At 32.2% G+C, this 115,343-nt stretch carries 96 protein-coding genes (1 of these 96 running past the window's edge); 37 read left to right on the forward strand and 59 right to left on the reverse strand.

The features are described 5' to 3' along the window. The first annotated feature begins 30 nt into the window (after positions 1 to 30). The 6 genes from Q0050_RS13900 to Q0050_RS13925 all read left to right on the forward strand — a co-directional run bounded on the left by Q0050_RS13900 (position 31) and on the right by Q0050_RS13925 (position 5,359). Positions 31 to 267 carry an acyl carrier protein gene (locus Q0050_RS13900; protein ID WP_007137004.1) on the forward strand — a complete coding sequence of 79 codons (237 nt, stop codon included), beginning with the start codon at positions 31 to 33 and terminating at the stop codon, positions 265 to 267. A gap of 185 nt (positions 268 to 452) precedes the next feature. Beyond that, positions 453 to 1,706 (forward strand): beta-ketoacyl-ACP synthase II, encoded by a 1,254-nt coding sequence (fabF, locus tag Q0050_RS13905; RefSeq protein WP_298397095.1) that lies wholly within the window; start codon positions 453 to 455, stop codon positions 1,704 to 1,706. A 6-nt stretch (positions 1,707 to 1,712) separates the two neighbouring features. Next, the gene (locus Q0050_RS13910) at positions 1,713 to 2,456 is read left to right on the forward strand and encodes a ribonuclease III domain-containing protein (protein WP_298397097.1); all 744 of its coding nucleotides are present in this window, start codon (positions 1,713 to 1,715) and stop codon (positions 2,454 to 2,456) included. Positions 2,457 to 2,570: 114 nt separating this feature from the next. Further along, the gene (locus Q0050_RS13915; RefSeq protein WP_298397099.1) at positions 2,571 to 3,059 is read left to right on the forward strand and encodes an IPExxxVDY family protein; all 489 of its coding nucleotides are present in this window, start codon (positions 2,571 to 2,573) and stop codon (positions 3,057 to 3,059) included. Positions 3,060 to 3,062: 3 nt separating this feature from the next. Next, the gene (pyk, locus tag Q0050_RS13920) at positions 3,063 to 4,493 is read left to right on the forward strand and encodes a pyruvate kinase (RefSeq protein ID WP_298397102.1); all 1,431 of its coding nucleotides are present in this window, start codon (positions 3,063 to 3,065) and stop codon (positions 4,491 to 4,493) included. 110 nt (positions 4,494 to 4,603) lie between these two features. Continuing rightward, entirely contained in the window at positions 4,604 to 5,359 is a 756-nt protein-coding gene (locus Q0050_RS13925) for a Bax inhibitor-1/YccA family protein (protein WP_298397105.1), read from the forward strand. A 68-nt stretch (positions 5,360 to 5,427) separates the two neighbouring features. Here the strand turns inward: Q0050_RS13925 and Q0050_RS13930 are convergent, their stop codons facing one another. From Q0050_RS13930 to Q0050_RS13940, 3 genes are all read right to left on the reverse strand, one after another. Next, positions 5,428 to 5,943, reverse strand: a complete 516-nt coding sequence (locus Q0050_RS13930) for a PAS domain-containing protein (RefSeq protein WP_298397107.1) — start codon at positions 5,941 to 5,943, stop codon at positions 5,428 to 5,430. Positions 5,944 to 6,086: 143 nt separating this feature from the next. Then, positions 6,087 to 7,169 (reverse strand): DNA polymerase IV, encoded by a 1,083-nt coding sequence (gene dinB, locus Q0050_RS13935; RefSeq protein WP_298397110.1) that lies wholly within the window; start codon positions 7,167 to 7,169, stop codon positions 6,087 to 6,089. Between the two features lie 3 nt (positions 7,170 to 7,172). Continuing rightward, a complete protein-coding gene (locus Q0050_RS13940) occupies positions 7,173 to 9,197 on the reverse strand; it encodes a recombinase (RefSeq protein WP_298397113.1) in 2,025 nt (674 codons plus the stop codon). 90 nt (positions 9,198 to 9,287) lie between these two features. On the opposite strand from Q0050_RS13940, the gene Q0050_RS13945 reads away from it, so the two are divergent. Beyond that, the gene (locus tag Q0050_RS13945) at positions 9,288 to 9,755 is read left to right on the forward strand and encodes a CYTH domain-containing protein (RefSeq protein ID WP_298397115.1); all 468 of its coding nucleotides are present in this window, start codon (positions 9,288 to 9,290) and stop codon (positions 9,753 to 9,755) included. On the opposite strand, the gene Q0050_RS13950 is transcribed toward Q0050_RS13945, so the two are convergent. From Q0050_RS13950 to uvrC, 13 genes are all read right to left on the reverse strand, one after another. Next, positions 9,756 to 10,247, reverse strand: a complete 492-nt coding sequence (locus Q0050_RS13950) for a septal ring lytic transglycosylase RlpA family protein (protein ID WP_298397118.1) — start codon at positions 10,245 to 10,247, stop codon at positions 9,756 to 9,758. It abuts the gene before it with no gap. Between the two features lie 107 nt (positions 10,248 to 10,354). After that, positions 10,355 to 10,786, reverse strand: a complete 432-nt coding sequence (locus Q0050_RS13955; protein ID WP_298397121.1) for a hypothetical protein — start codon at positions 10,784 to 10,786, stop codon at positions 10,355 to 10,357. Between the two features lie 95 nt (positions 10,787 to 10,881). Next, positions 10,882 to 14,175 carry a carboxypeptidase regulatory-like domain-containing protein gene (locus Q0050_RS13960; protein WP_298397123.1) on the reverse strand — a complete coding sequence of 1,098 codons (3,294 nt, stop codon included), beginning with the start codon at positions 14,173 to 14,175 and terminating at the stop codon, positions 10,882 to 10,884. A gap of 216 nt (positions 14,176 to 14,391) precedes the next feature. After that, positions 14,392 to 16,044, reverse strand: coding sequence for a glucose-6-phosphate isomerase (pgi, locus tag Q0050_RS13965; RefSeq protein ID WP_298397126.1), 1,653 nt, complete (start codon positions 16,042 to 16,044; stop codon positions 14,392 to 14,394). 325 nt (positions 16,045 to 16,369) lie between these two features. Beyond that, positions 16,370 to 17,593 (reverse strand): M23 family metallopeptidase, encoded by a 1,224-nt coding sequence (locus Q0050_RS13970; protein ID WP_298397129.1) that lies wholly within the window; start codon positions 17,591 to 17,593, stop codon positions 16,370 to 16,372. A gap of 15 nt (positions 17,594 to 17,608) precedes the next feature. After that, positions 17,609 to 18,535, reverse strand: a complete 927-nt coding sequence (locus tag Q0050_RS13975) for a tryptophan 2,3-dioxygenase family protein (RefSeq protein ID WP_298397132.1) — start codon at positions 18,533 to 18,535, stop codon at positions 17,609 to 17,611. After that, on the reverse strand, positions 18,532 to 19,308 hold the full coding sequence (locus tag Q0050_RS13980; protein WP_298397135.1) for a DUF3108 domain-containing protein: 777 nt from the start codon (positions 19,306 to 19,308) through the stop codon (positions 18,532 to 18,534). The genes Q0050_RS13975 and Q0050_RS13980 overlap by 4 nt, the downstream gene beginning before the upstream one ends. 297 nt (positions 19,309 to 19,605) lie before the next feature. Beyond that, on the reverse strand, positions 19,606 to 20,766 hold the full coding sequence (gene hppD, locus Q0050_RS13985; RefSeq protein WP_298397138.1) for a 4-hydroxyphenylpyruvate dioxygenase: 1,161 nt from the start codon (positions 20,764 to 20,766) through the stop codon (positions 19,606 to 19,608). A gap of 14 nt (positions 20,767 to 20,780) precedes the next feature. Beyond that, a complete protein-coding gene (locus Q0050_RS13990; protein WP_298397141.1) occupies positions 20,781 to 21,233 on the reverse strand; it encodes a CCC motif membrane protein in 453 nt (150 codons plus the stop codon). 3 nt (positions 21,234 to 21,236) lie between these two features. Beyond that, positions 21,237 to 22,394, reverse strand: coding sequence for a homogentisate 1,2-dioxygenase (locus Q0050_RS13995; protein WP_298397143.1), 1,158 nt, complete (start codon positions 22,392 to 22,394; stop codon positions 21,237 to 21,239). A gap of 193 nt (positions 22,395 to 22,587) precedes the next feature. Next, positions 22,588 to 24,054 (reverse strand): APC family permease, encoded by a 1,467-nt coding sequence (locus Q0050_RS14000; RefSeq protein ID WP_298397146.1) that lies wholly within the window; start codon positions 24,052 to 24,054, stop codon positions 22,588 to 22,590. 79 nt (positions 24,055 to 24,133) lie between these two features. Beyond that, positions 24,134 to 26,386, reverse strand: a complete 2,253-nt coding sequence (locus tag Q0050_RS14005; RefSeq protein WP_298397149.1) for a patatin-like phospholipase family protein — start codon at positions 26,384 to 26,386, stop codon at positions 24,134 to 24,136. Between the two features lie 10 nt (positions 26,387 to 26,396). Beyond that, a complete protein-coding gene (gene uvrC / locus Q0050_RS14010) occupies positions 26,397 to 28,199 on the reverse strand; it encodes an excinuclease ABC subunit UvrC (RefSeq protein ID WP_298397151.1) in 1,803 nt (600 codons plus the stop codon). 214 nt (positions 28,200 to 28,413) lie between these two features. Here uvrC and Q0050_RS14015 point away from each other — a divergent pair, with 214 nt between their 5' ends. Continuing rightward, positions 28,414 to 28,989 (forward strand): 5-formyltetrahydrofolate cyclo-ligase, encoded by a 576-nt coding sequence (locus Q0050_RS14015; protein WP_298397178.1) that lies wholly within the window; start codon positions 28,414 to 28,416, stop codon positions 28,987 to 28,989. Here the strand turns inward: Q0050_RS14015 and Q0050_RS14020 are convergent. The 6 genes from Q0050_RS14020 to gdhA all read right to left on the reverse strand — a co-directional run bounded on the left by Q0050_RS14020 (position 28,972) and on the right by gdhA (position 38,120). After that, a complete protein-coding gene (locus Q0050_RS14020) occupies positions 28,972 to 29,619 on the reverse strand; it encodes a lipoprotein signal peptidase (RefSeq protein WP_298397181.1) in 648 nt (215 codons plus the stop codon). The two genes, Q0050_RS14015 and Q0050_RS14020, sit on opposite strands and share 18 nt — an antisense overlap. A gap of 86 nt (positions 29,620 to 29,705) precedes the next feature. Next, positions 29,706 to 30,086, reverse strand: coding sequence for a TraR/DksA C4-type zinc finger protein (locus tag Q0050_RS14025; protein ID WP_298397184.1), 381 nt, complete (start codon positions 30,084 to 30,086; stop codon positions 29,706 to 29,708). Positions 30,087 to 30,092: 6 nt separating this feature from the next. Then, positions 30,093 to 33,494: an isoleucine--tRNA ligase gene (gene ileS / locus Q0050_RS14030; protein ID WP_298397187.1), complete on the reverse strand. Its 3,402-nt coding sequence runs from the start codon at positions 33,492 to 33,494 to the stop codon at positions 30,093 to 30,095. 109 nt (positions 33,495 to 33,603) lie between these two features. Next, positions 33,604 to 34,317 carry a DNA repair protein RecO gene (gene recO / locus Q0050_RS14035; RefSeq protein ID WP_298397190.1) on the reverse strand — a complete coding sequence of 238 codons (714 nt, stop codon included), beginning with the start codon at positions 34,315 to 34,317 and terminating at the stop codon, positions 33,604 to 33,606. A 27-nt stretch (positions 34,318 to 34,344) separates the two neighbouring features. Continuing rightward, the gene (locus Q0050_RS14040) at positions 34,345 to 36,642 is read right to left on the reverse strand and encodes a two-component regulator propeller domain-containing protein (RefSeq protein WP_298397193.1); all 2,298 of its coding nucleotides are present in this window, start codon (positions 36,640 to 36,642) and stop codon (positions 34,345 to 34,347) included. Between the two features lie 134 nt (positions 36,643 to 36,776). After that, positions 36,777 to 38,120 carry an NADP-specific glutamate dehydrogenase gene (gene gdhA / locus Q0050_RS14045; protein WP_298397196.1) on the reverse strand — a complete coding sequence of 448 codons (1,344 nt, stop codon included), beginning with the start codon at positions 38,118 to 38,120 and terminating at the stop codon, positions 36,777 to 36,779. Between the two features lie 261 nt (positions 38,121 to 38,381). Here gdhA and Q0050_RS14050 point away from each other — a divergent pair, with 261 nt between their 5' ends. After that, positions 38,382 to 39,170: a glutamate dehydrogenase gene (locus tag Q0050_RS14050; RefSeq protein WP_298397198.1), complete on the forward strand. Its 789-nt coding sequence runs from the start codon at positions 38,382 to 38,384 to the stop codon at positions 39,168 to 39,170. Between the two features lie 70 nt (positions 39,171 to 39,240). Here Q0050_RS14050 and Q0050_RS14055 read toward each other — a convergent pair whose 3' ends face one another. Further along, positions 39,241 to 40,386, reverse strand: a complete 1,146-nt coding sequence (locus Q0050_RS14055; protein ID WP_298397200.1) for a cystathionine gamma-synthase — start codon at positions 40,384 to 40,386, stop codon at positions 39,241 to 39,243. A gap of 210 nt (positions 40,387 to 40,596) precedes the next feature. Between Q0050_RS14055 and Q0050_RS14060 the strand changes: the two genes are divergently transcribed. The 5 genes from Q0050_RS14060 to Q0050_RS14080 all read left to right on the forward strand — a co-directional run bounded on the left by Q0050_RS14060 (position 40,597) and on the right by Q0050_RS14080 (position 44,612). Beyond that, positions 40,597 to 41,301 carry a response regulator transcription factor gene (locus Q0050_RS14060; RefSeq protein ID WP_298397203.1) on the forward strand — a complete coding sequence of 235 codons (705 nt, stop codon included), beginning with the start codon at positions 40,597 to 40,599 and terminating at the stop codon, positions 41,299 to 41,301. Positions 41,302 to 41,317: 16 nt separating this feature from the next. Continuing rightward, positions 41,318 to 42,685: an ATP-binding protein gene (locus Q0050_RS14065; RefSeq protein ID WP_298397206.1), complete on the forward strand. Its 1,368-nt coding sequence runs from the start codon at positions 41,318 to 41,320 to the stop codon at positions 42,683 to 42,685. A 165-nt stretch (positions 42,686 to 42,850) separates the two neighbouring features. Continuing rightward, entirely contained in the window at positions 42,851 to 43,345 is a 495-nt protein-coding gene (locus tag Q0050_RS14070) for a hypothetical protein (protein WP_298397210.1), read from the forward strand. Positions 43,346 to 43,356: 11 nt separating this feature from the next. Then, positions 43,357 to 43,815 carry a hypothetical protein gene (locus Q0050_RS14075; RefSeq protein WP_298397213.1) on the forward strand — a complete coding sequence of 153 codons (459 nt, stop codon included), beginning with the start codon at positions 43,357 to 43,359 and terminating at the stop codon, positions 43,813 to 43,815. 2 nt (positions 43,816 to 43,817) lie between these two features. Continuing rightward, positions 43,818 to 44,612, forward strand: a complete 795-nt coding sequence (locus Q0050_RS14080) for a YoaK family protein (protein ID WP_298397216.1) — start codon at positions 43,818 to 43,820, stop codon at positions 44,610 to 44,612. Between the two features lie 62 nt (positions 44,613 to 44,674). On the opposite strand, the gene Q0050_RS14085 is transcribed toward Q0050_RS14080, so the two are convergent. Together Q0050_RS14085 and Q0050_RS14090 are read right to left on the reverse strand one after the other, a co-directional pair. Further along, positions 44,675 to 45,130, reverse strand: coding sequence for a DinB family protein (locus tag Q0050_RS14085; protein WP_298397219.1), 456 nt, complete (start codon positions 45,128 to 45,130; stop codon positions 44,675 to 44,677). A gap of 4 nt (positions 45,131 to 45,134) precedes the next feature. Next, entirely contained in the window at positions 45,135 to 45,572 is a 438-nt protein-coding gene (locus tag Q0050_RS14090) for a thioesterase family protein (RefSeq protein ID WP_298397223.1), read from the reverse strand. Between the two features lie 162 nt (positions 45,573 to 45,734). Here Q0050_RS14090 and Q0050_RS14095 point away from each other — a divergent pair, with 162 nt between their 5' ends. The 6 genes from Q0050_RS14095 (at position 45,735) to nadD (ending at position 49,729) form a co-directional block, all read left to right on the forward strand. Next, positions 45,735 to 46,094: an arsenate reductase family protein gene (locus Q0050_RS14095; RefSeq protein ID WP_298397226.1), complete on the forward strand. Its 360-nt coding sequence runs from the start codon at positions 45,735 to 45,737 to the stop codon at positions 46,092 to 46,094. Further along, positions 46,087 to 46,980 (forward strand): DMT family transporter, encoded by an 894-nt coding sequence (locus Q0050_RS14100; RefSeq protein WP_298397229.1) that lies wholly within the window; start codon positions 46,087 to 46,089, stop codon positions 46,978 to 46,980. Before Q0050_RS14095 ends, Q0050_RS14100 begins: the two co-directional genes overlap by 8 nt. 84 nt (positions 46,981 to 47,064) lie before the next feature. Then, complete coding sequence (locus Q0050_RS14105; protein ID WP_298397231.1) at positions 47,065 to 47,925, forward strand: YicC/YloC family endoribonuclease; 861 nt, start codon at positions 47,065 to 47,067, stop codon at positions 47,923 to 47,925. 52 nt (positions 47,926 to 47,977) lie between these two features. Beyond that, complete coding sequence (locus Q0050_RS14110) at positions 47,978 to 48,343, forward strand: four helix bundle protein (protein ID WP_298397235.1); 366 nt, start codon at positions 47,978 to 47,980, stop codon at positions 48,341 to 48,343. 141 nt (positions 48,344 to 48,484) lie between these two features. Then, positions 48,485 to 49,054 carry a guanylate kinase gene (gmk, locus tag Q0050_RS14115; protein ID WP_298397238.1) on the forward strand — a complete coding sequence of 190 codons (570 nt, stop codon included), beginning with the start codon at positions 48,485 to 48,487 and terminating at the stop codon, positions 49,052 to 49,054. A 93-nt stretch (positions 49,055 to 49,147) separates the two neighbouring features. Continuing rightward, on the forward strand, positions 49,148 to 49,729 hold the full coding sequence (gene nadD / locus Q0050_RS14120; protein WP_298397240.1) for a nicotinate (nicotinamide) nucleotide adenylyltransferase: 582 nt from the start codon (positions 49,148 to 49,150) through the stop codon (positions 49,727 to 49,729). Positions 49,730 to 49,766: 37 nt separating this feature from the next. On the opposite strand, the gene Q0050_RS14125 is transcribed toward nadD, so the two are convergent. From Q0050_RS14125 to Q0050_RS14145, 5 genes are all read right to left on the reverse strand, one after another. Then, the gene (locus Q0050_RS14125; protein WP_298397243.1) at positions 49,767 to 51,215 is read right to left on the reverse strand and encodes a nicotinate phosphoribosyltransferase; all 1,449 of its coding nucleotides are present in this window, start codon (positions 51,213 to 51,215) and stop codon (positions 49,767 to 49,769) included. Positions 51,216 to 51,238: 23 nt separating this feature from the next. Further along, entirely contained in the window at positions 51,239 to 52,069 is an 831-nt protein-coding gene (gene prs, locus Q0050_RS14130) for a ribose-phosphate diphosphokinase (protein WP_298397246.1), read from the reverse strand. Between the two features lie 102 nt (positions 52,070 to 52,171). Further along, on the reverse strand, positions 52,172 to 57,568 hold the full coding sequence (locus tag Q0050_RS14135; RefSeq protein ID WP_298397248.1) for an AAA domain-containing protein: 5,397 nt from the start codon (positions 57,566 to 57,568) through the stop codon (positions 52,172 to 52,174). A gap of 3 nt (positions 57,569 to 57,571) precedes the next feature. Further along, positions 57,572 to 58,774, reverse strand: coding sequence for a M48 family metalloprotease (locus Q0050_RS14140; RefSeq protein ID WP_298397250.1), 1,203 nt, complete (start codon positions 58,772 to 58,774; stop codon positions 57,572 to 57,574). A 15-nt stretch (positions 58,775 to 58,789) separates the two neighbouring features. Next, a complete protein-coding gene (locus Q0050_RS14145) occupies positions 58,790 to 59,482 on the reverse strand; it encodes an NUDIX domain-containing protein (protein WP_298397252.1) in 693 nt (230 codons plus the stop codon). 85 nt (positions 59,483 to 59,567) lie between these two features. Between Q0050_RS14145 and Q0050_RS14150 the strand changes: the two genes are divergently transcribed. The 5 genes from Q0050_RS14150 (at position 59,568) to Q0050_RS14170 (ending at position 63,749) form a co-directional block, all read left to right on the forward strand. Continuing rightward, positions 59,568 to 60,140 carry a Crp/Fnr family transcriptional regulator gene (locus Q0050_RS14150; protein WP_298397254.1) on the forward strand — a complete coding sequence of 191 codons (573 nt, stop codon included), beginning with the start codon at positions 59,568 to 59,570 and terminating at the stop codon, positions 60,138 to 60,140. An 81-nt stretch (positions 60,141 to 60,221) separates the two neighbouring features. Continuing rightward, on the forward strand, positions 60,222 to 61,007 hold the full coding sequence (locus Q0050_RS14155; RefSeq protein WP_298397256.1) for a type 1 glutamine amidotransferase domain-containing protein: 786 nt from the start codon (positions 60,222 to 60,224) through the stop codon (positions 61,005 to 61,007). A gap of 4 nt (positions 61,008 to 61,011) precedes the next feature. Next, complete coding sequence (locus Q0050_RS14160; protein ID WP_298397259.1) at positions 61,012 to 62,178, forward strand: iron-containing alcohol dehydrogenase; 1,167 nt, start codon at positions 61,012 to 61,014, stop codon at positions 62,176 to 62,178. Positions 62,179 to 62,527: 349 nt separating this feature from the next. Continuing rightward, positions 62,528 to 63,523, forward strand: coding sequence for an NAD(P)H-dependent glycerol-3-phosphate dehydrogenase (locus tag Q0050_RS14165; RefSeq protein ID WP_298397262.1), 996 nt, complete (start codon positions 62,528 to 62,530; stop codon positions 63,521 to 63,523). A gap of 1 nt (position 63,524) precedes the next feature. Continuing rightward, complete coding sequence (locus Q0050_RS14170; protein ID WP_298397265.1) at positions 63,525 to 63,749, forward strand: hypothetical protein; 225 nt, start codon at positions 63,525 to 63,527, stop codon at positions 63,747 to 63,749. Positions 63,750 to 63,765: 16 nt separating this feature from the next. Here Q0050_RS14170 and Q0050_RS14175 read toward each other — a convergent pair whose 3' ends face one another. The 3 genes from Q0050_RS14175 to Q0050_RS14185 form a co-directional block, all read right to left on the reverse strand. Beyond that, a complete protein-coding gene (locus tag Q0050_RS14175; protein WP_298397268.1) occupies positions 63,766 to 64,173 on the reverse strand; it encodes a hypothetical protein in 408 nt (135 codons plus the stop codon). 84 nt (positions 64,174 to 64,257) lie between these two features. Next, positions 64,258 to 65,277: a phenylalanine--tRNA ligase subunit alpha gene (gene pheS, locus Q0050_RS14180; protein WP_298397271.1), complete on the reverse strand. Its 1,020-nt coding sequence runs from the start codon at positions 65,275 to 65,277 to the stop codon at positions 64,258 to 64,260. Between the two features lie 117 nt (positions 65,278 to 65,394). Continuing rightward, complete coding sequence (locus Q0050_RS14185; protein ID WP_298397273.1) at positions 65,395 to 65,751, reverse strand: hypothetical protein; 357 nt, start codon at positions 65,749 to 65,751, stop codon at positions 65,395 to 65,397. Between the two features lie 154 nt (positions 65,752 to 65,905). Here Q0050_RS14185 and Q0050_RS14190 point away from each other — a divergent pair, with 154 nt between their 5' ends. Together Q0050_RS14190 and Q0050_RS14195 are read left to right on the forward strand one after the other, a co-directional pair. Then, positions 65,906 to 66,397, forward strand: a complete 492-nt coding sequence (locus tag Q0050_RS14190; RefSeq protein ID WP_298397276.1) for a CvpA family protein — start codon at positions 65,906 to 65,908, stop codon at positions 66,395 to 66,397. Between the two features lie 129 nt (positions 66,398 to 66,526). Next, entirely contained in the window at positions 66,527 to 66,685 is a 159-nt protein-coding gene (locus Q0050_RS14195) for a hypothetical protein (protein WP_298397279.1), read from the forward strand. Between the two features lie 121 nt (positions 66,686 to 66,806). Here the strand turns inward: Q0050_RS14195 and Q0050_RS14200 are convergent, their stop codons facing one another. From Q0050_RS14200 to Q0050_RS14235, 8 genes are all read right to left on the reverse strand, one after another. After that, positions 66,807 to 67,559, reverse strand: a complete 753-nt coding sequence (locus Q0050_RS14200) for a tetratricopeptide repeat protein (RefSeq protein WP_298397282.1) — start codon at positions 67,557 to 67,559, stop codon at positions 66,807 to 66,809. 110 nt (positions 67,560 to 67,669) lie between these two features. Beyond that, complete coding sequence (locus tag Q0050_RS14205; RefSeq protein ID WP_298397285.1) at positions 67,670 to 69,439, reverse strand: BatD family protein; 1,770 nt, start codon at positions 69,437 to 69,439, stop codon at positions 67,670 to 67,672. A 25-nt stretch (positions 69,440 to 69,464) separates the two neighbouring features. Further along, positions 69,465 to 70,196: a tetratricopeptide repeat protein gene (locus Q0050_RS14210; RefSeq protein ID WP_298397288.1), complete on the reverse strand. Its 732-nt coding sequence runs from the start codon at positions 70,194 to 70,196 to the stop codon at positions 69,465 to 69,467. 84 nt (positions 70,197 to 70,280) lie between these two features. Continuing rightward, positions 70,281 to 71,321, reverse strand: coding sequence for a VWA domain-containing protein (locus tag Q0050_RS14215; protein ID WP_298397291.1), 1,041 nt, complete (start codon positions 71,319 to 71,321; stop codon positions 70,281 to 70,283). Between the two features lie 40 nt (positions 71,322 to 71,361). Next, on the reverse strand, positions 71,362 to 72,366 hold the full coding sequence (locus Q0050_RS14220) for a VWA domain-containing protein (protein WP_298397294.1): 1,005 nt from the start codon (positions 72,364 to 72,366) through the stop codon (positions 71,362 to 71,364). Between the two features lie 2 nt (positions 72,367 to 72,368). Continuing rightward, positions 72,369 to 73,994 (reverse strand): BatD family protein, encoded by a 1,626-nt coding sequence (locus Q0050_RS14225; protein WP_298397297.1) that lies wholly within the window; start codon positions 73,992 to 73,994, stop codon positions 72,369 to 72,371. A gap of 202 nt (positions 73,995 to 74,196) precedes the next feature. Further along, positions 74,197 to 75,063 carry a DUF58 domain-containing protein gene (locus Q0050_RS14230; RefSeq protein ID WP_298397300.1) on the reverse strand — a complete coding sequence of 289 codons (867 nt, stop codon included), beginning with the start codon at positions 75,061 to 75,063 and terminating at the stop codon, positions 74,197 to 74,199. A gap of 69 nt (positions 75,064 to 75,132) precedes the next feature. Further along, a complete protein-coding gene (locus Q0050_RS14235; RefSeq protein WP_298397302.1) occupies positions 75,133 to 76,137 on the reverse strand; it encodes a MoxR family ATPase in 1,005 nt (334 codons plus the stop codon). Positions 76,138 to 76,501: 364 nt separating this feature from the next. On the opposite strand from Q0050_RS14235, the gene Q0050_RS14240 reads away from it, so the two are divergent. Together Q0050_RS14240 and Q0050_RS14245 are read left to right on the forward strand one after the other, a co-directional pair. Continuing rightward, entirely contained in the window at positions 76,502 to 77,422 is a 921-nt protein-coding gene (locus Q0050_RS14240; protein ID WP_298397304.1) for an aldo/keto reductase family oxidoreductase, read from the forward strand. Positions 77,423 to 77,498: 76 nt separating this feature from the next. Then, a complete protein-coding gene (locus Q0050_RS14245; RefSeq protein ID WP_298397306.1) occupies positions 77,499 to 78,644 on the forward strand; it encodes an ATP-binding protein in 1,146 nt (381 codons plus the stop codon). A 223-nt stretch (positions 78,645 to 78,867) separates the two neighbouring features. Here Q0050_RS14245 and Q0050_RS14250 read toward each other — a convergent pair whose 3' ends face one another. From Q0050_RS14250 to Q0050_RS14295, 10 genes are all read right to left on the reverse strand, one after another. Further along, positions 78,868 to 79,281, reverse strand: a complete 414-nt coding sequence (locus Q0050_RS14250) for a hypothetical protein (protein WP_298397309.1) — start codon at positions 79,279 to 79,281, stop codon at positions 78,868 to 78,870. Positions 79,282 to 80,137: 856 nt separating this feature from the next. Further along, a complete protein-coding gene (locus Q0050_RS14255; RefSeq protein WP_298397312.1) occupies positions 80,138 to 80,680 on the reverse strand; it encodes a hypothetical protein in 543 nt (180 codons plus the stop codon). 256 nt (positions 80,681 to 80,936) lie between these two features. Further along, complete coding sequence (locus Q0050_RS14260; RefSeq protein WP_298397315.1) at positions 80,937 to 82,073, reverse strand: hypothetical protein; 1,137 nt, start codon at positions 82,071 to 82,073, stop codon at positions 80,937 to 80,939. Positions 82,074 to 82,106: 33 nt separating this feature from the next. Then, positions 82,107 to 82,559 (reverse strand): hypothetical protein, encoded by a 453-nt coding sequence (locus tag Q0050_RS14265; protein WP_298397317.1) that lies wholly within the window; start codon positions 82,557 to 82,559, stop codon positions 82,107 to 82,109. 262 nt (positions 82,560 to 82,821) lie between these two features. Further along, positions 82,822 to 83,307, reverse strand: coding sequence for a hypothetical protein (locus tag Q0050_RS14270; RefSeq protein WP_298397318.1), 486 nt, complete (start codon positions 83,305 to 83,307; stop codon positions 82,822 to 82,824). A gap of 10 nt (positions 83,308 to 83,317) precedes the next feature. Continuing rightward, the gene (locus tag Q0050_RS14275; RefSeq protein WP_298397320.1) at positions 83,318 to 83,914 is read right to left on the reverse strand and encodes a hypothetical protein; all 597 of its coding nucleotides are present in this window, start codon (positions 83,912 to 83,914) and stop codon (positions 83,318 to 83,320) included. Positions 83,915 to 83,973: 59 nt separating this feature from the next. Next, positions 83,974 to 84,654, reverse strand: coding sequence for a hypothetical protein (locus tag Q0050_RS14280; protein ID WP_298397323.1), 681 nt, complete (start codon positions 84,652 to 84,654; stop codon positions 83,974 to 83,976). A gap of 244 nt (positions 84,655 to 84,898) precedes the next feature. Next, positions 84,899 to 85,561, reverse strand: coding sequence for a response regulator (locus Q0050_RS14285; RefSeq protein ID WP_298397326.1), 663 nt, complete (start codon positions 85,559 to 85,561; stop codon positions 84,899 to 84,901). Between the two features lie 37 nt (positions 85,562 to 85,598). Continuing rightward, a complete protein-coding gene (locus Q0050_RS14290; protein ID WP_298397333.1) occupies positions 85,599 to 87,626 on the reverse strand; it encodes a sensor histidine kinase in 2,028 nt (675 codons plus the stop codon). 37 nt (positions 87,627 to 87,663) lie between these two features. Beyond that, positions 87,664 to 87,951 (reverse strand): hypothetical protein, encoded by a 288-nt coding sequence (locus Q0050_RS14295; RefSeq protein WP_298397336.1) that lies wholly within the window; start codon positions 87,949 to 87,951, stop codon positions 87,664 to 87,666. Positions 87,952 to 88,155: 204 nt separating this feature from the next. Between Q0050_RS14295 and Q0050_RS14300 the strand changes: the two genes are divergently transcribed. The 3 genes from Q0050_RS14300 (at position 88,156) to Q0050_RS14310 (ending at position 90,101) form a co-directional block, all read left to right on the forward strand. Next, positions 88,156 to 88,884, forward strand: a complete 729-nt coding sequence (locus Q0050_RS14300) for a metallophosphoesterase (RefSeq protein ID WP_298397339.1) — start codon at positions 88,156 to 88,158, stop codon at positions 88,882 to 88,884. 140 nt (positions 88,885 to 89,024) lie between these two features. Next, positions 89,025 to 89,516, forward strand: a complete 492-nt coding sequence (locus Q0050_RS14305; RefSeq protein ID WP_298397342.1) for a DUF6646 family protein — start codon at positions 89,025 to 89,027, stop codon at positions 89,514 to 89,516. 9 nt (positions 89,517 to 89,525) lie between these two features. Next, on the forward strand, positions 89,526 to 90,101 hold the full coding sequence (locus Q0050_RS14310) for an alkylphosphonate utilization protein (RefSeq protein ID WP_298397345.1): 576 nt from the start codon (positions 89,526 to 89,528) through the stop codon (positions 90,099 to 90,101). Between the two features lie 268 nt (positions 90,102 to 90,369). Here the strand turns inward: Q0050_RS14310 and Q0050_RS14315 are convergent, their stop codons facing one another. From Q0050_RS14315 to Q0050_RS14325, 3 genes are all read right to left on the reverse strand, one after another. Further along, positions 90,370 to 91,923, reverse strand: coding sequence for an aldehyde dehydrogenase family protein (locus Q0050_RS14315; protein WP_298397348.1), 1,554 nt, complete (start codon positions 91,921 to 91,923; stop codon positions 90,370 to 90,372). 131 nt (positions 91,924 to 92,054) lie between these two features. Beyond that, entirely contained in the window at positions 92,055 to 92,594 is a 540-nt protein-coding gene (locus tag Q0050_RS14320; protein WP_298397350.1) for a 3-hydroxyanthranilate 3,4-dioxygenase, read from the reverse strand. Positions 92,595 to 92,662: 68 nt separating this feature from the next. Beyond that, entirely contained in the window at positions 92,663 to 93,769 is a 1,107-nt protein-coding gene (locus tag Q0050_RS14325; protein ID WP_298397353.1) for an endonuclease/exonuclease/phosphatase family protein, read from the reverse strand. 138 nt (positions 93,770 to 93,907) lie between these two features. On the opposite strand from Q0050_RS14325, the gene Q0050_RS14330 reads away from it, so the two are divergent. The 3 genes from Q0050_RS14330 to Q0050_RS14340 are packed head-to-tail and all read left to right on the forward strand — an operon-like array spanning position 93,908 to position 98,731. Continuing rightward, entirely contained in the window at positions 93,908 to 96,712 is a 2,805-nt protein-coding gene (locus tag Q0050_RS14330) for a carboxypeptidase-like regulatory domain-containing protein (protein WP_298397356.1), read from the forward strand. Between the two features lie 12 nt (positions 96,713 to 96,724). Beyond that, a complete protein-coding gene (locus tag Q0050_RS14335) occupies positions 96,725 to 97,339 on the forward strand; it encodes a choice-of-anchor J domain-containing protein (protein ID WP_298397358.1) in 615 nt (204 codons plus the stop codon). A 12-nt stretch (positions 97,340 to 97,351) separates the two neighbouring features. Continuing rightward, positions 97,352 to 98,731 carry a DUF5689 domain-containing protein gene (locus Q0050_RS14340; protein ID WP_298397360.1) on the forward strand — a complete coding sequence of 460 codons (1,380 nt, stop codon included), beginning with the start codon at positions 97,352 to 97,354 and terminating at the stop codon, positions 98,729 to 98,731. A 72-nt stretch (positions 98,732 to 98,803) separates the two neighbouring features. On the opposite strand, the gene Q0050_RS14345 is transcribed toward Q0050_RS14340, so the two are convergent. The 5 genes from Q0050_RS14345 to Q0050_RS14365 all read right to left on the reverse strand — a co-directional run bounded on the left by Q0050_RS14345 (position 98,804) and on the right by Q0050_RS14365 (position 112,129). Next, positions 98,804 to 99,166 carry a hypothetical protein gene (locus Q0050_RS14345; protein WP_298397362.1) on the reverse strand — a complete coding sequence of 121 codons (363 nt, stop codon included), beginning with the start codon at positions 99,164 to 99,166 and terminating at the stop codon, positions 98,804 to 98,806. Between the two features lie 186 nt (positions 99,167 to 99,352). Continuing rightward, positions 99,353 to 99,937 carry a hypothetical protein gene (locus Q0050_RS14350; protein ID WP_298397364.1) on the reverse strand — a complete coding sequence of 195 codons (585 nt, stop codon included), beginning with the start codon at positions 99,935 to 99,937 and terminating at the stop codon, positions 99,353 to 99,355. A 740-nt stretch (positions 99,938 to 100,677) separates the two neighbouring features. Further along, positions 100,678 to 102,540, reverse strand: coding sequence for an OmpA family protein (locus Q0050_RS14355; protein ID WP_298397367.1), 1,863 nt, complete (start codon positions 102,538 to 102,540; stop codon positions 100,678 to 100,680). Between the two features lie 19 nt (positions 102,541 to 102,559). Beyond that, positions 102,560 to 103,483 carry a type IX secretion system membrane protein PorP/SprF gene (locus tag Q0050_RS14360; protein ID WP_298397369.1) on the reverse strand — a complete coding sequence of 308 codons (924 nt, stop codon included), beginning with the start codon at positions 103,481 to 103,483 and terminating at the stop codon, positions 102,560 to 102,562. 33 nt (positions 103,484 to 103,516) lie between these two features. Further along, positions 103,517 to 112,129, reverse strand: a complete 8,613-nt coding sequence (locus Q0050_RS14365; RefSeq protein WP_298397370.1) for a fibronectin type III domain-containing protein — start codon at positions 112,127 to 112,129, stop codon at positions 103,517 to 103,519. 187 nt (positions 112,130 to 112,316) lie between these two features. Here Q0050_RS14365 and hflX point away from each other — a divergent pair, with 187 nt between their 5' ends. Both hflX and Q0050_RS14375 read left to right on the forward strand, forming a co-directional pair. Further along, on the forward strand, positions 112,317 to 113,543 hold the full coding sequence (hflX, locus tag Q0050_RS14370) for a GTPase HflX (protein WP_298397372.1): 1,227 nt from the start codon (positions 112,317 to 112,319) through the stop codon (positions 113,541 to 113,543). A gap of 349 nt (positions 113,544 to 113,892) precedes the next feature. Then, positions 113,893 to 115,343 carry the 5' portion of a T9SS type A sorting domain-containing protein gene (locus Q0050_RS14375; protein ID WP_298397375.1) on the forward strand. 64 nt of this gene lie beyond the right edge of the window, so 1,451 of the gene's 1,515 nt are visible here — the first part of the coding sequence; the start codon lies at positions 113,893 to 113,895; its stop codon lies off the right edge, out of view.

Consider the following 115,343-nt stretch of genomic DNA (forward strand, 5'->3'; position numbering starts at 1 on the left):
CCAACAATTTAAATTTTAAAATTAAAGATTATGTCAGACATTGCATCAAGAGTTAAAGCGATTATCGTAGACAAATTAGGCGTTGACGAGAATGAAGTTGTAACAGAAGCAAGCTTCACTAACGATTTAGGAGCTGATTCATTAGACACTGTTGAGCTTATTATGGAGTTCGAAAAAGAATTTGATATCCAAATTCCAGACGACCAAGCAGAAAACATTGCTACTGTAGGTCAAGCTATTTCTTACATCGAAGAAGCAAAAAAATAATAAAATAAAACACCCGTATGCATTAAATGTGTGCGGGTTTTTATTATTTTTTGATTTCAATAAAAATTAGATTATTTTTGATTGATTTTCAATCACACTATATTGAAAATACCCTTGTATCTTTAAACTTTTATTGTAAAGAAAACAGGGTATTATTTGTTTAAAATATATTTAAAAAAAATTATATGCAATTAAAACGTGTTGTTGTAACAGGTCTTGGAGCATTAACTCCTATTGGAAATTCCATTCAAGAATATTGGGATGGTTTAATTAATGGAAAAAGTGGTGCCGCTCCAATTACATATTACGATACTGAAAAGCATAAAACAAAATTTGCTTGCGAGGTTAAAAACTTCAACATTGAAGATTATATGGATCGTAAAGAATCTCGTCGCTTAGATAAATTTTCTCATTATGCAATTGCTGCCAGTGATGAAGCAATCAAAGATGCTGGAATTACGCATGATAATGTAAACAAACACCGTGTTGGAGTAATTTGGGGTGCAGGAATTGGAGGATTAGAAACTTTTCAAGATGAAGTGATGTACTATGCTAAAGGCGATGGAACACCAAAATTCAATCCGTTTTTTATTCCTAAAATGATTGCCGATATAGCTCCAGCTCATATTTCTATGAGAAATGGCTATATGGGTCCAAATTATACTACGGTATCTGCGTGTGCATCATCGGCTAATGCAATGATCGATGCTTTCAACTACATTCGTTTAGGAATGTGTGATGTAATAATCACTGGAGGTTCGGAAGCGGCAGTAACTATTGCAGGAATGGGCGGATTTAATTCAATGCACGCATTATCCACAAGAAATGAAAGTCCAGAAACAGCTTCGCGTCCGTTTGATGCAACGCGCGATGGATTTGTTTTAGGTGAAGGTTCGGGTGCAATTGTTTTAGAAGAATATGAACACGCAAAAGCTCGTGGTGCAAAAATTTATTGCGAAATTGGCGGTGGCGGAATGTCATCTGATGCTTATCATTTAACCGCGCCACATCCAGAAGGTATTGGTGTTATTGCCGTTATGGAAAACACGTTGCGTGATGCTGGAATGACTCCAGAAATGGTAGACCATATCAACACACACGGAACTTCAACTCCACTTGGTGATGTTGCCGAATTGAAAGCAATTAGTCACGTTTTTGGTGATCACGCCAAAACTATTAATATCAATTCAACGAAATCAATGACAGGACACTTACTTGGTGCTGCTGGCGCAATTGAGGCGATTGCTGTAATTTTAGCTATGCAAAACGGAATCGTTCCACCAACAATTAACCATACTGTTGTTGATGAAAACATTGATCCATCATTGAACTTGACATTAAACAAGCCTCAAAAAAGAGATATCAAAGTTGCTATGAGTAACACTTTTGGCTTTGGTGGTCACAACGCTTGTGTATTATTCAAAAAATTAGAAGAATAAGTTTTAATGCGTTTACTTAAAAAAATATTTTTCAAAAATTCCCGTCCTACAGAAGGCGGGAATTTTTTTATTGCTGTTGAAAAAATTATCGGTTTTAAACCTATCAATCTAAAGCACTACGAAAAAGCTTTTACACATCGCTCATCTAATAAAACCGATAATGATGGTAATCCGTTTAATTATGAAAGATTAGAATTTCTTGGTGATTCTATGTTAAGTTCGGTTATAGCAGCTCATTTATATAAAGAAGCGCCACTCGGTGACGAAGGTTATTTAACCAAAATGCGCTCTAAAATTGTGAGTCGCGAACATTTGAATGAACTTGGTAGAGATTTGCATTTAATTGATTATGTGGATAGTAAAGTTCCGTCATCGCACTTTGGCGAAAACATTCATGGCAATTTATTTGAAGCATTAGTTGGAGCAATTTTTCTTGATAAAGGATATTTAGGTTGTGAAAAATTTATTTATCAAAAGGTGATTATTCCGTATGTTGACATTACCCGATTAGAAGGTAAAGTAATAAGCTACAAAAGTTTGGTTATCGAATGGTGTCAAAAAGAAAAAAAACAATTCAACTTTGATGTTTTTGACGATAACGGAAACGACGGTCAACGTTTTTTTGGTGTAAAATTAAGCATCGATGATAAAGTAATTGCAAAATCACGAGCAACTTCAAAAAAGAAAGCAGAAGAAATTGCAGCAAAACGAGCTTATTTTGCATTTCAAGAAAAAATTAACAAAATTTAATTGAAATTCTTATAAAACTATAACGTTTTCGTTTATAAAATAACGTTAATCTAATACTTCCTTGGTGTTTTGAGTTTATAGAAACACTATATTTACAACTTATTTTGGCATAAAATGGCTAATTTCAAACTATCAATAGAAGATTTTGAAGAGATTGATTTTTATATAATCGCTTTACACACTCCATTGGAAGATTACCGACTAGCCTATTTTTTAAACCTTCATCTTACTATTTTTTTAAGTAAAAATAAAAACGATGTAGAATCACAAGTAAAAGAAGGAACAACTTCTTTTGTTCGTTTCACATTTGAAGACAAAGAAAAATTTATCAAATGGGATTTGGTTCAAAATAAAAATGAAATAGAAATTTTTGAAAATAAAACCAGTAAAGATTTATTTTCAGGATTTGATGCTAAATTTTCGACTTCAGCCTATCTTTTGCCCGAGTACAAAAAGGTAGATTATTTTCTAAAAATTGAAAATGCTGTAAATGAAATAAAAATAAACGAAATCGTTTCAAAAATAAATAAAATCGAAAGTATAAAAATGGTTTATGCTATTGATTCTGAAAAAATAAAATCAAAAAATAATTTAATTTTTTAAAAAATGCCAACAAGAAAAAAGACAAAAATTGTAGCCACGCTAGGTCCAGCTTGCAGTTCAAAAGAAGTCATTAAAGACATGATTGAAGCAGGAGTAAACGTGTTTCGAATCAACTTTTCTCATGCTGATTATACTGATGTAAAAGAACGTATTGATATTATTAGAGAATTAAACGCTGAGAATGGTTACACCACCGCTATTTTAGCCGACTTGCAAGGTCCAAAACTTCGTGTTGGTGTAATGAGCGAAGATGTAGTAGTGAATCCTGGTGATATCATTACTTTTCAAACAGCCGAAGATGTGCCTGGAACCAAAGATAGAGTTTACATGAACTATCTTGAATTTCCAAGAGATGTAAATCCGGGTGAAAAAATTCTTTTGGATGACGGTAAATTAATGTTTGAAGCACTAGAAACTAACGGAACCACCGAAGTAAAATGTAAAGTTATTCAAGGCGGACCATTAAAGTCTAAAAAAGGAGTAAATCTTCCTAATACTAAAGTTTCACTTCCTGCGCTTACAAAAAAAGACATTAAAGATGCTCTTTTTGCTATTGAGCAAGATGTAGACTGGATAGCTTTATCGTTTGTAAGAACTCCGGCCGATTTAGAAGAATTACAAGATTTAATTGCGAAAAATTCTGATCATAAAATTCCGATTATTGCTAAAATTGAAAAACCAGAAGCGGTTGAAAATATTGACAAAATCGTTGCATTTTGCGATGGATTGATGGTAGCACGTGGTGATTTGGGAGTTGAAATTCCAGCGCACGAAGTTCCGTTGATTCAAAAGAAATTAATTCATAGAGCTAAAACGGCTCGTATTCCTGTAATTGTGGCAACACAAATGATGGAAACTATGATCACCAGTTTAACTCCAACAAGAGCTGAAGTTAACGACGTTGCTAACTCGGTAATGGATGGTGCCGATGCAGTAATGCTATCAGGTGAAACCTCTGTTGGAAATTATCCTGTTCAAGTAATTGAAAAAATGACACAAATTATTGAAGCAGTTGAAGATTCACCGCTAATTCAAGTGCCATTAACTCCTCCACAAGTTCGAACGAAACGTTTTATTACAAAATCTATTTGCTATCACGCAGCGACTATGGCCAATGATATAAAAGCCAAAGCTATTTCTACTTTAACAAATAGTGGCTATACGGCTTTTCAAATTTCGGCTTGGCGTCCATCAGCACATATCTTGGTTTATACTTCTAATAAAAGAATTCTAACACAATTGAATTTACTTTGGGGTGTAAATGCTTTTTTCTATGATAAATTTGTGAGCACAGATGATACTGTCGAAGATATTAACCTTATCGCACAAGAAAACGGATATGTTAAAAAAGGTGATATTTTAATCAATCTTGCTGCCATGCCAGTAGTTGATAAAGGAATGGTAAATACTTTAAGAATTTCTGAGATAGAGTAAATCTCATTTAAAAATAAATCAAAAGGATTATCGAAATAGTTAAATATTTTGATAATCCTTTTTACATTTCAAAAGAAAAAGTATATTTGACTAACTTAAAAATTAAAACTATGGAATCTAAAAACCCTTTTTTTAAATCTAAATCTTTCACAAACACGTCTGCAGCTAATGATAACGTGAGTGTTATAGATTATAACGAAACAATGACCATTTCTGGAACTATAAACAAAAGTTTCATCTTATTGGCTTTACTTGTTGGAACAGCATTAATAACTTGGAATTTAGCTTTCAATGGATATAATCCTATTGTTTTAACTATTGGTGGCGCAATTATTGGTTTGATTTTGGTAGTAGTTTCCTCTTTTAAACCACATCTTTCTACTTATTTAGCTCCAGCATATGCCTTATTTGAAGGATTATTTATTGGTGGTATTTCGGCATTTTTTGAAGCAAGTTATCCAGGATTAGTAATTCAAGCTGTTGGTGGAACCTTTGTAACGTTCTTAGTTTGTTTTACTTTATATAAATACAATATCGTAAAAGTTAACGAAAAATTTAAATCGGTTGTTATCGCAGCAACACTAGCGATTGGAGTTTACTATTTAGTTTCTTGGTTGTTATCAATGTTTACAAGTTTTCAACCGGTTCACTACGGAAATTCTATGATGAGCATCGGAATTAGTGTTTTTGTTATTGTAATTGCAGCTTTAAACCTGTTTTTAGATTTTGATCAAATAGAAAAAGGTGCTGAACAAAGAATGCCAAAATTTATGGAATGGTATGGCGCAATGGGATTGATGGTAACATTAGTATGGTTATACATTGAATTCTTGAGATTGTTATCTAAATTATCTAGCAGAGATTAATTTTATTTTAATAATAAAAAAAGCTATTCGTAAATGAATAGCTTTTTTTATGCACTTTATTATTTGGTTTAAGCAGCAATTTTTTCAAATGCAATAAAGTTCGTAAGATTTCCTTTTTTATCAAAAATTGGATATCCTTTAATATGACATTTGTATAACGAACCATCTTTGCAGTAATTAATAATGACTTTATCAAATGGTTTTAATGATTTAACAGCTTCGCTAATCTCTTTAGATGTTGTGGTATTGGTAGCAGCACCTTGAAACATTTTCGGAGAGTTACCTACAACTTCATCTGGAATGTAACCATTCATTTTGACAATATTATTAGACGCGAAAACAATTTGTAATTTAGCATCAGTAACTACAATTACTGTATCATTTTCTAATTCTTCTTTATAATCCCAAGTTGAATTCCATTTGTTTTCTTCTACAATTTTGTTTAACAACATTGTATCGGATAGCGTTAATCTCAATTTGTCGAAACTTTTAGAATAAAAATCCCAACAAGTTAAAGGAAAGCTACTTAATGACAAAGTACTATAATATTTTGCCATTGCATTTTCGTAATTTGAAAGCTTCATTTTTAATATATTTGGAACAAATCTAAAATGATTTTTTGAAATGAATAACGTAAAAAGAAAGATTAACTTTTGTTCAACTGAAATTTTATGATTTTTTATTAAAACCACTTCCTAAATTAAGACAATTTTAATATGCAGCACACTTAAAATTCAAATCGCAACTGAACCACAACTGTTTTCTTTATCTCGGTATTTAAATTTGAAATAGAAATTCCTAATAATCTAACAGAATCTTTCATTCGTTCTTGATAAAGCAATTCTTTGGAAGTCTCAAATAACAATCCTTTATCTGAAATAAAATAAGGTAAGGTTTTACTTCTTGTTTGCGTGGTAAAATCGCTATATTTTATCTTTAAAGTGATTGTTTTGCCAGATAAGTTGTATTTCTTTAAACGCTTCTCTAATTCGGCCGCAATTCGCTCTAAACGTTCTTGCATAAAAATTTCGGAAGTCAGATTTTCGTTAAAAGTATGTTCAGCAGCAACTGACTTTGAAATTCTGTTGGGTTTCACTTCGCTGTTGTGAATTCCTCTCACAATATGGTAATAAAAACCACCACTTTTACCAAAATGTTGTTCCAAGTATTCTTTAGATTTAGATTTTAAATCTTTGCCTGTAAAAATACCGTGTTGGTACATTTTTTCGGTGGTAACTTTTCCGATACCATAAAACTTTTTAATATCCAATTTTTCTAAAAACTCTTCTACTTCGTGCGGATTTACGGTTTTTTGTCCGTTTGGTTTATTATAATCTGATGCGATTTTAGCAACAAATTTATTAATTGAAATTCCTGCTGACGCTGTCAAGCTAACTTCTTCAAAAATTCGTTTTCTAATTTCTTCTGCAATTAATGTCGCACTTGGATTTCCTTTTTTATTTTGAGTAACATCAAGATAGGCTTCGTCAAGTGAAAGTGGTTCGACCAAATCGGTATAATCATAAAAAATCTTTCTAATTTTAATTGAAATTTCTTTGTACCTATCAAATCGTGGTGGTACAAAAATTAAATCAGGACAATTTCTTGCTGCTTGAACTCCGCTCATTGCACTTCTAACGCCAAATTTTCGTGCTTCATAACTTGCTGCTGACACTACACCTCGCACTTCACTTCCGCCAACTGCAATTGGTTTGCCGCGCAAATCTGGATTATCCATTTGCTCCACAGAAGCATAAAACGCATCCATATCTACGTGAATGATTTTTCTTAAAACTACTTCTGCGTCCATAAACTACTCTTTTACTGGAAAGAAAAAAGCCATCGGCCGTTCTTTAAAATAACTCCAAATTGCCTTATTTAAAAGTGTTAATTCAGAAATTGGAATATTCCTAGAACGAAACGCCAATCCTAACGAAAGTAAAAAACTAACAATAAAATTCATAAAACCAATAATTCCAATTCCGAAAATAGACCAAAAAATTGTCCAACCATCTACAAAAAACTTTTGTCCATACAAACCCAACGCAAAATTTCCGCTCGCAAAAGTGATGTGCCTAATATCTAAATTAAGTCCGAAAAACAATCCTAATGAAGCCGTGCTTCCTAAAAAAACACCAAACCAACCGTTAGAAACAACGCCAGCCCAATTTCTTTCAAACCAATTTGCAATATTCTTAGTACGCTCTTCACCAAAACTTAATTTCAAAAAAGGATGTTCTTGAATTCTGTAGTATACATTATTGTGCTTATTTTTATTAGAAACATTACCAGAAATAATTCCAGATAGAAAAAGAAAAACTCCTGCAATGGCTGCGTGCAATATGGCAGCAGAATGTACTGGACTCAAATCATTTAACAATTTAGAAGATTTCTCGAAAGCTAAGTTAACCTCAAAACTAACGTCTACTAACCAAATAATTAAAAGTGCAACCGGAAAAGCTATCAAAACATTGCCAACAAAAGCAATGAATTGCGATCGAAATAATCGTGCAAATAAATGGGCAAAAGAACTGTGCTTGTTCTCATACTTATGTCTTTTCTTCATTCCCAAATCTAATGCTGTAGTTATCGTTGCCGCAGTCATTGCAGGTTGCTTAGTTGCAAGCGTAAAGCCTAATAAATAGATAGCTATAAACCCAAAAGAATAATTAAGACTGTATAAAACTGCGTGGCCAAAATCACTCGTTTCAACTTTAGAAAATAATAATTTAATCACACACAACAAACCCACAATGATTCCGCCACCAACTGCGGCTTTTAACATTGCGAAGTATTCTTTACTGGTTTCTGTGATATAATGTTCACCAGTTTTTGCTGTATGTTGTGTTATTTCATAAGAAATAAGTTGTGTACTCTCGCCAATTAACTGACGAACATTGTTTTTATGGCAATTGTATTTAATCAATTTCAAAGCCAAATTAATGGTGTTTCCAACTTTTTCGGAAGGATTATTAACGGTAATTAAAGGCAGCAACACTTTAATTCGATGCAGTTGCTGTCTAATTTTTAACAAACTTTGATTCACACGTAAGGAGATTCCAAATTTAGAACTGTTGTTGAAAGCTTTGTCGATGTACTCTTTGCATTGCGTATGTAAAACTAAAACTTGTTTATAATTTTCATTATCCGAAGAAATGAAATGATTTTCATTGGACTTTATTTGATTAAAAATAGCATATAATTCTTTTTCTAAAGCTACAAAAGGGCTTTCTAAATTACTAAACTCAGGTGTCATCATCAAGACCTCACTATCCATTGCGTGACCGCTCATTCGTTGAGAAAGCAATCCCATAGAACTGATTATTTCCATCAAAGGTGTATCTTGTTCAGTGGAAGCATAAATATCAGAAAACGCCACCAATTCAAAAAACTCTTTAAGTTCATCCATTGGAATTTTATTGACCCAAATAGCATCTGAACTTCTGTAAAAAACTTGATTTAGTATGTATTCTAACGTCTCTTTTTGTGGTTGATATGGTAAAATTTTAGCGAAGATTCTACTTTTTACTTCAAACATAAAATCTGTGTTCTGAAGAATTCCTGTATCAGCAAGGAAATTAGTAAACTTTCTATTTTGCAAAATTGTAATTAAGTAATTTTTTAGAAAGTTTCTTTGAGCATCATTAGCTTTTAGAAAATTTAATAGCTTAGAAATAGAAATAACATCAACATTTTTTGGGTTTTTAGGCCGAAATAGGTGCACTAAATCAACTAAAAAATATAAATCACTATCTGTTTGAGAAAAAACATGTGTTAAATTATTTTCAAATAATTCATCGATAGTGATTTGAGATTTTATTTTATGGCGTAAATTCATAACATCCTATTTATTATTGTAAAAATACGATTTCAAAGTTAGAAATTCCTTAACTTGGTACTAAATTTACACTCAACGATTTTTTAAATAATGATAGAAATAGAACGCAAGTATTTGGTAACTTCATTAGAGTTTTTAAACGAGTATACCACCAAAAATGAGATTGCTCAAGGCTATTTAAGTTCCGATCCACAACGTACTGTTAGAATAAGAATAAAAGGAACCAAAGGATACATTACCATCAAAGGTATTGGCAGCGATAGTGGCATTTCACGTTATGAATGGGAAAAAGAAATTGCATTAGAAGAAGCACAATCTCTTTTAAAATTATGCGAAAAAGGTGTGATAGAAAAAACACGTTATGAGGTAAAAACTGGAAATCACACCATAGAAATAGATGTTTTCTATGGAGAAAATGACGGATTAATTATAGCCGAAATTGAATTAGAAAATGAAAACGACACCATTTTGAAACCTAACTGGCTTGGAACAGAGGTAACTAATAATGAACGATATTATAATTCGTACATCAGTCAAAATCCTTTTAAAAGTTGGTAACTATTTTTGAAGTACTTCAATTGTAACAATTACAGAACCTGATCTTTTATTGTTTACAATATTCATAAAAGCTTTTTTAGATAAATCAATTTCTCTACCTCTAACAAATGGTCCTCTGTCAATCACTTCAACAATAACCGATTTTCCGTTAGATTCATTAGTAACTTTTAAAATTGTACCAAAAGGGAATTTTTTATGTGCCGCCGTTAGTTTAGAACTGTCATATTTTTTACCACTTGCCGTTTTTCTTCCGTTGAATTTATCGGCATAGTATGATGCATGTACTTTCTTTTTAAAAGGCTTGAACTTGCCTTTGTAAGCAACTGTAGTGTCAATATCAATTGTTTCAGCAACAATATTGTCTCTTTTAATTGAATCTGTTTTTAATCTTTTTAAATCTTTTGAAGTACCGTTTTGCGCTTTAAAAGATAAACTAGTAAAGAACAAACTCAAACACAAAAGAAATATAAATAAGGGTGTCTTTTTTTTCATAATATATTTTAAGACTTGTTTTCAAAAATGATACCAAATAACCAATATTGTCAGTAGAAGTAATTTGACAAAGCTAAAAAAAGTCCTTTTCAGGACTTATTTTTATATTATAACCACAATCTCCATGGTATTCTTATTAGAATTAAAACCAAACCTAAAGCATAGAATAAAGTTATTGATTTGAACTTAGCTTCATTGGTTGCTGCTTTTTTATGTTTAGACCATCCAATAGTAATTAAAGTAATTGCAATGATATTGGTTAAAGGATGTTCTAACATTGTTAATCTTAGCTCTGCAATCTTCATTGCTCCTTCGGTTGAGAATGCTTTAAATCCAACATCTGAAAGAAAATATAAAATCAATCCTACAACTAATTGTATGTGGGTAGCGATTAATGCAAAAAGTGAAATTTTTCTATCTTTTGCAGTAAATTCTTTTTTTGAAGTCATACCAACTACAGCATTAAGAACTGCAACAACTAAAAGCAATAGTGCTAAATAAGCCCAACCAGAATGAAATTTTTGAATAAAATTATACATAGTAATTTGATTTTTATTTTAACAAATATAGGAAAAGAAAAAAACTCTTTTACAATAAATGTAAAAGAGTTTTTAAAATTATGAAAAAATTATATTTAGTTGAATGTGTATCTTACACCAACTTGCATCTGCCATCTTGAAGAGTTTAAACCTGAATCATCAATTTGGTTTTTAGTTGCATCAACATTTGGATTGAAACGGAATGTTGGTTGACCATTAGCATTAACTGCAACGAAATCTAACAATTGTACTTGATCAAATGTAGCAAAGTAACGTTTTCCCCAGTCTTTATTTAACAAGTTTGTAAAGTTAAATATATCTGCTGTTAATTCGAAAGTATGTTTTCTTTTTCCTGTGTAGAAAGAAATTTCTTGAGCAAATTTCATATCTACAACGTGGCTCCATTTTAATCTGTCACCATTTCTTTCAGCATAAGTACCTCTTCTTGAACTAAGGTATGAATCATTAGAAATGTAAGCATCTAAAGCAGCCCATTGTTGTGCAGCAGTTAAATTTGTAACTGGATCATTTACTAAAATAATATCACTTTGTTTAGCTGGTACAAAAATCAACGCTGATTCAGAGAATGTATCTCTTAAAATGTTTCCGTTGTCATTGTAAACATAACTAAATGGAGCACCTTCAGCACCTTCATAGTAGAAACCTAATCTTGTTTTGATATTTTTATTCCATTTGAAAGTGATAACACCATTACTTAAAAGTCTTGTTCCTTGAGAGAAATCAGACATTGACACACCACTAATTTTATTTGAACCGTTTACTGTTTCAATGTTGTTCCATTGAGAACTGTTTTGAGATGATGTAGCATCAAATAATACAGTAGATCTACCGTAAGCATAAGTACCTTGTAAGTTTACATTAAATCTATTAGCAGTAAACAATTTAGAGATTGTTACAGAAGTATTGTAAGCTTCACCTGCACTTGTATTAGAAGCTAAGTAAATACCTTGATAAGTTGGATCAAGACGTGTAGTACTGTAACGAGGTCTTCTATCTGGACCAGTTAAAAATTGAGTTGGTTCAGCTAAGTTTAAGTTTTCATAAGTAATAGCTGAAATATTATCATTATAAGTAATATCTGCAGAAACTGTAAAACCGTAAGGTAAACGTTGATCAACTGCTAAACTAGCTTTGAATACTTGTGGCAAACGGAAATCTTTAGAGAATAAATCAATATTTCCACCAAATTGACCTGGCGCTCCAACATTACCTGGAAGTGGTCCAACTGGATTTCCATTAGAAATTAACTGACTAGCAGTACTTGGATTTGGGTTGAATGATGGCATAGTTGGATTAGTTGTACCATTGATATCAATCGCTCCTTGAGTAACACCATTATTGTTGTAAGTTCCACCTGGCCATACTAACGGAAGTCTTGAAGTAAAAATACCTAAACCACCACTAATTTGTGTTTTCTTATTTCCTTTAAGATCGTAATTAAATCCTAATCTTGGAGAAATATGTGCGTAATTGTCGATTTTTTTACCAACTCTTGCACCTTGTAAATCTTTACCGTTAGCTGTTAAAATACCTACAGTTCTAGTATTAAAATCATTATTTGCTAATCCGTCTTCCCAAACTGGTACATCAACTCTGAAACCTAAAGATAATTTGAAATTATCAGTAAGACGCATTTCATCCTGAATGTATCCACCAAGTTGCATGATGTCAAATTCTGCAGCTCCAAGAGAATTATCTCCTTCACCACCAACTAAAGAGTAACCTAAACGGAAACGATTTGGTTTAGCATTGTTTAAGAAATCTGCTAAACTATTATATCTGTAGTAACCGAAGTTTCTACCAAAGAATACGTTTTTAGAACTTGAAAATTCATTGTTTGTACCGATAGTGATGTTGTGCATTCCAGTATTGATTTGGAAATTATCAGTTATCGTTAATGTTTTTTGAAGTAATAAATTAGCAGTAGAAAACGCTTCTGAACCTAAGAAAATTGTTCCGCTACCATCTCTAATCTCAACTGCTGGAAATGATTTTCCAATAGGATTTCTATCATCGTTTACTGCAGTGTAACCAACTACTAAATTATTTGAAAATTTATTATTGAATCTACTATTTAATTCTAAACTTGTTGAATTTGTAGTTGAAGTAAAATCTACACCACCATTAGAAAAGTTAATAGCTCTTGGAGATGAATTACTTGGAGATAAGTTCACTGCTTTTACATAACTGTGACGTAAAGCAAGTTTGTGCTTGTCACTAATATTCCAGTCAATTTTAGCAATTAACTTATCACTAGTTAATTTTTGAAAACTGTTATTGTACTCACCAGCATTATAACCGTAATTAGTATTTAAAAATGATACTAAAGTATTTAATTGTTGTGTAGCCAAAGCGCCACTGAAAGGATTACCACTAGCGATACCAATATTTCCAGTGTAATTATTGATATTAAATGGTTGTGGTGTTTCGTTATCTTGTCTTTCGTAGTTGATGAAATAAAATAACTTATCTTTAATTATTGCGCCACCAGCACGAACTCCATAAGTTTTAGCTGAAAATTCAGCAAGTCTTTCTCTTGCAGCAGCACCAGCAAGATTAGCAGGAGTTTTTCCAGCTAATGTTTCATCTCTATTGAAGAAATAAGCCGACCCTTCAAAATTATTTGTACCTGATTTTGTAGTTGCACTAATTGCACCACCAGCAAATCCAGAAATTTTAACATCAAATGGAGCAACACTCACTTGAAATTGATCAATAGCGTCAAGAGAAATTGGACTTACTCCTGTTTGCCCACCATTTGTTCCGTTTGCAGATAATCCAAAAACATCATTATTAACTGCTCCATCAATATAAATCGCATTGTAACGGTTGTTTTGACCACCAATTGATATTACATCATCTCCACGCAATTGCGCTTGAGGAGTTAATCTAGCAAAATCTGCAATATTTCTAGAAAGTGAAGGCAAACCTTGAACTTTTTTAGAATCAATTACAGTTTGAGCTCCTGTTTTATTTGAATCAAAAACATTATCACGTTTTGTTTGAAGAACAACTTCTTGTAAAACACTTGATTCAGAAGTTAATACTACATTAGTATTAAATGTTTCACCAAGAGCTAAATAGATATCATCTTGTGATTCTGATTTGTAGCCAACATACGTGAAAGTAACTTTGTAAGGTCCACCAGTTCTCATGTTAGAAATTCTGAAATATCCTTTCTCATCTGTTGATGCAGAATACTTTGTACCAGAAGGAGTGTGAACGGCTAAAACAGAAGCACCTGGCAAGGTACCATCCTTATCTTCAACCTTTCCCGACAAAGAGGAATTGGTATTTCCTTGTGAAAAGCCCAATGATACTATAAACAATAGTACTATTGAAAAGCCCCATTTCTTAAAATTTTTCATTTTTAATGTGTTTAGATTTCGGTGCAAAATTCCAATTTAAATAGCTCATATGTGTTAAGCCAATGTTAAGAAACTGAAAAATGTTGCGTTTTTCGCATTCAAATTTAACTATTGCCTAATTTTATATGAATTTATTGCTATTTTATGAATTTTAATAAAAAAACCTCAATACTTATTGGCATTGAGGCTTGAGTTTTACTTTATAAATTTTATAAATTACTTATTATCAAGGAAATATTTTAGTAAAAAAGTAGTTGAATTATCGTGCTCCTTAATTTTTTCACTTGTGATTTCATTTAAAATGGAGTTAGCCAACTGTTTTCCTAACTCAACACCCCATTGATCATAACTAAAAATATTCCAAATTATACCTTGAACAAAAATCTTGTGTTCATATAAAGCAATTAATGACCCTAAAGATTTAGGCGTTAACTTATTAATTAATAGTGTATTAGTTGGTTTGTTCCCTGAAAAAACTTTAAAAGGCAAGAGAAATGCTGCTTGCTCTTCTGATACACCTTGACTATCAAATTCTGCTTTTACTTGCTCGGGTGATTTTCCGTTTAATAAAGCTTCTGTTTGTGCAAAGAAGTTTGACATTAGTTTATTATGATGATTAGTGTCACCATATAAAGGCGTTACATATCCAATAAAATCAGTTGGAATTAACTTAGTTCCTTGATGGATTAACTGAAAAAACGCGTGTTGAGAATTGGTTCCAGGTTCGCCCCAAATAATTGTTCCTGTTTGATAATCGACAGGTTTGCCGTCACGACCAACACTTTTACCATTGCTTTCCATAATTCCTTGTTGTAGATATGGTGCTAACTTTTGTAAATATTGAGTATATGGAATCAGTGCTTCGCTTTCGGCACCAAAGAAATTATTATACCAAATGCTTAACAAAGCTAGTATTACAGGAATGTTTTTATCAAAGGATTCATTTTTAAAGTGCTCATCCATTTTATTAGCACCTTTTAATAAATCATTATAGTTTTCAAATCCAACAGCTAAGCTTATTGACAAACCAACCGCACTCCAAAGGGAAAAACGACCTCCAACCCAATCCCACATTGGAAAAACATTATTAGCATCGATTCCAAATGCTGTTACCTTTTGAATGTTTGTTGAAACTGCTACGAAATGTTTTGCCACATCATCTTGAGAAGTACCAAATTCACTGGATAAAAACCAACTTCTTATGGTCTCTGAATTGGTTAAGGTTTCTTGGGTTGTAAATGTTTTGGAAACAATAACAAAAAGAGTTGTTTCGGGATTTATTTTTTTTATAATTTCATTAACATGATCACCATCAACATTAGAAACAAAATGCACGTTTAAGTGATTTTTATAAAATTGCAAAGCTTCAACTACCATTGCCGGTCCAAGATCAGAACCTCCAATTCCTATATTTACTATATCTGTAAATGGTTTTCCCGTGTAACCTTTTCTTTCTCCTGACACAATTTCATCCGTAAAGTTTTTGATTTTATTTTTAACTTCAAAAACTTCTGGCATTACATTTTTACCATCTACAAGAATCACATCATCTTCATTGGCACGCAATGCAGTATGTAACACAGCTCTATTTTCAGTTTGATTAATTATATCACCTGAAAAATATTTAGAAATAGCTTCTTGTAAATTAACTTCATTTGCTAATTCAAGTAATAAATCTATTGTTTCTTGATTGATATTGTTCTTAGAATAATCTACTAAAAAATCATTCCAATGAATGTGAAATTTTTCAGCTCTTTTTTCGTCATTTTGAAACATTTCTTTAATAGAATTGTTTTCCATTTTAGAAAAATGATCTTGAAGTTGTTGCCAAGCTTTAGTATGAGTAGGATTAGTGTTCTGTAACGACATAGTTAATTATTTTGAGTCACAAAATTAGATAAAAGATCGTAAAAACATTAAAGTGTGAGTAAATATATAGGTAGAAAGACAATGCAAACGTTGTAGTTGGATTTATAATTTAAAATCTTCTAAGAAAATTGATGAACATAACAATAAATTACAAAAGTTTTTGATTAGAACAGGTTCAAAATTTACAATTAAACGGAATAATATTTTTTCAAACTGACTACAAAATCTTTAATCACATTTAAAAAGCAATAAATAAATACAGTTATTTAGAAACAATTAGACAACTCAAAAAAACAAAAAAGCGACAATTATCTGTCGCTTTAATTTATGATTTGAACTTTATTTCTGCCACGCTATCAAGAGCTCTTTTTAAAGGTCTAATTTGTTCTTTGAATCGTGGTAAATTTCTACTTTCCATAACTTGCGAGTTTGGAAGCTTTAATTTTAGTGCATCGACTTGAACTCCGTTTTTCCAAAAACGATAGCATACGTGCGGTCCTGAAGCTAATCCGGTGCTTCCTACTTTACCAATAACTTCGCCTTGCTTAACACGCTGACCTCTTCTTACAAGAATTCTAGACATATGTAAGTATTGCGTTGCATAGGTTTTATCGTGTTTTACTTTGACAAAATTTCCGTTTCCTGCCGTGTATCCTGCCTGCTCTACAACACCTGCTGCGGTAGTCATAATTGGTGTTCCTGTTGGCGCTGCATAATCAGTTCCTTTGTGAGGTTTCCATTTTAATTGCACTGGATGAAATCGGTTTTTAGAAAACTTAGAAGTGATGTGAACAAATTTTAAAGGTGCTTTAAGAAAAAAGTTTTTTAAGGCTTTACCTTGGTCGTTATAATAATCAACCTTTCCGCCTCGATCTTGAATGAATGGAAATGCATAAATCTTCTCGCCTTTATATTCAAAAAATGCTGCTCGCAAACTATCAACACCATCATAAATGGTGTCATTAATGTATCTTTCAGTAAAACTTAATGCAAATTTATCGCCTTTTTTAGACTTGAAAAAATCGATTGACCACGCAAAAACTTTAGTAAGTCTACCTGATAATGTTGGATCGATTTTTAAATCTCTTAAAGTTTTGGTTAATGGTCCTGTTAATTCTCCTGCGACTGTTCTAACCTTAAATGTTAATGGTCTTGACTTTTTGAACCCCACAATAGAATCTGTTAAATCAACAAGATAATAGTCAATTCTGTTGGGTTGATAAATTAAATATTGCAGTTTGTTGTACTTGTCTTTGGATCGTAAACAAACGTAAGGTCTTTTAAATCCGACAGTTGTTGGAAAAGAATCTTTAATGATTTTAAGTATTTCCGATACTTTTTTCCCGTTAAGATTTTGTTTTTTAAGTATTTTTTCAAAAGTATCTTGTCTACCAATGGTGTCAAAATGAACATTGAATTGATCAAAATGAAAACCATAATCGACAATTGGCTTGTAAGGTTCCACATCTTCAATAATAAAATCTTCCTGTGTATTTTTACAAGAATACACAGAAAACAAAACCATAAAAAACAAAGCTAACTTTTTCAATTTAAGTGTTTTATCTTAACAATCTTCTCCCCAATTTTTTAACTCTTCATCTGACCATAATTCTGGAAAGAAAATTCTTCTTTGATATTTTGGATGCATGTACTTCTTCCAATCACTTCCTCCAGTTGCTTCACCTGAACCTTGTCCGCTTTCAATATATTTTTTTGCCGTATTTAGATGTCCCATTACCCAAGTAATATTTACTGTTTTGTCATAGTGACGCATTGCAGCAATTAAATCGGGATTTTTCTGATCATTTTCAGGCAGTTGTTTGAATTTTTGCCAAATATTAATGGTGTTATATTCTTCCATATAACGTAAAAATTCGTCCTTATATTTTCGTTCAAATTCTAAAATTAAATATGATTTTTCGCCCGTTTTATAATCTTTACCTGCCGCTTGCCAGTACAAGTGTTCGAAGGCGTGAGAATAAGGCGTATTTCTATCAATTGTAGCTCTAAAACGGTAATCAATAAGATTAATTAAATCGGTTGATGAAAACTCTATTAATCGGTATTGTGCTGACTGAAAACCACTTGCTGGAGTTAATGTGTTTCTAAATTTCATGTATTGCTCTACTTCCATTCCATCACCCATAATATCAAATGAAGTTGTAAGCATATTGAAATAGCGTGAAATTCGCATTAATTTTTCTGTGAAAAAAGTGGTTTCAAGTTGCTCCTTATGACACACTTGTTTCATTTCCCACAAAATCATTTTGAACAACAACTCATTCACTTGATGATACATAATAAAAACCATTTCGTCGGGCAAAATGGTTCTTTGAGTTTGCAGATTCAACAAGGCATCCGTTTGAATATAATCCCAATAAGTTATTGGTTTAGACCAAAGAAGTCCTTCTAAATGCGTATCTGTTTTTTGATTTATAGCATCAAATTTTTTTTCTAATTCCTCAATTAAATGAGTTGTTTCTGTGTTCATTTTTTTACTTTTATTGTAAATGGATTAGCTAATCCTTTAAAAGATTCTAAATCCGCTTTAAGAGAACCAACAGCTAAACTGGCTTTTATTCTTAAAGGAAGTTTGTTGTCGTCGTCTGAAATCCAAACGGTTAAACTTTCTTGCTCTTTAAAAACTCTTCCTGATTGCACTAATGGTCTAAAGATCATACAAGGAACCACACCAAATTTAGTATCTAAATCTTCTCTACCTATGAATTTTAACTTAAATTTTGTTGTTTCATCATCAAAAAACATATCGATAGCTATAGATTCACCCACTTTTAATTTATTCACATTGGGATGATTTCTCAAATAATAAAAGGTTGAAACTATATCCTGAACATTTTCTGGAGTAGTAAACGTTTTATTAGTATCGTTTTTATAATCTTTTACTAAGATAGTATTTTTATCTTGATTAAAGATACCTTCTTGGTTTTTTGTATAGCCGCCTTCGTCAATTTTTCTTACATATTGATAAGGTTTACCTGTAACTTTATCAAAATAAGACTCATAGTTGTCATCAACTTTAAAAAACCATTTAGACATTCCTGTTGTGTAACCACGACCAATGGCATGAAAAACTTTTTTATTGTTTTTAGTAGCCTCTTTTACCTCAAGCGTTGCATAACCAGCTGTTACTAAGCCATAATGAATTCTAAATTTAAAATATTCTCCAACATCAAACGCAGGCGTCTTTTGAGAATCAAAACTTACAGTTAAAAAAAGAAGTGCTATTATAATTATCTTTTTCATTTTAATTTACTTTTTGTTATTTTAATAACTATAATACAATATTTGTTCCAAAAGTATTAAAACAAAAAAACTCCGTCAAATATTGACGGAGTTTTTATGCTATTAACCAACCAAAAAACTATAAATTATGAAACTTATATAAAACTAATGGGGAAACCACTCCTTTTCGTTTTGTGAGTACAAAGATATATCGTTTTTTGAATTATTCGCAACAAAAAATAAACTTTAACATTTATTTGACAAAAACAACACTACTATAACGTTGTAATTTGATTTATGTTTAATATTTTTTAACTTTTATAGTGTTCCTCTCAAAGCTTGTTCTCTTTCAATTGACTCAAAAAGTGCTTTAAAGTTACCTGCACCAAATCCGGTTGCACCCATTCTTTGAATAATTTCAAAAAATAAGGTTGGTCTGTCTTCAACTGGCTTAGTAAATATTTGCAAAAGGTAACCATCTTCGTCGGCATCAACCAAAATTGAAAGCCTTTGTAATTCCTTTATATCTTCTTTCATCATGTCTCGATGAACACCTAATCGATTTGGAATATCATCATAATATGCTTGTGGTGGTGGCGGAAGAAATTCAACACCTCGAGATTTTAATCCTGCCACAGTTTTTATAATGTCATCTGTTGCAACAGCAAGATGCTGCACACCTGAATCTTCATAAAAGTCAAGATATTCTTCGATTTGTGATTTTTTATTTCCTTTAGCTGGTTCGTTGATTGGGAATTTTATTCTTCCGTTACCGTTACTCATTACTTTACTCATTAAAGCTGAATATTCAGTATGGATTTGAGTATCATCAAAGGAAAGGAAATTTTCAAATCCCATCACCTCTTCATACCATTTTACCCATTGATTCATTTGACCCCAACCGACATTACCTACCATATGATCAACATATTTCAATCCGAGTGGTTCTGGGTTGTATTCTGATTTCCATTCAACAAATCCTGGTAAAAAGATACCGTTATAATTTTTTCTTTCTACAAATATGTGAACCGTTTCACCATAGGTATAAATTCCTGAACGAATTACTTCTCCATGTTCATCTTTCTCAACCGTTGGTTCCATAAAAGAAACAGCTCCACGCTTTGTGGTTTCTTCCCAAGCTGATTTAGCATCTTCAACCCAAAGAGCAATAACTTTAACACCATCACCATGTTTGCGTAGGTGATCATTTATTGGTGAACTACTATTTAATGGAGTAGTTAGAACTAAACGGATTTTATCTTGTTTTAGAACATAGCTAACTGAATCTCTTGACCCAGTTTCTAATCCGCGGTAAGCGTGCGATTGAAATCCGAATGCTGTTTTGTAATAATGTGCCGATTGTTTTGCATTTCCTACGTAGAACTCAACATAATCTGTTCCAAGAAGTGGAAGAAAATCTTGAGCGCCACTAAATATTTTTTCTAGACCGTAATCTACTGATTTTATATCTTTTGCCATAATTATTATTTTATTTAATTACTATTTAAGCTATCAACATAGGTTGAGTCTTTATAAATAGAATCATTTATTTTGTATTCAATTACAGATTCATTGTTAAACAAGGAATCATTTGCTTTATTGCTATTAATTTCTTCGATTTTTTCTTTAAACAAATCTGATAAACTTATTTGATAAATCATAAATGCTGCTGCAAAAGCCAGTATAAATAATGCACTAACTACAGTACCGATGATACAAATTATCTTAGCAGTATATACATTTTGCTTGCTTTGATGAGAAAAAACATCTGGATTTGCGTAATAATCTTTCAAACTATTAGTTGCGGTCACCAAACCAATGATGCTCAATATTAAAGACACAACTGCCAAAAATCCACAACAACATCCGAATAGAATTATTACTAAACTTATTATGCCCAATATCAAAGCCGTTGGATCGGCTGAAAGTTTACTTTTTGTAATCATAATTTATTCTAGCCAAGATTGGAAGTAAGTGTCATCGGCAATTTTCATTGCTTCTTCTGTAACCATTAAAGGTTTAAAGGTATCAATCATAACGGCTAATTCTAGCGTTTCTTTTTTTCCAATACTACGTTCTGCTGCTCCAGGATGTGGACCGTGAGGAATTCCTGCAGGATGTAAAGAAATATTTCCTTGTTTGATATCATTCCTGCTCATAAAATCTCCGTCTACATAATACAAAACTTCATCAGAATCGATGTTACTGTGATTATATGGAGCCGGAATTGCTAACGGATGATAATCGTATAGTCTAGGAACAAAGGAGCAAATAACAAATGCTTTGGTTTCAAATGTTTGATGCACAGGTGGCGGTTGATGAATTCGTCCTGTTATTGGTTCAAAATCATGTATTGATAATGCATAAGGATAATTAAACCCATCATAGCCAACTACATCAAATGGATGTGAAGCATAAATCATTTCAAAGATTTCATCTTTCTTTTTTACTTTTATAACAAAATCACCTTTTTCATTATTAGTTTCGAGTTCATATGGGCGACGAATGTCTCTTTCACAGTAAGGTGAATGTTCAAGAAGTTGTCCGAACCAATTTCTATACTGTTTTGGAGTATAAATTGGCGAATGTGATTCAACAATAAACAATCTGTTATCTTCAGTATCAAAATCAATTTTGTAGATGATTCCACGCGGTATTATTAAATAGTCGCCGTATTTGAAATCAAGATTTCCGTAGATTGTTCTCAATTTACCGGATCCTTTGTGAATGAAAATCATTTCATCAGAATCGGTGTTTTTATAAAAATAATCGGTAGTTGATTTTCTTGGTGCTGCTAAAACAACATGACAATCAACATTAGTCAATACAATTTTTCGACTTTCTAGATAATCATCTTGTGGAGCAATATCAAATCCTCTTAATTTATAAGATTGAATATTGTTTGTTTTCGCTATAGTTGGAGCGACGCTATATTGTGTTCGAATTTCTTTTACTTGTGTTGGACGTTGTTCGTGATAGGAATTGGTAGACATTCCATCAAATCCAACCGTTCCAAAAAGTTGCTCATAGTACAAATCTCCGTTTGGTTTACGAAATTGTGTATGGCGTTTAGGTGGGATATTTCCAAGTTTGTGATAAAATGGCATTTCTTTTTAGTTTAAAAGGTTAAAGTTTAAAAGTTTAAAGTTTCCTTTAACTTTAGCTACTACTCAAAAAGAATTGAACTCATTCAGGATTTCTCTTGATGAGGAATTTTAAATGGATTAATAAGTTGTCCCATTTTTTCATTTAACAAATATCGTAAAAAATAAAAAAAAGCCACTAAAAAGTGGCTTTTTTTTATTCTTGATTTTCTTTACCAAGTTTGGCATTTCTTTTTCCGTAAAGGAAATAAACAACAATACCTATAAGTAACCAACCTAAAGATAATAATTGAGCATCTTTACTTAGATTAATCATAAGGTAAGTATTTATACAAATTCCACATATTGCAATTACAGGCAATGCAGGAACTTTAAACGTTCTTTCTATATTAGGTTGTTTAATTCTTAACATCCAAACTGCTACACATACCATTGTAAAGGCAAATAAAGTACCGAAACTAGTCATGTCAGCCAACTTATTGATTGGAGTAAAAGCAGCTACACTTGCAATAACTGCACCTAAAATCATAAGGTTAGTTTTTGGTGTTCCTGAAATTGGATTAATTTTTGAAAATACTTGAGGAATAAGACCGTCTTTAGACATTCCAAGAAAGATTCTTGATTGACCCATAATCATAACCATCAATACTGATATTAAACCAACTGTTGCAGCAATTGTAATAATGTATCCAGCCCAAGCTTGTCCAGCAATATCAAATGCATACGCTACAGGTGCTTTAATAGCATCAGGATATTTTCCAAGTGGATTAAAATCTTGATAATTCATCATTCCTGTCAATACTAACGAAACAAGAATATATAACAAGGTACATATTAAAAGAGAAGCAATAATTGCAAACGGAACATCTTTCTTCGGATTTTTGGCTTCACCAGCTTGTGTAGAAACGGCATCAAAACCTACGTAGGCAAAGAAAATTGCTGCAGCTCCTGAAACGATTCCAGTTAAACCATAAGCTTCGTGCGTTGTATCTTTGTCAATAATTTGAGTTGCTTCTGGAATAAATGGAGACCAATTGTCTACATTAATAAAGAAAGCTCCTGCGATAATTACAAATATAATTGCTGACACCTTTAAGATTACAATCAAATTATTTGCTTTAGCAGCGCTTTGTGTTCCTTTAATTAATATTGAAATAACAAAAAGCACAATTAAAAATGCTGGCAAATTCATAGAAAAGCCTTCTCCGGTGTAGCTCGCTGGATCTGATGTTAAATATTCGGGTAATTTTATTCCGAACATTTTTAATAATTTATTGAAGTAACCCGACCAGGAAACGGCTACGGTCATCGATCCCATTGCATATTCGAGTATTAAACCCCAACCAATAATCCATGCAAAAATTTCACCAATAGTTCCATAAGCATAAGCATAAGCTGAACCTTCAACTGGTAAAATAGAGGCAAATTCTGAATAACAAAGTGCTGCAAAAACACAGGCAACTCCTGCAATAATAAAGGATAACGCTAAAGCTGGACCAGCATGATAATAGGCTCCTGTTCCTGTTAAAACGAAAATTCCTCCTCCAATGATTGCTCCTACACCAATTGCAGTAAGACTCCATTTTCCTAAAACTTTCTTTAATTCACTTTTTTTCATATCGGCTTCAAAAGCAGATACGGGTTTAACTCTCCATATAGACATAATTTACGTTTTTAGTTTTTTTGTGGTCAAATATACTTTTTTTGTTTAATAATATTGCGAAAATAAAAAAAATCTAGGTTTAAAACCAGAAACCAATATTAATCCATGTAAAACCTTTGGGCAATTCAGGTGACCAAGAATATTTTAATTCAATTGGACCTATGATAGTTTCTAATCCGTATCCTACGGCATAACCTGAATATTTAGGTGTAGACAGCCAATTGCCTGAGCTAAACAATTTATTTTCTGCGTTAGCATAATTAGCCGAAAAATTTATGTGGTTCTTCTTTAAAAACTCTACATCTATTGTGGCTAATGACTTTATATAACTATCGGCTGCAATGCTTAAAAAATCATATCCATAAAAATGTTTGAAGTTATTTATGGTATTGAATCCGTATCCACCAAGAACGAAATCTAAAAAGTGTACGCTATCTTCACCGAAAGAAAATCCGGCTTCTGATTGAAATTTAAAATTAAAAATTTTATAAAATGTTCTTGTTATGCCTGCCTCACCTTTTAAAATTGAAAACCTATTGAACTGGTTGGTGAAATCACTCGAATATAAGTAAGATTGAAGGTCGCCATTAAAAAACCATCCTTTCTTTGGAAAAAATTTATTATCAAAAGAATCGTATTTTAAATATCCGAATATGCTTGCATAATTACTGTTTTCAAAAATGGTATTGTTGCTATCTAAAGTTTTAGATCGTATCTTAAGATGCTTCAATTCTAATCCTGCACCTATTAAAAATTTTTGAGCAAAAATAGTTTGAACATAAGCCTGATTTGTCAGGTCAGAAAAATCCACATTAAGTGAATTAATATTGAATTGTGAAAATAAATTGCCATCATTAAAATCAGTAGATACATTTTTATTAAACTGATTAAATCGTGATTTAAAACCAAAACTAAAATAAAATCCGTTGTCAATATAATAATTAAGATTGTACCTGAAATTATCACCCAATCCAATATCAAAAGCTAAAACATCATTTCTAAGAAAAAGTTTCTTTTGCGTTAAGTTAACTAAAATGGCACTTTTATAGAGATCATCATAGTGCATACCAAATTTTAAAAACGTTTTATTTTTATTTTCTGTCAGACTCAAGTTAATATCATCGCCTTGATTCAATTCATTAAGCTGAAAATTAATTGCACTAAAGTTACCAGTAGCGTCTAGAGTATTGATGCCTTTTTTTAATTGATCATAACTAATTCTACTTCCTCTTTTAAAGCCCAATTTACCAATTACATAGGCGTGTGTATAATCTTTTAAGGTGTTAATTGTTATTCTTTTGATGTCTAAACTATCTTTTTTTACAGCTATTTTTTGTGCTTTATAGTCATTTTGCTTTACTGCTAGTTTCTTTAAATCATCCCAAACTTTTAATGCGGCATCTTCTCCTTTTTTTATAATTTCTTCTCCTTTATCAAATGTGATTACAGTATAATCTTTGATATCAGGTTGAATATAGATGTCGGTTTTTTTAATTTTTTCTTTCATTCCTTCAATCATTTGAAGATTTGAAATTTGAACTAATATTTTAGTGGCTTCTTTTAAAGAATTTCGTCCTTTCAAACCATCTTGAACATCGACACCTATAATTATATCGGCACCCAATTTTTTAACCTCATCAATTGGATAATTATTAGTAACTCCACCGTCAACGAGCATCTTTCCGTCGATTTCAATTGGTGAAAATAATGTAGGAAAAGCCGAACTAGCCAAAAGCGCTTGCGGTAAATATCCTTTATTTAAGATTAATTGCTCGCCAGTTTCGATATTGGTTGCAATACATAAAAACGGAATTGGAAGTTTATTAAAATCTCTAATATGTCTAACAGGATGCGTAAGTTTAGTAAGTAAATTGTAGTTATACATTCCTTTTGACAGAGCAATCGGAACACCTATACTAAACTTGTTAAAAGGTAGTGAAATTGCGTAAATCTCATCGTTTCGCTTTTCATAAAAACTTTTCGAATTTCTCGGAATGTAGTCTTTTAATAATTCATCAAAATTTGTTGCGTGAAAAATCGAGTCTATTTGCGTTGCGCTATAACCCGTTGCATACAATCCGCCAACTACTGCGCCCATACTTGTACCGCCAATATAATCAACTTTTACACCTGCTTGCTCTAATACTTTTAAAACGCCTATGTGTGCAAAACCTTTAGCACCTCCGCCTGTGAGTACCAATCCCACTTTTTTTCTTGGTGCAATTTCTTGTGAATAACTAATTTGCGAAAACAGAAAACAGAAAATAAAAAATAAGGCAAGTGAGTAAACTTTTCTAAAATTAATTCCTACTCTAAAATATTGGTAATTCATTCTCTAAAATTTAAAAACCTGATTCTTTTTTGTAAAATTCGATAATTTTTTTGGATTTAGATACACCAACTATATCTGAAATTTCTTTTTCGGTAGCTAATTTTAATCTTTTAACACTTTTAAAATGTTTTATTAAAGTTAGCATGGTTTTTTCTCCAATTCCGGGAATAGCTTCTATGGATGAATTTAAAGCCGATTTACTTCGTTTATCTCTATGGAATGTAATACCAAATCGATGTGCTTCATTACGTAAAAACTGAATTACTTTTAAGGTTTCTGATTTTTTATCGAGATATAATGGCACAGAATCACCTGGATAGAATAATTCTTCTAATCGCTTTGCAATTCCGATGATTGCAACTTTTCCTCTCAAACCTAAATCGTCAATACTTTTTAATGCTGAGGATAGTTGTCCTTTTCCTCCGTCAATAATTATTAATTGTGGTAAAGGTTGGTTTTCGTCTAATAATCGCTTGTATCTTCTGTAAACAACTTCTTCCATAGAAGCAAAGTCATTTGGTCCTTCAACAGTTTTGATATTAAAATGACGGTAGTCTTTTTTAGATGGTTTTCCGTCTTTAAAAACTACGCAAGCCGCAACAGGATTGGTTCCTTGAATGTTGGAATTATCAAAACATTCGATGTGTCTTGGTTCAACCGAAAGGCGTAAATCTTTTTGCATTTGCGCCATTATTCTGTTAGTATGACGTTCTGGATCTACAATTTGAATTTGTTTTAATTGGTCTAATCGATAATATCTTGCGTTTCTTTCTGATAATTCTAAAATTTGTTTTTTATCGCCAAGTTGTGGCACTGTAACTTTTATTTTATCACCAAAATCTAATGGGAAAGGCAAAATTATTTCGCGTGAAAGCAAATGAAAACGCTCACGAAGTTCAACAACTGCTAGTTCTAAAAGTTCTTCGTCGGTTTCGTCCAATTTCTTTTTTAGTTCTAAAGTATAGGATCGAATAATTGCTCCGTGTGCTATTTGAAGAAAATTCACATAAGCGACAGCTTCATCAGAAATAATTGAAAAAACATCAATATTGGATATTTTCGGATTTAATATCGTTGAACGCGATTGATAATTTTCAAGAACTTCTATTTTTTCTTTAATTTTTTGGGCTTCTTCAAATTGCATTTCTTGAGCAAAATGAAGCATTTTTATTTTGAATTCTTTCAAGCTTTCCTTGAAGTTTCCTTTTAATATTTCTCGAATAGCATCGACTTGCTTTTGATAGTTTTCAAGTAATTCATAACCTTCACAACCGCCTTTGCAATTTCCTATATGAAATTCTAAACATACTTTATACTTACCCGAATCAATATTGGCTTCGGACAAATCGTAGTTACAAGTTCTTAACGGATATAATTCTTTTATTAATTCTAAAATAGTGTTTACGGTTTTAAAACTGGTATAAGGTCCAAAATATTCGGAACCATCTTTCACCATTCTTCTAGTAGGAAATATTCTTGAAAAAGGTTCTTTCTTTATGCAAATCCACGGATAGGTTTTGTCATCACGTAACAAAACATTGTAGCGTGGTTGAAGTTTCTTAATTAAATTATTCTCTAGTAAAAGTGCATCTTGTTCAGAGGAAACAACAATATGTTTTATAGTTACAATTTTCTTAACTAGCACATTTGTTTTGGCTATATCATGAACTTTATTGAAGTAAGATGATACTCTCTTTTTTAGATTTTTGGCTTTACCTACATAAAGAATTTTACCCTCTTTATCATAATACTGATATACGCCGGGATTATCGGGTAATGTTTGTATTTGAAGTTCTAAAGATGGATTGTTCATTTAAAAAGTTTCGGGTTACGAGTTTCGGGTTACGGGTTTTGTTCATAATATATACACCGTTTGTCATTCCGAAGGAATCTCACTAGTTTTTATATTTTGGCACAGATTAAACAAATTTTGACAGATTGTTTTTTTCTTTCTCAGCGATTTTTGTACAAACAAATTTAACTTTAAATTCTACATAAAACAAGTTGATTTTTTTTACATTTACTTTATGTTAAAAAAAGATTTAAGAAAAAAATATAAAGATTTAAGAGCATCATTATCAGAAGAGTTTATTGAACAGAATAGTTTAGCAATTGCAAATCAACTTCTGTCATTAAATATCTGGGATAAAACTTATTATCATTTATTTTTGACAATTGAGGAACAAAAAGAAGTTGACACTGAATTTATCCTTCAAATACTAGCAGGAAAAGATAGAGAAATTGTAGTTTCAAAAAGTGATTTTGCAACCACTGAAATGACGCATTATTTACTAACCGATAACACAAAATTTAGGAAAAATGAATACAATATTCCTGAACCGGTTAACGGATTAGAAGTTCCTGTTTCAAAAATTGATGTGGTTTTTGTTCCGTTATTAGCATTTGATTTAATCGGAAACCGCGTTGGTTATGGCAAAGGCTTTTATGATAAATTTTTATCGCAATGCAATTCTGAAACTATCAAAATTGGACTGTCGTTCTTCGATGCTGAAAATTTAATTGAAGATCTTTCAGAAAATGATATAAAGTTGAACTTTTGTATTACTCCTGAAAAAATATTTTATTTAGATAGTATCATCTAATTTATCTGAAAACTTTACGTGATCAGGAAGTTGTACTGGTGCAAAAGCTCTTTTATTAAAGAATATTAAAATCCCAACTCCAACAGAGATTGCAAAATCGGCCACGTTGAAAATAGCATTAAAAAACCTGAAATCATCGCCACCCCAAAAAGGAATCCATTCTGGTAATTTTCCTTCCCAAATTGGAAATTCGAACATATCTACAACTCTACCGTGAAACCAATCTCCATAAGGTTGCTCAGGGAAAAAAGTAGCCAAATGATATCTTGTACTTTCATCAAACATAATTCCGTAAAGAACCGAATCAATAATATTTCCTAAAGCTCCCGCAAAAATTAATGCTATTGCAGTGATTAAAAACTTTGAACGTTCTTTTTCAACCGAATCCCACAACCAATACCCAATTCCACCAACTGCAAGAATTCTAAATAAGGTTAAAAATAATTTACCATATTGACCTGGTATTTTTGTTCCCCACGCCATTCCTTCATTTTCAATAAAAGTAATATTAAACCAACTCAACACTCTGTATGGTTCTCCATAATAAAAGTTGGTTTTTACGTAAACTTTTGAGAATTGATCTATAATTAATATCAGAAATATGATTAATGCTGCGTGCCTAAGTTTCATTCTATGGTTTTTAATGTGCAAAAATAGTATTATTTTCTATAAAAAACGCTCCTTTTTGGAGCGTTTTAATTTTATAGAATTGTGTATTAACGTTGCAAATTTTTTGCTTCTATACTCATTGTAGCGTGTGGAACAATTTTTAATCGTTCTTTACCAATCAATTTTCCGGTTACTTTACAAACGCCATAAGTTTTATTTTCTACACGAAAAAGCGCATTTTTTAAATCACGAATGAATTTTTCTTGACGAATAGCTAAAGCAGAATTCGCTTCTTTACTCATTGTTTCACTTCCTTCTTCAAATGCTTTAAATGTTGGTGACGTATCGTCGGTACCATTATTTAAATCATTCATATAAGCACTTTTGATTAATTCTAAATCGGTTTGTGCTTTCTCAATTTTATTTAAGATAATTTCTTTGAACTCGGCTAAATCAGCATCAGAGTATCGCATCATTTCTTCAACCATTTTGTACTATTTTGAAATTAATATTCTTGTTTTTATATCATCAAACTCAATTTCTATACCATTATCTACGTTGTCTTGAAAAATTAAGTTTTCGGTTAACGTTTCCGACTTGATATAGTCTTCGTTATTTTTTATTGCTTGTTCTAATTCACCATTGCGTTGAATTTGAACTTTAATTTTATCTGTTACTTCAAAACCAGAATCTTTTCTTATATTTTGAATTCTGTTTACTAATTCTCTTGCAATTCCTTCTTGTTTTAGTTCTTCAGAAATTTTGATGTCTAAAGCTACTGTAATTCCGTTAGAATTTGCAACCAACCACCCTGGAATATCTTGTGAGGATATTTCTACATCTTGGGATGTTAAAGTTATACTATTTCCTGAAATAACAAGCGCTAGTTCTCCTTTAGCATCAATTTCGTTGATTTGTTCTTGTGAAAATTTTTGTATTTCACTAGAAATCAATCCCATATCCTTACCAAAACGTGGTCCAAGTGCTTTAAAATTTGGCTTAATTTGCTTCACTAAAACACCTGATGCATCGTCTAAAAGTTCGATTTCTTTGACGTTTACTTCGGCTTTTATCAGGTCAGAAACTGCCTCGATTTCAGCACGTTGATTTTCGTCAAGTATAGGAATCATAACCTTTTGCAACGGTTGACGCACTTTTATCATTTCCTTTTTTCGAAGCGATAAAACTAGTGACGAAACGGTTTGCGCTTTCATCATTTTGCTCTCTAACGATTTATCAACAAAGTTTTCAACCGAAATTGGAAATTTTGCCAAATGTACTGACTCAAATTCCTCTGAATGTGTTGCCTGAGTTAAATCTCTGTAAAGTTTGTCCATAAAAAATGGTGCGATTGGAGCCGAAAGTTTAGCCACATTTAACAAACAAGTATAAAGCGTTTGATAAGCCGCGATTTTATCTGTTCCGTATTCGCCTTTCCAAAATCTTCTTCTGCATAAACGAACGTACCAGTTGCTCAAATTTTCTTGAACAAAGTCAGAAATTGCACGTGCTGCTTTTGTTGGTTCGTAATCAGCGTATGCTTCATCAACAGTTTTTATCAAAGTATGTAATTCAGACAAAATCCAACGATCGATTTCTGGTCGTTCGTTTAATGGAATTTCAGCTTCTGCATATTTGAAACCATCGATATTGGCATATAAACTAAAGAACGAATAGGTGTTGTATAAAGTTCCGAAGAATTTTCTGCGCACTTCTGCAACACCTTCAATGTCAAATTTCAAATTGTCCCAAGGATTGGCATTTGCAATCATATACCAACGAGTAGCATCCGGACCATATTCTGCCAAAGTTGTGAATGGGTCAACGGCATTTCCTAGACGTTTCGACATTTTTTGTCCGTTTTTGTCTAGAACTAATCCGTTGGAAACTACATTTTTATAAGCAATTTTATCAAAAACTAAAGTTCCGATAGCGTGTAAAGTATAAAACCAACCACGAGTTTGATCGACACCTTCTGCGATAAAATCGGCAGGAAATGCTTTGTTTTCGTCAATTAAATCTTTATTTTCAAATGGATAATGCCATTGAGCATAAGGCATCGCACCAGAATCGAACCAAACGTCAATCAAGTCACTTTCGCGTTTCATTACTTTTCCAGAAGGCGAAACTAGTACAATATTATCAACTACATTTTTGTGTAAATCAACTAAATCGTAGTTTTCCTCACTCATATTTCCAACCACAAAACCTTTGAATGGATTTTCTGATTGAAAACCAGCTGCGATAGATTTTTCAATTTCTGAATACAATTCTTCTACTGAACCGATTAAAATTTCTTCGGTTCCGTCTTCGGTTCTCCAAATTGGCAACGGAATTCCCCAATATCTTGAACGCGACAAGTTCCAATCGTTAGCGTTTTTCAACCAATTCCCGAAACGACCTTCACCAGTTGCTTTTGGTTTCCAGTTGATGGTTTCGTTCAAATCGAACATTCTATCCTTGATTTCGGTTACTTTGATGAACCAAGAATCTAACGGATAATATAAAATTGGTTTGTCAGTTCTCCAACAATGTGGGTAACTGTGAACATATTTTTCGACTTTGAAAGCCTTATTTTCTTCTTTTAATTGGATCGCGATTTCAACATCGGCAGAGCGTTCTGGAGCTTCACCATCGTTGTAATATTCATTTTTAACGTATTTTTCAGAATAATTTCCTAAACCTTGAATGAATTTACCTTGTAAATCAACCAAAGGAACAGGATTTCCGTTTTCGTCTAAAACCAACATTGGCGGAATTTCTGGTGTTGCTTCTTTGGCAACTTTAGCATCATCTGCACCAAAAGTTGGAGCCGTGTGTACAATTCCAGTTCCATCTTCGGTAGTTACGAAATCACCTGAAATCACTCTAAAAGCATCTTCAGAATTTTGATACGGTAAAACCAATTTCATCAATTGTTCGTATCGAATTCCTACTAAATCAGCACCTTTAAATTCGGCTAATATTTGATATGGAATATTTTTATCGCCTTCTTTGAAATTTTCAAAATCAGAAGGTTCAACAGAAGCAAAAAATCCTTTTCCGAATTGTTTTCCGACAAGGTTTTTAGCCAAAATTACTTTTACTGGACGAAATGTGTATTGGTTGAAAGTTTCTACCAAAACATAATCGATTTTTGGACCAACTGTCAAAGCTGTATTTGAAGGCAAAGTCCAAGGAGTTGTTGTCCAAGCTAAAATGTGAACATCACCAAAACCTTGCAAAAAGCTTGGTAAAGTTTCGGTTTTTGCAAGAAATTGTGCTACAACTGTTGTATCCGTAACATCTCTGTAACTGCCTGGTTGGTTAACTTCGTGTGAAGACAATCCCGTTCCAGCTTTTGGAGAATATGGTTGAATGGTGTAGCCTTTATATAGTAAATCTTTGTTATAAATTTGTTTCAACAACCACCAAACGGTTTCCATGTATTTGGATTTGTAAGTCACATATGGATCTTCCATATCAACCCAATAACCCATTTTTTCGGTAAGATCGTTCCACACGTCGGTATAGCGCATGACGGTTCTCTTACACGCTTCGTTGTATTCTTCTACCGAAATGGTTTTTCCGATGTCTTCTTTGGTGATTCCTAATTCTTTTTCAGTTCCCAATTCAACAGGCAAACCGTGAGTATCCCAACCTGCTTTACGTTTTACTTGAAACCCTTTTTGAGTTTTGTAGCGACAAAAAATATCTTTAATAGCACGAGCCATCACGTGGTGAATTCCAGGTAATCCGTTTGCAGAAGGTGGACCTTCAAAAAACACATAAGGAGTTGCACCTTCACGCGAAGTTACACTTTGTTCAAAAACGTTGTTTTTCTTCCAAAAATCAAGAACTTCTGATGCTACTGTTGGCAAGTCAAGTCCTTTGTATTCAGTAAATTTTGTGCTCATTTTGTCGTATTCTTAAATCAGTTTGCGAAAGTAGTAAATAGTTTTCAGTTTTCGGTTTTCGGTTTTCAGTTTTTGCGATTGTGCAAGAAAGAATGCCTAAATTTATCTTTTATGCAAAAACCTCCTTTAAAACATCTAAGGATTTTGGTTTTTTGAATCCGTCGAGGTGAATGGAATAATAATCTAATAAGATTTTTAAAAGAATTTGGCGTTCAATTCCAGCGAAAACCTTTTGATCAGAATCAAATTTTAAATCGATAAGTTTTTTAAAAAGAAATGTTTCGTGTTCGTTAAGACAATTTGTTCCTTGAAAAGGTGAAAAAATGCCATCAACCATTTCAAAAAAATTAAAATCTGTCTCGGAATTATCTGGATAAAATCCTAAAAACTTTGTAGTTTCTAAAAGTAAAATTAAATGAAAATTGGATGTTTCGTCGTGAGTATCCAACCAAATTAAAGCCGTTTCAAGAAAGGTAAATAAGTCTTCATTTTTTTCTTCTTCATGAATACTATGGTGTAGCATTTCGGACAAGAAAATTACAATAGTACTTTTTACAATATCAGTATTTATAGTTTGATAAGCTGTTGCTAATTTTATTTCTTTAAAATGTTCTAAAGTGCCTTTATTCTTATGGTTAGCTTCAATTTCAAGAATAGTCAAAGGTTGAAAATACGCAATTTTTTGATTGGATTTTTTTCCAGAATAAGCACTTTGTACGAAGTAACTTTTTAAACCATCACTTTGTGTAAAACATTTTACAATCAAGCTTTTTTCTTGATATCTTAGAGATGAAATTACGATAGCTTTGGTTTTTACCAACATTGGAACTTGGAATTTATTTATTGGAATTTATCTAACAATCATTACTTTTTTTACGATTGTATCTATTCCATCTTCGGCAGAAACCAATATCATGTATACACCTGTAGCTACTTTATATTTTCCGAACGCAGTAGTATCCCATTCTATAGTTCCTCCTTCGGACGTTGTTTCGTGCACTAAATTTCCTTCGATATCTGTAATTTTTACTACTGCTTTATTAGTTAAACCAGATATTTTTACTGTACCTGAAAAACCTGGTCTAACCGGATTAGGATAAGCATATACATTACTCAAATCTTCACTTGGTCTTGTAGCTGTACCTTTGAAGGAAACCAATCCTTTATCTGTTGCGAAAAATACTTCTCCAGTGACACTATCAATTTCAATATCATTAACGTTATTACTAGGTAGCGGTGAATTATCTTTAGTAAATTGATAAATAGTTTCTTGACCATTAGGTGATATCAAGTATACACCAGATTCGGCAATTGATACCCATTTTCGGTTAGCGCCATCGACAACAATTTCCATAATAAACTGTTCGAAAAATAATTCTTGTGCCAAATCATCTTCGAGGATAATAATTGGTTTTGATTGAATTTCTGTTTCAGAAACAAATGAATCTGCCGATGGAATGAATCGAAGTCCTCTAGCCGTACCAATCCAAACTTGATTTTTATTATCAATTGCAACTGTTCTTACATCATTACTTGGCAAGTTTCCATCGGTTCCTGTTTTAATTTTGATAAACTTATTGGCATAATTTTCATTAAAAGCCACTAAGCCATTTCCTCTATATGTTGGAACCCATTTAGTATTATTTCTATCGATCGCAATTTTAGAATAGCGTTCTTCATTGGCAGATGCTAATTGATTAGGCCAGTCGTTTACGGATTGCCAAGTATTATCTGGTTTTAGTGTTTTTAATGCTTTAAATACGTAGGCATTTGTCATCCATAGATTACCGCTACTATCAAATGCAGGACCATTAATTCTGACCGAAATGTAGGCTGGCGTCACTAATTGTTGATTTTCTGGACCATTTGGCGGTGCAGTATTTTGATTATAAAACGTGATTGCATCGTCTTTAATTTTGAGCAAACCGTTGTGAAAGGAACATACATAAACTTCATTCTCATTTTTTGGATTAACCACTATGTCACTCAATGATGTTGCCCCAAACAAGTCAGTAAATGGTATTTTACTCCAACCGTTTTGACGTGAATATTTACTGATTCCTTCTTCTAGTAAAGATGGATCATAAGTTATAGAATATCCACCATAGGTTGCCCAAAGTGTATTGGAAGTTTGCTTTATTCTAAAAATGTTATTTCTATCTGGTCCATCTGGTTTTATAGATTGAAAGTTGGTTGGAGCTGACAGGTTGGAGACAAGTAATCCTGTTTCGTTGGTGCCAATATAAATTACATCATCAATAACCGATGCACAACTAAATGTAACTGGTGTTGGAGTGTATTGACTATTATTAATTGTAACAACAAGTTGCAAAGCAGGATTGAAGATATGCACATTACTTTGCGTTGTAACACTAACCATTTCATTGCTAGTCCTGATATCAATTCCTCCTTGATTTAAAATAAAAAACTCTTCAAAAAAAGTTCCGTTATTTTTATAAAGCCTTCCGTTGGTATTCATCCCAACAAGTATGTTTTGAATTGTTGTAATTCCGCTCCAAAAACCTCCGTCAAAAACTTGCCATTGACTAAAATCTACCAAATTAGGGTTGGAAAGTGCTGCTTTTTTTATACCATTGATATCTGTTACAGCAAAAATTTCATTATTTAGAATTGTAGTTTGATATACTTTTACTTGCTGACCGCTGTTTCCTATAAAATAAGTATCTCCAAACTCCATAGTGGTTAAGTCAAATACAGAGATTCCGTAATCACACGAAAGATAAACTTTTCCGTTAAATTCTAAAAAGTGGTTAATTTTTTTTAGAAATGGCGACACTGGTACTTCTACAACAATTCCGTTTTTAAAAATTATCTTTCCATCGGGATTCAATATTAGTAATAATCCATTTGAATTTCCTACTAACGTCTTGTTGAAAGTTTCGCTATAATGAATGGCTGTGATTGTCTCAGCTTTCAATCCATCGATAGAGGTTGTGGTAGTTATATCATTTGTCACTAAATTCTTCGAAAAAATAGCATTTTCTGAAGAGGCATAAATCTTATCTTGTCCTTCGCTAATGTCTGATATCTTATTGTAAGAGAAATAACCTTGCCATTGTAAATTGGTTTGTGCAAAACCACTTACAATCAGTAATAAAGATAGTAAATTGATAATTTTCTTACTCATTGGAATTTAGGATACAATTTATTTTATACAAATATAGTAATAACGAAATTAAATATGATTTCATATAAACCAATAAAAAAACCTTCTTTCAATTTAAGAAAGAAGGTTTAATAATAAGCTATTATATGAAGTAATTACACGATTCCTTGTGCCAACATAGCATCAGCTACTTTAACGAAACCGGCAATATTTGCACCTTTAACATAATCAACATATCCTGTCGCGTCTGTACCATACTCAACACAAGCAGCGTGAATATCGTGCATAATTCTTTTTAGTCTTTCGTCAACTTCTTCAGAAGTCCAACTTAAACGTAACGAGTTTTGTGACATTTCAAGACCAGATGTTGCTACACCACCAGCATTAGATGCTTTTCCTGGAGCAAATAATATTTTAGCATTTAAGAAAGCAGTAACTGCTTCTGGAGTTGATGGCATGTTAGCACCTTCGGCAACACAAATACATCCGTTAGCAATTAATGTTTTTGCTTCTTCTTCGTTTAACTCATTTTGAGTCGCACAAGGCAAAGCTACATCACATTTTACTTCCCATGGACGTTTACCTGCAACAAATTTAGCACTTGGATACTTAGTTACATAATCAGAAATTCTACCGTAGTTAACGTTTTTAATTTCCATTACATAAGCAAGTTTATCTGCATCTATACCATCGGCATCATAGATATACCCTGACGAGTCTGATAATGTTACTACTTTACCTCCAAGTTCTGTTGCTTTTTGAGCAGCATATTGAGCAACGTTTCCTGATCCAGATACCACAACTGTTTTACCTGTAAAACTATCTCCTTTAGTTGCCAACATACTTTGAGCAAAATATACATCACCATAACCTGTAGCTTCTGGACGAATCAATGAACCACCGAAAGAAATACCTTTACCAGTTAAAACTCCTGTAAATTCATTTCTTAATCTCTTGTATTGACCGAACATGTATCCTACTTCTCTTCCGCCTACTCCAATATCACCTGCAGGAACATCAGTATCAGCACCAATATGTTTTGATAATTCTGTCATAAATGCTTGACAAAATCTCATAATTTCAATATCTGATTTACCTTTTGGATCAAAATCAGCTCCACCTTTTCCACCACCCATTGGCAATGTAGTTAAGCTATTTTTAAAAGTTTGCTCAAAAGCTAAGAATTTTAAAATACTTAAATTTACAGATGGATGAAAACGAATTCCTCCTTTGTATGGTCCGATAGCAGAGTTCATTTGAATTCTGTAACCTCTATTAACTTGAGTTTTTCCAGCGTCATCGATCCATGTTACTCTAAACATGATCACTCGTTCTGGTTCAACCATTCTTTCCAAAAGCATTTTGCCTTCGTATTTTTTATTCTCTTCAATAAAAGGGATTACTGTTTCGGCAACTTCCTTAACGGCTTGCATGAATTCTGGCTCGTTAGGGTTTCTTTTAGCAACCGCTTCAATAAAGTTGTTGATACTTTGTGACATAAATTATAATATTAATGTTTAAGAAAACGTTTTCGTAATTTGCCACAAAGATACATTTTATTAAAATAATGGCGTAATATTTTTTAAGTTCTCAAAAGTTTTATCTTTTTGTTAAGATTTTTTAGTGATAGTTGACATTAATGATTAGTTTTAAAACTATTTCTGCTTTTTTTCGTACATATACAAGTATTTTTTTATTTTATTTTATTAGTGTATGATGTTTTTATATATTTGTCAAGAATTGAATTAATCTGTATGAAAATGACCAAGTATTTTATTGTCACTTTATTGCTGTTGTCTGGTATATCCAACAAAGCAATTGCTCAGTTTGGTTTCTCCCACGAAATTGGTGCAATTATGGGACCTGTAGCCTTTCAATCTGACTATGGAGAACGAAACGATTTCTCTACAAATTCTGGAAATACAGGCTTTGGTATAGGTTTAATTCACTATTTGAATTTTTCTTATAAAGCAGAGTGTAATTGCTATACTCCTGAAACTTATTTCAATGATCACTTTAAATTAAGAAGTGAATTATCTTACAACAAAACCAATCTTCAACATTTTGGTCAATGGGTAGACGATAAAAAAACATCTTTGACTGCAAGACAATTAAGAGCGATGAGAGGTAGTACTGCTGTAACCAATATTGGAATGCAGTTAGAATTTTTCCCATTTAGTATTAGAGACTTTGCTGCTACTGATGGAAGTTGGGCTCCTTTTATTAGCCTTGGCGGACAGTTTAGTTTCTATAAACCAACAGCTTATTCTGAATTAGGTGATGGTTTAGGACAATTACCAACCGTTACTCCAATTAAATATATCGATGCATTTGATGTTAAAGGTGGAACGACTTGGTCTGTAGTAACAAGCGTCGGTACAAGATACAAACTTAACGAACTATCTGATTTAATGGTAGACTTAAGATTTCAATACTATTTTTCGAATTGGGTTGATGGTTTAAATCCAGATCCGCGAGTTTATACTGAAAACAGAGCAAATGATTGGAATGTGTGGTTAAATTTTGGTTATATCTACTATTTAAATTAATCTATAATAAAAATTCAATAAAAAACCCGATTCAAATAATTGAATCGGGTTTTTTAGTTTTAATCATTTTTTATTTTAATGCTTGTGTTAAATCAGCAAGTAAGTCTTCAATATCCTCAACACCTGTACTCAATCGCACTAAATCATCTGTAATGCCAATTTCTAAACGTTTGTCTTCAGGAATAGATGCGTGCGTCATTAAAGCCGGATGATTTGCCAAACTTTCCACTCCACCAAGAGATTCAGCAAGAGTAAACACTTTTAAATTTTCTAAAAACTTAATAGCATCTGCTTTTAAACCTGATTTGAAAGTAAATGAAACCATTCCGCCAAAGCCATTCATTTGTTTTTTGGCAATTTCATAAAATGGATGCGTTGGTAAACCAGGATAATAAACTTGCGCTACCGACGGATGATTTGCTAAAAATTCTGCAACTTTCATTCCGTTTTCACAATGTCTTTGCACTCTTAAATGCAATGTTTTAATACCTCTCAAAACCAAGAAACTATCCATTGGCCCGAGTGTTGCGCCTGTTGCGAACTGTTTAAAATGCAATTCTTCACCAAGAGCTGCGTCTTTAATAATCAATGCACCAGCAATAACATCAGAATGTCCTCCAAGATATTTAGTAGCTGAATGCATTACAATATCAGCACCTAAATCTAATGGCTTTTGTAAGTATGGTGTTGCAAAAGTATTATCAACTGCAAAAAGAATATTTTTCTCTTTTGTGATTTTTGCAATTTCAGCAATATCTGCCAATTTCATTAAAGGATTAGTTGGTGTTTCAACCCAAACTAATTTTGTGTTTTCGTTGATTAATGATTGAAATTTCTCTAAATCATTCATATCAACAAAATGGAATTTTATTCCAGAATCTTTATATAATCTTGTAAACAATCTATATGTTCCGCCATATAAATCATCCATTGCAATGATTTCATCTCCTGCTTTAAACATTCTTAGCAAACAATCAGTTGCTGCCAATCCTGATGAAAACGCTAATCCGCGTGCGCCATTTTCGATACTAGCCAAAGCATTTTCTAATGCTGAACGTGTTGGATTTGCAGCACGAGAATATTCATAGTCAGGATTTACTGGTTGTCCAGGACTGTTCTGAACAAAAGTTGATGTTTGATAAACTGGTGGCATTACTGCTCCAGTACTTGGGTCGTGGTGTTGTCCGCCGTGTATAACTTTAGTATTAAATTTCATTTGTTTTGAATTTATTTTTATTGAAAATCAATTAAATCATCAAATAGCACCAATTGCTTTAAAAAACTGATGTCTTTGAGAACTCCTTTTACGTTAAAATTAGGTTACAAAGGTAGTAACTTAGGATGATTTTTTTTAATTTGCACTGTCAAATGAATCATAAAATTTAAGTTTATGCTAATATCATTTGAAAATACATCTCTATATTAAATGAAAAAAATACTTCTAGTTGAAGATGAAGCACCGGTTGTTTCTTTTATAAAAAAAGGACTTTCTGAAGAAGGATTTGAAGTTAGTGTTGCCTTTGACGGTATGACAGGACTCAAATTAGCATTAGAAAATTCATATGACTTAATTATTCTAGACATTATGTTGCCTGAAATGAATGGTTTAGAAGTTTGTAAAGCAATCAGACAAGAAAATCAAAACGTTCCTGTTCTTTTTTTAACAGCGCTCGGAACACCCGAAAATATTGTTCTCGGATTAGAAAATGGCGCTGATGATTATTTGGTAAAACCATTTAAATTCATTGAACTTGTTGCAAGAATTAAAAACCTTATTAGAAGAATTGACGGAAAATCATCTAAATCAGATCAACAACATAGTGATAACAAAAATACGTTCACCTTTGCTGATGTAGTAATTAACGATTACACCAAAACGGTAACCCGACTAAATGATGAGATATCCTTGACCTCAACAGAATTTAAACTTTTACTATTTTTTGTAAAAAACAAAAACAAAGTGCTGTCAAGACAAGAGATATTAGAAAATGTTTGGGGTGTAAATTATGATTTAGGAACCAATGTTGTAGACGTATATGTCAATTATTTGAGAAAAAAAATTGATGCAAAAACAGAGGATAAAATTATTCATACCGTAATTGGAATGGGCTATGTTTTGAAAGAAAACTAAAAAAAATAAGATGCAAATGAAAACACCTTCTAGAACTTTTTTGTTGTATTTAATTCCGTTTCTTATTGTAATTTTCTTGTTTAGTTTGTTCATTTATTTTTCGGTTTCTAATTATTCTGAAAACTATTTATTTAAACTCCTTGAAGCACGTGCAAACAAAGTTGCGAAAGAAAAATTTGAAGGTGAAAAAATTCCAACCAAAACCACATTTTCAGTAAATAAAACAGCTGACAAGCTACCACACGAAAAAGATTATTTTATTCCGATTAATTCTAATTTGAATGTTGTAACCGAGGCTAAAAAAATTGGACTTAGTGAACAATTCTTTAACGAAGTTTTAAAAGAAGGAAACTCCGAATTTATCACAAAAAAATATTTATATAAAGGAATAAAATTCAAGTCTAAATCTGGAAATTTTATTGTGATTACCGTTGCCGAAAATTATTTTGAAATCAATCAAGCTAAAAACTTAATCAATACGCTTTTATTTGCAATTCTATGTGCTTCAATATTACTTTGGTATTTGGCCTACTACTACTCCAAAAACATATTTAAACCTATCGTTGCAATTATTGAACAAGCCAAAGAAATTAGTTCTGAAAATCTATATCTTAGATTGAATGACCAAAATAAAAATGAAGAATTAAACCAACTATCGAGCACATTTAATGATATGTTGGACCGAATTGAAACTTCATTTGAAACCCAAAACAACTTTATTAGTAATGCATCGCACGAACTAAGAACACCTTTAACGGCGATAATTGGTGAAGCCGATGTAACACTAAGTAAACCAAGAAGTCAAGAAGATTATATCGATACTTTAAAAATTATTTTACAAGAAGCCGAAAAATTAGACAACAAAACCAAAGCATTATTATTCTTAGCTCAAACAGGATTTAACGGTAAAATCCAAAAATTTGAAAAAGTTAGAATCGATCAACTTTTATGGGATGTCAAAGAAAATCTTGAAAGTATGAATTCCAAAAATAAGATCCTATTTGATATGGAACTTTTACCTGAAAATCCTATGAAACTTAAAGTAAACGGCAACATTCAACTGCTTCACTTGGCTTTTAGTAACATTATTAGTAATGCTTGTAAGTATTCTAATTTTGAGACTGTAACCGTTTCCATTGGTGCTTCAGACGATTTTGTTTATATCATCACCAAAGACAGTGGTATTGGTATTCCTGACAACGAACTAAAATATATTTATGATCCGTTTTTTAGAGCTTCTAATACCAAAAATTATGAAGGTTATGGCATTGGGCTTCCGTTAACTAGAAATATCATCAGGATGCACAATGGTAAAATTATGGTAAATTCTACCGAAAATCAAGGAACGGTTGTGCAGATAACTTTACCGGTTTTAAAACTTTAAAATCAGGAAATTAACACCAAATTTGGTTTCTTAACTTTTAATTAAGCAATTCTAATATCATTTTAATCTCAAAGCCTTGATTTTAATAACATTCTAATCTCAAGTTAAGATGGCTCTAATCTTATGCAAATAACTTTGTATTGTAACAAAAACAATATAGAAGTTATGAGAAAGACAATAGTAATACCAACAGATTTTACGGTTCAATCCTTAAATGTTTTGAAATCAGTTTTGAGCAACAATGCCTCTAATACCACGCTTGATATTATTTTACTTCACGGATTAAGTTTGAATGATTCCATTAGAGATTTATTGTTTTCATCTAAACTACAACAAATTGAAAACCTCAGCACTGCCGAGTTTGAAGAAGCTTGTGAGGTGATCAAAAATAAATACGATTCCCAAATCAGTTCTTTAAGAGTCGATTTATTTTCAGGTTATAATCTTTCGGCATTTAATAATTTTTTAGAAGGAAATCGAGTTGTGGAAATTTATGTTTCAGATAAAAAACTCGAATTAACTAACAAGAAAAGCTTTGATTTATCGCGATTTATTGCAAAATCAATGGCTAAGGTAATTACTATTGATACCGTTCTTTCTTTGTCAACACCTGAAAAAGGAAAAGTTGCCGAAGTATTTAATCAAATATCATTGGGATAATTTAAAAGGCTATGAAAATCTGGATGCGATACATAGGTTTTTTTGGAGCTGGAATTGCTCTTTTCATTCTATTACTAAGTAATTCTAATAATCCAGAAAAAACAATTCAAGGTCAATGGAAAGAATCCGTTTGGGAATATGAAAAAGTAGATAAAAATGACACTACCAAAAGTGATTTTAATTCGGTATCACATTTTGTTAAAGATGTTGTTGGAGAAAACTTAATTATTCATAAAGCCGAAAGTTGGATTTTTAAACCCGATGGAACATTAATTTTAAAAGGTAAAAATCACTCTAAAGAAGTTAATTGGTCTATCAAAGGAAGAGGTAATATACTCGAAATCAAATATGATAAATCAAATTGTGAACATTATAATTTAACTGAACTTTCAGAAAATAAATTAGTTCTAAATTTTGATTCTGACACGCATACGCGCGGAATTGCACGATTAACATTTGAAAAATTATAAAAATGCTTAGAAAATATAGTAATAGTAGATCACTAGCAGACAACATTAAACTAGGAACACTTTCGGCTTTCTCTGCCGGAATGGTGAACATTGGTTCATTGCTGCTATTCTTCGCATTTTCGTCGAATATTACAGGACATTATGCTATTCTAGCAGCCGAAATTGTTAAAGGAAATCTTTATCAAGTAGCGGTAGTGTTTTCGTGGATTTTTCTATTCTTTTTTGGAAGTTTTACGTCAAATATGTTTGTGATTCACATCAATCAGAAAAATTCTTACTTAGCGCACGCCATTCCTTTAATTTTAGAAATTCTATGTTTGCTTTTTGTAGGTGTTTATGGCGATTATTTTTATTCCGAAACCTTAGTTGAAACAGAATATCTGCTTGCTGTAATGTTATTTGCAATGGGATTACAAAACGGATTAACTGCCAGTATTTCTAATTTTTCGGTAAAAACAACCCATTTAACCGGAACAACAACCGATTTAGGAATACTTTTTTCAATGTTTACCAAAAAAGAATACCGAAATAATGAAGCACTTGTTGGTAAAGCCAAACTACTTTTGGCAATTACAATCTCTTATATTACAGGAGCAATATTAGCAGGCTTTACCTATGTTTATTTAGGTTTTAAAATGTTCTATTTAGTGAGTTTTGTTTTGGTTGTTATCATTATCTATGATCTGTCCAAACTTCGAATAAAACGCTTTTTACATCAAAGAAAATATTTAAAAATTAACTTAGAAAACGTTAAAAGATACGGGCAAATTGACAAAGAAAAATCAATTGCATCTTAAAATATAGTTTATGTTAGGTTGATTCCCAAACAGTTTATTGGTTGCTGTTTGGGAATTTTTTTTTAGAGAAACTTTCTAATTTGCATCATAACACCAGTATGTATTGCCTCGTGATAATTATTAAACTCGATAGCATTGGCAGCTGATTTCATTGTAAAACCTGACATTGATGTAAATTCGCGATAATTCTGAAATAGATCATCTGCAAAATCTTGTTTTGTTTTTTCTACTGTTGAAAACAATAAAACCTTAATTTCGTCAACTTCTTCTTCAGTAATGTTATGTTCGGGTTTAGTTCCTTTTTGATATTTTTCAATCATTTCTTGAGAAACCAAAATTGGCAATCCACTCAATTTATAGACCAATAATTGCTGAACAACTATTATGTGACCAATATTCCAAATAAGGTTATTATTGAACCCTTCAGGAATTTTATTTAGTTCTTCTAACGAATAGTTTTCTAAAAAACCTAAAAGTACTTTTCTGCTGGTTTCGGTTATTCCAAAAGCTGTTTCCATAATTTTACAATTGCGTGAAATCGTCTGATTTTGGCATCATATTCATTACATCAATTGCAATTTGCGGCGTTGGATTAGCAATTTTCCTGAGTTTGGTATCCATCCAAGCACCATCAACAGTAATAGTAGCAAGAAGTTCGTCTTTATCATTTTTAAATTCGTGAATTAACGTCCATCGAGAAGCGTCTTCTTTCACTTTTCCAACTTTAGTAGAAATAAAAACCTGTTGATTCATTCGCATTTCTTTTCTAAAAACACATTCCTCACGAAACAATATCGGACCAAAATGTTGTTCTTGCATCACTCTAACAGTCATTCCTAACTGTTCTAGAATTTCAACACGATGCTGCGCACCAAAATCATAATAAGCGCTGTGACGCACGTGAAAATTTGGGTCTAAATCAGCCCATCGAATGTGTATTTCTTTAGTAAATGTTGTCATTGAATTAAATTTTTATACAAAAATAGCGAGTTTTTTATTTTTTAAACCATTAAGAAAGTTAAGTTCATCAATAAAAATTGTAAAACATAATTTTATAAAATATCTTAATGGTTAAAATCTTTGAAATGAATTCAAAATCTTACTTTTGCAAAAAGAAAATCTATGAAAGATACTATATACTATTTAGCTTCTTGCGATACGTGCAGAAAAATCATAAAATCATTACCAAAATCAGCCGATTTAGTTTATCACGATATAAAACAAGATCCAATTACGGTTGAAGAATTAGAATATATGCATTCACTTTCTGGAAGTTACGAAGCTTTGTTTAGTAAAAAAGCGCAATTGTATAAATCGATGGATTTAAAGAATAAAAACTTAACAGAAGACGATTTTAAAAAATACATCTTAGAACATTATACTTTTATAAGTCGTCCGGTTTTTATTATTCAAGACAAAATTTATATCGGAAACACGCAACAAAACATTTTGCAAGTAATGAAAGCCTTAGAAAATGTCTAAAAGAACTTGGGCACTACTTGCCGCTACTATAGTTTCTATTATTTATGGTGTAACTTTTACTATTGCTAAAGATGTTATGCCTAAATATGTAGAACCATTCGGATTCATAACTATGCGTGTTGGTGGTTCGATGTTGTTATTTTGGTTGGTATCCTTTTTTGGTCCGAAAGAAAAAATAGCTAAGGAAGATTTTCCTAGAATTGTAGCAGCAGCTTTGTTTGGAGTCGCCTTAAATATGCTAACCTTTTTTAAAGGATTGAGCTATACTTCACCAATAATGGGTGCTGTTTTAATGGTTACAACTCCAATGATTGTACTGGTTTTATCAGCAATAATTATGAAAGAACGAATGCTGAAACGCAAAGTTTTCGGATTAATTTTAGGATTAGCAGGAACAATCACGCTAATTCTCTACGGAAAATCAATGGTCAATGCGCCCAATGCGACTTTAGGAAATTTATTGGTTTTTATTAATGCTGTTTCCTATGGTTTTTATCTAATAATTGTAAAAAAATTAATGGATAAATACAACGCATTTACCTTTGTAAAATGGATTTACACTTTCGGATTTTTAATGGTTTTACCTTTTGGATGGAACGAATTTAATGCAATAGATTTTGTAAATCTTCCAACGGATATCCTCTGGAAAATCGGATTTGTTGTAGTTTTTTCAACATTCTTTACTTATTTACTGAATCTAATTTCGATGCGCGAGTTGAAACCAACAACGGTTGCTGTATTTATTTATTTGCAACCACTATTTGCCACTATTTTCGCAGTAGGTTTAGGCAAAGATGATTTGAGTTTAGTAAAATTACTTTCTGCTGTTTTAATATTTACTGGAGTTTATTTGGTTACCCAAAAACGAGTGATTAGTGAAAAGTAATTGGTAATTAGCCATTTTTAAGCTAATTACTATTCACTAATTACTAATTACTTTTAGTATATTTGAAGTCTATAAAAAACAAGAATGATACAATCAATGACTGGTTTCGGAAAAGCCACTTTGCAATTACCGACCAAAAAAATTACCGTCGAAATAAAATCACTAAACAGTAAAGGATTAGATTTAAACACAAGAATGCCTTCTGTTTTTCGTGAGATGGAATTGGGTTTGCGCAACCAAATTTCACAACGATTAGAACGCGGAAAAATCGATTTTTCTTTATATATCGAAGTGACAGGTGAAGAAACTACTTCTAAAATAAATGTGCCAATTGTTAAAGGTTATATCAATCAAATGAAAGCAGTGATACCCAATGCTGATGAAACTGAATTGATGAAAATGGCAGTAAGAATGCCTGATGCTCTTAAAACAGAACGTGACGAAATTGACGAAAACGAATGGAAAGAAATCCAAAAAGTCATTGACCAAGCGTTAGAAAATATGGCGCAATTTCGTAAAGACGAAGGCGCTTCTTTAGAAAAAGAGTTTAAATCTCGAATCGGAAATATTTTATCATTAATGAACCAAGCTGTTTCGTTTGATAAAGAACGTATTGATACCATTAAAACAAGATTACGAACTGCTATAGACGAAATTAAAGTCACTGTTGACGAAAATCGTTTTGAACAAGAATTGATATTTTATCTTGAAAAATACGACATTACAGAAGAGAAAGTTCGTCTGGAAAATCACCTGAATTATTTCATAGAAACCCTTGCTGGAACTGAAGCCAACGGAAGAAAATTGGGTTTTATTACTCAAGAAATGGGAAGAGAAATCAACACAATGGGTTCAAAATCTAACCATTCTGAAATGCAGAAATTGGTGGTGATGATGAAAGATGAATTGGAGAAGATTAAGGAACAAGTTTTGAATGTCCTCTAATTAAGTGAAGAGTGATTAGTTAATAGTAATTAGTATTTGCAAATTGTTAATAATGGGTAATATAAATAGTTATAAAGATTTGATAATTTGGCAAAAAGGTATAATATTAGTTGTTAGAGTTTATCAATTAGTAAAATCATTTCCACAAGAAGAATTATACGCATTAACTTCTCAAATTAAACGCGCTTCAGTTTCAATTCCATCAAATATTAGTGAAGGATATGGTAGAAATACAGACAAATCATTTAGTCATTTTCTTGATATTTCAAGAGGTTCTTTAAACGAATTAGAAACACAACTAATAATTGCAAAAGAATTAGGTTTTATTATTGATTTAAAATTATATGATGAGATAATGGCTTTAATAGAGGAAGAAAGTAAAATGATAAATGCATTTTCAAGAAGCTTCAAAAACTAATCACTATTTACTAATCACTATTCACTAATTACTATTCACTAATTACTATTCACTAATCACTATTCACTAATTACTATTCACTAATCACTATTCACTAATCACTATTCACTAATCACTATTCACTAATCACTATTCACTAAAATGAAAGGAAAACTACTCGTATTCTCAGCGCCATCAGGTTCGGGAAAAACCACTATAGTAAGGCATTTATTGGCGCAAGAAGATTTAAATTTAGAGTTTTCAATATCTTGTGCAACACGCGAACCTCGAGGTGAAGAAGTAGACGGAAAAGATTACTATTTTATCACTTGGGAAGAGTTTAAAAAACACATCAAAGCTGAAGAGTTTGTTGAATGGGAAGAAGTGTACACCAACAATTACTACGGAACTTTAAAAAGCGAAGTCGAACGCATTTGGGCAAAAGGCAAAAACGTAATTTTCGATATTGATGTTTCTGGTGGATTGCGAATCAAACACAAATTTCCTCAAGAAACATTAGCTGTTTTCGTAAAACCACCAAGTGTTGACGAACTAAAAAGAAGATTAAAAGAACGTTCTACCGAAAGCGACGAGAAAATCAATATGCGCATCGCAAAAGCTCACGTTGAATTAGCAACAGCGCCACAATTTGACACGATTATCAAGAATTATGATTTGGATGTGGCAAAGCAAGATGCGTATGAATTGGTGAAAGAATTTATAAATAAATAAATTTGTAAACGCGATTAATCGCGTCTTAAATTATTACACACGAATAATTTATAAAAATATTAGACGCAATAAATTGCGTCTGTACCGATAAAAATGAAAATAGGATTATATTTCGGAACCTTCAACCCAATTCACGTTGGACATTTAATTATTGCTAATCATATGGCAGAACATTCTGATTTGGATCAAATTTGGATGGTTGTAACGCCACATAATCCGCACAAACAAAAGAATACTCTTTTGGATGATTACCAACGCTTGCATTTAGTGAATTTGGCCACCGACGATTATCCCAAAATTAAACCTTCTGATATAGAATTTAAATTACCTCAGCCTAATTATACGGTGAACACTTTGGCGCATTTAAATGATAAATTTCCGCAACACGAATTTTGTTTGATTATGGGTGAAGACAATTTGAATTCGCTTCACAAATGGAAAAACTACGAATACATTTTACAAAATCACGCTATTTATGTCTATCCAAGACTAAATTCAGGTGAAATTGATGAGCAATTTGTAAATCACAATAAAATTCATCGAGTTGGCGCGCCAGTTATCGAACTTTCTTCCACTTTCATACGCGAAAGCATTAAAAATAAAAAAAATATTCGTCCGTTATTGCCCGAAAAAGTTTGGCAGTATGTTGATGAAAATAATTTTTATAGGAAATAAAAAAGCCGAACCCATTGATTTGAATTCGGCTTTAATTTTAAAGTATTCGGCTTCTTATTTCAGATAATGAATGTTCAATTAATAATTTTCCATCTCTAAAAACTTCTTTCAATTCGCCTTGTTGTTCTGCTTCCCAAGAAACTTCGTCAATAAGTTTATAAATTCCGTTTTCGAGTTCGATTTTCATCAAACCTTTGGCTGATTTCTTAGTTCCATCATCGGTAATCGGATCTTTAAAAATGGCTCTTCCTTCACCATTTACTTCGCCATAAGTTGCTTTCATTGCAAATCCGAACGTGTCGCGTGTGTTGTATTGATAAGTAAACGAACCAATTCCTAACACAATATTTGTTGATGCAAAACCTTTAATTTTTAATCTTTCACAAATTTGCGTAGCTCTTTCTACGGTAATGCTATCGCCATAAATCGCACCAATTTGCGGAATTAATTCTTTATAACCTTTTGCATTGGCGCTTCCTCCAAAAACATCCCAAAGTAATTCTACAACGCCTTTTTGTTCTTCGATTGTTTTTCCATTTGGATTTCCGCAGATAATTTCTACTGGATCGCCACTATCAGGACGAACTACGACTTTGCCTTCGCGAGCTATAATTTCGTTTTTTAATCTTGGTAAATAATCGGTTAGTACTTTCCACAAATCCCAAGTATCAGAAACTATAGAAACGATTCCTTTTGGATAAACCTCGGTTATTAATCGTTTGAAAGTTTCATATTCGCCTTCGGTTGTTCCCATACACATAACCGAATGTTCTGTTGCGGCAACTGATCCGCCAATTAATTCTGTATCGGAATTGGCATCATAGTAATCTTCAAAAAATTCTATTGCCGGAATCGTATCTGTTCCTGTAAAACTCAATAAATGTCCGGCTGCGGATGTTACTGCTGCTTCAATTCCGCCCATTCCTCGCATCGAAAAATCGTGTCCTTGCCAGTTTACAAATTCAGGTACAGAAGAAGTTTCTGAAGCGTATTTATCTAAAACTTTACGATATTGTTTGGCAATTGTGGCCGAATTACAAGGCAACCAAATTACAGCAGAAAGTAAGGTTTCGAAATAATTGGTCAACCAAAAAAACTCAGGTTTGGTATTGTACATTGTAAACATTGGAACACGAATTGGAACCGAAACGCCTTCTGGCAAAGCTTTGAAAACCATCGGAATGTATCCTAAATCGTGTAAATCTTCAATGTGTTTTGTGCCGACAAGATTTTCTCCCAAATAATTATTGATTCTTCTCGAATATTTGGCTACAACTTCAGCTTTTGGGCGTTTGAAAAAATGTTCTTCAAAATCGTGAATAATGTATTTTTTTAGGAAATATTGCAATCCGAAGAACACAACTTCTTCTACACCTTCAATTCTTGATTTTCTTGGTGTCCAGTTTGAATAAACTAATGTTGTATTGTCTGGATATTGGCGTCTGTGGTCAACTTTGTAACCATCGGTTAATAATAGTGGGTTCATATTATTTTATTTTATAGTGTGTTCTACAACTCAATTTTAATCATTTCAACCTTCGCCTCATCAAAATCCTTGAAAGAATTTGTGGTAAATATTCGTTCGAAAATGGTATTCATTTCGTTAAATCCTTTGTTGAAAATTCCGTGGCTTACTGCTAAATATAATTTTCCGGCGTTTTTGTTTTTTAATTCTTCGGCTAAGCCAATAAATGTTCCGCCGCCATCACAAATGTCATCTACAATCAGGCAATCCATTCCTTTTAAATCGTCGTCATAGACTTTAAATCCTGATAATTTTCCGGTTTTTACATCGCGACTTTTACTACATTCAACTACATCAATTCCGCCAATATATTCTGAAACTTTATAGATTTTTTTCAATGCGCCACCATCAGGAGAAATTAATTTGATGTTTTGTCCAATGACTTTTAGAACCTTTGAAATAAATTCATAATTGTAAATTACCTCAACATTGTTCAACAACGCAGGTGTAACTTCGCTATGAGGATCGAAAACGGTTACTTTATTTAATTGCAACGAATTAATAATATCTGCATAAACTTTTACCGAAAGTGGTTCGCCTGCAATCATCAATCTATCTTGTCGTGCTGCGGGAAAATACGGAATAAAAGCATTAATTACTTTTACATTCATTCGTTTTAAAGCATCAACCGCCAAAATCAAAAGTCCGAAATCATTAAACGAATTTAATCGATGAGTAATTGTAACTTCTTGATTTACATCAAAATTAGAATCTATTTTAATATGTGGTTCGCCTCCAGAAAATGTAAAACTTTGAAATGCTATCTCTTGTTCTGATGCAAATGGTTTGAAATTTTTATCTAAATTAAGTATCATAGTTTTTTAGTTTGTGTTATTATTACGCAAATATATAATGTTATTTTTAATCAGCAAAATATTTTGTGTAAAAATTACACATAGTCGTTTTATTTATACTTTTTACTTTTTAAAATAGTCTTTAGAAACCTTTTGCGCAATCAGTTTTTGCATTTCTCTTTGGGCATCATTTTCGCTTTCAAAAGTTTTAACCATTCGTTGTCCTTTGGTTCCGATTCGGCCATATTGAACAATTACGTTGTTGTTTTCTGTACAAATTTCCCAAAATTTATTGCTTCCGTTTGAAGTGTTGATGTACCGTTGAAATTCACTTTCTTCTTCAACATCTAAAACAATCTCCGGACTAATTTCATCTTCTTCAATTATCAGATTTTCTTCTTCTACTGCATCAAAAAAAGTTTCATTATGCAACAAAGCACTAATCATTTTTAAAACTCGTGGCTTGTTTTCCAACCAATCTTTGGCATAAATTTGACAAATGTTCCAACCGTTTGCCTTTAAAATTTCTGGTCTTAAAAGGTATTGTTCCAAAATATCATTGTTAGAATAATGCAAATCGTCGTCGATAATAATTCCTAAAACAAATTCATCATCTTCTGCATCTTTCTTAATTCCCAAATGGCATTTAAACTTACTTTGTCCGATATTTTGAGTAGCGAAAAAGCCTAGTTTTTTAATTTCATTATCAATTTGAACTGCTATCGAACTCGTAACTTCTGGATTGTTTTTGTTATTTATGGCCGCAAGAACATTATTGGCAGCATCCAACTGACCCAAACTAACCAACTCGGCATATTGCAAATATTTTCTAAAATAATTGGCACCTTCATTGTATTCATTTTTGATGTCAAAATATTTTATAGAACTCACCACGCACATACTTTTCTTGGCTCTGGAGAAAATTACATTCAGACGTTTTTCACCGCCACGCTTGTTAATTGGTCCGAAATTCATAAGCATTTTGCCTGTTGGATTATAACCATAACACGTACTCATTATGATAATATCGCGCTCGTCACCTTGAACATTTTCAAGATTTTTGACAAAAAGTCCAACAAATTGATTGTTTTCAAATCGCTTATATTCTTCTTCAATTAAATTTTCAAATAGTTTATCTTCAATGCAAATGGCTTCAATGGCTGCTTCAATTTCGTTTTGTTGTTCCATCGAAAAAGCTACAATTCCGATACTTTGTCCGCTATTGCCAGACAGAATTTCCTTCACTAAATTGGCAATGTATTGCGCTTCTTTCACATTAGATCTTCCTAAATAAATCCCATTTTCAATATAGTGATACGATATTGGTTTAGAAAAAAGTTGCTCCAAATTGTCTTTTGCCTGCACAACATCAGTAACAACAATTGGTTCCGAAATCTTGCTATGGTCTTTTAAATCAGGAATCGTAAGTAATTTATTGTCATAAAACGATGCATTTGAAAATCCGATTAAGGCTTCGTGCTTGCTTCGGTAATGCCAACCCAACATAATTGAGGGAAATTTTCGTGCGCCTTGCGTCAAAAAACTGTCTGCATCAAGTGAAAAATAATCGTTTTCATCATCAGAAGCATCTTTCCACAAATCGTCTTGATTGCCTGATGAACTTCCAAAAAAGTTACTTGGTGGCATTTGCATTTCGTCACCCACAATGATCGTTTGACTTGCTCTGTAAATTGGCACCAAGCCTTCTTCAAGCGTTATCTGACTGGCTTCGTCAAAAATCACTACATCAAAATAGTTTTCATCCATCGGCAAAGCATCGGAAACACTTAACGGACTCATCAACCAAACTGGTTTTATTTCTCTAATAATTTGTCCCGAATCTGATGAAGCTAATTCTCGAATAGATTTAAAGCGGATGCTTTTACCGAACTCATTTTCTAGAATTTTTCTACCATCGGTTATGGATTTCTTTTGCTCTTTTTCTAAAGATGTCATTCCAGCAGTTGACATTTCCGACTTTAAAATCAACGATTTGATCGCGCTAACTTGCTTTGCAATGATGTATTTTCCGTTGATTTCTAGTAAATCAGAATGCATTTTCTTTACTTTTTCAATAGAAATATGCAACAAATCCATATTGAATTTTCTATGCGAATAATTGATTGCGTAATATCTTTCTAATGACTTTTCGGCTAAAGTAATTTGCAGTTGTTCGGCAGAAATTTGAGTGTTTTTCAACAGTTTAATAACCGATGGATTGCAATTTTTAATCTCATCAAAAAACGCCGAATACAAATCGAAATAGGCTTTTTTATTACTGATTTCTTGCAGAATATTCTCAATATCTGATAACGTAAAATCCTCAAAACTATCAAGAATTAAAGCTAATTCTGTTGCATTTTTCTCAAACGCTGTAGCCAATGCAACTACTTCATTTCGTTCGGATGGATTTAACGAATTGGCAAACGCAACTATATTTTGATCGTATTCATTTTGAATAATTCTGATTCTGTTTTGTAATTCAAAAACAGTTCCGAGTTTGTATTTTCTGTCAAATTCTGATTGTAAACTAGTGAGTTTTTGATTTAGTTCATCTTGCAAACAACGGTTTTCTAAAATGCTGGTTAGACTTGGTTTTACTGTATGTTTCGAAATCTCATAAACCGCTAAAATCTGATTTTTAGTAGCTTTATAAGTAGAATTGAAGAAGTTGAAAAAGTTCTTTTCATTTTTACTGATGACTTCAAAAGCAGTTTTGGCATCGGTTTGGGAAATTTCTCTTGTCCAATAAGGAAATTGTTTTTCGAGTTTTTCTTTGTCTGATTGTAATTTGGATAAAGTGTCTAAATCAGTTTCAAACGAACGAAATAAATCGCTATTCGATTGCAACAAATCAGCAACATTATTTTCGTAAAACGGAAAAACAACCACAGCTTTACTCAGAAACTCTTGTATTTCAGAAAAACGAGTCAACTCAATCGGCAACGAAATAAAATCCAATCTTTCTGAACAATTTTCGATGGAAGATTGACTGTTTTCGACTTGATTTTTAAAACCTGAAACCGTTGTAAAATTGTAAAAAGCAGTTAGTTTTAAAAACCTAAACGGATGCAACGAAAAAAACTCTGAAGCATTGGTTTCCTTATTAATTTCATACCATTTGGCGAAAGCTTCTTTGTGATTTTCCCAATCTTGATAACCTGCGTTTTCATCGAGAATATCCAAACTGCTTTCGGAAGCTTTGTATGGATTAGAAATTAAAACATCAATTAATTTTTTAATAGTAATTTGAGATGTTTCTTCAATCTTATTGTTCATAAAATCGTGAAAACCAGCAATTTTATTTATTTCAGAATCGATATTTTGAACCAATAAATTTCTAGAGTTTTCAATATTTTGAAAATTATTTTTAGACGTTGTAAAATCGTTAAAGGTCTTTTTCAAATTGAAAATAAATTCTTTTTTATCGGCTTGCGAATCGTGAATTAAACAACACAAATCGTCCAAACCTTGATTTTTCAATCGGTAAAACACGACATCGAGCGCGGCACGTTTCTCGCAAACAAATAATATTTTTTTTCCGTTGGCAACATAATTCGCAATTAAATTGGCAATGGTCTGCGATTTTCCTGTTCCAGGCGGACCTTGAATAATGTAGCTTTCGCCACTTTCTGAATATTTTACGGCATTATTTTGAGTTGGATCACTGGCAACAACATTAAACGTTTTGGTAAAACTATTGCTGTTTGAAAGTTCGGTTTTAAAATCTTTCTGTGCCAAGGAATTGAACAAGTTTTTAAAAACATCACTCTTAATATTGTTTTCAATAATCTGATTGTAATCTCGAACCAACGACATTTTTTTGTAATTGAAATTCCCTAGAACCAAATTACAAGTGTCAAATTCCCAACGAAACGGATTGGTTTCACCTTCGTCCAATTGAAAAAACTCGCGTTCAACCGTTTTATTTTCATTAAAAAACTGCGGATTTTCTTTGATATCACTGTTTATCAAATATTCTAATGACGAAGCTTGGGTGTAAACATAATTTCTAAACAATTCTAAACCATAAGGTTGAAAATTTTCTTGTTGGTAAGAATAGTTTAAATTGCGTTGGTCTTGAATGACAACTTTATTTTTATTTCGCTTGTTAAATTGCGTAAGTATCTGTTTTGCTTGCGAATAAATTAGTTTTATTTTGGGTTTATCAACGGCATCAAGTACAATTCCCGAATTATTTTTCTCTACTTGCGACTTCAATAATTGGTAAATATCTTCAATTTTAGTTTCTGATAATTGAATTCTTTCGGGCAAACGAATGTCATACAAATCCTTTAGCATATTGGCCAAAACCGGATTTATTTCAACTTCAGAATCTAGAAATTCTAACGAATATTGGTCTTTTAAACCTTTCTTTTTGGTTAATGTTACCGAAGCCAACAACAATGGCGACACAATTTTTTCGGAACTGTTTTCTTTGGTATTGAACCAATTAAGGTTACACAACGCCAATTTTAACTGACTAAAACCATATTCATTGACATCTTTATTCGATTCTAATCTGATTTTATCGAGCGTTGGAATTATGTACGGATTGTCTTCAATTTGCAAATATTTATTTAGTGAAATCGTACTTGTATTGATTATTTTTTTGGAGATTTCAGGATTCCAATAAAAAATAGTATTCGGATTAATATTTTGATAATTAAGAACTTGCGGAACCGATGAAATGGTAAGATTTAAAAATTTTAAATTGGGTTGAAAATACAAAAGTCGGTTGCGACGGCTGTTATCAAAAAGTCTATTGCGAAGTTTTTCGTGAATAAATTGATTTCGGTTTTGTTTTTTGGCATCAACCAAAGTTGCTAAATCATATTCGCTTTCGGGATTATAATCTCTATAATTTTGAAGTTTTTCTATAATTTCATTGACATCCTTCCAACGTTTTTCACGATTTAATTCGGTCATTCCCAAAATAATATTGGCAATTGCCGGATGAATTTTACTATTCAAGAAATACATTTGCTTGCGATAATCCACAAACTGTTTTACATCTTCAACATCGGTAAAATCAAATTGAAACGCAATACTCGCCATTATCTGACCCAAAACAAAAATATCAGTCAACGGATCGTGATGATCAAATTGAAATTCAAAACAAGTATAATCTTTCAGATAAACAGCTTTATTGGTCTCATTTTGATTGTCTGAAACGGCTTTATCTGCATATTCTCTTGTAGTTTCTTCACCAATTTCAACAGAATTATATACTTCACCTGTAATTTCAAAGGCATTACTTTTACTTACAAACAATTTAGAAATTGGAGTTGAATTTCGTTTGCTTTCTAGAACAATATCCTCAATATTTAAACGATTATTGTCAATAAAAATAGTTGAAATATCTTGTAAAGAAGCGACTTTTCCTTGATTATGAATTTCAGAAACCTTCTTCAACAAAGGCATCATTACTGCGATTATATCATCATTGGTAAAACTTCCTTTTTCGAAATTTTCAATGATAAATTTATAAAATGCGGTTTCTTTTATAGGCTTATTCATTTGTTAATAGGTGTTTTCTTGAGAAGATTCCAAAATAGAATTCAAGGTTGTTGTGCAAGTTTGACAGTAGCTTTTAAACGTTTTTTCGGTTAAATTGAGTTCCTTTTTTAGAATCGTTTTCAAGCTGTCTTCCAGTTCCAATTGTTCTGAAATATCTAGAATGTGACCTACAAAACCATCTTTTAAATCAGGATCGCAAAGTGCAAAATCCAGCATTACATAGGCATAATAGTCTTTTAGATTCTTTTTACTGTTGGCAATCTTCAATTTGAATGCTTCGTCGATAAAAACATCTGACTTTTTATCAAAATTCTTGAAATACTGTTTGTAAAGCGCAATACAATAGTCCGATTGTGTCCATTTTGGTTTTAGAATTATCGCAATTAATTCTTTGGTAACATCGAAAACAGCTTGTTTAGAAAACAAATTAAGCTGATGTAAATCGGTTTTTCCAGAAATTATTTTCTCAATTTGGGAATAATAATTTAGCTTATCGGTTTGATACAACTCCAATGATTTGGCACGAATAAAATTCTCCGGATGCGTTTCTCCACTTGAACCTTCATTAATTCGATCTAAAATTTCGTTGGCTTGTTTCAGGTAACTTTCTGCCGAAACTTTTTCCAATCCTGTATTTAGTTTTACTAACGTATTAATTGTCATTTCTAAACTTTCGCAAACTTTGAGCGCGCCTAAATCGCAAAACAATTCGGTATAAAGTTGAAATAATCGTGCTGTTTCGTAATAAAACAACTCACTATTATTGTCGTTTGCAATCGTGTTAATGATTCGATTTGTAATTTCAAAATCGCCATTTTCCATTGTGTAAAGTAGAATGTGTGACAATTCGTGACCCAATAATGCTAGTAATTCAGCGTCGTCAAGCAATTTCAAAATTGTTCCAGACAGAATAATGTGTGCTTCATTTTCGAAGAAAACGATTCCGGCATTATTGGCTTCAATAGTTTGCGATTGATACATTGTTACCGGAATGATAATGCCTAACTTATCTTTGGCAACAGTCAAAATTTCGTAGACTTTTGGCTCGGTTTCTGGATCAATTCGGTAGGAATTTTTTAGCAAATCGGTTTTATACGTTTCGCGTTGTTCGTCTTTTACTTTCTCTTCAGAAAACCAATTCCAAGTTTTACCTTGACTTTTAAAATGATCTCTAAGATTGGAATGAAATGGAAATGGTTGTAGCATCGTACTGTATTTTTGTTAAGCTAACTTGATTTCAAAATGAAAACCGTTGTCAAGAAATGCTTTATATTTTATAGAATTAAATCGGAATAATTTGGCCGGACGACCTGTTTTTATTGGTGAAAATTGATTTGTTTCTTCAATAATTCCGAAGCTTAAAATCTTTTTTCTAAAATTTCTTCGGTCAATTTCTTTGTTTAAAATGATGCAATATAAATTCTCCAATTCTGAAAAAAGAAATTCTTTTGGCAACAAATCAAACCCAATTGGTTGATACGATAATTTTGCTTTTAATCTATTTATTGCATTTTCAATCATTTCATTGTGATCGAATGCCAATTTTGGAATTTCATCAACAGCAAACCATTGCACGTTTTCCGCATCAGAATCAGCTTTTATTTTAAATTTCGATGAATCAACCAATGCAAAATAAGCCACCGAAATCACGCGATTTCTTGGATCACGATTTATGGAATCTCCATAGGTGTACAATTGTTCTAAATAATTTACAGAAACATTGGTTTCTTCTTTCAATTCGCGTTGTACGGCATCTTGAAGCGATTCGTTGTTGTGAACTAATCCGCCAGGTAAAGCCCAATAGGAGGTTTCGCTACCAAATTTTTGTTGGATTAATAAAACGTATAATTTTCCGTTTTGATAGCCAAAAACTATCGCGTCAACTGCAATTTTTATATTTTGATTTTCAGACATTTTAAAATGCGTATGTGTTACACAAATATAAAAGATTTCTATTAATAAAAGCTATCAGTTATCTTTGTAAAACAAATAATAAAAAATGCATTTACTCCGTCAACAAATAGAAGAAATAACATCATTAACCGATGAAGAATTTGAGTATGTTTTATCTCATTTTGAAACCAAAAAACTCAAAAAACACCAATTTCTTATTCAGGAAAATGACATTGTAAAAAATGACTATTTTGTACTTGATGGTTGTTTAAAATCGTACCACGTTGATTCCAATGGAAAGGAACATATTCTTCAATTTGCTACTCAGAATTGGTGGATTACCGATTTTCAAGCTTATTTTAATAAAACCAATGCAACACTTTTTATAGATTGTATTGAAGACTGTGAATTGCTGTCATTATCGCTAGAAAACCGAGAAAAACTATGTTCAGAACTGCATAAAATTGAACATTTTTTCAGAAGAAAATCCAATTCGGGTTATGTCGCATTGCAACAACGAATTTTATCAATGCTTAACAATAATCCGCAAGAACGTTACGACAAATTATTACTTTCCAACCCAATTCTTTTTCAAAAAGTACCAAAAAAATTCATTGCTTCCTATCTTGGTGTGTCACGCGAAACTTTGAGTAGATTCAATTCTGGTTCAAAAAAGTGAGTTTCATCACACCAAATTTGTGAGTTTCATCATTTCTCAAAATGGCAAAACAGTTTAATTTTGTAACAAATAATTGAAGATATGAAATATATAAAACTCTTGGTATTACTACCTTTGTTATTCTCTAGTTGCAAAAATCAATCGGAAGACAACAACACATCACAAATTAAAAATCAAAAAGAAAAAGTTATGAAAAAAGTATTATTCGTGGTTACATCTCACGACAAATTAGGAAATACAGGCGAAAAAACTGGATTTTGGACAGAAGAATTGGCTGCACCTTATTACGAATTATTAGATCAAGGAATTGAAATTACAATTGCAACTCCACTTGGCGGACAACCTCCAATTGATCCAAAAAGTGAAGATCCATCGGCTGCAACAGAAGACACAAAACGTTTTGATAAAGATACCGAACTTCAAGAAAAATTAAAAAACACAATAAAATTAGCCGATGTAAATCAGGCCGATTACGACGCTGTTTTTTATCCTGGTGGACACGGACCATTATGGGATTTAGCTACAGATAAAAACTCAATTGCTTTAATTGAAGCATTTTATACCAATAACAAACCAGTAGGATTCGTATGTCACGCACCAGCGGTTTTAAAAGATGTAAAAGTTAACGGTGAATTTTTGGTAAAAGGAAAAAAAGTAACTGGTTTTTCAAACGAAGAAGAAGAAGCTGTTGGATTGACAAAAGTAGTTCCGTTTTTATTAGAAGATGCGTTAAAACAAAATGGTGCAACTTATTCTAAAGTTGGAGATTGGCAACCTTACGCTGTAGAAGATGGTTTGTTAATTACAGGACAAAATCCGGCATCGTCACGACTTGTTGCGCAAAAATTATTAAATCAATTAAAATAATACAATGTTAAATTTCGAATTATACAATCCTACCAACTACATTTTTGGAAAAGGACAAACCGAAAAATTATCGAAACTTGTTCCTGCAAATGCTAAAGTTTTGTTGGCTTATGGTGGCGGAAGCATCTTTAAAAATGGTGTTCACGAGGCAGTAACTTCAGCTTTAAAAGATTTTGAAATCATAGAATTTGGCGGAATTGAACCAAATCCGAGATTTGAAACTTTGATGAAAGCTGTTGAAATTATCAAACAAGAAAACATTACGTTCATTCTTGCTGTTGGTGGTGGAAGCGTAATTGATGGAGTAAAATTCATTTCGGGTGCAACACATTACGAAGGAAATCCGATTGATATTTTAAAAAATCGTGTACTTTTCACAGATTTGTCTAAAGTGATTCCTTTCGGAACCGTTTTAACATTACCAGCAACAGGTTCTGAAATGAATTCTGGCGCAGTGGTAACCATCGAGGCAACTCAAGAAAAATTAACGCTTGGCGGAAGCGCTTTGTTTCCAAAGTTCTCAATTGTTGATCCAACCGTAATTACTTCTTTACCAAAAAGACAGTTACAAAATGGCGTTGTTGATGCCTTTACTCACGTAATGGAACAATATTTAACTTATCCGCACGATGCCTTATTGCAGGATAGATTTGCTGAAAGCATCTTGAAAACTTTAATCGAAGTTGGTCCAAGTGTAGTTGAAAATCCGAGTGATTATAAATTAGCTTCTAATTTTGTTTGGAGTGCAACAATGGCGTTAAACGGATTAATTCAAAAAGGAGTTCCGAGTGATTGGGCAACGCATATGATTGGCCACGAATTAACCGCCTTATATGAAATCGATCACGCAAGAACTTTAGCGATAATTGGTCCGAACTTATACAAAGTAATGTTTGAAACTAAGAAAGACAAACTAGCTCAATATGGCGAAAGAGTTTGGAACATCACAGGAACTTCTGTAGAAGAAAAAGCCGAAAAAGCTATCGAAAAAACAGTAGAATTCTTCCACACAATGGGAATGAAAACCAAAATCTCAGAAAACGCTGAAAACATCGAAAAAACAGCCGATTTTATTGTAAATCGTTTCGAAGAAAGAGGTTGGAAAGCTTTGGGCGAAAAACAAAATATTACTTTAGAAAAAGTAAGAGAAATTGTTGAGATGAGTTACTAGTTTTAGTGAAGAGTGAAAAGTAAATAGTGATTAGAATTTAAAATCGTTGTGCACTTTGCGCATTCTTCGTGTCTTAGTGGTTAAAAAAAATCAAAAGGCGTTCAAGATTTATTTCCTGAACGCCTTTATCTAACCCCAAAACAAAATTTTTAACTAACTATAATTAATGAATTTCCCTAACCGAAATCATATATATTTAAAACGTACTTTGATTAGGCTTAGTATATTGAATATTATAATTTTAAGTTAAATTAATATACTTCAAACAATCAGTTCTAAATCTAAAACTACTAGATTCACGTTGCTTTAAATAAAATTTGAGTATTTTTGTTTATCAAACAAACAAATAATGAATCGATATCCAAAATTTGCAGTAATTGGTGGAGGAAGTTGGGCTACAGCCATTGCAAAAATGCTTTGTGTTAATCTTGACCAAATTGCTTGGTACATGCGCAATCAATCAGCAATTGAACATATAAAATCTCAAAAACACAATCCAAATTATTTAAGTTCAGTTGAATTTGATACTAAAAAATTACTATTAACTTCTGATATAAATGAAGCTGTTGCTTATGCTGATTATATCATTTTTGCAATTCCATCGGCTTTTTTAAGTGCTGAATTAGAAAAACTAACTGTTAGTTTACAAGATAAAGTAATTTTCTCTGCCATAAAAGGAATTGTACCTGAAACGTTCTTGATTGTAGGAGAACATTTCAACAAAAAATTCGATATTCCATTTGAAAATATTGGTGTAATAACTGGTCCGTGTCACGCTGAAGAAGTGGCTTTAGAAAGACTTTCCTATTTGACCATTGCTTGCGGTGATTCTGCTAAAGCTAAAGTTGTTGCCAAAGTTTTGGCTGGAAATTATATCAAAACTAAAATATCTGATGATATCATCGGAACGGAATACGCGGCGATGTTGAAAAATATTTATGCCATTGCCGCCGGAATTGCACACGGATTAGGTTATGGCGACAATTTTCAGTCGGTAATCATGAGTAATGCCATTCGAGAGATGAAGAAATTCATTAGAAAAGTACATAAAATGAAACGTAACATTAATAATTCGGCTTATTTGGGCGATTTATTAGTTACCGGATATTCGGTGTTCTCAAGAAATAGAATGTTCGGTAATATGATTGGAAAAGGCTACACTGTAAAATCAGCAATGATGGAAATGAGTATGGTTGCCGAAGGATATTATGCCGTAAAAAGTGCCTATAAATTAAACCAGGAATATGGTGCTAAAACTCCAATTATTGATGCAGTTTATGAGATTTTATATGAAGGTAAAGATGCTAAATCGGTATTTAAAAAACTTACAGATAAATTAGACTAAGATGAGCGAACGTTGGAAATATCAATTAAAAATGGGAGGATTTTGGGGAATCTTTATGGTTGTTTTTATGCTTTTGTTTGAGATTAAAGAAAAAACTGTTTCACAACAACTTTCAGAAAATAATTTCTACTTCAGAGCCGCTTCTTATCTTGTGATAGGCATCTTCGTTTTAGGATATTTTAGTTGGAAGGAAAAGGTTAAAAGAGAGCATTCTACTAAAAAATAGATTTCTACTAAAAAAACTACCTAACAATCACGCCGTCAACAAACAAAATTGGCACTTCTTCAACATAATCTGGAGTTATGGTTTGTGCTCGGAAGATGAATTTTTTGTCATACAAAGTATCACCAATAAAGTAAGATACCATAAATTCGTTGTTCAATCTAAGTACACTTGTTTCAACCATTTCAATTTTAACAACTGAAACCGCTGGAACTTTTGGAAACGAATGACGTAATAGCGACGTCTTTTTTTCCTCGCCATCAATAGTTCCGAAGGCTTTGGAAACTACCATTACATTTTCTATATCATAGTCAGAATCGTTTACAAGATAAACGTACCAAACTTTATCCATAAAGTCATCGCTCCATTCTTGAACGGCTGCTACAAATACGTTTTCTACTTTTGGGATGGTGATGTCTGCTTTCATAGGATTGTTGATTTTTGATTAACGATTTTTGATTTTAGAAGTAAATCTCGAAATCAAAAATCGTTATTCTTCATTCTTAAATCATTATATACTTGATTTAAATTGCTCCAAGAAACGAACATCGTTTTCGAAGAACATTCTGATGTCGCCAATTTGGTGTAAAAGCATTGCAATACGCTCGATTCCCATTCCAAAGGCGAAACCAGAGAATTCATCGGGATTGATGCCACAATTCTTTAGAACATTTGGATCAACCATTCCGCAACCTCCAATTTCTAACCAACCTGTTCCTTTAGTAATTCGATAATCTGTTTCGGTTTTTAAACCCCAATAAATATCAATTTCGGCACTTGGTTCGGTAAAAGGAAAATAACTTGGACGTAAACGAATTTTAGACTTTCCGAACATTTCTTTAGTGAAATAAAGTAATGTTTGTTTTAAGTCGGCAAACGAAACGTCTTTATCAATATACAAACCCTCCACTTGATGGAAAATACAGTGAGAACGTGATGAAACCGCTTCGTTACGGAAAACTCTTCCTGGAGAAATGGTACGAATTGGTGGTTTATTGTTTTCCATATAACGCACTTGCACTGATGATGTATGCGTACGCAACAAAACATCAGGATTGGTTTGGATGAAAAACGTGTCTTGCATATCTCTTGCTGGATGATATTCTGGCAAGTTTAATGCTGTAAAATTATGCCAATCGTCTTCAATTTCTGGACCTTCAGAAACGTTGAATCCGATGGTTGAAAAGATATCAATAATTTGATTTTTTACTATTGAAATAGGATGACGAGAGCCAATTTGAATAGGCTCACCTGGACGTGACAAATCGCCATAAAAACCTTTTACTTCTTCTTTGCTTTCTAGCTCTTCTTGAATGGTTTTTACTTTTTCTTCAGCAACAGCTTTAAGTGTATTAATTACTTGTCCGAAGTCTTTCTTTTGGTCGTTTGGAATATTTTTGAACTCATTAAAAAGTTCTTTCAACAATCCTTTACTTCCTAAATATTTTATACGAAATTGCTCTAACGATTCTTTATTTTTCTCGTTAAATGCTTTAGCTTCTTCAATATGTTGTTTAATCTTGTCTATCATCGTTCGTTCTTTGAAGGTGCAAATTTAGCTTTTTTTAGTGATTAGTGAAAAGTAATTAGTAATTAGTCAAAAAAACGTTTGTAAAAAGCTAATCACTTTTCACTATTTACTATTCACTTAAGCAATAAGTTCTTTCTCTAAAAAATAATTCACAATGGCATCTTTCATTAAAATGGTTTGTTCACCTGCTTTTAATGGCGGTAATTCTTCTTTTACTTTATAGTGAGGCCATCCGTCTTTATCGAAAAATTCGAATTCGTAGTAGCCATAAGGTTCTAATAATCTACAAATGGCGATGTGCATTAGGTTTACTTTTTCGTCTTTTTTGAATTCGCGATGGAATTTTCCAAATTCTTGAATTCCGATAAGGTAAATTATGGCGTCTAAATCTAAATCTTCTCCTTGCGAAAATTGATTGGAAAGTATTTCAACGACTTTTTCCCAGCGTTCTTTTAGTTGTATATCTCTAGACATTTAATTTTTGATTGTCGATTAACGAATTTTAATTTCAGATTTTGTGCTGAAATTTAAAACTATTTGCAAATATAGTTTATCAAAACTGAATTTTTAGGATTTGGAATTTGCCTTTTGGAAATTCGATTATATTTGTCGTTTAAAAACAAGTAGAATGGGTTTTATCGATATTTTTTTAGGGGTTTTATTGGGTTATGGTATTTTTAAAGGAATTAGAAATGGACTAATTGTTGAATTTGCTTCCTTGATTTCTTTTTTTGTTGGAATTTATATTGCTGTAAAATTTTCTTCCGTTGTTGGAGGTTTTATTGGAGATTCAAAATCGGCTAAAGTTTTAGCATTTGTACTTACATTTATCCTTGTTGTTATCGGAATTCATTTGCTTGCCAAAGTCTTTTCTAAAATTGCAAGTGCCTTGTTTTTAGGATTAATCAACCGAATTGGTGGTGCTCTTTTTGGTGGACTAAAAACGGCGTTGATTCTTGGTGTGATTTTAAGTTTGTTTCAAAAAGTAAATCTTAATGATGCTTTAATCAGTAAAGAAACTCAGGAAGAATCTTTATTTTTTAATCCGATATTAAAGACATCTGAATTTATGTTGCCTGTTCTAACGGATTGGTTTAAGGATTTGAAAAGTAAGGTTTAATTAGACTTTCAATGTTATCTGTATGGATAAAGAAAGAAAGCTAACACAATTAAAGTGGTACAAAAAAAAAGTAAAAGCATGCTTTTGCTCTCTGAAGTAAATTTCCATTTGTCAAGACAAAAATATATTATGGAAAATAATATTGAAATTCCTACTAAAATTGGAACAGTTAAAACAAATATTAAACTAACACCACCGCCTTCAACTGGCACAAATAGCGTCATTATTGGAGTTAAAAAACCTAAAAATAAAATCAAAAATACTCCTTTATTGTTATTTCCCATTTGATTTTATTATATTTACATTCATAGGTTATAATGAAAAAATAAGATTCCTACGGAATGACAAACAATGTCTATAAACTACCAGAAGTAAGAAACTGAAAACTAAGCACTGAAAACTGCCAACTTTAATTCAATTCCTTAATCGCTTCATCACTGATCCAACCAGTAGTTTCATCGGTAAGTTGTACTTTTTTCCAATTGGCTATACTTTCTAGAATATAGACTTTTGTTCCTTCGTGAAGTAAAATTGTTTCTGGACTTGATGCTTTTGGTTCGCCTTTTACCGATGCTGTTTCGGCAAAAACTATAGCTGGTCTTTCATTTGCTAATCGGTTTTTTTCGAATAGTGCTGAAAAAATTGTGGTAGCTATTATTAACAATACGATAAACATTCCTGTAAAATAGATTCGTTTTTTAAAAGCCGTTGGAGAAAAATAATATCCAATGAAAAAAGCAAAAAACACAAAAGCAAACGCAACAGCAATCCAAGCCCAAGTATCGTAGCGATAACTAGAAGTAAAGTCAGCAATTAATTTATCAAAACCTACTTTTGGAATGATTTTAATGTCGTCAATAGCCATTTTTCTTGCAAAATCTAAGTTGGTTTGAATTTCAGAATCGTTTGGGTTTAGTTGCAATGCCTTTTCATAATTGTAAATAGCTGGCGCCACTTTATGCAACTTATAATAACAATTTCCGAGATTGAAATACAACTCAGCCGATTGTTGACCGTTTGCTAAAACACTTTCGTAGCTCGCAATTGCTGCTTCATATTTTCCGTCATTGTACTGATTATTTCCATCTACAAATGGATTAGAAACATCGGTTGCAAAAACAGATGCAGAAATAAATAGAATTATGTATAAATACTTTTTCATTTTAAACCATTAAGGTATTAAGGTTCATTAAGCTAACTCAATTATAATTTTTGGAACACAGATTTTAGAAATTTTAAAGATTATTAAAAGCTGTGTTGCTCGACTTATTATTATGATATCTGTTTTTCTAAACTCGAAATGATCTCAACTGCTTTGTCGTAATCTTGCTGAATTAATGTACTTGATGACGGAGCATATCTTGCCAATTCACAGCTCTCGGTTAAGGTTATAAATTCTTTTACCGTTTCTGAATCAGCTTTTCGTGATAGTAAAATTTCTGTGATTTTATCTTTACTCATTTCTGATGTTTCGATGTTTAATTTGGCTTTCAAGAAATTGTGCATTGCTTTTTCTAACGCAATATAAAATAGCTCTTTATTGTTGATTTGTTTTTTGGCTTCTGATAAATATTTCTTAGCCAACGCATTCGATTTTTTTCTTCGATTACCAACAATATCAGCGTCTTCAGTGTCTTTTCGTTTTTTGAAAACTATTACTGCTGGAATTAATAAAAATGGCAAACACAACAATCCATAAAACAATCCAGAACCTAAGAAATCATCTGAGGCTATATTTTCTAAATTTGTTTTTTGTTTGATAAAAGCAAATGATTTTGTTGGCGTCACCGCTTTTTTAGCCACTTCATCCGATGAATTTACTACAGCATTTGTACTATTATTTGTGCCTTCAAGTACATTCAAAACTATATTTGGTGAAGTAATTGTTTTATAACTACCCGATGTCAAATCAAAATAAGAAAACTCTAATCCTTTTATCGGAAAGTTTCCTTTAGATTGCGGAATTATAGTATATCTATCGGAAATACTACCAGTCATTCCGGATAACGGTGTAGAAACATTTTCTGTATGTTCTGGATCATACATTTCAAGTTCTGATGGAACAACAGGTTTTGGTAAATTGAATAATTTTAAATTTCCTACACCTGTAACTTTAATATCTAAATCTAGTGATTCACCGCTTTTAAGAGTGGTCTTTGACGGAAGAACACTAAAGTTGAATTTACCAACTGCGCCTGTAAAACTTGCTGGTTTACCTGCTTCAGGAAGTGGTTTTACATTTATAATTTTACTTCCTGCAGAAACTCTTTTGCTGTCATCGACGAGTTGCACTTGACCAAAAAAATTAGGTCTTCCGCGTGGAACTTGACAATCAATATCTAATGCTAAAGGTTCAATAACTAACTTACCAGCTTTTTGCGGATATAGAACTGTTTTTCTCAAGACGACATATCGGTATCGTTCACCTTTAAACATTCCTTCTTCGGCAACTAACTGTTTGATATCGATATTTTGACTCCAAAAATCTTTATACTTTGGCTTGTTTAATTCTTGCCAGTTGGTGATGCCTATGTTGTAACTAAAATACAATTTGTAAACAACGGTTATTGGCTCGTTTACATAAGGATTGGTTTTAGAAATATCAGCAACGAGGTACAAATTATTATCGGCTCTAACTGTTGCTGGTTCATTGGGATCATTTGGTTGATTTACCGCATTGGTCACGGTAATTTTAATGGGTAAGGTTTTGTAATACTGCCCATTAATTTCAATTAAAGCTTGTTTTATTATCAAATTACCTTTTCGTAAAGGCAATAAAACATAGGTATACGTTTTTAAAAATGAGCCACGTCCATTTATCCATGTTTCGCTAATGGATTGACTTGGACCGCCAACTACTCTAAAACCACAAGCTTCAAAGTTTGGTGGAACAAAATTATCTCCATCTTCATTCATTGAAAATTCAATTCGAACTCTTTCATTTAATCCCAAAGTATTTTTGCTCACTTCGGCTTCGAATTTTACTTGAGCGAAAAGTGAATTGGCTATAAATAAAACAATTAAAACTACTATTTTTCTCATCTTCTCATTTGTAATTATGAAATAATTACCAGTCTTTTTCAGGTTTTTTAGGATTAGCAAGTGCTTTTTGAGCATTTACTTTTTCTTGAACTTTTTTCTCTTCATTATTAACAGCATCTAATAAATTTTCTATTCGTTGCTTAGATGCGCCCGATGGCTTAGGTTGTTCAGGATTATTTCCTTTGCCTTTATCTTTATCTTGGTTGTCTTTTCCGTCTTTTTTATCTTTGTTTTTGTCTTGATCTTTGTTGTCTTTTTCTTGATCTTTCTTTTCCTCTTTTTTATCTTTTTCTTGATCTTTTTTATTCTCTTTAGGTTTTTCTGGTGGTGGATTATCTTTTAGCATTTTTTTAGCCAAAGCATAATTATAGCGCGTTTCTTCGTCATTAGGATTATTTCTCAAAGCATTTTTATAAGCTTCAACAGCACCTTGATATTCTTTTTCTTTCATCAAAACATTTCCAAGATTATGAAACGCTTTGTGTTTTTCGGGTTTGGTTTTAGCGTCTTGAATCGCCTTTGCAAATTGGTATTTCGATTCTGAAAATTGATTTTCTTTATAAATTGTGGTTCCTAGATTGTAGGATGAAATGGCTTTCTTCTTAAACTTTGACTGCGAAATTCTATAATTTGCTTCGGCATCGGCATATTTTTTTTCGGCAAATTCCTCGTTACCTTTTGGCAAAAATTTATCTTTCTCTTGCGCTTTTATTGCAAAAGAAATTAATATTAAAAGTAATGTTATACTGTTTTTCATAGTTTTTTTTGAAACGAATTTCACGAATTTTCACGAATTGTATTGTGTTAATTGCACGAATTTTGAAAGCTTTGCTTTCCTTATCTATTTTTCTTCATTAAATAAATTCAACTTTCTAACCCATTTGGTTCTTCTTTCCAACAAAAATGTGTCTAAAAACAAAAGAAAAAATCCGAATCCTAAAAACCATTGAAACTGCGATTTTAAATCGGCCATTTGCGTTGCTCCAAATTCGGTTTTTTCGGTTGAATCTAATACTTTTTTTACATAATCAACAACTACTTTGGTTGTATTTCCATCAACATAACCGCCTTTAGATGCTTTTGCAATTGTAGCTAAAACAGCTGCGTTTCGTTTGGTTACCACCACATTTCCGTCTTTATCTTTTTGTAATCCTTCACCATAACCATTTTTAGCCAACGGAATAGTTCCACCATTTTCAGTTCCAACTCCAACAGTAATAATTTTTACTCCCAATTGTTGGGCATCTTCCGCAGCCGATTCTGCATTGTCGGAATGATCTTCACCATCAGATATGATTACCAGTAACTTATTGGTTTTATCTTTTTTATCAAAATATTTTGTAGTTGCCAAATCAATTGCTTGATCAATCGATGTTCCTTGAGAAGAAATCATTCCTGGTTTCATACTTTGAAGAAACATTTTTGCAACAGCATAATCCGAAGTCATTGGTAAAACCGGAAAAGCACTTCCTGAGTAAGCAATAACACCTATTCTATCGCTTCCTAATTGATTGATTAATTGTGAAACTAATTGCTTGCTTTTTTCTAATCTATTGGGTGCAACATCTTCTGCAAGCATACTTTTAGAGACGTCAACCGCAAAAACGATATCAATACCTTGACGTTTCACTTTTTCTACTTTTGTTCCCATCTTTGGGTTAACCAATCCGATTATTATAAAAGTTAGTCCTAAAAGCACTACAATTATTTTCAAAATTGATTTAAAATTGGATTTTTCAGGACTTAACTTTTGAATCAAATCTAAATCACCAAATTCTTTTTGCTTTTTTCTTTTCCACAATTGAACATAAAGAAAAAGCACCACCAATATTGGGATGATGAACAATAAATATAAATAACCTTTTTCTTCTAATTCGTACATTTGATTGTCGATTGCTGATTAACGATTTTTGATTTCAGAATTAAATAAAACTTTTAAAAATTGTGTTTTTTAAAGCGATTTCTATCAGTAATAAAATTCCGGCTATCCAAACGAATAAACGGTATTTTTCATCATAATCGTAGAATTTTAGCTCTTCAATTTCTGTTGTTTCTAGTTTATTAATTTCGTTATAAATACTTTCTAATTTGCTGTTATTGTTGGCTCTAAAATATTTTCCACCCGTGTTTTTAGCAATCGTTTTCATTAATTGCTCGTCAATTTCTACAGGAAGCATTTTGTATAAAAAATCTCTTCCGTTGGGTGCATATGCATAAGGAAATTGTGCCATTCCATTAGTTCCTAAACCAATGGTGTAGACTTTGATTCCGTATTCTTTAGCAATTTCTGAGGCTGTTTCTGGCTCAATAAATCCGGAATTGTTTACGCCATCAGTTAAAAGAATTATTACTTTACTTTTGGCTTTGCTATCTTTTAATCGGTTTACGGCTGTTGATAATCCCATTCCGATTCCCGTTCCGTCTTGAAGCACATTATCAAATTTAATATCAGCAATAGCTTGTTTTACGATGGCTTTATCGCTTGTAACCGGTGTTTTAGTATAAGCTTCGCCAGCGTAGGCAACAACGCCAATTCTATCGTTAGGACGACCGTCAACAAAATCAATGGCAACTTCTTTTAAAGCTTCCATTCTGTTAGGTTTTAAATCTTTTGCTAACATACTACTAGAAAGGTCAATTGCCATAACAATATCGATTCCTTTAGTCGTCTTGGTTTGATTACTAATATCAACTGTTCGTGGTCGCGCTAAAGCGATGATTAAAAAACATAAAGACAAAATTCGCAGTACTGATACATATGGTTTTACTTTGGCCAAGATCGAATTTGAACCTTTAAATCCTTTAACCGAACTTATTTTTAAAGTGGCTGTTTGTTCTTTATTTTTCCACCAAAGCCACGCTATTGCTACAGGAATTAGCAAAAACAACCAAAAAAATTCAGGATTTAAAAAACTTATTTTTTCCATTGTTATTGCGCTTGTTTTAATTCGGCAGAATTAATAATTCTTTTACCAATTTTTTCACCATATTCATCACCTTCTCTTTGAGCAACTATGATTTGCTGCAAACCACCATCTTGTTTAAACAATAAAATTTCATAATACATTTTCTCACTTTCATCTTCTTCTTTGTCAAAAACAGTCATTGTTCCATAGGCTTTTACACCTGTAACGCCTTTTCCTGTATTGAATTCTTCTTGTTTAAAAAGCATATTTTGTGCTCCAAGTTTTTCCCAATTTTTAGTTATTCCATCTAAAACCGTTTCAAATTTAATATCGGTTGTATCTTTGAATTTAATAGTGGAAACACCAATAAACAGCTTCTGATTTAATGCACCATATTCAAACAATTGCATCTCTTTTAAAATAGCGTACGATTCTCTTGGAAGTGATTTTTTAGCATCAATTCTTTTTAAAACCTTAGGAGTTTCTAGAATTACTCCAGGATTTCCGTACTCACTTAAAACCCATTCGCCTTCTACTAACTCTTTGGTCTCGTTACCTAAAACAAAATCTTTGACAAAGTCGAATCCTTTTATTGCAGACGTTATTCCAACAGCTAATGCAAGAACCAAAACCGTAATAAAGACTGCATTTTTAATGCGTTTAATTTTTTGTTCTGATGCTTTTTTAGCTAATGCTTTTTGTTTTTGCTCTTCATTCCACTCCTCTAATTCATCTTTTTCTTCAACTAGTTCTGGAATGGCTTTGTGAATGGTTACAATCGTACTTGTAATTCGCTTTTTGTCTTCCTCAATTTCAAAATCTAGTGGTTTTACTTTAGCAAACTTTACTAAATCGGCTTGTTGTAATACTTTTTCTAAATTTTCAAGTATTTCTTTAGAAAGTTTTAATTTTTTGCTTTTGGCAACGTTTCTCAAACTCACAATTAACTCTGAAGTCGTGCTTTCCATTGCTGGAATGTGAATTTCTTCTTCGATGTAAGTTCTGGCAATATCAGTTAATTCAGAATAATACGATTTTATTTCACCACGTTGAATAAGTTCTTTTCGTTCTAATTGTTGCAATAGCGATGTTGCTTTTTCAATTGGAGTTTTATAGACGATTTCTTCAATCTTTTCTGGTTTTTTATAATATTTTTTGAATAACCAAAAAGCTAAAAATCCTAAACCAACTAAAAGTAAAATTCCTAAAAGATATTTCCACCAATCGCTTGAGCTTTTAACAGGAATGACATCTTTTATTTCATACATTTTCTGTTTTAAGGTATCGACTTTTACATCGGCAACCTCAACTTTTACACTGTCTGAAAAAGAAGGTTTTCCGTTAATTAAAATCTGAATTCTTGGAATAGTATATTTGCCTGAATCAAACTGAGTCAATCCGTATTTCTTGATTAACTCGTATTTATCATTAGTTTTAATCGTGTCAATTTTATAAGATTCAATAACTTCTAGAGCACCAAAATTCTGCGCTTTTGGAAAAACAACTTTATCTGTTTTATTCACTGATGCTTTTAAAGTCAACTTGAATTCTGCTCCGATTTTTTTCTTAGTTGAATCAATAGAAGTCGTGACTTTTTGGGCAAAAAGCGTTGATGTGAATAATAATATGAATAGTAACTTAAGTTTCATTTTATTGTTGATTGAAGATTAACGATTTTTGATTTTAGAAGTTTTACATTCGTCTGTGATAAATTTATTCCTCTTTTAATCGTTAATTTCTTCTTGTTGTTATTATCATTGTTGTTTACAGAAATGCTACTAAATTATTACAATTTACTATGGTTGGTATCAAATCTTAAATCAAAAATCGTTAATCATCAATCTTAAATCATTACCTAGATTTAAAATAACCCAATAATTTTTTTACATAACTCTCATCTACACGAGTATTTACTGTTCCTGAACCACATTTCGAAAAAATATCTTTAAAATAACCAACTTTCTGTTGATAGTTTTTTTCGTAATTCAATCTAACATTTTTAGAACTCGTATCAACAACCATAATTTCGCCCGATTCGGCATCTTCCATTTCAACTATACCAATGTTTGGCATTGTTTCTTCGCGAACATCATATACTCGAATTCCAGTAATATCGTGTTTTTTTCCAGCTATTTTCAGTGTTTTTTCATAATCATCGTCTACCATAAAATCGGAAATCAAAAATACGATGGCTTTCTTTTTTTGGGTTGATGATAGAAATTTTAAAGCTTGAGATAAATCGGTTTTTCTACTTTTAGGTTGGAATTCGATTAATTCTCGTATGATTCGAAGTACGTGTGATTTCCCTTTTTTTGGTGGAATATACAATTCGATGGCGTCGGAAAACAAAATCAATCCAATTTTATCGTTATTTTGAGTTGCTGAAAATGCCATTGTCGCAGCAATTTCAGTTACAATTTCACTTTTCAACTGATTTTTAGTTCCAAAATTTTCTGAACCCGAAATATCGACCATTAACATCATTGTTAATTCGCGTTCTTCTTCAAAAACCTTTACGTGTGCCTCGTTGTAACGCGCGGTCACATTCCAATCAATAGCACGCACATCATCACCAAATTGATAAGGTCGCACTTCAGAAAACGTCATTCCGCGTCCTTTAAAAGACGTATGGTATTCTCCCGAAAAGATATGATCGCTCAATCTTCGGGTTTTGATTTCTATTTTACGAACTTTTTTTAGTAGGTCTTTCGTCTCCATTTTCTAGTGTTCAGTATTCAGTGTTCAGTATTCAGTTTGCCAACTGAGCATTTAGCACTGTAAACTAAATTAAGGTACTTCAATTTCGTTTACGATTTTGTTGATGATGTCAACTGAAGTTACGTTTTCGGCTTCGGCTTCGTAGGTGATTCCGATTCTGTGGCGTAAAACATCGTGAACTACTGCGCGAACGTCTTCTGGAATTACATAACCACGACGTTTTATGAATGCATAACATTTAGCAGCTGTTGCTAAATTGATACTTCCACGAGGTGAAGATCCAAAACTGATTAATGGTTTTAACGATTCTAATTTATATTTTTCTGGGAAACGTGTTGCGAAAATGATATCAAGAATGTATTTTTCGATTTTCTCATCCATATAAACTTCGCGAACCGCTTCTTGAGCACGCAAAATTTGTTCTACAGAAACAACAGCGTTTACTTTTTCGTAAGAACCTTTCAGATTTTGACGAATAACCATTCGTTCTTCATCCATTTTAGGATAATCAATAACTGTTTTAAGCATAAAACGATCGACTTGTGCTTCTGGTAATGGATATGTTCCTTCTTGCTCTATTGGGTTTTGCGTAGCAAGAACTAAAAATGGTTTTTCTAGCTTGAAAGTAGTATCACCAATAGTCACTTGTTTTTCTTGCATAGCTTCAAGCAAAGCCGATTGTACTTTGGCTGGCGCACGATTAATCTCATCTGCAAGAACGAAATTAGCAAAAATTGGACCTTTTTTTATTGAAAACTCATTGGCTTTAATGTTGTAAATCATTGTTCCAACAACATCTGCTGGAAGCAAATCTGGTGTAAACTGAATACGACTAAAACTGCCTTGAACTGCTTGAGACAAGGTGTTAATTGCCAACGTTTTTGCCAATCCTGGAACTCCTTCAAGAAGAATATGTCCTTGACCTAAAAGTCCAATCAACAATCGTTCTACCATGTGCTTTTGACCCACAATGACTTTGTTCATTTCCATTGTCAATAAGTCAATAAAAGCGCTTTCTCTTTCTATCTTTTCATTGATGGCTCTAATATCTAAAGCGGCAACATTTTCTTCCATAAATTCTATTTTTTTCGAGGCACAATTAACTATAAAATTTTAACATTTCAAAATTGAATATTTTAGCACGAATACAATGTTAACAATGCGTTAAAACTTGTCTCTGATTCTGGTTTTTAAGGATGATTTATGATTTTGTTTTAGTAATATTAAAGGTTGCGAGTTTCGGGTTGCGAGTTTCGGGTTACTATATGTGAAATTAAAATTGCAATGCAAAAGGTAAAAATTTGCTAAATTTGAAATGAAATAACTTTTAAGTAACAAATGCTATGGCTACAATAACTACATTTGAAGAACTTGATATTTGGCAGTCAGGAAGAGAAATTTGTACAGGTATTTAGTATCAATTATTTATAAAAAATCTATGAATCAACAAAATAAAAACCCGAAACTCGAAACTCGAAACTCGAAACTTTCTGAAATAATTGCTGGAACTATGAATTGGGGCGTTTGGGATAAAAAACTCAACACCCAAGAAATGATTCATTTGATAAACATTTGTATCGAAAACAGCATTACCACTTTTGATCACGCCGATATTTATGGTGGTTATACGACCGAAGAGCAATTCGGAAAAGCATTTGGCGAAAGCAAAATTTCACGAGAAAAACTGCAATTAATTTCAAAATGTGGTATCCAACTTGAAGGAAATAGAACTAATAAAATCAAACACTACGATTACTCGAAAGAATACATCATTTGGAGCGTTGAAAATTCGTTAAAAAATCTCCAAACAGATTATTTGGATGTTTTGCTTTTGCATCGCCCAAGTCCGTTGATGGTTGCCGATGAAATTGCTGAAGCAGTTGAAAAACTTAAAGCGGAAGGAAAAATTATCGATTTTGGATTATCTAATTTTACTACTTCACAAACCGAGCTAATTAGATCTCGAATCAAGTTCGGGACAAGAACAGAAGTTAGTTATAATCAAATTCAATTTTCGGCAACACATTATGAAGCAATGTTGGATGGAAGTTTAGATTATATGCAAACACACGATATTCGACCAATGAGTTGGAATCCGTTAGGAACGGTGTTTAGAGAAGATAATGAGCAAACAAGACGATTGAAAAAACTTTTGGTGCAATTGGTTGAAAAATATGGAGTTGGCTCTGATACGATTTTACTTTCTTGGATTTTAAAACATCCTTCTAAAGTTGTTCCTGTGGCTGGAACGGTAAATATTGCCCGAATTCAACAATTAATGAAAGCAGTTGAATTGCCATTAGACAACCTAGATTGGTTTGCTATTTGGACAGAAAGTATTGGAAATAAAGTACCTTAAATTTAGTGATTAGTGAAAAGTGATTAGTAAATAGTATGCTGCTAATCACTTTTTACTTTTCACTCATCACTAAAAAATGATAAACAAACGCCTACTTATCAAGAACTTACTGGCTCACAATGATGAGTGTAGTTTTTATGATAAAAAACGGCAGTTGAATTTGCATACCAAGGAAGGAAAAGCGAAATTTTTGAAACATATTTGTGCTTTGTCTAATTCAAATCCTTCTAATAATTCTTATATCGTTGTTGGCGTTGAAGATGAAAATAACGAAATAACCGGCGACGATTTTTTTGACGACAGTCGCATTCAGAATTTGGTAAATGCTTTTTTGGAAAATCCACCAAAAATTCAGTATGAAAATGTTCCTTTTCCGAATTTGCCTCGGGATAAAGTTGTTGGATTGGTTACTATAAAACCCAAATCTAAAACTTCCTATTTTAAGAAAAACATTCATACGATTTTGGCTAATGCTACTTTTGTTAGAAGAGGAAGCAATACCATTCCTACGGATGAGAAAATTCCTTATTCTAAACTCAATATTGAAACGGTTTTAAGTATTGAAAACAGCTCGAGAAATAGCATTTCTAATACGCTTGATGGTGTAATTGATTTTGTGAATAATCGTCACAAGGATATGCCATCAAAGTACAAGGTTTTCAAGGAATTGTTTGTGATTTGTTGGGCTGGAATTCCGAAAAAAAATAGAGATAAAACTTTTTTTACACGCGTTGATATCGAATTGGTAAACGAGCAAATCAAGTTGTTTTATTCGGCTCAAGATGATGTGACGATTGATTATGACGAAAATACATTTACGATAACCGAATATGTGCCTTTGGGATTGAATGATAAAACGAGTTATTATCCGTTGGAGAAACAAAAGTTGTCTTTTTTTGATAATGGTTATTATAAAATTGAAACCGAAATGCTTTTTGAACCACCACAATACAATCGAAAAGTTTTGTTTCATATTTACAATTCTAATTTATCTTTGTTGAATAAATTGCAAAAAGGAATCGAATTATCGGATAGAGAACATCAAGATTTGATTAATTTACCCTCAACATTAATGATTTGTTACCTCAACGGATTTGAAGATGCTAAACAGAAATTAATTGAGGCAAAACCTTTATTGAAATTGCATTCGTTTACAACAGTTTATGTAAATTTTAAGGAAGTGATGCGAGTTTTGAGGAAGGTGAAATATAATGGAAAATAAAAAAACGACAGCTCGAGACTGTCGTTGTCTTAAATTTAATTTATAATTAACTTCGTTTCTTTTTATTTAAAAAAAAATAAAAAAGACATCCAATGTAAGGAAAAGCTAATATAATAAAATACCAATATAATGCTTTTCTTTTTGAGTAAACATCATATAATGAAACTACTACTAATAACAAATAGATTATAAAAAAGAATATAAAAAGTTCCATATCAAATATTTAATGCGTTGCGCAATATGTTGCTGCCCATGCCGCTAACATAGGTAAACAAGATGGATTAAGATCACACATCATATCACAAAAATCATCAGCTTGGCAGGCATTCTTCAATTTTCGATATGTTGATGCAATACAATTTGCTCTATAGTTAACTTGGTTACCTGATGCAGTTGGATTAAATGCTTCTCTTATTTTATAATTGTAATTTTCGCCAAACCTTATAACATCAAAAATAGAATATAAATTTCCATATTCATCAAAATGCTCTGAAATATTTTTTGATAAGTCAATTTTTTCATAACTTAGAGCATAATTTTTTCCATCATTATCAGTAAAGAAAGTAATAAAATTTTTATTACCATTCACAGAAATACTAACTCTGTATATTTTATATAATTTAGATTCGTGACTCAATGATGCATAATTTTTGGTGTCAACATCAGTGTTTTTAATTGAGAATTTTTTTGTTAGTTGATTAAACTCTTTGCTTGAAAAAAAAGAATCAAAGTTTTTATCTTATGCATTACCAACAAATCCAAACACAACGGTAGCAATTAAGCCAAATAGAATTTTTTTCATTTTTAATTGTTTTATAAAATTAATAATTATTTGTTAATCTTCAAATATTCGCGAGTAATTTGATACTTCAAAAATAATTATAGAAGTTAGGGTGATTTTACACTAAAAGTGTAAAAAAAGTTAAGGTTTTAAAAGATTAGATTCTGAAACCCTGAAATAAATTAAGAATAAATAAGTTTAGCATAAAAAAAACGACAGCTCGAGACTGTCGTTTTTTAGGTATTAGTTTTTCAACTAGTAAAACATTTAACTTTTTAAAAAATCTGATTTCAAAACAAATCTTTGTTTTGATTGTACAAATTTGCCTTTGCCAGATATACAAATAAGTAAGTATACCCTAAAATAAAACACATTTTTAATTTATTTTGTTTCTGTTTTCTTCTTCAAAAATAAAAAAAATAAAAAAACAATAACAATGCTAAATACTAAATAAGTGAATATACTTATTGTTTTGCAAACAAATAAAGCAACCAATACTATTTGCGAAATTACAAAATAGATTTTGAGATTTTTAATGTTGCTTTTTTCTTCCTTGGATTTGTTTAGAAATAAAATCACAATTATTAAAAAGTTAAAAATCATATTTGCGATAAATTTTTGTAATTCATGTATGTTTGTTGTAAAACAAAAAATATCATAAAATATTTTCACTAATACTAGTGCCAGAATAATTATAAGTTTTTTATTCATTTTAACAAGCTCTAATTAATTGATAAGTTGCATAACCGTGCGACAATAACCAAAGAACTAATCCTATTCCTCCAGTTACAGCAATTGCAGTAACTGAACATAATAAAATACCTGCAATAGCCTCTGCACAATTTCTTGTAAGTCTTCCTGCTGATGAGGAATTGTCTCCAAGTAAAGACGTATAAATATTTTCTAACGCAATAAGATTTTTAATCTCATCTTTGGATAATCCATCTGTAGCTTCATATAAATCTTTAAATTTACCATCGTGAAAATTAGTGAAATTTTCATAAATTTTAGGATTTAAATTGTTTTTTCTGAATAAAGTTACCATTCCATCTTTACGGTATGTATCCATATTGGACAAAAGGTTAGAGTCCATTTGTTTATCATATGTTTTAAAATCAACCTCCTTAGACGTTAGGTTTTTTTCGATTTCACTTTTTAAAATTAGAAAATCAGATTTTTCCATTGCATAGTTCTGACTTAAACATAAATTGGTAAACATTACTGTGGCAATTAAGCCAAATAGAATTTTTTTCATTTTTAATTGTTTTATAAAATTAATAATTATTTGTTAATCTTCAAATATTCGCGAGTAATTTGATACTTCAAAAATAGATATAGAAGTTATGGTGATTTTACACTAAAAGTGTAAAAAAAGTTAAGGTTTTGAAAAATTAGATTCTGAAACCCTGAAATATATTCAGTGTAAACGAGTTCAGCATAAAAAAAACGACAGCATTACTACTGTCGTTTTTACAGAAAAATTAACCCAATTTTTCAACTTACTAACTATTTTAATCAAATTCGTTCAATCCGTAGAGTATTTCCTTCATTTTGGTTCCGTTTATTTCTACTGGTTTGTAGGCAACGTTGAACTTGTTTATGGCAACATCAATATCGGCTTTGAGTTTTTTGTATTCTAATGGTAATTTGGTTTCGCATTGTTTTTCGTTTTCGTAACTGTTTAAAATGATTTTGAACTTCTCATAAAACTTGCCACCTTGATCAATGAAATTATTGTATTGTGTAATAAATTGAAGCAATCTATCGATAGGAAATTCTAGATTAACTTGCATCTTAAACTGTGTTGTGCCAGTTGCAGCTTTCATCTTAGAAAGATATTCCTCCATTTTTTGGTTAACTGTTTCCCAATCGTCACTGCCTCTGCAGTTTTCTAACGACGCAACATACCCAATTGGTTTGGTATAATCTTTAAATAAAAGTTCGATTTCTTGCTTAATTTTATCGTTACTGGTTTGCAAAAAAGCGGTTTCAAAATAAATAGTGTTTAAGTCGTTTTGCATACTCAAAGTGAAATCTAAAATACAATCTACATTGGCCAACTCTTTTTCTTTTTCTTCTTTAGTGAGTGATGAGCTGAACATATTGGAGAATGTTTGCACTACAGAAACAATGGTGTTGGTTCCTAAAACCGAGGTTAAATCGAATCCTGCTTTTTTGTCTTTCTTTGAAGCTAAAAGTTCTTTAAGTTTTTCATATTCAGGATATTGGTTTGGATTGGATATTTTATTGATTTCATTAAGCGTTCGAACAGAGGCAAAATGATGATCTAAACCTAAGACTTTTTCATATAGAATTTTAATGATTTGTAACCCTTTTAAGTATCTAATTTTGGATATTTCGCCCGAACTTTCTTTTAACAAATCATTGATTTCTGTAATAACAAAATCTTTTTTTACTAATAAATCAACTTTTTGCTCTGTACTGTAGGCAACGGCAAGCGATTTGTTAATTTCATTTAATTCTTCTTGCTTGATATCTATTAACAATTCAAATTTATGATTAATAGCTTTAATTTCATTTATCAGCTCAGCAACGATTTCATCAGGATCGCTGTTTTCTACTTTTACAAAAGCATTGGCTTTAGCAACAAGTAGAAAAAGAACCACTATGTATTTAATCGTTTTCATTTTTCTTAAATTTTAGTTTGTACTAAATTCTTTTTACTCTTTAGTAAGCGTTAGTGTGATAATTACTTTATTGTCTTTAATTTCAAGAGGATATTCACCTTTCTTTAAATATTTGTAGTGGTAATCAAAATCTAAATAAAGTAATGTTTTAAGGTCAAATTCATAATCTACTTCCTGGATGAAATACAATCGTTCTCCTGCAGTGATTTTAGAATATTCTTTATCAAAAAATTTGTGTTGCTCTTCTTTTGACAAATTCAATACGTCCATTTCGATCACCATCGTGTTTTGAGCTTTTTTATAGGTTTTAATCGCTTTCATTGAAGTTGATTTGTTATTTGTTGCTGTTGTATCGATGTTGCATAAACCTCTTCCAATATCACAAAGCTTTCCGTTGAAATTGGCTTGTGCTGTTTTACTTTGAACTTGTGCCGTTGAAAAAAAGGATAATAATAATGCCGCTATACTTATAAGTAACTTTATCATAATTAATTAGTATTATTTTGTAGATGTAAAATTACTATGATGACAAAAGCTAATTTTACACTTAAAGTGTAAAAAAAGTTAAAAGTTTAGAAAAATTAATTTTGAAACAATTGAAGTATAAAAAAAACGACAAGTATTAGTTGTCGTTTTGGAAGTAAACTATTAAATTATTTTTTATTTTTTAGGAAATAATAAAGCGTCATAAATAATGTAACGGTTGCAAATCAGCACTATCGAGTTTATAACTGAAAGCATTTTCGGTTTAAATCTTATAATTTAAAAATAAATTACCAATTATTACATTATCTAATTTCGAGAAATAATATCCTGTCTTTATGCCAACAATAAAGTTTTGGCTTAATTTATAATTTAACTTTGTTCCTAAAAAGATGGTTCCTGAATTTTCTTCAAAATTTAATGCTTTTTGTTCTATGAATCCCAAACCAATGATACCTGAAAAATATAACTTTTCCTTAATCATTCCTTTTTCAGGAATCCCTCCTTCAACATAAGGCATTAAAATATTTGTTTTTATAATGATATTATTTTCGCTTACTTCATTAAAAAGACCATCTAAACCTATTATTATATTTTTAGATGTATTGTAACCTATAAAAAAATTACCATTGATTCCGTATTCTTTATCGACGGTTGTAAAACCACTACTAGCGCCAAAACTAATTCCCTTTTGTGAATATCCATAATTTACAATTAAGCAAATTATTAATATAAAAATGTATTTTTTCATATTGTTTAAATTAATTTATATATTCGGTTTTAATTTCTATAATGCGTTTATTGTTCAAGAAAAAATCAACTGGAATATAAGATAGTTTATCATTTCCTAGAATTTGTTGTTCAATTCTGTTTAACTCAATCGTAGATGCTTCAAAGTTAAACTCTTTTACAGATTTTAAAATTTTGAAAACAAATTCTGAACAATATAGTTGATTATCATCTCCTAATTTAAATTTCCTGTCGAAAATTATTTGTGCTTTACTTATTTTTAATAATTCAAATTTAATTTTCTTCAGATTTTTTTTTGATATTTTACATTCCCAAATACCATAGTAGAAAATATCATTGACATTTTTAAAACTTGATAATGTTTCAATAATTAAAGATGAATTTTTTTCTTTTTTGTCACTTGACACATTATAAATACGTAAAGTATCGTTTTCAATCAATCCCAAACCTATATGAGTTAAATCCATATTTAAAAGATTGAATCGCTCTCCAATCAACTCTTTTTTACTTAAAGTGCCTCTTCCAACAAAATAGATTGAACTTGAGTCTAACTTTTGACTAAAACAATTTAAGCACAAAATATTTAATACTATTAATAATGTTTTCATTTTACAAATTTTTTATAAAAGTTAGCTTGAAAAAATATATTTTCAAGCTAACTAAAGGATTAAGGTTTATTTGATATAGCTTCTGATACAGCACTGGTAGCTACAGCTCCTGCTGCTATGCCTGCTGCACCTCCTGGTATTCCTAAAACACCACCTGCAATGTCTGCAACTATTGACCACCAACGAAAACGACCTGATAAACTATTTGTAAAAGTTGGGTTAGGATTTTCTACTAACCATAGATAACTAGAGTATCTAGCGATTGACGTAGCACCTAAAACAAACTCTTTTTCTGAATTTGATATTTTAGATGCTATTATTCTATCTTCTAAAGAAATTACATTTTTATATATTTTATCAAAATCAGTAGCGCCTTCAAAACTATTTAGCAACTCTTTTAAAAACTCTTTGGCCTCAAAACTCAACTTTTGATCATCTACAAGAGTGTTAAAATTATTTGCAATATCTGGCATATATTGCTTCACTTGGTTTGTAGTTATTGCATAATATTTACTACCAAATTTTGATTTGTATTTTTGATTTTCTAATACAACAGGTTTTATTTTTGTTAAAATCTCTTCAATAGACATATTCGGTGTTTTGAATTGTTTAAAGAATTCAGATAATACTTCATTATGAATTACTCCTAAATAGTCATATTCATTTTTTGAATTAGACTGTGCATTCCCAACGAAACCAAACATAACTGTGGCAATTAAGCCGAAAAATAATTTTTTCATAATAAATAAAATTTTAGAATTAAATAGTCCAAAACCTTTTTTGAACCTGTTTTTAATAATTGTTTTGATAACAAATAATTCTCGAGTAATTTGTTATATCAAAACTACTACAACCCTCAAAGGTGGTATTACACTAAAAGTGTAAAAAACGTTAAAACTTTATTTATCTATGAAATCATTAAAAATACTAAATAGTATTACGAGGTTAATCTAAGTGAAATTCTGAATCAAATTAAGAATAAACCTAAAGTAAACCAAGAGCTCTACATTCTCTTAGAATGTCTTCATCGGTTCCTTTCTCTATGCCAAGAAGGTCTTTTATTTTACTTTTTCTCTTTTTTATTTTATCTTCAGACACATTCATTTTATCTGCAATAGACTTTATTTGCAAACCTTCCGCTAATAATTCAATAATCTTTCTATCTTCACTATCCAACAGCCCTTGAGTAAATAAAGGTTCTCTAAGCTTTTCTTTAGCAGTTATTGTCATATAAAGTTCTCCTCTTAGAACTGTTTCAAGGGCTTCATAAAGATGTGTTGGTTTGAAATCGCTTTTAATCAACAAACCGTTTGGGTTTATTTTTTTGACAACATTATATAGTCTGATGGCATCAAAGTGTGCCGTAAGCATAATAATCTTGGTGTTAGGCATATGTTTTCTTATTAAAACACCTAAATCTTCACCGTTCTGAATTTTTTTCTCTGGATAGCTTGGAATAGAGTAGTCTAAAAAAACTAAATCAAAATAATTTGCATTTTTAGCATCTGAAATGATGGTGTAAGCTTCTTCACAGTTATTGGCGGTCGATATTTCAAAAACATACTCCTCGGTGTTGAGCGCTAAAATAGCCTTGTAGCCTTCAATCATTGCCGGATGATCATCAATCATTAAAATTTTAACTTCCATAAAAATATTAAGTTATATCTTACGTGAAAGTAATAAACTAATATGGAATTATCAAATTTATTTTTGTTCCTTTTTTTATAGCTGATTGAATCTCAATTTTTCCGTTTAATTCTGCCACTCTAGTTTTCATATTGTTAAGCCCAATACCTTTCTTTTTTTGAGTGACATCAAAGCCATTTCCGTCATCAGAAATTTCTATTTGCAACTCACCATTATCGGTGTTGAACATACTAACTGCTACTGTAGTAGCTTGGGCATATTTTTCAATATTTTGCAATGCTTCTTGCAGTATTCTATATAAATTGATTTTGGTTGTATTATTAATTAAATCCCAATTTACAGCATCACTAACTTGAAGTTGAAAATGAATTTGAGAGTGATTTTCTATTTTGGCAAAAAGTTCTTTTACAATTCCAATAAAATTGGCATTATCTGAAAATAAATCAGAGTTCAAATTGTGTGCAATGGCTCTTATTTCTTTTTCAACATCTTGAATTTCGTCAATTTGTTTTGAAAAACCGCTTTCTTCTGCAAGTTTGTGTTTTACTAAGGCAACATAAAGGTTCATCCTTACCGCAGTTAACTTGCCCATTACACTGTCGTGAAGGTCAAGCGAAATTCTTTGCTTTTCAATATTTTTAGCTTCTTCAATTTTTTGTTGTTGCTCCATCATTAATTGATAGATTTCTTCGTTGGCTTTTTGCTGATCTTGTTTTAAAAGCAATTCGCGTGTTTTAGCTTTTTGCGAATTATTTTTAAACCATAAAACAATGATAATTATAGCAAGAATTGAAATTCCAACAATTACCAAAATTTGATAAGTGAGATACTTTTTTTCCTCCGACAGACTGTTGCGTTCGGTAATAATCTCATCGGTTTCAAATTCTATTCGGGCAAATTTGTCTCGTGTCTTTCTTTCTTCAATTTGAAGACTATCATTCAACTGAATAAATCGATTAGTATAGAAGGAAGTTTGTTTTGGATTGGCTTTGCTTAGAAGTTTTAAAATAGTTAACTCATCTTCAAAAATATTATTTAAGTGGGCTTGCTTTTGAGCATCTTTTAAATAGATATTAGCTTTAATTGTATCTTTTTGAGCTAAATAATATTCTCCTAAATAAGTTTTAGATGTAATTTGAATAGGTGCAAATTTCAAGCTATCACCAATTTTTAAAGTTTCTAGAAAACCATTAACCGATGATTTTTCACCGAGTTTAAATTTGGAATAGTTTAAACTGTTTAAAAGATAAGAATAAATTGATGGATCAACTTTTTTTAGATTCTTACTGTTTAAACCTTTCTGTGCATATTTAATTGATTTAGCATATTGTTTTTGTTTACGATAAACATTTGAAATATAAACTAATGGCATTGAACGAAGAGAGGTGTGATTTGGATTTAACAATAACTTATCAGTGGAAACTAATGCCTTTTCATAAAACTCAACAGCTTTGTTATAATTATTTAGGCCATTAGAGCAATTTCCTAATGTTAAGTAACAACCATATTTTAAATCCTCTTTATTTAAATTTTTACTTATTTTTAATGCCTTTATTGCAAGATTTTCAGCAGTAATATATTCATTTTTAAAAGTTAAAATATCTGCTTTAGTAGTTAATGTCTTAACTAAATATTCTAAATTATTTAGAGCCATAAAGCTCTTTTCAGCTCTCGAAAATGCAATAAAAGCATCTTCATAATTTGCATTATTATAGTAATAATTTCCTAAAAGAAAATTATAAAATGATATTTCATAAGGATTTACTTTTTCGGAAGGATTCGCAATTAATAATTTGCATATCTTAACATATTTAGGATTATTCAGAGAATAAAAAATTCTTGTAACTCCAAGGTATTTACTTCTTGAAATTGAATCAAAATTATTTTTTTCAATTCCATTTAATACCTGATCTGCAATCTTTAGTTTTAGCTTAGTATCCATTGTACTTTCTGCAACAATAAACAAGCTATCAATAACCTCTTTTTTTGAAAAATAGTCAGCATTCTCCTTTTTACAACTAAAAAGAAGAATGCCTACTATTAAAATAAGTACTATTTTTTTCAAATTATTATTTTTTTCAAATTTACAAAAAAAATAGTATTCAAGGATTCGGTGGTGGTGGTGGTGGATTGTTTCCTTTAACTGGTGCTGTTGGTGGATCAATCGGTCCCGAATTTATTGTATTTGATGTGCTAGGAACATTAAGTATAGTGTCTTTATTTTGTAGATTTACGTCTTTTGTAATTTTGTCAAAGGGCTGTGCATCTATTTCGTCAGCCGTACAAGAGTCAAATAATAAAGTAATAACAATTGCTGCAAGAAATAAAACAGGTTTTTTGTTTAACAATTTTGTTTTTAAATATGGATAAAAAGAGATAATAGTTTTCATAAATTTTAGTTTTAAATGAGACAATGATTCAGTTTTAATTACATTTAATAAAATATGCTTAAACAATAGTTTTATAATTAATATTATTGTTTGTGTTTGTAATATTACATAGCAAAACTACCTTACTTGCAATTATTGGTTTTACGCCAAAAGTGTAAAAAATGTTAAAATTTGTTTAACTTTGTAGAATAATGAATAAACAAAATGAGTAGAACATTAGTAATAGGCGACATACATGGAGGTTTGCGAGCATTGCATCAAATTATAGAACGTGCTAAGGTTACCACAAACGATACTTTAATTTTCCTAGGCGATTATGTTGATGGTTGGAGTCAATCGCCACAGGTACTCGACTATTTAATACAATTAGGAGAAAAACAAAATTGCATCTTCATTAAGGGCAATCACGATGAACTATTGTTAGAATGGTTGGAAAAAAGCAAAGACAATAGAGAATGGTACAAACATGGAGGAGAAGCAACTGTTTTAGCTTATGCCTCAATTACTGAAGCAACAAAGATGAAACACATTGCTTTTTTAAAATCATTAGAAAATTATTATTTAGATGATAAAAATAGACTGTTCGTTCACGCAGGATTTACCAATATGAACGGTATTGCATATGAATATTTTCCAAAAATGTTTTGTTGGGACAGAACTCTCTGGGAAACAGCTTTATCATTAAATGAAGATTTAGAAAAAACAAGTTGGTTTTATCCAAGAAGATTGACTTTATATGATGAAATTTATATTGGTCACACACCTGTGACACGCATAGGTCAAACCATTCCAATAAAAAAAGCTTGCATTTGGAATGTCGATACTGGTGCGGCTTTCAAAGGTCCGTTAACCATAATGGATATTGATACTAAAGAGTTTTGGCAAAGCGAACCTTTAAATGAATTATACGCAACAGAAAAAGGAAGGAATTAATAGTTATAGCGTTGCAAGTTGTGGGATTTAAGTATTGACTTTTGCACTTCGACAAGCTCAGTGTAAAAAATTGATTTTTGACATTGAAATTGCCATTGAAATGGATTCCTTATATTTGTGCTCTAAAATTTACATTAATTATGAAAAGAATTATTACATTATTACTTGTTTTATCGGCAAGTTTTGCAAATTCACAAGCGTTTAAAGGAAAGGGCGATGTTAAATTTCAAGTTGGAGCTACAATGCAAGAATATGCTACAGGAATTGCAGCAACAGTTGATTTTGGTCTTGGAGAAAATATTTCTTACGGATTTTCAACTTCTTACTTATTGAATACAACAACCAAAGCTGGAACTCCAAAATTTGATGACAAGTTTGATGCCAAAGCACGTTTTAATGCCAACATTGGAAATGTATTGAACATTAGTGATAAACTTGATGTTTATCCAGGTCTTGATTTAGGATTAAGAAATTTTGGTGCGCACCTTGGCGCAAGATATTTCTTTACAAATGGTTTTGGAATTTATACAGAAGCTGGAATTCCGTTAGCAAAATTTGATTCTAATGCTATTGGATATGAGCGTTTTAATAATCAGTTTGTTTTTCAAATTGGAGCGTCATTCAACTTATAATCTTATAAAATGAGTGTAGTTACCGAAAAAAGATTAAAAGACAGAAGTGGTTCATTATGCGAAATTAGCGGAAGTAATGAAAATTTGGTAGTCTATGTAGTAGAACCAAAAACTGAAGCTATTCCAGAAAATTCAATTTTAATTACAAAATCGTTAAGAGATCAAATTCTAAATCCAGAAACGATGAATCCGAACGATTGGCGAGGTTTAAGCGACAGTATGTGGAACGAAAATCTTCCGGTTCAAATTGTTTCTTGGCGCATGCATGCACGTTTAAAAAACAATGACATGCTAGAAATGATGTATCTTGATGAAGATGCTCTCGAATGGGCGAAAGCCACAGGCGAAGCAGATGATGATGAAGGTAAACTTATTCACAAAGATTCAAACGGAAACATTTTGAAAGATGGTGATTCGGTAGTTTTAATAAAAGATTTAGATGTAAAAGGCGCTACTTTCACTGCAAAACGTGGTGCTGCTGTTCACAATATAAAATTGGTTTGGGATGATGTAAACCTAATTGAAGGACGCGTTGAAAACCAAAGTATTTTTATTCTAACGCAATACGTTAAGAAGACGAAATAAGTGGTGATGAGTGATTAGTGATTAGTAATTAGTGATTAGTGATTAGTGATTAGTGATGAGTGATGAGTGATGAGTGATTAGTGATGAGTGATGAGTGATGAGTGATGAGTGATGAGTGATGAGTGATGAGTGATGAGTGATGAGTGATGAGTGATTAGTGATGAGTGATTAGTGATTAGTGATTAGTGATTAGTGATTAGCAAAAATAAAAAAGTGATTAGTTGTAAACCAACTAATCACTTTTTACTTTTAACTAATTACTTAAAGATTATAAATCAAATTTAATTCCTTGCGCCAATGGCAATTGATCTGAATAGTTGATTGTATTGGTTTGTCTTCTCATGTATACTTTCCAAGAATCTGAACCCGATTCTCTTCCGCCACCAGTTTCTTTTTCACCACCAAAAGCACCACCAATTTCAGCACCTGAAGTTCCGATATTTACATTGGCAATTCCACAATCTGAACCAGCAAACGATAAGAATTTTTCAGCTTCTTTCATTTCGTTAGTCATAATTGCAGACGATAATCCTTGAGCAACACCATTTTGCTTTTCAATAGCATTTTCAACTTCGCCACTGTATTTCATTAAATATAAAATTGGTGCAAAAGTTTCGTGTTGCACGATTTCAAACGAGTTTTCAGCTTCAATAATGGCTGGTTTTACATAACAACCCGATTCGTATCCTTCGCCAGAAAGTACGCCACCTTCAACCAATACTTTTCCACCTTCAGCTTTTGCTTTTTCAATGGCTGCTAAATAAGTGTTTACAGCATCAGTATCAATTAATGGACCGATATGATTTTTTTGATCTAATGGATTTCCAATAGTCAATTGACCATAAGCACCAACGATTGCATCTCTCACTTTATCATAAACACTTTCGTGGATGATTAATCTTCTAGTTGAAGTACAACGTTGACCGGCAGTTCCAACAGCACCAAAAACAGCACCAGGAACAACCACTTTTAAATCGGCTGATGGTGTAATAATGATTGCATTATTTCCGCCTAATTCCAATAAAGATTTTCCGAAACGTTGTGCCACTGTTGCACCAACAATTCTTCCCATTCTTGTTGAACCTGTTGCAGAAATTAAAGGAATTCTAACATCTGTAGTCATCATTTCTCCTACTTTATAATCACCATTGATGATACAAGAAATACCTTCTGGTAAATTATTGGCTTTTAGAACTTCAGCAATAATATTTTGACAAGCAATTGAACATAAAGGTGCTTTTTCAGAAGCTTTCCAAACACAAACATCACCACAAATCCACGCTAAAGCCGTATTCCAAGACCAAACAGCAACTGGAAAATTAAATGCAGAAATAATTCCAACAACACCAATTGGATGCCATTGTTCTCTCATAACGTGACCTGGACGCTCAGATGGAATAGTTTGTCCGTTTAATTGACGTGATAAACCTACTGCAAAATCGCAGATATCAATCATTTCTTGAACTTCACCATATCCTTCTTGCAATGATTTTCCCATTTCATAAGAAACTAACTTTCCTAATGGTTCTTTCAATTCTCTTAATTTATTTCCAAACTGACGTACAATCTCTCCACGTTGTGGTGCAGGCATTGCTCTAAAAGTAAGGAAAGCAGCTGTTGCAGTTTGCATTACTTTTTCATAATCTTCTGCCGTAGTTGTTTTTACTTTTCCAATAAGTTGACCATCAACTGGCGAATAACTTTCGATAATTTCACCATTTGAAAAATGATTATTCCCTGTAGAAGTTCCGTCGTTTATGGCTTTTATACCTAGAATTTCTAATGCTTCGGTCATACCGAATTGTTGCGCAATTGTTGACATTATGTGTTTTTTATGTTTTATTTTTAAATTTTATACAAAAATAGTGGTTTTTTTTGAATATTTACGATAAAAGAGCAATTGGAACAACATTACTAGAATCAATAAAAATCTAAAGTTAAACTTCGGTAATTTTACTTTTTATCTACAAATCTAGCATCCGTTTCCATTGTAGTTCCGCATTTATCGCAAGTTCGTAGCGCTTCCGAATTATAAAAATGCTTGAAGTGTGCAAGAAAATCAGTTTCGATGTTATGAAGTTCAAAATAGACTTCATACAATTTATGATTACAATGATCACAAAACCATAATAATCCGTCAGGAATATTTTGACCTACTCTTTTACGTTCAACGACTAATCCGATAGAACCTTCTGAACGAGATGGAGAATGCGGCACTTTGGCAGGTAATAAAAACATATCTCCTGCTGCAAGTTTCATTGCTTTCTTTTCGCCATCTTCTTGCACATAAACGGTAATCTCACCTTCAAGTTGAAAATATAATTCTTCAGTTTCATTGTAATGAAAATCCTTACGGGCATTTGGTCCAGCAACAATCATCACTATATAATCGCCAGAATCAACATATAAATTTTTGTTACCAACTGGCGGTTTTAATAAGTGTCGGTTTTCATCAATCCATTGGTTGAGGTTGAATGGTTTTTGTATTGACATAATTCTTTAAAATTTATAACACGAAATTACTAAATAAAAAAAGGTTAGCGTGAACTAACCTTGATTTTTTAATTTAATTGTTTTATCAAATAGATATAGACCGGAAAGTGATCACTAAATCCGGGTTCGCTTGAATTATTTCTTAGCGGATATCCTTTGTATTGTCCTGTAGTTTGAATGAGGAATGGCTTATTGTAGATTCCTGCTTTCCAATATCTGAAAGAAGTATAATCATTTCGAGTAAAAGGTTCAGAAACCATAATTTGATCAAAAATATCACCAGAATCTCTGTAGAATAATGTTGCATTTCCGTCTTTAGCCATTTGCTCAAAAGGATTGTAAATATCACCAGACGATTTCAATTCTGATTTTTTTAGCTTAGCACCAATTCCAACTTTTACGCTTTTATTATAAGAACCATCGTTTAAATCACCCATTGTAATAATCTTAGCATTAGGGTTGATTTTCACTAATGAATCAATGATTTTTCTGTTTAATGCGCCAGCAGCTTCTCTAAAAGGCGAACTTTTTTTCTCACCACCAGAACGTGATGGCCAGTGATTCACAATAATATTTACTTCTTCACCATCTAAAAATCCGGTTACTAACAATTGATCACGAGTATAAACTCTTTCTGAACTATTATCAAGAACAACAGCATCGTCAGTTTCTTCACCTTTGTCTTTTTTATCTTCTTTTCCTTGTTGGTTTTTATAAATTAATAACGGAATATTAGCATAGCTTGTTGGTTTAAAGTGTTTTTTCTGATAAAGTAACGCAACATCAATTCCTCTTTTGTCAGGAGAATCGAAATGAACAATGCCATAATCACGATTAATAAGTTTAGGTTGTTTTACTAAATCTTCTAAAACCAATCGGTTTTCAATTTCGCAACCACCAATAAATGTAGGAGAATTATTGGGATTTTCGCCCGTTCCAATTTCTGAAAGAACACGTGCTAAATTATCAAGTTTCTTTTTATACTTTTTCCCTGTCCAATTCATTGCACCGTTAACTAACCATTCTTCATCGTTATTTGGTCCGTTTATAGTATCAAACAAGTTCTCGAAGTTGTAAAAAGCCACTGTATGAATAATATACTTTTTTGTTTGTGCATTTGCTGTCAATGTTGCGAATAACACAACGAAAACGGCAATTAAGTTTTTAATTTTCATTTTAACCATATTAATTAATTATGAAGTTTAATACAAACTTCGCACCAAAAGTAAATAATATTATTAAAAGATGTACATTTGCGGGCTGTTAAGTTTTTATTAACACTTAGCAAAAAGAAAATTAATTTAATTCAATTTATGAAAAAACTTGTCATTAGTATGTTGTTTGTGATGCAAGTGTGTTTTACGTTTGCTCAAACTGGTACAGGAATTTCTGGTAAAGTTGTAGACTCAAAAACACAAAAACCATTACAAAATGTTGTTGCCACTATTCAGAACAGTAATTTAACTGAGATTACAGATGCTGAAGGTAAATTTATGTTTAAATCAGTTACTGCTGGTTCGCAATTATTGGTAGTTAAAAGCGACGGTTACAAAGACCAATTACTATCATTAGAGGTTGAACAAGGAAAAATTTTAGAACTAGGTGTTGTTGTTTTAGAAGAAGATGTTACTGAAGAACAACAATTAAGTTTAGTTACGATCACTGATAATGATTTAGGTGACGACAACAGTGGTTCAGAAAGTACTTCTGGACTTCTTCAAGCTTCGAGAGATGCTTTTCAACAAGCTGCGGCCTTCAATTGGGGTCAAGCAAGATTTAGAATTAGAGGTTTAGATAATGAAAATGCTACTACTATGATTAATGGTGTAGTAATGAATAAAATATACGACGGTAGACCACAATGGGGAAATTGGGGTGGATTAAATGATGCTACTCGTAATCAAGAATTTACAATGGGTTCTGCACCATCAGATTATACTTTTGGTGGAATTTTAGGTACACAAGAAATTAACACTAGAGCTTCCTTATATAGAAAAGGTTCAAGAGTTTCATTTTCTGGAACTAACACCAACTACAGTTGGAGAACAATGGGAACACACGTTTCAGGAATGAACAAAGACGGTTGGGCTTATGTACTTTCGGCTTCAAGAAGATGGGCTCAAGAAGGTTACTTTGAAGGAACGGACTATAGCGCTAACTCTGTGTTTGTAAGTGTTGAAAAGAAAATTAACGAAAAACACTCGTTAAACTTCACTTCTATTTATGCTGAAAACAGCCGTGGAAGAAACTCACCTAATACTGACGAGGTAAATAGACTTGCTGGTTTCCGTTATAACTCTTATTGGGGTTACCAAGACGGAAAAAAACGTAACTCTAGAGATAGAGATGTAACTGAGCCAATATTAATGTTAAACCACTTCTGGAAAGTTTCTGATAAAACTAACATTACTAGTGGTATTACGCACCAATATGGTAAAATTGGAAGCAGCAGAATTGATAATCAAGGTGCTGATAATCCAGATCCAACTTATTACAGAAATTTACCAAGTTACTATACTTCATTATGGAATCCAGATGATTATACTGATTTTCAAGGTGATGATCCTGCAAATATTGCTTTAGCAGCAAATGCTAAATTCTTAAACAACAGACAATTAAATTGGAATGAATTATATCAAACCAACTTATCAACTGCTGATGGTCATAGTGCTTATATTTTATATGAAGATAGAACCGATGATAAACTTTGGACAGCAAACTCTGTAATTAGTTCACAATTGGCAGATAATATTGTTTTAAATGCTGGTGGAACATTCAAGAGCTTGAGATCTCATAACTTTGCAAATGTTTTAGACTTACTTGGTGGTCAATTTTATGAAGATTACGACAATTTCCAAGTAGGAGACGAGCAACAATCTGATTTAAACAACCCTAACAGAAGAGTTGGTGTTGGTGAAAAATTTGGTTACAACTACAACCTTTATGCTACTACTTATGATGCTTTTACACAATTCAAATTCACTTACAAAAAAGTAGATTTTTATTTAGCTCAAACGTATACTAAAAACCAATACCAAAGAGAAGGTTTATACAAAAACGGATTATATCCAACGAATTCATTTGGTAAAGGAGATAAAATTTCTTTTGAAAACTTCGGATTTAAAGGAGGTTTAACTTACAAAATTACAGGTAGACATTTCTTGAACTTCAACGGAGCTTATTTAACAAAAGCGCCTTCTATGAGAAATGTGTTTCCAAATGCTAGATTAAATAACAATACGACTTTAGGCATCGAAAACGAAAATATTTCTAGTGTTGATGCAAGTTACATTATTAGAACTCCTAAGTTCAAATCTAGAATAACGGCATATATGTCAAACATTAAAAATGCTACTGAAACTTCATTCTTCTTTGGTGAAGGTATTTTTGATGATGATAATGGTGATGGTGGTGATGCCTTTGTTGCTGAAACAGTTACAAATATTGAAAAAAGAAATATTGGTGTAGAATTAGGTATGGAATACCAAATTACTTCAACAATTAAGCTATCATTAAACGGAGCATATGGAGAATATACTTACAACAATAATCCTAATGTTGTGTTAAATAATGACAATTTAGCTTCACCAACAAACACAAATCCTATCATTGATTTTGGACAAGCTAATTTAAAAGGATACAGATTATCTGGCGGACCACAAACAGCTGCTTCATTTGGTATTGAGTACCGTGACCCTAAATTTTGGTGGATTGGCGCTAACGCTAATTATTTAGCAAATAATTACCTTGATGTTTCAGCATTGCTTAGAACACAAAACTTTTTTAGAAACCCTCAAGATAATGAAGGATTGGCTTTTCCAGAAGCAACTAACGAAAGAGCTAAAGAATTGCTAAAACAAAAAGAATTTAATAACTTTACTTTAGTTAATTTAACTGGAGGTAAATCTTGGAGAATAAAAGGAAATACCTACGGATTCTTTGCGTCATTAAATAATGTTTTTGATATCCAGTACAAAACTGGTGGATTTGAACAAGCAAGAAATGCGAATTTTAGAGAAGTAAATCAAGATGTTTCTAGCGGAACACCTGCATTTGCACCAAAATATTTTTACGGTTTCGGAAGATCATACTTCTTAAATCTTTATGTAAACTTTTAATAAAATACCGTTATGAAAAAAACAATTTTATCACTTTTTGGAATTTTGGCGATAGCTACATTCACAGCTTGTTCTCCAGAAGAAGACATTAAAAATCCAGATTTTCAACCTTACAAATTATTTGAAGATTTTACTTCAAATAGTACTGACGGCGCAGCAATTAGCCTTGCTGGATGGACAAATTTTGCTGAAGCAGGAACTGTAAAATGGAATCAAGGTATTTATTTTTCAGATAAATATGCTGAATTTAATACGTTTCAATCAGGTCAACCTACCAATATTGGTTGGTTAGTTTCTCCTAAAATTAGTGTTGATGCAAGTTCAAAATTAGCTTTTGATGTGGCTCAAGCTTATGTATCAACTCCGGCTAATTCAATAGACTTGTTGATTTCAACAGACTTTGATGGAACTAATGTAACAGCAGCTAACTGGACCGTATTAAATTTTACTAAACCAGCTTTGAGCTTTGATACTAACTTTGACTTTTTTAGTTCAGGTTTAATCGATTTATCGGCTTATGCAGACAAAAATGTCTATTTAGCTTTTAGAGTAAAAGGTTCTGGAACTAACACAACTTTAGACGGAACTTATGAAATTGATAACGTTAGAATTATTAATAAAAATTAATAGAAAAACACAATGAAAAACAGAATTTTTAAAAATCTATTGGCTTTAGTTCTGACAACTGGATTATTATCGAGCTGCGTTAATGATGATTCTTATGGCGTTCCTGATAATACGCTAACAACTTATGAATTAACACCTACTAAAGCAGTTAATCAAATAGTAGCAACTTCAACACCTACTCTTTATACAGCAGATGATATTATTGAAGCTTACGTTACTTCTAGTGACGAAAAAGGAACATTTTATAAATCAATTTCTTTTCAAGATCTAAAAAATACCGCAACTTCAATTAAAGGATTTAGTGTTCCTTTGAACATTACAACTTTATATGGTAAAGGTTTTACTCCAGGTAGAAAAGTATACATCAAACTAAAAGGTCTTTATGTAGCTAACGTATTTGGTTCATTACAAATCGGAAGTTTATTCGAAGGTGGAATTGGTAGAATTGGTGAAGATGTTTGGCAAAACCACTTGTTTCCATCACCAACTATCGTACCTGAAAGCGAATTAGTGAGAACATTTAGTTTAAGTAATGCTTACACTGATGTTAATCAAAATACTTTAGTTGATTTAACTCCTGTTCAATTTGACGAAAGTTCTATTAACAGAACTTATTATGATGTAGATTCTGGTGGTGGCGCAACAAATCACGCAATTATTGCTACAACAGGTGGAACAAGCAGAATTTTAAGAATGAGTAGCTTTTGTCCTTTTTCTGGTAAAACTGTACCATCAGGAAGCGGAACTATTAGAGGTGTTGTAACTAAGTACAATTCAGACTTTCAATTTATTGTTAGATATGAAAATGATTTTAAATTAAGCAGTCCTAGAGTTGATGTTTTCCCTCCAATTGTTGGTAATGCAATTCAATACTTAGGTGCGTTTACAGAAAATTTTGAAAGTTATACTGCAGGTTCGGCAACAACCGGACAAAATAACTTTCCTAAATATGTAAATGACCCAGTTGTTGGTTCAAAAACTTGGAGAACAAGATCATCAAGCGGTACTAAGTATATTGAGATGTCTTCATTTGGTAATCCTGTTGAAAATAACAGAACATTATTCGTTGTTCCTGTTGATATGACCGCTGCGAATACTTTATCATTTAAAACTAGAACAAATTTCTATAATGGGGAAACTTTAAAAGTTTATTACAGTACAAACTATGTTCCTGGTTCACCAATAAGTTCAGCAACATTAGTAAACATTACTTCGAATTTTGCTTTTTCTACAGCAAACACTTCAACTGCTACGTTTACAAATAGTGGATCTTATGCTATTCCAACTTCAGTAACTGGAAATGGATTTTTCATCTTTGAATACACTGGTTCAGGATTATCAAGTCCTGCACTTACTACGAATATGCAAATAGATGATATCGTTGTAAATTAATTTTTACAATATAAATTATATAAGAAGAGCTTCCAGATTTGGAAGCTCTTCTTTTTTGTCTAAAATAAGTAATTATAAGTCCTCTTTTAAAAAACCTGCTTTTAAAATAGCTGTTGTATCTGTAACTTCATTAGAAAAATCAACTATAATCTTACTGGGGTCTTTTGAGGAGTAATCTACAACAAAAAACTTGTTTATTTTATCTTCGTAATTTTCTGGACAATTATAATATTTAGTTATATATAAAGAGTCTTTTACATGGTATTCAATAAGACTTTTTTTTACTTTGAGCCTTCGTTGACATTCAATGAATTTACATATCGTTTGAGCTTTATTCTCTCTTATTTCCTTTAACATATCGCACCTTTTATTTACTGCATATATTATGCAGTAAATAAATACAATAACTGGAATTGAATAAATAATTTTTTTCATTTTAAAAGATGATAGTGAATATTATTTAATGGCAAATTTATACAATAACGAAGTAGTATGAAATCTGAATTAAAACATAGAATTTAGCCGTTTTAAATTATGCTAATTAAACAACGTATGGTTCTTTTGTGTACATTATAATTTCCAAAACCAAAATCCGTTTATAACTATTTTTTATGAAGTACATTATGGTTTAAAGTTTTTTAAAAAACGACGAACATCTTCCCTTAATAGGTTTTCTATAAACTCTTTAGACACTAATTTCTTAATCTTTTCTGGATTACTGCTTTGTTGATACCAATAATCGTTCATCTTAAGAATATGCAAGTTATCTGGTACCTCTTTAATATTTACAAATTTATAACTACCATCTAAAGAAACAATCCTGTCTCCGTAATCATTACCAGAATATTTTTTAGTTAAGCTTTTCCATTTCCTATCTTCTTGATTATGTTCTGTTTCATAGACCTCATCAAATAAAAAACCACAATTTGATTTGTCAGAATAACATATAGAAGTAACATATTTACCTTCTTCAATTTTTATAATTCTAAAGGTACTAATCCATTTAAACCCTAATTTTTCCATTTCATTAGTAACAATATCAATTATCATTGTTCTTGTTAATCCAAACGATTTAACATCTGAATTTTTATAATGTGCTTTATAATCGTAAAAATCACAATAATTAGTAGAATCTATTTTAATATCTTGAGCATTTATTGATACACTGCAAAGTATAGAAAGTAAACATAATTTTAATGTTCCCATTATGATTGTTTTTAGTGCTTTATTTGTTTTATAATTCTACTGATGTACATTGTAATAACTTTTTCAATTTTACTATTATCAGTACTAATTCTTTTATGATTTATTCCATTTGAAATTAGATAGCGTTGAATTGATTTTCTTCCACCTAATTACAACCATTCAACTTAAACACTATAGGACTAGTTTCTAGTATAACTACTTTCCGATATTTGGTTAATTGGCATACTATTAATTTAATATCTTAAGCAATATTTAATGCAATTAAGCAAATCTATATTACGAAAAAATATTGTATAATCTACATAATATCGAATTCATCTGATATCAAATGTACACAAACCTAAAACAAACTATACAAAATCAGAAATAATTCACCTTCTATATACTTTCCTTTTTTCAATCAACAAATAACTCACTCTGAAACTTATGTAAAACTAAATAATATTAAGAAACTTTCAACAAATTTATGTTTCCTAACAATTTAGGTAGAAAAAGTTATTATCTAATATTCTATGTTTAGCCGTTAAACAGCAAAACCTACAACACAAATTATCTAGAAATCATTTAAAGCCCTTAAACACATTAAAAACCTACAAGCAACTAATGGCTTGTAAAAACACAAAAAACTATCTACAACACGTAAAAAAGCACTAAATAACCATCGTCAGACCACGGCACAACTTCAAACAAAAAAACCGAGACTTTCATCTCGGTTTTTTATACTATTAGTCAGTTCTTATTTATTTCACGATTAAGAATTCTGAACGTCTGTTTTGAGCATGCTCTTCTTCAGTACATTTGTCACAAACAACTTTAGGCTCTGTTTCACCAAATCCTTTTCCTGAGATTCTTTCTGCAGGAATTCCTTTAGAAATAACATATTGAACAGTTGCTTGCGCTCTTCTTTCTGATAAAGTTAAGTTGTAGTCATCGCTACCTCTTCTATCTGTATGTGATTTAGCATAGATAACTAACTTATCATTATTCTTCATTACTTGAACTAATTTATCTAATTCAAAAGCTCCTTCTTGAGTAATGTTGCTCTTATCGAATTCAAAATAAATTGGTTTCAAGATAATCTCTGTTGGAGTTACAATTACATCAATTGGTTGTAACGCAGCATCAACTTTAGCAGTTGGTCCTTTGCTTTTAGCTACAGCAAAAACATTTCCTTCAAAGCCATCTTTTGAAGCTTGAATTGAGTAAGGCTTATCACACTCTATTTTAAAATTAACTTCACCTTTATCGTTAGAAGTTTCAGTAGCAATAACGTTTTTCTTATCATCAAGAATAGACACTTTAGCATTTGCTAAAATCTCTCCAGTTTTTGCATTGGTAACCACAGTCAACAAATCAACTGAACAGATTGGTGTAGCGCTAAAGATATCGTCATTACCGTTTCTATTACTAGATAAGAATCCTAAGTTTTTAGCTTTGTTAAAAGTAAAACCAAAATCATCTTTTTCAGTATTAATTGGCCTACCCATATTAACAGCGTCTGAACCTTTAGCTAGATCTATTTTAAAAATATCTAAACCTCCTAAGCCTGGTTTTCCATTAGAAGCAAAATATAATGTAGCATTGTCATCAGAAATAAAAGGAAAATTCTCATTACCTTCAGTATTTACTTTTGATCCTAAATTCTCTGGCTCACCATAAGAATCACCGTTAATAGTAACTTTCCAGATATCAACACCACCAATACTTCCAGGTCTATTAGAAGAAAAATACAATGTTTTACCATCTCTGCTTAATGATGGGTTACCTGTTGAATATTCTTTACTATTAAAAGGTAAAAGTTTAAAATCAGCCCAAGTATCTCCTTGCTTAGTTGCTTTGTATAAATAAATTTGACTAAATTTAGAATTTAAGGACTTTACTTTTTCATACGCTTTGTCTTTAAAACTTTCAGTTGAAAAATAACATGTATTGCCATCAGCAGAAATAGTTAAAGTCCCATCGTGAAATCTAGAATTTAATTCTGAAATAGCTGTTGGTTCAGAATAAGTTCCGTTATCCCCTAAAACAGACTTATATATATCTAAAAATGGCTCGTTTATCCATCCATAATTTTTTTTTGCTCCGTTTCTTGCACTAGAAAAATAAACAGTATTATCATACATTACTGCTCCAAAATCAGATTTATCACTACTTACTTGTAAAGAATTAACTGTATATCCAGACTCTTTACTAGCTAACTTAGGTAAATAATTAGGGTTTTCTTTATATGCTTTGGCTCTTAAATCATTTGGAACCATAGTAGCAAATTTACTCATTTGTTTATTTGCTTCTTCATACTTTCCGTTAGCTTTTAGCATTTGTGCATACCTAAAGTAAGTTTCAGCATCTTGCGCAGTTTCCGTTGCTTTAGCATACCACGTAGCAGCTTCCGCTGTATTGAACATATTATAATAAGTGTCTGCTAATTGTTTATATACATATCCGTCACCTTTGCCATTATCAACTAACTTTTGATATTCTTTGGCAGCAGAAACATATTCGTATCTGCTAAATAATTTATCTGCAGCTTTTGTGTCTTTATTTTGTGCAAAAACAGATGTGCTTATTGCTACAAAACTTAATGCTATATATAGATTTTTCATCTTTTACTATTATTTTATGTTAGAAATATCTTGGAGAACGTGAAACTTTTTTCGGGAAGTTCAAATCGAACAACAAAATTACCTCGTGAGAAGATGGCGTTGTTATATTCAAATCTGAAACGATATGGTCGTATGCATATCCAATTTTTAAATTTGGAGTGATAGCATAATTCACCATCGCACCAAACGAATCTTCTAATCTATAAGTAGCACCTACTTCAAATTTATCATTAAACATAAAGTTAGTCGATACATCAAGTGATGTCGGAGCATTAAATGCTGATTTAATCATTGCAAATGGTTTGAATTTAACATTAGGTGTTAGATCAAAAACGTAACCTCCTGTTAAGAAATAATGTAGAGTTTCAGTACCGAATTGTCTTCCATTAAAATCAAGATGCTTCGATTTTAGCATATTTGGTACAGAAAAAGCTACATAATACTTGTCGGTATAATAAAACAAACCTGTTCCGATATTCAAAAAGGTATTGCTTGTATTAGAAGAGAACGCCGGATCGTTTGCATCTGGAACATTACCATTACCAATATCATCAAATAATGCAACTTTGTGAAAAGTAGCACCAGTTTTAAGACCTAAAGCTAATCTGTGTTCACCACCTAAATTTAGAGTGTATGAAAAATCACCATAGATATTAGTTTCTTCAACTGGACCAATTTTATCGTTGATTACCGACAAACCAAGTCCAACATTTTTTCCAGTTGGACTGTGCAAGAAGAACGTACCAGTTGTTGGCGCATCTTCAATATCAACCCATTGTTTTCTGTAAAGTAAACCTCCTGAAAGGTTTTCTTTAGATCCAGCATAAGCAGGGTTTATAACACTCATATTATACATATATTGAGTATAATGTGGATCTTGTTGTGCACTGACATCTAGTAATGTCAACAAAGCAAACGCGGTTAAGAAATATATTTTTTTCATGCTTTAGAAATTTATCATTTTATAGTTAGTTTGTTATTTGTTTTCTCTGTTAATGTATATCCAACCTGATTTACTTGCCTGATTATTTTTAAATTCAATTACATAGTAATAAGTTCCATCAGGTAATTCATTACCATTATCTGACTGTCCTATCCATTCATTGGTGTAATCGGCTTTAGAATAAACTTTAGAACCATATCTATTGTAAATACTTAGTTTTTGAACACCAAGGTATTCCAAATCAAAGTATTCATTTGAGCCATCATTATTAGGTGAAATACCTTTTTGAATAGTGCAATAAATAGCAGGTAAAGTTATTGGTTTTTGTAAAATACAACCAGCTGCTGTAGTAACTGTTACATTAAATGTTAACGGTAATGGTTCTATTACTGATGTAGAATTTACATAAGCTGTAACATCAAAGGTCGCATCACCAGTTCCAACTGATGTTGAACCAAATTGCCAAGCAAATGAAGCTGTATTGATATCAAAACTATTATTAGTTGGAATAACTTCTAAAACAAAACTATTATTTTCACAACCACCGTCAATAACAAAATCAAAAGCAGGTGTAAATGTTACAGTTCCAGAATCAGTTCCTGTACATCCAGTTGCAGTATTGGTGATAACTACACTATATTGTCCAGACACACTAGTAGTGAAAGAAGCAACATTACCTGGATTAGTAACAGAAGCCGGTACAGTCCATACATAACTATAAGTTCCTGCCGTACCTGGAGTAGCTACAACTGTAGCAGAACCACCTTGACAAATAGTTAAATCTGTCACTGTAACTGTAGGATTTGCATTAATTGTAACTGTACCACTTGCACTAGAACTTGTACAACCAGTAACTGTATTAGTAATTATAACTGAATAAGTTCCCGCAACTGTAGTATTAATTGTTGCTACATTTCCTGGATTGGTCGCTCCAGTTGGAACTGTCCATACATAACTATATGTTCCTGCAGTACCTGGAGTAGCAGCAATTGAAGCTGTTGTACCTTGACAAACTGTAGCACTTGATACAGAAACCGTCGGAATTGAATTTACAGTAACAGTACCCGAAGCGCTAGAACTAACACAACCAGTAGAAGAATTAGTAATTACAACTGAATATGTTCCAGCTACAGATGTAGTAAATGAATCTACGTTTCCTGGGTCAGAAACACCAGTAGGAACTGTCCAAACATAATTATATGATGCAGTAACATTTGGAGTAGCGGTAACTGTCGCCAATGTACCTGAACAAACACTTGGACTATTAACCGTAACAATAGGATTAGCATTTATTGTAACTACACCTGAGGCAGATGTACTAAAACAACCTGTAGTAGCATCAGTAATAACTACTGAATATGTTCCAGAAACTGTTGTAGTAAAAGTTGATACATCACCTGGATTAACTACACCTGAAGGAACAGTCCAAGCGTAATTATATGTGCCTGCTGAGCCTGCTGTTGCAACCAAAGTAACTGTTGAGCCATCGCAAGCCACTGGACTATTGACAGAAACCGTTGGATTAGTATTTACTGTAACAATTCCAGAAGCAGAAGCACTTGAACAACCTGTTGCGGTATCGGTAATTACAACTGAATAAGTACCAGCGATAGATGTATCAAACGTTGCAACATCGCCTGGATTAGTAACTCCTGACGGAACTGTCCAAACATAGCTATAGCTTCCTGTTGATCCTGCCGAGGCAATTAGTGTAGCTAGTGCACCACTGCAAACTGTCGGACTGTTAACTGAAACTGTTGGATTAGGATTTGCAGCTACAACTCCCGAAGCAGAAGCACTTGAACATCCTGTTATTGTATCAGTTATTATTACCGAATAAGTTCCAATTAATAATGTGGTAAATGAAGCAACGTTTCCAGGATCAGTTCCACCCGCAGGAACAGTCCAAACGTAATTATATGATCCTGCTACATTTGGAGTAGCAGTTACTGTTGCTAAGGCACCAGAACAAACACTTGTATTATTAACTGAAACAATAGGGTTTGGATTTATTGTAACTATCCCTGCAGCAGATGTACTGATACAACCTGTTGCAGAATTTGTGATAACGACAGAATATGTTCCAGAAACTGTTGTAGTAAAAGTTGACACATCACCAGGATTAACAACTCCTGAAGGAACTGTCCAAGCGTAACTATATGTACCTGCGGATCCTGCTGTTGCAACTAAAGTCACGGTTGAGCCTTCACAAGCTACTGGACTATTAACTGAAACGGTTGGATTTGTGTTTATTGTAACAATTCCAGATGCAGACGAGCTTGAACAACCTGTTACTGTATCAGTAATTATTACTGAATAAGTTCCAGAAACGTTAGTATCAAATGTAGCGACATTACCCGGATTAGCAACTCCTGATGGAACTGTCCAAGAATAACTATAAGTTCCAGTAGTACCCGGTGCTGCAGTGATTGTTGCTAATGCACCGCTACAAACTGTAGGGCTATTAACTGTAACAATAGGATTAGAAATTACAGTTACAACTCCTGATGCAGATGAACTTGAACATCCTGTTGTTGTACTTGTGATTATTACAGAATAAGTTCCAGCAATAGTTGTGGTAAATGTAGCAACGTTACCTGGATTTGTTACGCCAGCAGGAACTGTCCAAACATAATTATAAGATCCTGAAACATTTGGAGTAGCAGTAACTGTCGCTGAAGTACCATCACATACTGTTGGGCTATTAACAGTAACAGTAGGGCTGCTTGGATCTATTAATACTATTGATGTAGTGTTTGGCAAAGAACATCCGTTAACAGTTAATAAAAAGTTAGAATAATTTCCAGAATTCAAACCAGTTATTACATATACGCCTGCACTATTAGTTGTAATAGTATTTGGACCAACTGTTGTTGTATCATCTTGATAAGTTAAAGCATAAGATTCGTTAGAAGCTAAACCAGAAATTGTGATAGTTCCATTTGTGCCAGCACATGTCGTTGGATTAGTACCTGCATAAACTGGATTAGATTGAATAGTAAAAGTAGCAATATAATTTGCACCATTATTATTGATGAAAATTGTATCATCACAAGCACTAGTTGAGTTAACATCTCCTGTAACATCATAATAAACTTCAATCACATAATTTCCCGGAGGATAATTTGTTAAATTTATTGGAGATTGAGAATCATTTAAAACTCTTTGCCATTTTTGATCTCCTGTGCTACAAGGACCGCCAGATGGGAAAGTTCCACCGCCGCAATTATCGAAGAACGGTAAATCAAATACTGTAAATGCGCCTGGTGTTGATGCAGCAGGATAAATTCTATAATTTAACCTTGCACTACAAACATTTGCCGTTGCAGATTTGAAAGTTTTTAATTCACCACCTCTAAAAATTAATGTATTTGAATTTTGAACATAAGTTCCTAAATCAGTATTTGGAAACACGTTAGTTGCAGGACCAATTATATCAGTTCCTGATCCTACCGTATTAAAGAAACCAGATGTTTCGCAATTTGTTAACCAAACCGCATTGGCATAACTACCAAAATCGCAATTAGGCAATACTGTAACATTTAAAGTTGTAGTTGCAGCACATTGTCCTGGATCAGGAGTAAATGTGTAAGTTCCAGAAGCTGTATTACTTACAACTGATGGCGACCACGTTCCCGTAATTGGTGTAGCATTACTAGATGATGTTGGTAATACCGGCGCTGGAGAACCGGGACAAATAGGCGCAGGTGCTAAAAACGATGGAACAACATTTGGCGTCACAACAATATCCATTGTGGTTGGGAAAGAACATTGTGTAATGTTAGGTGTAAATGTATAAGTAGTTGTACCCACTGTATTACTTACAACCGAAGGAGACCACGTTCCTGTTACACCTGAGTTAGCAGTTGTAGGTAACACTGGCGGAGTAGTTCCTTCACAAAAAGGTTGAATTTGATTGAAGGTAGCGTTTACATAATCAACAACAATTATTGTTTGAGTACTTGAAGCAGACTGCGGACATAAAGGATTATTATCTGATGATGTAGCTGTAATATTATATGTTCCAACAGCTGTTGGTGAAAATATTACGCTACTACCCGTTGTAGTATTCAATTGAGTAGAAGGCGACCAAGTATAGATACCATTTCCACCTGTAGCATTTAAAGTTGCAGTTTGTCCAAGACATATAGTTGGAGATGTTGTCGTTGTTGATGTATTTATTGCTACTGGTGTTTGAATTCCTGTATTAGCACCAATAACATAATTACAAACGTCACCTGCAAATCCATCTATCATTACATAATATGTTTGACCTGGAGTTAATCCTGTTGCAGATAAATTTGTTGCTCCAGCAGGTACGTTACCTGGACTCCAACATAAATATTCAGTAACTGGACCTGAGCCACAAGTTGCAGCTCCAAATATCATAATTTGAATACCTAAATTATCTTGAGAGCTTGTTACCCAAACATCTAATGATATAGTTGATGATGAAGCTACAAAAGTTAAGAATGAATTATTTTCAAGCGAACCACAAAACTCCGTTGTTAATTGTGGCCAAGAATCTGATGTATAAGAAGCTGAAGTATTTCCGCAATATCCATTTAAATTACATATAGGAGTTGCAACAGCACATGTATTCCCAGCTGGCGTGTTTGTAATACAACTTGGAGGTGGAACTGGTGTTCCAATACATAATGTAAAAGCTGATGTTTGGTTAGGTGTTCCTGTCCAAGTATAAACTCTAATAAAATAAGTTTGACCAGGAACTAAACCATTTGCGTTACTATTATTAGGATCACTACAATACAATTGCGTTAAAGTTCCACAAGAACCAGAATATAGTACGTGATATAAATCAGTAGTACTACCAGTTACGTTATTAAGATTTATTGTATGACTAGTGCTAGTTGCAGTAAACTGAAACCAAACGTCATCATCATCAGTTCCTCCACAAGCATTAGGCTGAGTTGAAGCCGTTGCTCCAATAACTGTTCCTGATACCGTTTGAAGACATGTGTTTGTCGTATTCACAGGAGCAACTGTTGCATTAGCACATTCATCATTTGCAATTAGTGTGGTAAATGATCTAACATTAGACCATAAACTTATATCTGTATTACTACATCTAGAACGAACATAAACATCATATTGAGTGCCTGAACTTAAACCAGTTGCAATGTAAGGATTAGTCGTCGTTATAATACCCGCAGAACTTGCGTTAGGTACAGGAGAACCCGCAGGCACTATAAGAACTTCCCAAGTTGTTGCTGAACCTATCTCTGTCCAAGAAATTGTTGCGCCTGTTTGCGTTATCGCTGATATAGCAACTGCTGTAGGTTTTGGACATGTTGGAGGCGGCGCACATGTTACATTTGCCACCCATCCTGGTGCATTAACAGATCCATCGCTTCTAAATCTAAATGTTAAACATCCATTGGCACTTGAAGCAGTAAAAGGTCCAGGTAAATTCGCACCTGTTAAAGTTCCCCAATAAGATCCTGGTAAACCACCTGGAACGTTTCCTCCACCATTTGTACTAGCTAATTGTGGCGCTGCAATTGAATTTCCATCAAAAACATATAAACCATCCCATGTTGCTTCGGTATTAAATGAAGTAAAAGTCACAGTTACTTGCTCAGTTGGAATTGTTGGACAAATAGTTACTGTATAGTCTGAACCATTAGCATAATTTACTGTAGCGCCAGCTGGATCGGTAAACGTTCCTCCACATGCTGGTGGTGCAATTTGTGTTGTAATTGTTGACGGTCCAACCCAGTTACTCAAATCATTTCCAGGACAAACAGCTCTTACATATAAATTATAACAAGTATCTGGAGTTAATCCCGTAAACACGTGTGGATTAGTTGTTGTAGTAATAAAAGTTGTTGTAGATGCATTTGGAGCAGGTGAACCACAAGGTAAGGCTAAAACATGCCAAGTAGTTGCTGTATTTGGATTAACCCAAGCTAAAGTCGCAGAGTTTGATGTAACTGCTGAAGTGGTTAAAGTATTTGGATTTGGACAAGTTGGTGGAACAGCACATGAAACATTTGCAACCCAACCAGGATTGTTTACTGAACCATCACTTCTAAATCTGAAGGTTAAACATCCATTTGGAGCTGTTGAAGTAAAAGATCCTGGTAAATTTGCTCCTGTTAAATTACCCCAATAAGATCCTGGCAAAGCTCCTGGAACGTTTCCTGCACCGTTAGTACTAGATATTTGTGGTGATGTTATGGCATTTCCGTTAAAAACGTACAACCCATCATAAGTAGCTTCGGTATTAAAAGTTGTAAAGGTAACCGTAACAACTTCGCCCGGTACAGTAGGACAAATTGTAACAGTAGTATCTGCACCGTTAGCATAATTTGCAGCTGAACCTCCTGGATCAGTAAATGTACCTCCACAAGCTGGAGGTGTTATTGATGTAGTAAATGTAGTTGGTCCTGACCAAGTACTAAAATCTGATGAAGAGCAGGCACTTCTAACATATACATTATAACAAGTTTCACCTGTTAAACCAGTTAAAGTAAAAGGGTTCGTATTAGCGATAACCCATCCTGTAGACGACGCAGTTGGCGCTGGTGCTGTACAAGGCAAAGCTATAACGTGCCATTGTGTTGCTGGACCTGCTGCAGTCCAAGCTATATTAGCCGAACTTGATAATACTGTATTTGAAGTTATAGAAAACGGAGCTGGACAAGCTGGTGGTAATGCACACGTTACGTTAGCAACCCATCCTGCAGCATTTGTGGTTCCATTACTTCTAAATCTAAAAGTTAAACAACCATCGGCACTAGAAGAAGTAAATGCTCCTGGATTAGTTGTACCCCAATAAGAACCTGCAACTCCACCAGGTACAGTACCTGCTGGATTACCACTTAAAAATTGTGGTGCTGAAATTGAGTTTCCATTAAAAATATATAATCCATCATTACTTGCTTGAGTATTGAATGATGTAAATGTTACGGTTACTACTTCGCCAGGAGTGGTCGGACAAATAACCACTGTAGAATCTAAATTATTTGCATAATTCGCTGAAGCTCCACCTTGATCTGTAAATGTTCCTCCGCATGCAGGTGGTGGAACTAGTGTGTTAAAAACAAAAGGACCAGCCCAAGCACTAAATGTTCCATTTCCACAATCAGCTCTTACCCAATATTGATATGCTGTATCAGGATTTAAACCAGTAATTGGGTTTGTTGTATTTGAACTAGTTTGTGTACCTGCTCCAGCCGGAATTGCTGAGCCCGATGTTTGAACTACATATTCCCAAGAAGTTGCATTTCCTGGATTAGCCCAAGATAAATTTCCTCCTGTTAATGAAATTCCAGTTACAGCTTGATTCGTAGGCTGTGCACAATTTAATTGTTGAATAACTAAGGAATAGCTATAAGTCTGTGCGGCAGTTGTTCCTGAAAGCACTATAATATATTGTTGCCCTGCAATAACATTCAAACTAGGAATAGATCTTACAGTATTTGTAGTATTGGCGACACCAGCTAAACACGTAGCTCCAACATTTGCACAACCTTGATAAACAAAAATTGATGAACTATTAGCTCCAGGTGTCATAGTAATACTTATAGCACCAGTGGTTGTTGGTGTGTAGGAATAAAACACATCATTACCTGTCATAAAATTAGTTGTTGATCCACAAGAGGTACCTTGATTAGTATCTGTAGTATCACCATAATTTGTTGTGTTATCATTTGTACTATAAGGTAACGCAGAAATTGTAATCGGCGCAATACAAGATAGACCAGGAGTAGTGGTGGCAAAATTAAATGGTCCTACCCAATTACTTGAACCATCTGCACACAGAGACCTAACGTAATAGACATATCCTGTTCCAGGTTGCAATCCAGTGGCTACATATGGAAGTGCTCCATTGTAAACAACTCCAACTCCTGTTGGAGTAGTATTTGTTACTTCAATTTCCCACGAAGTTGAACCACTTGGATTTGACCAGCTTAAATTTGCTGAATTTTGTGTAATACCAGTAGCTGATAAATTTGTAGGTTCTAAACATCTTTGTGCCAATCTAACATCATCAACTAACCATCTATCTCCACCTAAAGCACCTGTTGGTTGATTATAACGCATCACAAATGCAATATAAACTTGATGATTTGCAAAAGCAGTAAGATCTACCACTTTTTCTTCATATACATTATAGGTAGCACTAAGTGTTGCTTCTGTCCACTGAGCTGGAGTATTAATATAATTAGCTATATTTGTTTGACTTCCTGCGCCTTGTGCGGTTACATCAAATACCTTAATAAAGTACTCTGTTCCGTTAGGTCCGCTAATTGTAGATCTAGTCCAAAAACGTAATTGTCCGTTAGAAGGAACAGTTACTAAAGGCGTTGCTAAATAATCTTCAGACGTATTTCCAACACCAATATTCTCTCGATCCATATAGGCCGAATTTGTTCCTTGATAAACATTTGCAACAACAGAGTTTATACCCCATCTTCTTGTTAAACCAACGCCGTTATCAAAAACAGCCCATTGGTTGGTAGTTGCTCCAGTACCTAATGTCCAAGGACTAGGCGTTGTTGGTGCTGCTAAATCGGGTCCTGTAGTTCCTTCAAAGCCCTCCGAACCTGGAGTTGGAAACTGGGAAAATCCCGCAATAGAAAATAGCAAGGCAACAATTAGTAGTGTAATTTTCTTCATTAACGCAGAAATTTAAGTTAATTAATTTAATGAGTTTGTTTGGTTTTAATCTCCAAATTTAACAAAATTTATAAATAAAGCTATAAAAATGGCGTTTTTAACTAAATTAAATTGTTAAAAACATTTCGTATTGTAGATTGTCGATTTTTTGTGCATTTTGTCTATTTTTGCATTAGAAAAGAAAATTATGTTAGAAAAAGAGAAAGTAGATTTTGAAAAAACAATTATTGTTGGTATCGTTACTCAAAATCAAAATGAAGAAAAACTTATTGAATATCTTGATGAACTAGAGTTTTTAACTTTTACCGCAGGTGGTGAAGTTGTAAAACGATTTTGGCAAAAAATGGATAAGCCCAATCCTAAAACCTTTTTAGGAACTGGAAAGATGGACGAAATTCATTTGTATGTCAAAGAATATCAAATTTCAACTGTAATATTTGATGATGAATTATCACCATCACAGCAAAAGAACATTTCAAAAATATTAGATTGTAAAGTTTTAGATAGAACAAATTTAATTTTGGATATTTTTGCGCAACGTGCTGAAACTTCTTATGCTAGGACTCAAGTTGAGTTAGCGCAATGCCAATATTTACTTCCGAGACTTTCTGGAATGTGGACGCATCTTGAACGTCAAAAAGGAGGAATTGGTCTTCGTGGTCCAGGAGAAACCGAAATAGAAACCGACAGACGTATTGTTCGCGATAGAATTTCTTTATTAAAAGAAAAAATTAAAACTATTGACAAACAAATGTCTATACAAAGAAGCAACCGAGGAGCTATGGTAAGAGTGGCTTTAGTTGGATATACTAATGTTGGAAAATCAACATTAATGAATGCTATTGGAAAAAGCGATGTTTTTGTTGAAAACAAACTTTTTGCAACGCTTGATACCACGGTTAGAAAAGTAGTTATAAAAAACCTTCCTTTCTTGTTATCTGATACTGTTGGATTCATTAGGAAATTACCAACACAATTGGTTGACTCATTTAAAAGTACACTTGACGAAGTTCGCGAAGCTGATCTATTACTTCACGTTGTAGATATTTCACATGCTGATTTTGAAGACCACATCGCATCTGTAAATCAAATTTTGATGGATATCAAAAGTAATAATAAACCAATAATAATGGTTTTCAATAAAATTGATGCCTACAAACATCTTACAATAGAAGAAGATGATTTAATGACTGAAAGAACAACTAAACACTACACGCTTGAAGAATGGAAACAAACTTGGATGAGCAATGTTGGTGAAAAAAACGCACTATTTATATCAGCTACAGAGAAAGAAAATTTCGAACAGTTTAGAGAAATTGTATATGAAGCAGTACGCGAAATTCACGTTACACGTTTTCCATACAATAAGTTTTTGTACCCTGATTATAAAGACGCTATAGAAAAAGAAGAATAAAAAAAATTTAAAATTAACAATAATTTCAGTGTTGCTTCAAAAAAAGTTTAATTTTACTATGTGATTATTTTATAATTTTTTCATAATAAACGAATCGACTCACAATACACAAAAAAAATTTTTGATTTTGATTTTCTTATCAAATATTAAATTTTTTGGGTAAACCACCGAAATCAAAACAACAGATTCTATAGAGAAAGAAATAGAAATTAATATCAATGAAAATTTGAATAAAGAAGAATCAAAAATTAATTTATGTAATCTTTCCAAAGGCACTTATTTCATTAGTATTAATAATAGTAAGTACATTGGTAATATTACCAAAACAATAATCATAAAATAATTAATCATGAAAAATATTTTATTTATGTTATTGTTTAGTTACAATTGCTTTTCGCAAATTGCTGGCTCATTAGATACAAGTTTTAATTTTACAGGAACTTCAACAAGATGCAATTATACGTCACCAAGCATCAATTTTATTAACAATTCTTTTTTTCAATTTAATGATAAAATAATTTGTTTGAATTTTAACTTTACATCCTGTAGCATAACGTTAACTAGATTTAACGGTGATGGTTCTCTAGATAATTCTTTTGGAACAAATGGAGTTATAGTTAATACAATGTGTGCCGTTTTTACTAATGGTGGTTATTATCCGTACAATATGGTAATTCAACCTGACAATAAAATAGTAATAATGGGATTGCAACAAAATACTACCTATCCAAATGCATATTGGGTTGTTCGATTATTACCCAATGGTGATTTAGACCCAAGCTTTAATGGAAACGGTTATCTTGACGTTAGTTTTGGTACTGTTCAAGATAGAGGTTATTGTGTAGCTTTGCAACCTGATGGCAAAATATTATTGGGAGGTAACACTGGTAACACTGCAGAGTTTTTCTCGGTGGCACGAATAAACAGCAATGGTAGTCTTGATACTACTTTTGGTGTTAACGGTTTAGCCAAAACTGCTTTTTCTACGCTAGAAAGTACGCCAATAAGTATTGCTGTTCAAGCAGATGGTAAAATTGTATTAGGCGGTTATACTGTAACCGCTTATGCTCGAGATTTTGCATTAGCTCGTTTTAACAATAATGGTACTCTTGATTTAACATTTGGAGATAACGGTAAAGTGATTACAACTGTTGATTACACAAACTCGGATGCAATAAGTAAAGTATTAATTGAACCCGATGGAAAAATTACTGCAGTTGGTGATGCATCATTTACCAATAATCCTTATACAGCTATGACAAGATATTTATCAAATGGATCACTAGATAATACCTTTGGTTTAAGTGGAATAGTATTGGCCTCAAATGTTACAGGTAGACGGCCAACTTTTGCACGACAGGTAGATGGTAAATATGTTATTGGAGGTGGCGGAGATTCTGGAACTTTTCAAGTGTATAGATATAATTATGATGGAACTTTAGACACTGGTTTCGGTTCTAATGGTAGTGCATTTACAACACCATTTGCTGACAATGCAACAGCTGTTTTAATACAACCTGATAATAAAATTGTAGTTGTAGGAAATACTGTGAGTCCAGATGGCTTAGAAAATTGTACAACTGTTTTTCGTTTCAACCCAGGTACTTTAAGTACTAATGAATTTGAAGGAATTGCTTTAAATTTATACCCAAACCCAACTCAGGATAATATTTATTTTGATAACAGCAATACACAATATACAACTGCTGAGATTTATAATTATCTAGGACAAGAAGTGGGAAAACAAAATATTGGTTTATCAAATAATGAAAAACTCGAGTTAAATAATTTTAGTAGTGG

This window comes from Flavobacterium sp. (assembly GCF_027483985.1).
Classification (GTDB): Bacteria; Bacteroidota; Bacteroidia; order Flavobacteriales; family Flavobacteriaceae; genus Flavobacterium.

Excerpts from the sequence above, each read along its gene's own strand:
- Q0050_RS14265 (WP_298397317.1), bottom strand. The coding sequence starts at position 82,559 with ATGATAAAGTTACTTATAAGTATAGCGGCATTATTATTATCCTTTTTT.
- Q0050_RS14170 (WP_298397265.1), top strand. The coding sequence starts at position 63,525 with ATGAGCGAACGTTGGAAATATCAATTAAAAATGGGAGGATTTTGGGGA.
- Q0050_RS13940 (WP_298397113.1), bottom strand. The coding sequence starts at position 9,197 with ATGAATTTACGCCATAAAATAAAATCTCAAATCACTATCGATGAATTA.
- Q0050_RS14125 (WP_298397243.1), bottom strand. The coding sequence starts at position 51,215 with ATGAACCCACTATTATTAACCGATGGTTACAAAGTTGACCACAGACGC.
- Q0050_RS14305 (WP_298397342.1), top strand. The coding sequence starts at position 89,025 with ATGAAAAGAATTATTACATTATTACTTGTTTTATCGGCAAGTTTTGCA.
- Q0050_RS14005 (WP_298397149.1), bottom strand. The coding sequence starts at position 26,386 with ATGAATTACCAATATTTTAGAGTAGGAATTAATTTTAGAAAAGTTTAC.
- Q0050_RS13960 (WP_298397123.1), bottom strand. The coding sequence starts at position 14,175 with ATGAAAAATTTTAAGAAATGGGGCTTTTCAATAGTACTATTGTTTATA.
- Q0050_RS14050 (WP_298397198.1), top strand. The coding sequence starts at position 38,382 with ATGACCAAGTATTTTATTGTCACTTTATTGCTGTTGTCTGGTATATCC.
- Q0050_RS13910 (WP_298397097.1), top strand. The coding sequence starts at position 1,713 with ATGCGTTTACTTAAAAAAATATTTTTCAAAAATTCCCGTCCTACAGAA.
- Q0050_RS14040 (WP_298397193.1), bottom strand. The coding sequence starts at position 36,642 with ATGAGTAAGAAAATTATCAATTTACTATCTTTATTACTGATTGTAAGT.
- Q0050_RS14075 (WP_298397213.1), top strand. The coding sequence starts at position 43,357 with ATGAAAATCTGGATGCGATACATAGGTTTTTTTGGAGCTGGAATTGCT.
- Q0050_RS14160 (WP_298397259.1), top strand. The coding sequence starts at position 61,012 with ATGTTAAATTTCGAATTATACAATCCTACCAACTACATTTTTGGAAAA.
- Q0050_RS14195 (WP_298397279.1), top strand. The coding sequence starts at position 66,527 with ATGGAAAATAATATTGAAATTCCTACTAAAATTGGAACAGTTAAAACA.
- Q0050_RS14080 (WP_298397216.1), top strand. The coding sequence starts at position 43,818 with ATGCTTAGAAAATATAGTAATAGTAGATCACTAGCAGACAACATTAAA.
- Q0050_RS14205 (WP_298397285.1), bottom strand. The coding sequence starts at position 69,439 with ATGAGAAAAATAGTAGTTTTAATTGTTTTATTTATAGCCAATTCACTT.
- nadD (WP_298397240.1), top strand. The coding sequence starts at position 49,148 with ATGAAAATAGGATTATATTTCGGAACCTTCAACCCAATTCACGTTGGA.
- Q0050_RS14165 (WP_298397262.1), top strand. The coding sequence starts at position 62,528 with ATGAATCGATATCCAAAATTTGCAGTAATTGGTGGAGGAAGTTGGGCT.
- Q0050_RS14295 (WP_298397336.1), bottom strand. The coding sequence starts at position 87,951 with ATGAAAACTATTATCTCTTTTTATCCATATTTAAAAACAAAATTGTTA.
- gmk (WP_298397238.1), top strand. The coding sequence starts at position 48,485 with ATGAAAGGAAAACTACTCGTATTCTCAGCGCCATCAGGTTCGGGAAAA.
- fabF (WP_298397095.1), top strand. The coding sequence starts at position 453 with ATGCAATTAAAACGTGTTGTTGTAACAGGTCTTGGAGCATTAACTCCT.
- Q0050_RS14345 (WP_298397362.1), bottom strand. The coding sequence starts at position 99,166 with ATGAAAAAAATTATTTATTCAATTCCAGTTATTGTATTTATTTACTGC.
- uvrC (WP_298397151.1), bottom strand. The coding sequence starts at position 28,199 with ATGAACAATCCATCTTTAGAACTTCAAATACAAACATTACCCGATAAT.
- Q0050_RS14190 (WP_298397276.1), top strand. The coding sequence starts at position 65,906 with ATGGGTTTTATCGATATTTTTTTAGGGGTTTTATTGGGTTATGGTATT.
- Q0050_RS14300 (WP_298397339.1), top strand. The coding sequence starts at position 88,156 with ATGAGTAGAACATTAGTAATAGGCGACATACATGGAGGTTTGCGAGCA.
- Q0050_RS13980 (WP_298397135.1), bottom strand. The coding sequence starts at position 19,308 with ATGAAAAAGATAATTATAATAGCACTTCTTTTTTTAACTGTAAGTTTT.
- Q0050_RS14135 (WP_298397248.1), bottom strand. The coding sequence starts at position 57,568 with ATGAATAAGCCTATAAAAGAAACCGCATTTTATAAATTTATCATTGAA.
- Q0050_RS13930 (WP_298397107.1), bottom strand. The coding sequence starts at position 5,943 with ATGAAGCTTTCAAATTACGAAAATGCAATGGCAAAATATTATAGTACT.
- Q0050_RS14325 (WP_298397353.1), bottom strand. The coding sequence starts at position 93,769 with ATGAAAATTAAAAACTTAATTGCCGTTTTCGTTGTGTTATTCGCAACA.
- Q0050_RS14310 (WP_298397345.1), top strand. The coding sequence starts at position 89,526 with ATGAGTGTAGTTACCGAAAAAAGATTAAAAGACAGAAGTGGTTCATTA.
- Q0050_RS14220 (WP_298397294.1), bottom strand. The coding sequence starts at position 72,366 with ATGGAAAAAATAAGTTTTTTAAATCCTGAATTTTTTTGGTTGTTTTTG.
- gdhA (WP_298397196.1), bottom strand. The coding sequence starts at position 38,120 with ATGTCACAAAGTATCAACAACTTTATTGAAGCGGTTGCTAAAAGAAAC.
- dinB (WP_298397110.1), bottom strand. The coding sequence starts at position 7,169 with ATGGACGCAGAAGTAGTTTTAAGAAAAATCATTCACGTAGATATGGAT.
- Q0050_RS14210 (WP_298397288.1), bottom strand. The coding sequence starts at position 70,196 with ATGAAAAACAGTATAACATTACTTTTAATATTAATTTCTTTTGCAATA.
- Q0050_RS14315 (WP_298397348.1), bottom strand. The coding sequence starts at position 91,923 with ATGTCAACAATTGCGCAACAATTCGGTATGACCGAAGCATTAGAAATT.
- Q0050_RS14095 (WP_298397226.1), top strand. The coding sequence starts at position 45,735 with ATGAAAGATACTATATACTATTTAGCTTCTTGCGATACGTGCAGAAAA.
- Q0050_RS14175 (WP_298397268.1), bottom strand. The coding sequence starts at position 64,173 with ATGAAAGCAGACATCACCATCCCAAAAGTAGAAAACGTATTTGTAGCA.
- Q0050_RS14060 (WP_298397203.1), top strand. The coding sequence starts at position 40,597 with ATGAAAAAAATACTTCTAGTTGAAGATGAAGCACCGGTTGTTTCTTTT.
- Q0050_RS14150 (WP_298397254.1), top strand. The coding sequence starts at position 59,568 with ATGCATTTACTCCGTCAACAAATAGAAGAAATAACATCATTAACCGAT.
- Q0050_RS14070 (WP_298397210.1), top strand. The coding sequence starts at position 42,851 with ATGAGAAAGACAATAGTAATACCAACAGATTTTACGGTTCAATCCTTA.
- Q0050_RS14085 (WP_298397219.1), bottom strand. The coding sequence starts at position 45,130 with ATGGAAACAGCTTTTGGAATAACCGAAACCAGCAGAAAAGTACTTTTA.
- Q0050_RS14055 (WP_298397200.1), bottom strand. The coding sequence starts at position 40,386 with ATGAAATTTAATACTAAAGTTATACACGGCGGACAACACCACGACCCA.
- Q0050_RS13975 (WP_298397132.1), bottom strand. The coding sequence starts at position 18,535 with ATGAACACAGAAACAACTCATTTAATTGAGGAATTAGAAAAAAAATTT.
- Q0050_RS13925 (WP_298397105.1), top strand. The coding sequence starts at position 4,604 with ATGGAATCTAAAAACCCTTTTTTTAAATCTAAATCTTTCACAAACACG.
- pgi (WP_298397126.1), bottom strand. The coding sequence starts at position 16,044 with ATGTCGTTACAGAACACTAATCCTACTCATACTAAAGCTTGGCAACAA.
- Q0050_RS14140 (WP_298397250.1), bottom strand. The coding sequence starts at position 58,774 with ATGCTACAACCATTTCCATTTCATTCCAATCTTAGAGATCATTTTAAA.
- Q0050_RS14090 (WP_298397223.1), bottom strand. The coding sequence starts at position 45,572 with ATGACAACATTTACTAAAGAAATACACATTCGATGGGCTGATTTAGAC.
- Q0050_RS14145 (WP_298397252.1), bottom strand. The coding sequence starts at position 59,482 with ATGTCTGAAAATCAAAATATAAAAATTGCAGTTGACGCGATAGTTTTT.
- Q0050_RS14245 (WP_298397306.1), top strand. The coding sequence starts at position 77,499 with ATGATAAACAAACGCCTACTTATCAAGAACTTACTGGCTCACAATGAT.
- Q0050_RS13990 (WP_298397141.1), bottom strand. The coding sequence starts at position 21,233 with ATGATTACAAAAAGTAAACTTTCAGCCGATCCAACGGCTTTGATATTG.
- Q0050_RS14105 (WP_298397231.1), top strand. The coding sequence starts at position 47,065 with ATGATACAATCAATGACTGGTTTCGGAAAAGCCACTTTGCAATTACCG.
- Q0050_RS14330 (WP_298397356.1), top strand. The coding sequence starts at position 93,908 with ATGAAAAAACTTGTCATTAGTATGTTGTTTGTGATGCAAGTGTGTTTT.
- hflX (WP_298397372.1), top strand. The coding sequence starts at position 112,317 with ATGTTAGAAAAAGAGAAAGTAGATTTTGAAAAAACAATTATTGTTGGT.
- Q0050_RS14000 (WP_298397146.1), bottom strand. The coding sequence starts at position 24,054 with ATGTCTATATGGAGAGTTAAACCCGTATCTGCTTTTGAAGCCGATATG.
- Q0050_RS13900 (WP_007137004.1), top strand. The coding sequence starts at position 31 with ATGTCAGACATTGCATCAAGAGTTAAAGCGATTATCGTAGACAAATTA.
- pyk (WP_298397102.1), top strand. The coding sequence starts at position 3,063 with ATGCCAACAAGAAAAAAGACAAAAATTGTAGCCACGCTAGGTCCAGCT.
- Q0050_RS14280 (WP_298397323.1), bottom strand. The coding sequence starts at position 84,654 with ATGAAAAAATTATTTTTCGGCTTAATTGCCACAGTTATGTTTGGTTTC.
- Q0050_RS14200 (WP_298397282.1), bottom strand. The coding sequence starts at position 67,559 with ATGAAAAAGTATTTATACATAATTCTATTTATTTCTGCATCTGTTTTT.
- Q0050_RS14015 (WP_298397178.1), top strand. The coding sequence starts at position 28,414 with ATGTTAAAAAAAGATTTAAGAAAAAAATATAAAGATTTAAGAGCATCA.
- Q0050_RS14260 (WP_298397315.1), bottom strand. The coding sequence starts at position 82,073 with ATGAAAACGATTAAATACATAGTGGTTCTTTTTCTACTTGTTGCTAAA.
- Q0050_RS14225 (WP_298397297.1), bottom strand. The coding sequence starts at position 73,994 with ATGAAACTTAAGTTACTATTCATATTATTATTCACATCAACGCTTTTT.
- Q0050_RS14270 (WP_298397318.1), bottom strand. The coding sequence starts at position 83,307 with ATGAAAAAATACATTTTTATATTAATAATTTGCTTAATTGTAAATTAT.
- recO (WP_298397190.1), bottom strand. The coding sequence starts at position 34,317 with ATGTTGGTAAAAACCAAAGCTATCGTAATTTCATCTCTAAGATATCAA.
- Q0050_RS14230 (WP_298397300.1), bottom strand. The coding sequence starts at position 75,063 with ATGGAGACGAAAGACCTACTAAAAAAAGTTCGTAAAATAGAAATCAAA.
- Q0050_RS14240 (WP_298397304.1), top strand. The coding sequence starts at position 76,502 with ATGAATCAACAAAATAAAAACCCGAAACTCGAAACTCGAAACTCGAAA.
- Q0050_RS14020 (WP_298397181.1), bottom strand. The coding sequence starts at position 29,619 with ATGAAACTTAGGCACGCAGCATTAATCATATTTCTGATATTAATTATA.
- Q0050_RS14185 (WP_298397273.1), bottom strand. The coding sequence starts at position 65,751 with ATGTCTAGAGATATACAACTAAAAGAACGCTGGGAAAAAGTCGTTGAA.
- prs (WP_298397246.1), bottom strand. The coding sequence starts at position 52,069 with ATGATACTTAATTTAGATAAAAATTTCAAACCATTTGCATCAGAACAA.
- Q0050_RS14255 (WP_298397312.1), bottom strand. The coding sequence starts at position 80,680 with ATGAAAAAAATTCTATTTGGCTTAATTGCCACAGTAATGTTTACCAAT.
- Q0050_RS13945 (WP_298397115.1), top strand. The coding sequence starts at position 9,288 with ATGATAGAAATAGAACGCAAGTATTTGGTAACTTCATTAGAGTTTTTA.
- ileS (WP_298397187.1), bottom strand. The coding sequence starts at position 33,494 with ATGAGCACAAAATTTACTGAATACAAAGGACTTGACTTGCCAACAGTA.
- hppD (WP_298397138.1), bottom strand. The coding sequence starts at position 20,766 with ATGGCAAAAGATATAAAATCAGTAGATTACGGTCTAGAAAAAATATTT.
- Q0050_RS13915 (WP_298397099.1), top strand. The coding sequence starts at position 2,571 with ATGGCTAATTTCAAACTATCAATAGAAGATTTTGAAGAGATTGATTTT.
- pheS (WP_298397271.1), bottom strand. The coding sequence starts at position 65,277 with ATGATAGACAAGATTAAACAACATATTGAAGAAGCTAAAGCATTTAAC.
- Q0050_RS14285 (WP_298397326.1), bottom strand. The coding sequence starts at position 85,561 with ATGGAAGTTAAAATTTTAATGATTGATGATCATCCGGCAATGATTGAA.
- Q0050_RS14110 (WP_298397235.1), top strand. The coding sequence starts at position 47,978 with ATGGGTAATATAAATAGTTATAAAGATTTGATAATTTGGCAAAAAGGT.
- Q0050_RS14340 (WP_298397360.1), top strand. The coding sequence starts at position 97,352 with ATGAAAAACAGAATTTTTAAAAATCTATTGGCTTTAGTTCTGACAACT.
- Q0050_RS14215 (WP_298397291.1), bottom strand. The coding sequence starts at position 71,321 with ATGTACGAATTAGAAGAAAAAGGTTATTTATATTTATTGTTCATCATC.
- Q0050_RS14100 (WP_298397229.1), top strand. The coding sequence starts at position 46,087 with ATGTCTAAAAGAACTTGGGCACTACTTGCCGCTACTATAGTTTCTATT.
- Q0050_RS14235 (WP_298397302.1), bottom strand. The coding sequence starts at position 76,137 with ATGGAAGAAAATGTTGCCGCTTTAGATATTAGAGCCATCAATGAAAAG.
- Q0050_RS14025 (WP_298397184.1), bottom strand. The coding sequence starts at position 30,086 with ATGGTTGAAGAAATGATGCGATACTCTGATGCTGATTTAGCCGAGTTC.
- Q0050_RS13950 (WP_298397118.1), bottom strand. The coding sequence starts at position 10,247 with ATGAAAAAAAAGACACCCTTATTTATATTTCTTTTGTGTTTGAGTTTG.
- Q0050_RS14355 (WP_298397367.1), bottom strand. The coding sequence starts at position 102,540 with ATGAAAAATCTATATATAGCATTAAGTTTTGTAGCAATAAGCACATCT.
- Q0050_RS14365 (WP_298397370.1), bottom strand. The coding sequence starts at position 112,129 with ATGAAGAAAATTACACTACTAATTGTTGCCTTGCTATTTTCTATTGCG.
- Q0050_RS14065 (WP_298397206.1), top strand. The coding sequence starts at position 41,318 with ATGAAAACACCTTCTAGAACTTTTTTGTTGTATTTAATTCCGTTTCTT.
- Q0050_RS14155 (WP_298397256.1), top strand. The coding sequence starts at position 60,222 with ATGAAATATATAAAACTCTTGGTATTACTACCTTTGTTATTCTCTAGT.
- Q0050_RS14360 (WP_298397369.1), bottom strand. The coding sequence starts at position 103,483 with ATGAAAAAAATATATTTCTTAACCGCGTTTGCTTTGTTGACATTACTA.
- Q0050_RS13955 (WP_298397121.1), bottom strand. The coding sequence starts at position 10,786 with ATGTATAATTTTATTCAAAAATTTCATTCTGGTTGGGCTTATTTAGCA.
- Q0050_RS14335 (WP_298397358.1), top strand. The coding sequence starts at position 96,725 with ATGAAAAAAACAATTTTATCACTTTTTGGAATTTTGGCGATAGCTACA.
- Q0050_RS14320 (WP_298397350.1), bottom strand. The coding sequence starts at position 92,594 with ATGTCAATACAAAAACCATTCAACCTCAACCAATGGATTGATGAAAAC.
- Q0050_RS14350 (WP_298397364.1), bottom strand. The coding sequence starts at position 99,937 with ATGGGAACATTAAAATTATGTTTACTTTCTATACTTTGCAGTGTATCA.
- Q0050_RS14275 (WP_298397320.1), bottom strand. The coding sequence starts at position 83,914 with ATGAAAACATTATTAATAGTATTAAATATTTTGTGCTTAAATTGTTTT.
- Q0050_RS13995 (WP_298397143.1), bottom strand. The coding sequence starts at position 22,394 with ATGCCATTTTATCACAAACTTGGAAATATCCCACCTAAACGCCATACA.